This is a genomic window from Pseudomonas sp. 2,4-D (assembly GCF_030418155.1).
Lineage (GTDB): Bacteria > Pseudomonadota > Gammaproteobacteria > Pseudomonadales > Pseudomonadaceae > Aquipseudomonas > Aquipseudomonas alloputida.
In genome coordinates this window covers 1-115343 of sequence record NZ_JAUHUI010000008.1, presented here as the reverse complement: position 1 = coordinate 115343, position 115343 = coordinate 1, and the positions used below count along the sequence as shown (strand labels likewise).

Here is a 115343-nt window from a genome sequence, read left to right as displayed (position 1 = left end):
CGGCATCCGCGCCCCGCGCGATTCCGGCAGCGGTACGCTGTTCTGGCTGCAACGCCAGGATTATTACGACATTCGCCTGGCCGGCCCGCTGGGCCGAGGCGCCGCGCGCCTTACCGGCCGCCCGGGTGGCGTGGTGCTGGAAGTGGCCAACCAGGGCCGCTACGAAGCCACCAGCCCGGAAGCCCTGCTGGAAGAACAACTGGGCTGGCAACTGCCGGTTTCGCACCTGGTCTGGTGGGTGCGCGGCCTGCCCGCCCCCGACAGCAAGAGCAAGCTGACCCTCGATGGCGACAGCCGCCTGGCCAGCCTCGACCAGGATGGCTGGCAGGTGCAGTACCTGAGCTACACCGAACAGAACGGCTACTGGTTGCCCGAGCGCCTGAAGCTGCACGGCAAGGACCTGGACGTGACCCTGGTGGTCAAGGACTGGCAGCCGCGCCAGCTGGGGCATTGATCACATGCAAAAGCTCACCCTGCCCGCCCCGGCCAAGCTCAACCTGTGGCTGCACATCATCGGCCGCCGCGCGGACGGTTACCACGAGCTGGAAACGGTGTTCCAGTTTCTCGACCACGGCGACGAACTGAGCTTCGCCCTGCGTGACGATGGCGTGATCCGCTTGCACACCGAAATCGAGACAGTCCCCCACGACAGCAACCTGATCGTACGGGCCGCACGCATGCTACAAGCTCAATCGGGCACCACGCTTGGCGCCGACATCTGGCTGACCAAGGTTCTGCCCATGGGCGGTGGCATCGGCGGCGGCAGCTCGGACGCCGCGACCACCCTGCTGGCCCTCGCCCACCTGTGGCAACTGGACTGGGACGAAGACCGCCTGGCCGCACTGGGGCTTAGCCTGGGCGCCGATGTGCCGGTGTTCGTACGCGGCCACGCAGCGTTCGCGCAAGGTGTAGGCGAACAACTGACACCGGTCGACCCGATCGAACCCTGGTATGTCGTGCTGGTGCCGCAAGTGTCTGTCAGCACAGTAGAAATTTTTTCACATCCACAGTTGACACGTGATTCTCTCCCCCTTAAGATGCGCCCCGTTCCCGAGGGAAACAGTCGAAATGACTGCCAACCGGTGGTAGAGCAGAATTACCCTGAAGTTCGCAATGCGTTGAATTCACTGGGAAAATTCACTGAGGCTCGACTAACCGGCACTGGAAGTTGTGTGTTTGGGGCCTTCCCAAGCAAAGCCGAAGCTGATAAAGTTCTGGCCCTTCTTTCAGCGACCCAAACAGGGTTTGTGGCGAAAGGAAGCAATGTTTCGATGTTGCATCGCAAGCTGCAAAGTCTGGTCAAGAAGTCGAGCGCATGAGCGTTCGCAGCAACAGATACAGGGGCGTCGCCAAGCGGTAAGGCAGCAGGTTTTGATCCTGCCATGCGTTGGTTCGAATCCAGCCGCCCCTGCCATTTTCCTTATACTCATCCAGGTATACCCTCAGCCTTCAGGTACTGCGCGTGTCCAAGATGATGGTCTTTACGGGGAACGCTAACCCCGATCTGGCTCGGCGTGTCGTACGTCAGCTGCATATCCCTCTCGGTGACGTCTCTGTCGGTAAATTCTCCGACGGCGAGATCAGTACTGAGATCAATGAAAATGTTCGCGGTAAAGACGTTTTCATTATTCAGCCGACCTGCGCCCCGACCAACGATAACCTGATGGAACTGGTAGTGATGGCCGACGCCTTCCGCCGCTCCTCAGCATCCCGAATCACCGCCGTGATTCCCTACTTCGGATATGCCCGCCAGGACCGCCGTCCGCGTTCGGCACGTGTAGCCATCAGCGCCAAAGTCGTTGCTGACATGCTCACTGTCGTAGGTATCGACCGTGTACTCACCGTCGACCTGCACGCTGACCAGATCCAAGGCTTCTTCGATATCCCCGTCGATAACATCTACGGCTCGCCCGTACTGGTTGACGATATCGAAGACCAGCGTTTCGAGAACCTGATGATCGTCTCCCCGGACATCGGTGGTGTCGTGCGCGCACGCGCTGTCGCCAAGTCCCTGGGCGTCGATCTGGGTATCATCGACAAACGCCGCGAAAAGGCTAACCACTCCGAGGTTATGCACATCATCGGCGACGTCGAAGGGCGCACCTGCATCCTGGTAGACGACATGGTCGACACCGCCGGCACCCTGTGCCACGCGGCCAAGGCCCTGAAAGAGCACGGCGCTGCCAAGGTTTACGCCTATTGCACGCACCCTGTCCTGTCGGGCCGCGCAATCGAGAACATCGAGAAGTCGGTACTGGACGAGCTGGTGGTGACCAACACCGTTCCGCTGTCCGCCGCTGCTCAAGCCTGTGATCGTATCCGCCAGCTGGATATCGCACCGGTTGTCGCTGAAGCGGTACGCCGCATCAGCAACGAAGAATCGATCAGCGCGATGTTCCGCTAAGCGGGACACGTGTTGATGTGAAGCGCCCCGCCCCAACCTGTGTTGGGGCGGGGCTTTTTTGCCATCCCCGTTGGCGCTGGTCGCAAACGCCCTCGGGGGGCTATTTTGGAGAAACAAAATGACTGATTTTATTCTGAACGCCCAAGCGCGTACTGACCTGGGGAAAGGTGCGAGCCGCCGCCTGCGTCACTCGCTGAGCATCCCAGCCGTTGTCTACGGTGGTGATAAAGAAGCTCAATCCCTGACCATCCTGGCCAAGGAAATCACCAAGCTGTTCGAAAACGAAGCTGCCTTCAGCCACGTTATCGAACTGAACGTTGACGGTGTTAAGCAGAACGTCATCATCAAGGCCATGCAGCGCCACCCAGCCAAGCAGTTCATCATGCACGCTGACTTCGTTCGCGTCGTTGCTGGCCAGAAGCTGACCGCCAAGGTTCCGGTTCACTTCATCAACGAAGAAGCCCCGGTCAAGAAAGGCGGCGAGATCTCCCACGTTGAGTCCGAGATCGAAGTTTCCTGCGAAGCCAAAGACCTGCCTGAGTTCATCGAAGTTGACCTGGGCAACGCCGAAATCGGCACCATCATCCACCTGTCGGACCTGAAAGCTCCGAAAGGCGTAGAGTTCGTCGCTCTGGCCCACGGTGATGACAAAGCTGTTGCCAACGTTCACGCTCCACGCGTTGCTCCAGAAGCAGAAGGCGCTGCCGAGTAATCCACTCGCACGCCGGCGTTGATCGGGTTACAGTGCCGCGCGCACTGTAACCCACCAACTCCAAGGAAGAGCCCCTGACGTGACCGCCATCCAGTTGATCGTTGGCCTGGGTAACCCCGGCCCCGAATACGAACAGACCCGGCATAACGCAGGGGCTCTTTTCGTTGAACGCCTTGCCAGCGCCCAGCGTGTTTCGCTGACCGCTGACAAAAAGTATTTCGGCCTGACGGCTAAATTCAGCCATCAGGGCAACGACGTTCGTTTGTTGATCCCCACCACCTACATGAACCGCAGCGGCCAGTCCGTAGCGGCCTTGGCCAATTTCTTCCGCATAAAGCCGGAAGCGATACTGGTGGCACACGACGAACTCGATCTGCCCCCGGGCGTTGCCAAGCTCAAGCGCGGCGGCGGCCATGGTGGGCACAACGGCCTGCGCGACATCATCGCGCAGCTCGGTAACCAGAACGACTTCCACCGCCTGCGGCTTGGCATCGGCCACCCGGGTGACGCCAAACTGGTATCCAACTTCGTCCTGGGCCGCGCGCCGCGCGCCGAGCAGGAGAAGCTCGACGCCAGCATCGATTTTGCCCTCGGCGTGCTGCCGGACGTGCTTGCCGGCGATTTCGCCAAGGCGATGCGCGAGCTGCACAGCCAGAAGGCCTGATTTCCTTTAGAGAGGGGAATACCCATGGGTTTCAATTGCGGCATCGTCGGCCTGCCCAACGTCGGCAAGTCCACCCTGTTCAACGCCCTGACCAAGTCTGGCATCGCGGCGGAGAATTTCCCTTTCTGCACCATCGAGCCGAACAGCGGCATCGTGCCTATGCCCGACGCTCGCCTTGCTGCGCTGGCTGAAATCGTCAAGCCAAACCGCATCCTGCCAACCACCATGGAATTCGTCGACATCGCCGGCCTGGTTGCCGGTGCCTCGAAAGGCGAAGGCCTGGGCAACAAGTTCCTCGCCAACATCCGCGAGACCGACGCCATTGCCCACGTGGTGCGCTGCTTCGAAGACGAGAACGTGATCCACGTTTCCAACAGCGTCGACCCCAAGCGTGACATCGAGATCATCGACCTCGAACTGATCTTCGCCGACCTCGACAGCTGCGAAAAGCAACTGCAGAAGGTAGCCCGCAACGCCAAGGGCGGCGACAAGGATGCCTTGGCGCAAAAGGCCATTCTGGAAAAGCTGATCCCGCACTTTACCGAAGGCAAGCCTGCGCGCAGCCTGATGAAGCACATGGCTGACGACGAAAAGGCCGTCATCCGTGGCTTCCACTTGCTGACCAGCAAACCGGTGATGTACATCGCCAACGTGGCCGAAGACGGCTTCGACAACAACCCGCACCTGGACGTGGTCAAGGCCATTGCCGAGGAAGAAGGCGCGGTAGTGGTGCCGGTGTGCAACAAGATCGAAGCGGAAATCGCCGAGCTGGAAGACGGTGAAGAGAAGGACATGTTCCTCGAGGCCCTGGGCCTGGAAGAGCCTGGCCTGAACCGCGTGATCCGCGCCGGTTACGAGCTGCTGAACCTGCAGACCTACTTCACTGCCGGCGTGCAGGAAGTACGCGCCTGGACCGTTCGCGTCGGAGCCACTGCCCCGCAGGCAGCCGGCGTTATCCACACCGACTTCGAAAAAGGCTTCATCCGTGCTGAAGTGGTGGCCTATGACGACTTCATCCAGTTCAAGGGTGAAGCCGGTGCCAAGGAGGCCGGTAAGTGGCGTCTGGAAGGCAAGGATTACATCGTCAAAGACGGCGACGTGATGCACTTCCGCTTCAACGTCTAAGCGGTAGCCTGCTGTAACTACAAACCCTTGAGGCCTGCACCTCAGGGGTTTTGTTTTTCTGGGATGCAGGGTGGGAACATTCGTTCTACCGTATTTCCATGGGTAGCCGCCTGCCCCCCTGTCATCACAGACCGCTGCGACCGATAGATGCGCCACCATCCACGTAGATTGTCTGCCCGGTAATGAAAGCGCTGCGATCCCCGAGCAGGAAGGTCACTGCCGAAGCGACCTCGTGTGGCTGCCCGAGCCGCCCCATCGGCACGCCGTCGATATAGGCGGCTTCGCCAGCACTGCCTACCGGGTTACCACTGCGGAACAGTTCGGTCTCGATCGGCCCTGGAGCAACTGCATTAACCGTGATTCCTGTCTGGGCCAGTTCCAGCGCCCAACTGCGAGTGAAGCTGACCAGCGCTGCCTTTGCAGCGGCGTAAGAAGTGCGCTGGCGAATGCCGAGCACGGTCAGGCTGGAGATATTCACCACGCGGCCCCAGCAGCGCTCGCGCATCCCTGGCAGCAGCGCTTGGGTCGCCTGCAGCGCGGGATGCAGGTTGACCCGCATTACTTCGTCGAAGCTTGCCAGGTCAATTTCGCCCAGTGGCTGGGGACGGACCAGGCCCACATTGTTTACCAGGCCGTCGAATGCATAGCGTTTGGTCAAGTCGGCCAGTGTCGCAATCAAACGCTCTGAGTCGCTCAAGTCGGTGGCGATCAGTTCGCCGGGGAAGCTGGCATCCGCAGCCTGGCGGGCGATACCAACGACTTGATGGCCCTCCTCCACCAGTTGCTCGGAGATTGCCCGGCCGATGCCTTTGCTGGCTCCTGTAACAAGAAAAGTACGTTGCGTCATGGCGTGTCTCTACCGTTAGTGTTTTTGCAGACGATGCAATATGGCTTGGCCCACCTGGGCCGCTGACGCCGGGTTCTGCCCAGTGATCAATTCGCGGTCGATGACAACATTAGGCGCCCACGGCGATGGGTTGCTCTGATACTGCCCGCCGGCGCGCTCCAGGGCGGTCTGCGGATAGAACTTCATCTGCCCTCCGCCGAGCAGGCCCTTGGCCTGTTCTTCTTCCTGATTGCTGATGACTGTCATGCGATAGCCGGCATAAATCCAGTCTTCGGGCGTTGCTGTCCGGTCCCCGTTCTCCAGTGCCTGGATCAGCTTCTGCGGCCGCTCCAGCGCCGAGAGCAGAGCAATGGGACCGTGGCAAACCAGCGCGGTGGTTTTACCCTCGGCGTGGAAAGCGCGAAGCAGACGCCCCATCGCCGGGTCGGCGAGCAGGTCTTGCATCGGGGCGTGGCCGCCCGGCACATAGACTGCATCGAAGTTGCCATAACCAATCTGCTCCACGCGGGACAGGCTGATCACCGGCGAATGCTTCGCAGAAGTAAGCTGCAGCTGATCCAGCAGCGCCTGATATTGCTCCAGTTGCTTCGGATCGTTGCCGAAGTACTGGGCCGCGGCCGAGCTGCGGTCCAACGTCGGCGCGCGACCGAGGGGAGTAGCGAAGGTAACTTGATGGCCTGCGTCCAGCAGCGTTTTGGTCGGCTCCAACAGTTCGTTGAGGTAGAAACCGGTTGCAAATGCCTTGCCGTCGCGAAGCTCCAGGTGGCTCTCGTCAGACAGTACCACAAGGACGTTCGCCGCATGAGCGCCCAGACTCGCGCTGCCTATGACAGCAGCCAGGGCCAGTCGTTGGTAAGTACGCATAGCATTCCCTCCATTCAGGCACAGGCGGGATGCCGTGCACTGACCGACACTTTATTGGCGATCAGACAAGCGATAAATTGGGCCTGTGGAAAAGCATTTTTGCTTTGGAGAACAAAATGGCGCGACGGTTTGGTCACCTGGGGGATGTCGAGACGCTGCTGGAAGTGGTCGAACGTGGCTCGCTCAGTGCGGCAGCGGTGGCCTTGGCGACCACCCCGTCGGTGGTTAGTCGGGCCATTTCGCGGCTTGAGTCGCACCTGGGGGTGCAGTTACTACGCCGCACCACGCGTCGTTTGAGTCTCACCGACAGTGGCTTGGAATACGTCGAGCAGGCGCGCGCTGCGTTCCAGCAGATCGCCAGTGCAGAGCAAGCCCTGAGCGGCCATGGCGAAGTACAGGGCCGTGTGCGCCTGAGCGCGCCGACCACTTATGGGCATCACCGGTTGCCGGCCATGCTGGCAGCCTTCACCCTGCGCTATCCGAAAGTGCAGGTCGAGTTGAACATCACCAATCGTAATGTCGACCTGGTGGCCGAAGGGTATGACCTGGCTATTCGCCTTGGCGACCTGCCGGACAGTAGCTTGGTGGCGCGTCGGCTAGAGGAGGCTCGACTATGCCTGGTGGCCGCGCCAGCTTACCTCGCGCGTGCCGGCAGGCCGCAATCACTGGCGGAGCTGGCCGGACACAACTGCCTGCCTTTCATCATGCCCAGCAATGGCAGGCCAGGCGTTTGGCAGTTCCGTCAAGGAGAGGAGGAACTGCTCTTCGTTCCGCAGGGAAATCCGGTGGTGGCGGACGATGTGCTGGGGTGCATCTCACTGGCCGAGCAAGGTGTCGGGATCTGCCAGACCTACGAGTTCATAGTCGCAGAACGCCTGCAGCGGGGACGGTTGGTGCGCTTGCTGGAGGATTACGAGGGGGCCCGACGGCCCTTCTCGGTCATCTATCCGCCACATCGCCAGCTGTCGGGGGCCAGCAGGGCATTGATCGATTCTTTGATGACAACGGGCCGCAAAGCGGCACTCGATCCCAGCATCTAAGCTGAGGTTCAGCGCCCTTCTCGCCAGAGCCGACACCATGCCCCAACCCACTCGTTTCGACTGGCAACGCTGGTTACCCGGCCTGGTCACCCTGCTCCACTACAAGGCAGCCTGGCTACCCAAGGACATCGCCGCCGGCCTTGTGCTCACCACCATGCTGGTGCCTGTGGGTATCGCCTACGCCGAGGCTTCCGGCGTCCCCGGCATCTATGGCCTGTACGCCACCATCATCCCCCTGCTGGCCTATGCCCTGTTCGGTCCCAGCCGTATCCTGGTATTGGGCCCGGACTCGGCGCTGGCCGCGCCTATCCTGGCTGTGGTGGTGCAATACGCCGCCAGCGACCCGCAGCGGGCGATCGCCATCGCCAGCATGATGGCGCTGGTCGCCGGGGCGTTCTGTGTGATTGCCGGGCTGCTGCGCCTGGGCTTCATCACCGAGTTGCTGTCCAAGCCCATCCGCTATGGGTACATGAACGGCATCGCCCTGACCGTATTGATCAGCCAGTTGCCCAAGCTGTTCGGCATCAAAGTCGACAGCGAAGGCCCCTTGCGCGACCTTTGGTACTTGGGCCAGGCGCTATACGCCGGCCAAGGGCACTGGCCAAGCTTTGTCGTGGGTGCCGGTAGCCTGGCGCTGATTCTGCTGCTCAAACCGTTCAAGCGCCTGCCGGGCATCCTGATCGCCGTGGTACTGGCGACGCTGGCAGTGAGCGTGTTCAACCTCGATCAGATAGGCGTCAAGGTACTCGGGCAATTGCCTCAGGGCCTGCCCGGCTTCGTCTTCCCCTGGGTCAGCGACATTGACCTGGTCGAGGTGCTACTGGGCGGGATTGCAGTGGCGCTGGTGTCGTTCGCCGACACCAGTGTGCTGTCACGCTCCTATGCCGCGCGCCTCAAGATGCGGGTAAACCCCAACCAGGAAATGTTCGGCCTGGGCGTGGCCAACGTGGCCTCGGGGCTGTTCCAGGGCATCCCGATCAGCAGCAGTTCGTCACGCACCCCAGTGGCCGAAGCTGCCGGCTCGCAGACCCAGCTCACCGGCATCATCGGCGCCCTGGCGGTGACCCTGTTGCTGCTGGTAGCGCCCAATCTGATGCAGCACCTGCCTAACAGCGCTTTGGCTGCGGTGGTGATTGCCGCTGCACTGGGGCTGTTCGAATTTGCCGACCTCAAGCGTATCTTCCGCATGCAGCAGTGGGAGTTCTGGCTGTCGTTCACCTGCTTTGTCGGCGTGGCGGTGTTCGGCGCCATTCCCGGTATCTGCATTGCAGTGGCGGTGTCGGTGATCGAGTTCCTGTGGGACGGCTGGCGGCCGCATTACGCAGTGCTCGGCCGGGCCGATGGGCTGCGCGGCTACCATGACATACAGCGTTATCCACAGGCCCGGCGTATTCCAGGGCTGGTGCTGCTGCGCTGGGACGCGCCGTTGTTCTTTGCCAACGCCGAGCAGTTCCAGAACACAGTGATGGCGGCGGTGGACGCGTCGCCAACGCCTGTGCAGCGGGTGGTGATTGCCGCTGAGCCTGTGACCAGTATCGATATCACTTCGGCGGACATGCTGGCCGAGCTGGACCGGGCACTGGAGGCGCGGGGGGTGGAGTTGCAGTTCGCCGAAATGAAGGACCCGGTGAAGGACAAGATGCGACAGTTCGAGTTGTTCGAACACATGGGGGAGAAGGCCTTTCATCCGACGGTGGGCGCAGCGGTGGATGCGTACCTGGAAGAGAGTGGGGTTGATTGGCAGCCCTGAATGGCCTGGGGGAGCGGGCTTAACCGCGAAGAAGCCCGCGCCGACTCCGAAGCCGGTCAATCCAGATCAACATGGCGCTGGCATACACCGATACCGTCAGAAACAGCGCCATACGCACCGCAAACGCCTTGTACACATCCTGCCCACCTGCACTGTCCTGCACCGACTGCCCCAGCAAGATCAGCATGGTCGTCAGGCAACTGACCCAGTACGCCGGGCTCTGCCGGCTCGGCACCGCCTGATACAGGCGCCGAGCCTGCCAGAGGGCGAACAGCAGGACCCACAAGAAGAACATCCACAGGTGAACGAACAGGCTCAGCGCTACCCACAGCACTATCGCCAACACCCCGGCAAGCAAGGTTGAACCGATCAGCTCGCGGCTGGCGTGCCGCGCGCGGGTTTCGCCTGCTTGTTGCCCCACGCTCACAGCCTTCATGATCAATGGCATGTACTGGTCAGGAGCGATCAATGCCAGCAGAAAGGCCGGCATCACGATCAACGTGGCACGCAGCGCCACCCAACTGACATGCTCGCTGCCCAACAGCGGCGGCACCGGCTGTGCTGGCGCATTGGCAGGTTCGGGGAACAACGTATGCGCCACCGACGTGCCCAGCACTGCCAGCAGCATGCCTTTGGCCAGCGCTTCGACCACCGACAATGCCAGGGTGAAGTCACTGGTGCCGGCAGCGGCGATCATGGTCAGGCCGATCACCAGCAGGTTGGCCAGCAAGCCGTTGCCGCCCTTCAGCGCATAGCGCAAGGTCAGGAAAACACCCACCCCGACCAGTAACACCCCAGCCAACGGAGCATGGCGCAACAGCGGAATCAGCAGCAAACCGCTGCCGCAAGCGAGCAGCACCAGTAGCGCCAGGACCGGTGCTGCACGCAGGGGCAATGGCTGACTGCGCATGGCCAGCAACAGCACCGCAAACACCGGCGCCAGAATCGGCACCGGCAAGCCTAGACCGAAGCTCACTGCCAGGCACAGCGCCCCGCCCCAGGCCAGGCGCAGTGCGCGCAGGCGGCGCAATTCAATAGGCATACGACAGCCAGCCCATCAGCCACATGAACAACCGGCCCAGCAGGTTCAGTGGGTTGCCTTCGCTGGGCAGGGCCATGACCTCGGCCTGGCCACCGACCCGCAGCACGGTCTTGTCCTGAAGCTGGTCGCGCTCCAGCTCGACAATCACCGGAAAGCGCTGCGCTGAACGCAGCCACTCGCGGCTATTCTGCACGGTCGGCAGCGTACCCGGCGGCGTGCTCTGGCCCACGCTCACGCCATAGCCAATGCTGCGTATACGCCCTTTCAACACGGTGCCCGGTAGCGCATCGAGCACCACCAGCACCGGGGTTTCAGGGCGCAAACGACCGAGGTTGTTCTCGGTCATGTCGGCACTTATCCACACGTCATGGATACTGATCAGGGTCATCATCGGGCTACCTGCCCCGACATAGTGGCCAACGTCTGTGCGCAGGTCGGTGATCAGCCCGTTCGCGTCGGCACGCACCACGGTGCGGGCAAGGTCCAGGCGGGCCTTTTCCACATTGGCCGCAGCACTGCGCAGTTGGGCGTTGTCTTCCTGTGCCCCGCCCTGCTGCTCACGGGCGCGCTCCACTTCGGCGCGGGCTGCCGCCACTTGGCTGATGGCCTGGTCACGAGTGGCCTGGGCGCCTTCCAGGCGGCGCACCGACACCGTACCAGGGTCTTCGTCAATCAGTCGTTTGAGGCGCTCGGCGTCCTGCCGCGCCTTGCGTTCGTTGGCCTGGGCTGCCACCAGCGCTGCCTGCGCCGAATCGATGCCGGCGGTACTGGCGCCGATCTGCCGGCGCACGGTATCAAGGTCGGCTTCGGCGCGGGCCAGGGCAATGCGGTACTGCTCCTGATCGAGTTCGAACAGCACATCGCCCTGGCGCACCTCCTGGTTGTTGCCTACGGCCACACGCTTGATCTGCCCGGCCACTTCGGCGGCCACCGGGACCACGTAAGCCTGCAGGCGCGCTTGCTGGGTGTACGGCGTATAGCGGTCAGCCAGCAAGTACCAGAGCAGGCTGACGGCAATCAGCAGCAGCACCCAGCGCATGCCGCGATCCGGGGCTGACGGGGGCGGCGTTGGCGTGGCGTCGCTCATTCGGTTTCACCTTGTGCATGCGCGGTGGGGGCTGGCTCGTCGAGCAACTCGCCCCAGTCGGTGCGTTGCTGCATTTGCTGGCGGGTGGCCGGGTCGAGCGGCGCGCGGCTGGCGTCCCAACCACCACCCAGGGCCTTGTACAAAGTCACCAGGCTGCTGACCGCGTTGCCACGGCTGACCAGGTAACCGTCCTGTTGCTGCAACAGCAGTTGCTGAGCATCGAGCACCCGCTGAAAATCGGCGAAGCCTTCACGGTACTGCGAGCTGGCCAGATTCAGCGAGCGCTGTGCAGCCTGAGAGGCCTGGTCGCGAATGGTTGCACTCTGCAGCGAGCGCACCAGCCCGCTGGCAGCATCGTCGGCCTCACGGGCGGCTTCGCGCACGCCCTGCTGGTACAACTCGATCAGTTGCTGCAACCGGGCATCTTCCACGCGTACGGTGTTCTTGCGCCGGCCATAGTCGAACGGGTTCCAGATCAGGCTTGGGCCAGCCGCCAGGTCGAAGGTGTCGGGCAGATGATTGGCCGATAGGAAGGTCCAGCCGATACTGCCGAGCAAGCTCAGCTGTGGATAAAGATCGGCCTCGGCCACCCCGACCAGCGCCGACTGCGCCGCCACTGCCTGCTCGGCGGCGCGGATGTCCGGGCGGCGCTGCAGCAGGCTGGCAGGTACATCCTGCAACACTGCCCGGTTGGGCAAGGGCAGTTGGCCATGCCCGGCCTCCAGCTGCGGCAGCGGCCCGGGTGGGCGGCCGAGCAGCGAGCACAGTACGTTGCGCAGGGCATTGAGCTGGTTCTCGAATTCGGGAATGGTGGCCAGGGTCGCCAGATATTGAGTACGCGCCTGCTGCCAGTCGAGCTCGTCATTTTCGCCGTGGCGGAACAACCGCTCGGTAATCTCCAGGCTACGCGCCTGGCGCTTGGCGTTCTCTTGTGCGATCGCCAGCCGCGCCTCGGCGGTACGCAGGGCAAAGTAGGTGTCGGCCACTTGCGCACGCAGCAGCAGCATGGCATCGGCGTAGTTGGCCTGGGAGGCGAAGTAGACGGCATCGGCGCTTTCGATGGCACGACTGAAGCGGCCCCAGAAGTCAATTTCCCAGCCGATGTCGAAGCCCACGCTGGATTGCCAGAACACCGAATCACGGGCCGAAGGCGTACCAGACTGATCCTGCTTCAGGTACAGGCTTTGCGCACTCAGTTGCTGCAGCTGCGGATAACGCCCGGTCTGCACGATGGCCAACTGGGCACGGGCTTCAGCGATACGCAGGCCAGCCACGCGCAGGTTGGTGTTGTTGGCGTCGGCCTCGGCTATCAGCGCGTCCAGCGTCGGGTCGGCAAACACCGCCCACCACTGGCGCAGGCCGGGCGCAGCCGCGCTGCGCCCTGCCTGCTCCAGCATTGGCGTGCTCCAGCCGTCCAGCCACGGCACTTGGGGCTTCTCGAAATCCGGACCAACCTGAGTGCAACCGGCCAGCACCATCAGCAGCCCCAGGCCATAGCAGCGCTTGGGCATGGCTCAGGCGGCAGGTGGTGCCGGTTGCTCCGGCACCTGCAGCGCAACCCATTGCCAGAACAGCACGTACGTCACGCCGAGGATTACCGGGCCGATGAACAAACCGATGATGCCTTTGACCACCATGCCGCCCAATGCCCCGATCAGTACCACCGGCATCGGTACATCAACTCCGCGCCCCAGCAGCAGCGGCTTGAGCACGTTGTCGGCAAGGCCGGCGACGAAGGTGTAGATGGCAAAAATGATGGTCGCCACCGTGAAGCCTTCGGCGTTGAACACATAAATGATCACCGGCAAGGTCACCAGCGTCGCCGGGGCCTGGGCAATGCCCAGCATGAGGATGACGATGGCCAGCATCCCGGCACCGGGAACCCCTTTGACGACAAAACCGACACCGATCAGCAGCATCTGGATGAAGGCAATGCCGATCACCCCTTGTGCCACCGCGCGAATGGTGGCCGTGCACAGCGTGGCCAAGGGTTTACCGCGCTCTGCGCCTGAAACCCGCATGGCGATGCGTTGGGTAGCGATTTCACCTCGTTCACCGAAGGCCATGATGACCCCGGAAATGATGATTGCGCCGATGAACAGAAGGAAGGCCCCGCCGGCGCTGGCCGCAGCGCCCAGCACCGTTAGCCCGGCCCCCTTGATCTGGGGCATCCACTGATTCAGTACACTGGCCATGTTTTCGGAGGCCGCCAACCACAGCGCGTACACCTTCGGCCCGATCAGTGGCCAGGCCGCCACGGAATCAGGCGGGACCGGCACGCTCCAGGCGCCGCTCTTGAGTAGCGTCACCAGGCTGTCCACCGATTCGCCGATGGACATCACCACCAGGTAGATAGGCACCAGCAGCAGCACCAGAACCAATAGCACCACCAGCGTCGCCGCATAGCCTTGCTTGAGCCCGGTGCGGCGCTGGATGCGGCAATGCAATGGGTACAAGGTGACCGCCAGAATCACCGCCCACAGCATCAACTCCAGGAACGGCTGGAACACCTGGAAGGCGAAGATCACCAAGGCTGCCACCAGACCGGCCTTGATGAGCACATCGAGCAAGCCCCGCGAAAGGGCGCTGTCCAACTTGAAACTCGACTGCATGATTCATCTCCCGATATTCAATGCACCAGCACGGCGCAACTCACTGCCCCGTTTCAGGGGATGCCTGCACAGGGCTGTCATCGCGCAGCTGCCGCGCCAAGGCCATCATGACCAAGGGCACCACCGCCATCGACAAGGTGATGGCCAGCACCAGCAGGTCGTGTACCTGCTGGGTGAGTACCTGGTGCTCCAGCGCCAGCTTGAACACCACGAAGGCGAACTCGCCACCCGAAGCCAGCACCACGCCCAGGCATAGCGCCTGGGCCTGGTTGAGCCCACCGACCGTATGCCCCAGGCCATACAGCAAGGGCAGCTTGATCACCACCAGCAGCACAGTCAGGCCCAGCACCATCAGCGGCATGCCGAACAGCAGGCGCAGGTCGGCACTCATACCTACGCCAACGAAGAACAGTCCCAGCAGCAGGCCTTTGATCGGTTCGATCTGGGTTTCCAGTTCGTGGCGAAACGGCGACTCGGCCATCAGCACACCGGCCAGGAAGGCCCCCAGCGCCATCGACACACCCACATGCTCCATCAACCAAGCGGTGCCCAGCACGACCAGCAAGGCCGTGGCGGTCGACAGTTCAGGCAGGCCCGAACCCACCGTCCACTTGAATATCGGGGTCAGCAGATAACGGCCAAAAACAATCAGCACACCAATGCCGACAACCACAGCCAGCAAGGGCCAGGCACCTTCGTCAGCAGTGCTGACATCGCCTCCAAGCAGCGGCACCACGGCAATCAAGGGAATGGCGGCAATGTCCTGGAACAGCAGGATGGCCACGGCCAGGCGGCCATGAGGTTTGCCCAGGTCCTTGCGCTCGGCCAGTACCTGCAGGCCAAAGGCGGTGGACGACAGCGCCAGGCCCAGGCCCAGCACGATGGCGGCAGGTTTAGATTGGTCGAACAGCCAGAATGCCAGTAGCCCAAGCAGCACAGCGGTCAGCCCCACTTGCAAGCTGCCGACGCCAAATAGCGCCCGGCGCATGGTCCACAGACGCTTTGGGGACAGCTCCAGGCCAATCACGAACAACAGCATGACCACGCCCATTTCCGACAGCCGCGCCACGTTGTCCGGGTTGCCGAGCAGGCCAAACACCGACGGACCAATCAGGATACCCGCCAACAGGTATCCCGGTACTGCGCCCATTTTCAAACGCTGCGCCAGCGGTACCAGAAGCACCACAGCCAAAAGGAATACCACCGTCGCCTGCAACAGGCTGCCGTCATGTGGCATGAGCTCGTACCTTCGCAGCTCCCTGCTGGGAGGGATTCAGAAACGTTCTTCGACGAACTTGAACGGGTAGGCGACCGCCTTGTACTTGCCGATCTTGCCGCGCTTGGGCAGCTTCACCTGCTGGTCGCGGGTTATGTCCTTGTAGGGAATACGGCTGAGCAGGTGGCTGATGATATTCAGTCGCGCGCGACGTTTGTCGTTGGAATTGGCCATGAACCACGGTGCCCAGGCGGTATCCGACGCCTGGAACATGTCGTCACGCGCTTGGGTGTAGTCATCCCAGCGGGTATACGACTTGAGGTCCATCGGCGATAACTTCCACAGCTTGCGGCCGTCGTTGATGCGGTCCTGCAGGCGCCGGGTCTGCTCATCGGCGCTGACTTCAAGCCAGTACTTGATGAGGATGATCCCCGAATCGACCATGACCCTTTCGAACACAGGTACACCGGCCAGAAACTTGTCCACTTGCTCACCAGAGCAAAAGCCCATTACCCGCTCAACGCCCGCTCGGTTGTACCAACTGCGATCAAAGATCACCACTTCGCCCGCCGCTGGCAGATGGCCCAGGTAGCGCTGCAGGTACATTTGGGTCTTTTCCCGCTCGGTCGGTGCGGGCAGCGCCACCACACGGAACACCCGTGGGCTGACACGCTCGGTAATGGCCTTGATGGTGCCGCCCTTGCCGGCGCCATCGCGGCCTTCGAAGACAATGCATACCTTCAGGCCCTTGGCGACCACCCACTCCTGTAGCTTCACCAGCTCTACATGCAGGTTCTTGAGCGCTTTTTCGTAGGCCTTGCCGCCCAGCTTTTCTGCCTGTTTTAGGGGGGGCTTGCTGGACGGCTTCGACATGACACGCTCCTGAAGGCGAATGAAGAGTGAGTATGGTCGATTAATTCCAGTTTGCCGCTTCGCTTGCAGATTGATGTGGGGGCTGTCGTGCAGCCCCCGGGAGGCACTATTTGGCCAGCTTGTTGTAACTGGTCATCAGGTTGCGGTAGTCCGGGATATGGTTGGAGAACAGGGTACCCAGCCCTTCGATGTCGTTGCGCCAGTCACGGTGCAGTTCGCAGGCCACGCCGAACCAGGTCATCAGCTGCGCCCCGGCAGCCTCCATGCGTCGCCAGGCCGAATCACGGGTCAGTTCGTTGAACGTGCCAGAGGCGTCGGTGACGACGAATACCTCGAAGCCCTCCTCCAATGCCGACAGGGCCGGGAAGGCCACGCATACTTCAGTGACCACACCAGCAATCAGCAGCTGCTTCTTGCCGGTGGCTTTTACCGCTTTGACGAAATCTTCGTTGTCCCAGGCGTTGATGTTGCCCGGACGTGCAATGTAGGGGGCATCAGGGAACTGCTCTTTCAGTTCCGGCACCAGCGGGCCGTTGGGCCCCGTCTCGAAACTGGTGGTGAGGATGGTCGGCAGCTTGAAGTATTTGGCCAGGTCGGATAGGGCCAACACGTTGTTCTTGAAGCGGTCGGGGTCGATGTCCCTTACCAGCGAGAGCAAACCGGTCTGATGGTCGACCAGCAGTACGGCTGCGTTGTTCTTGTCCAGACGCTTGTATTGGAAGGCCACGGTGGATCTCCTTGCTTCAGCGGGTTGGGAGTATCAGCGTAGGCAAGGATGGGGGGTGGGAGAGACCGTCAGTCGGCTTGCCTGTTCTGGCGTCCCCCATCACTTCACAAATTCCTGAACTGATTATTTGCCGCCAGCGATTTTTCCCCTCGCCCACCGCCACCAGAATCGCTTCACCACAATCACAATAAACCGTGAGGCCACTCCCGTGGACCAGACACTTCAAGTGCGGCAAGCCGCCGCCGACCTCGTCGCGGCGTTCGCCAGCAACGACACCGCCCGCTATTTCGCTTGCTTCAGCGAAGACGCCACCTTTCTGTTCCACACCTTGCCGTATCCGCTGTTGTCGCGTCGCGCCTATGAAGAGCTCTGGGCCCAGTGGCAGGCCGAGGGCTTTACCGTGCTTGCCTGCGAATCGGGCAACGCCCATGTAAGCCTGCAAGGCGACGTGGCTGTGTTCATGCACGATGTGGCCACGCGTATCCGCATCGGCGGTGAAGAGCACCCGTTGAGCGAGCGCGAGACCATCGTCTTCCGTCGCCATGGTGACCAGTGGCTGGCCTGCCACGAGCACCTGTCGGTCGTAACACCGGCCTGATCACCCTTTACGCGGCACTGCCGCCCTGCCATCGCACCCACAAAAAGGCCCGCGCACTGCGCTGGCTACAACAACCGCGCTGGAGCACCACCATGAGCCACTCGACCGGTATCGAGACCAACGGCGTCGAACAGATCCCCGCCGATCAACGCGACGCCTCCCCGCTAGACCTGTTCCGCCTGATCTTCGGCGGTGCCAATACCTTCGCTACCGCCGTACTGGGCAGCTTCCCGGTGCTTTTCGGGTTGTCTTTCCAGGCGGGTGTGTGGGCGATTCTGCTTGGCGTTGGCATCGGCGCGCTGATCCTTGCACCGATGGGGCTGTTCGGCGCGCTTAACGGCACCAACAACGCCGTTTCCTCGGGCGCGCACTTTGGCGTACACGGGCGCATCGTCGGCTCGTTCCTGTCGCTGCTCACGGCGGTGGCGTTTTTCTCGCTTTCGGTATGGAGCTCGGGCGATGCATTGGTCGGTGGTGCCAAGCGCCTGGCCGGCCTGCCAGAGACCGACCTGACCCTGGGCCTGGCCTACGGTGTGTTCGCGGTGCTGGTCCTGGTGGTATGCATCTTTGGCTTCCGCTTCATGCTGTGGGTCAACAAGATTGCCGTTTGGGCCTCGAGCCTGCTGTTCCTGCTGGGCATCGTCGCCTTTGCCGGGCCCTTCGATGCCGGCTACGCAGGCAGCGTCAACCTCGGCCAGGCAGGCTTTTGGGCTGCGTTCGTCGGCGCGGCGATCCTTGCCATGAGCAACCCGGTGTCGTTTGGCGCCTTCCTGGGTGACTGGTCACGCTACATTCCACGCGAAACCCCCAAGGCACGCATCATGCTGGCAGTGATCGCGGCACAGGGGGCGACGCTGATTCCGTTCCTGTTCGGCCTGTGTACGGCCACCCTGGTCGCCACCCAGGCGCCGGACTACATTGCCGCCAACAACTATGTCGGCGGCCTGCTGGCGGTAGCGCCAAGCTGGTTCTTCCTGCCGGTGTGCCTGATTGCGGTGATCGGCGGCATGTCCACCGGCACCACCGCGCTGTATGGCACCGGCCTGGACATGTCCAGCGTGTTCCCACGCTTGCTAAGCCGAGCCGGCGCCACCCTGCTGATCGGCGTGTTGGCGATCGGCTTCATCTTCATTGGCCGCTTCACCTTCAACCTCGTGCAGAGCGTATCGACCTTTGCCGTGCTGATCATTACCTGCACTAGCCCGTGGATGGTGATCATGATCCTTGGCCTGATTACCCGCCGCGGCTTCTACCACGCCGACGACCTGCAGGTATTCACCCGTGGCCAGCGTGGTGGCCACTACTGGTTCCTGCACGGCTGGAACTGGCGCGGCATGGGGGCGTGGATCCCCAGCGCGGCGGTTGGCCTGTGCTTCGTCAACCTGCCGGGGCAGTTCGTCGGCCCACTGGGCGACCTGGCGGGCGGCATCGACCTGAGCCTGCCGGTCACGCTGGGGCTGGCTGGCGTGCTGTACCTGCTGTTGCTCAACCTGTTCCCTGAACCTGCTGGCGTTTATGGCCCCCTGGGCCCGCGATGGGTGCGTTGCAAAAGCACCGCGCATACGCCTGTGACCACCGCCGAAATGGCCTGACTGGAAACCGACCATGACCACTTCCCACTATATCGCCGGCCATTGGGTCGAAGGCCAAGGCAGCGACTGCATCAGTGTCACCGACCCTGCGCTGGGGCAACCGTTCGCCGAGCTGATGGCCGCAAGCGTGAGCCAGGTCGACCAGGCCGTCGCCGCTGCCCGCAGCGCCCTGCCCGCCTGGAAAAGCACCTGCGCCAGTGAACGTGCCGCCTTCCTGCGTGGTTTTGCCGAACAGCTCGGGCAACGCCGTGAAGCGCTTGTCACCCTGCAGATGCGCAATAACGGCAAACCGCGTCACGAAGCGGAAATTGACCTGGATGACGCCATCGCCACCTTTGGCTATTACGCCGAGCTGGCCGAGCGGCTGCCATCGAAAAAACGCACTGTGCCGCTGGCCGCGCCGGGTTTCACCGCCCGCACCCGCCTTGAACCGGTGGGCGTGGTCGGCCTGATCGTGCCGTGGAACTTCCCGTTGGTGACCAGCGCCTGGAAACTTGCCCCGGCCCTGGCCGCCGGTTGCACCGTGGTGCTCAAGCCTTCAGAGGTCACCCCGCTGATCGAACAGGCCTACGGCCAGATCGCCGACGCCCTGGGCCTACCCGCCGGGGTGCTGAACATCGTCAACGGCAAGGCCGAGACCGGCGCCGCGCTGAGCAATCACAACGGCCTGGACAAGCTGTCCTTCACCGGTAGCAACAGCGTCGGCAGCCAGGTGATGCGCAGCGCGTCGGCGCAGTGCCGGCCGGTGACACTGGAACTGGGCGGCAAGTCGGCCATCGTGGTGTTCGATGATTGCGATGTCGACCAAGCGGTGGAATGGATTGTTGCCGGCATCACCTGGAACGCCGGCCAGATGTGTTCGGCCACATCGCGGCTGCTGGTGCAGGACGGCATTGCCGATGCACTGCTGCCGCGCTTGCAGGCGGCACTGGAAAACCTGCGGGTGGGTAATCCTTTGACCGAAGAGGTCGACATGGGTCCGCTGACCAGCCAGGCACAATGGCTGAAGGTAGCCAGCTACTTTGCCACGGCGCGGGAAGAAGGTTTGCAGTGCCTGGCTGGCGGCCATGCACTGGACCGTGAAGGCTGGTTCGTCAGCCCGACGCTGTATACCGATGTGCCGAAGGACAGCCGCCTGTGGACCGAGGAAATCTTTGGCCCGGTGCTCTGTGCACGGCGCTTTGCCAGCGAGGAACAGGCCATTGCCGAAGCCAATGACAGCCGCTTCGGGTTGGTAGCCACGGTGTGCTCCGCCGACTTGGAGCGCGCCGAGCGCGTGGCCGATGCGCTGGAGGTTGGTCATGTGTGGATCAACTCGGTGCAGGCGGTGTTCGTCGAAACGTCATGGGGGGGCACCAAGGGCAGCGGGATCGGCCGTGAGCTGGGGCCTTGGGGGTTGTCAGCCTATCAGTCGGTCAAGCATGTAACCCGCTGTCTGGGCTGATACCGCAAGGGGCCGGGTTGAAGCTTTTCACCGGTGTCAGTCGATAGACAGCAACCTGCAGCTTCAACGGCGGCAATGCCTGGAAAGGCTTTGAAATCGAGGTGATTAATTATCAAACCGTGGGGCAAGGCGAAATCTATGGTTTTCCGGCCTCCTCGCGGGTAAGCCCCCACAGGTAATCCACAACACCTCAGCCCTGTGGTCATCTTGTGGGAGCGGGCATGCCCGCGAAGAAAACCAACGCGGTGGATGGCACCGGCTTTGCCGGTGTTCGCGGGTGAACCCGCTCCTACAACGGCCTGTACTGTGTGTAGGAGCGGGTTTACCCGCGAATACGGTGGCGGCTGCGACGGTGAGCGGCGGGTGGAAATTGGCCAGCAGGGCCGGCCCTTTCGCGGGTGAACCCGCTCCTACAGGCGACCGCGAAGGCTTTTAAAATGTTGAGCGCCCACGAGCAGTTTCACCCGCGAAGAGGCCGGTACAGGTCATACAAACATTCCCCCGCGTGACTTTCTCCATTGCCCGCAAAGTCCCACTTCCTGGTACCCCCATAATCACAACACCAGGCCGGACCACCCATGCACCCTCAACGCACCGCCTTGCACAATGAACTGCACGCCCGTCCGTCACTTTATTTCGACGGCCCGGCGCATGTCTTCCACCTGGCCTTGCTCGGCGGCGATGCTGCCTGTACAGCATTGCTGCAGCGCTGCTGCCCTGATGTTTCGGACACCGGTGCCGCACAAGGCATCACTGCCATGGATGGCCACCCGTTCAAATGGGAGCGGCACACCGAGTTCTTCACGTTGACGCTGGTTGTGCCATGCACCACAGCCGATACCACATGGCAAACCCTGCCGCCGGTGCTGGCCGAGGCGATTGCGCCGCAGGTGGCGCAGGTGATCAATGCAGTGCAGGTGCTGGTACGTCACGAACAGGACCTGAACCTGGCCGATTACGGTTTCAAAGACCCGTGCGGCTCGTGCGTGGGTGGTGGCGATGCGGTGGTGTGGAGCGACTTCCGCCTGACCGAGGATGGCACCAACCGCTTCCTGTTCATCAACAGGCGCCTCAACGCCTACCGCCAGGGCCGCATGATCCGCCGCCTGCTGGAAATCGAGACGTACCGCATGATGGCTTCGCTGACCCTGAGCACGGCCAAGCAACTGAGCCAGGAACTGGATACCTTCGACAAGACCCTGGTCTGCCTCTCCGAGCGCAGTGCCGGGATCGATGGCCATGATTCCAAGGGGCTGCTGGAAGCCATTGCCCACCTGTCACGTCAGGTTGTAAGCCGCACGGTAAAAACCCGTCACCGCTTTGGCGCCACCCAGGCCTACGCACAGCTGGTGTTCGAACGCCTGGGGGAGTTGCGGGAAAGCCATGTGGGCGACTGCCAGCGCCTTGGGGTATTCATCGAGCGCCGGTTCAAGCCGACCGTGCGTTACTGCGCAGCCACCGAGCAACGGCTGGAGCAGTTGGCGAAGAACGTGGCCAACCTGGGCGACTTGCTGCAGGCGCGGGTGCAAGTTGAGATGGAGGAGCAGAACGCCGAGATCTTGCGCAGCCTCAATGCCCGGGCAGATGCCCAGGTGAAAATCCAGCGAGCGGTGGAGGGGCTGTCGATCATCGCCATCACCTATTACCTGCTGAATCTGTTCAAGCTTTTGTATGGCGGGCTGAATGTACTGGGGTTGGGACTGACGGCGCGCGATGGCTTGATGGCCATGGCGCCGCCAGTACTGCTGGTGCTGCTGGTGATACTGCTGCGTATCAGGCAGGCCAAACAACATTGAGTTGGGGGTGCCTTGCCCCCCAATGCCTACACCGACTCGTCAGCCGGCCGCGCACCTTCCTGCACCAGCACCATGCTCTGCGGCGAAGACAGTGGAATGCCTTCATCACGCAACCGGCCAAGAATGGTGAACAGCAGGTCGCTGCGGGCTCCCGATACCTGCCGCGGCCCGGCCACATAGCCACTCACACCAATCACCATGCCGCTGGCCGTCAGGTCCTTGAACGACACCGAGGTAGCTGGCGCATCCAGAATCGCCTCATGCTCATGGTAAGCCGCCAGCAGCAGCTCACGCACACGGTTGGCATCGGTCTCCAGCGGCAGTGTCAGGGTAATGCTGACCACGCCCAGCGCATTGCCCATGGTCACGTTGCGCACGTTCTGCGAAATGAACTGCGAGTTGGGCACGATCACCGTGGAACGGTCAGACATCTGGATCTCGGTGGCGCGGACATTGATGCGGCGGATATCACCCTCGACACCCGCCAGGCTGACCCAGTCGCCGACCTTCACCGGGCGCTCGGTCAGCAGGATCAGGCCGGAAATGAAGTTCTGCACGATCTGCTGCAAACCGAAACCGATACCGACCGACAGGGCACTGACCACCCAGGTCAGGCTGGTGAGGTTGATACGCAAGGTCGACATCACCAGCATGGCCAGGAACAGGAAACCCAGGTAACCCACCAAGGTCACCAGCGAGGCCCGCATACCGGCGTCCATCTCGGTTTCCGGCAGCAGGCGGTCGCTCAGCCAGCGCTTGACCACACGGATGGCGAACAGGCCGCCGAGGAAGATCGCCAAGGCCAGCATGATGTCCTGCGGCACGATGTTCAGGTTGCCGAGCACCTTGCCGCCGGTCCCATCCCAGTCGCCCAGACTCAACAGCAATTCGCTAGGGCTGGTGCCCGACGGCATCAACACCAGCAGCAGTGCCAGGAACAGCACGACAGTGCGGCCGATGCCGGCCAGTATGGTACTGGCCTGGGCCTGGTGGCGAGGCGCCAGACCCAGGGTCGACGCCAGTGCCAGGCCACCGGGCTGGCGGGGCGACAGCAGGGTTTCGCACAGGTCGCCGAAGAAGGTGGTCAGCAAGTAGGCGCAGGTGATCACCAGGCTGACCCACAACAGCTTGGCGGTGAGGAAATAGGCGAGTGTCAGGTAGCCGGTGAGCAGGGCCAGCAGGATCAACGTCAGCCAGATGACCATCACGAACGGGATGAGCCCGGCCAGGCCCGTCGGGCGCTCCAGGCCATGCTTGCGCAGGGTGCGGCGGTAACACAGCAGCGCGCCTGCAAAGGTGAGCGCCACCACCAGCGCGGTCAGCCCGTTGACAGCCACCGTCAGCGCCAGGCTGGCGCCGATCACGCTATTCATGCGCTCCATGGTCATCATGACCATCAGTGCCAATGCCAGCACCTTCGGGAACCAGCCCAGCGCACTGGCGACTTCGTCGTGGATCGCCGGCAGCCGCCAGGACGGACGCTGCAGCATCAGCATGGCGCGGCCCAGGCCTGTGATGAAGGCACTGAACACCACCAGAGTGAGAATGTGATTGGTCAGGCTGGCGATATCCGAACCCAATCTTGCATTGCTTTCCAGCCCCCAGCGCAGCAACGACACCGAGCCGGCGATGGTGCCCAGGGTTGCCAGGCTAACGCCCAGAGCCAAGGCGCTGCGGCGCAGGCGGCCCTCCGGTAACCAACGGATCATGGCACTGGCCAGCAAGCGTTCAAGCACGCGCCTTACCAACGTCCACACCAGAATTGCCGCCACCAGGCTGGCAACGAACTGCCAGCGGTTTTCGGCGCTGAAGGCGCTGCTGATGGCATCGGCCGCCTCGCCGCGCAGATCACGCAGGCGCGCCACGTCGTCCTGGGTGGGGCGGATGATGCTCTGCCAGAACGCCGGGCTCAGCGGCGAGGCTGCACGGCTGGTGATTTGCGAGTTGAACTGGCTGCGGCGCAGGTTGACGATTTGCGTGGACAGGTCACGGGCCGACTGGGTCAGCTTGGTGGCCTGATCCTGCTGGGCTACCAGCGCCTTTTTCTCGGCCTCCAGCGCTTTGCGCTGCTGCGTCAGGGTAGCGGCCTCGTCCGGCTGGGCCGGGCCGATGACCTTCAGCTGATCGTCGAGTTTTCCCACATCGGCAGTGCGCAGCGCACTCAATGCATCAGCTTGACGCTGAACCTGCATCGCGCCCAGGCGCAGTTGCGACAGCACGTCGTCGTTGGCCTCGCTGGTGACGCCTTGCCGGATGAGGTCCAAGCGGTCGCTCAGCTGTTCGAGGCTGGCGTTTTCGTCCAGTGCGGGCGCCTCGGCAGCCGCCAGGTTGGACAATGGCGTGGCCGGGGCCGACCAGGTCGGGCTGACAAACAACAGCATCAGGGCCAGCAGGGCAATCACACCTGGGCAATAACGGGCAAGGCTGACACGCCTCATCGAATATTCCTCTTTGCAATTCGATTTGGCGGGAGATTCTACGCGGCTTCGGGCGGTCAGGAGAGTGCCGTTTCTCGCTTCAGCAATTGCTGTTTGCGCTCCACGCCCCAGCGGTAACCGCTGATGTCGCCATCCCGGCGCACCACGCGGTGGCAAGGGATGGCCACGGCAATACGGTTGGCCGCGCAGGCCATGGCTACCGCCCGCACGGCTTTGGGGGCGCCAATGCGCTCGGCGATGTCGGTGTAGCTGACCCGGCTTCCGGCCGGCACCTCACGCAGCGCCTGCCACACCCGCTCCTGAAACGCGGTGCCTTGCACATCCAGCGGCAGGGCGAGGCCCAAGGCTGGCGCTTCGACGAAACCGATCACTTCGGCAACCATGTTTTCGTAGGCGCTGTCGCCGCCAATCAGGTGGGCCTTGGGGAACTGATCCTGCAGCTCGTGTAACAAGCCCTCGGGGTCGTCGCCCAGCAGAATCGCGCAGATGCCCTTGTCGCTCTGGGCGACCAGTATTGCACCCAGCGAGCACTGCCCAAGGGCGAAGTGAATGGTTGCCCCGGCACCGCCGGCGCGGTATTGCCGGGGGCGCATGCCCAAGCGCTGGTCGGCGCTTTCGTAGAAGCGGCTGTTGGAGTTGTAGCCGGCGTTGTAGATAGCATCGGTGACTGAGTGCTGGCCGCCTTCCAGGTGCGCACGCAGGCGCCGGGCACGGAAGGCCATGGCGTAGGCTTTGGGGGTAACCCCGGTTTCGGCCTTGAACAGCCGATGCAGGTGGAAGGGGCTGACGGCCAGCCGTGCACTGAGTTGGTCGAGGCTTGGCGCGGGGTCGCTGGTTTCGATCAAGCGGCAGGCGTGGGTAACCAGCTGGCTGTGGCGGGTGGCGCTGGCCTTGCTGATACAGCGTTTGCAAGCACGGTAGCCGGCAGCCTCGGCGGCTGCGGCAGTGTCGTAGAACTCGACGTTCATGCGCTTGGCCTGGCGTGATTTGCAGCCGGGGTGGCAGTAGACGCCAGTGGTACGTACGGCGTAGACAAAGTGGCCTGTGGCGGCAGTGTCGCGGCTCTTTAAGGCTTGCCAGCGTTGGTCGGGGGTGGTGTAGAGGTTCATCTTTGTTTCCCGGATATGTTGTTGCCTGTACGGGCGATGCAAAAACCTCAGGCCCGCCACAGGTACCAGGCCGCCACGGTACGAAATGGCCGCCAGGCGCCGCCCAGCGAACGCATTTGCGCCGGTGTCGGCGCCGTCTCCAGCCCTTTGAGCCGCCGATACCCCTCACGCACGCCAAAATCGTCCACCGGCAGAATGTCAGAACGGCCCAGGCTATAGATCAGCAGCATCTCCACCGTCCACCGCCCTACCCCACGCAGCGCCACCAGGCGTTCGATCAACGCCTCGTCAGCCATGTTTAACGCCTGCTCCCGCGTCGGTACCAGGCCCTCCAGAGTGGCTTGAGCAATGCCCTGGACCGTCACCAGCTTGCTCGCCGAAAAGCCGCAGGCACGCAGGGTTTCCGGGGTTACCGCCAACAACTGCTCTGGCTGCGGAAAATCATCTGCCGGGAACAGTGCCAGCAAACGCCCCAGGATCGCCTCGGCGGCACGGGCGTGCAGTTGCTGATAGGCAATCGCCCGCACCAACGCCTCATAAGGCTCCCGTCCCGGGGTAGCCTGGTGCAGGCAGGGCCCGATCGCTGCGATATGCCGTGACCAGTCCGGGTCAAGTGCCGCCAGGTGTTGCGCGGCCTCGCGATAGGCCTCAGGCGAAAGGTCGGCCAGCATCATGGCACCTCCATCAAGTCGATTGCAGTTCCAGCTTAGCGCAGCCGTTCATCGGGCAAACGCCGGTTCTTGCGCAGCTAATCTTTGGCATGCCATTGCTCCGCGCCATCTTCCCCGCATAGAATTGAGAACTATTCACAATCGCACACAACACTGGACTGGGCCTTCTCTACGATGCAGATCAACGACACGCTCAAGCCCAACGAGGTCGCTCTGCTCTACCAGTCTCACCATGCCTGGTTGCGTGGCTGGTTACGCAGCCGGGTCGGTTGCAGTGAACATGCCGCAGACCTGGCCCAGGATACCTTCGTGCGGTTGTTGCGCGCCCGCCAGGTGTCACCGCTCAAAGAACCCCGTGCCTACCTCAGCAGCATCGCCCGTGGCTTGATGATCGACCAGTTCCGACGCCGCGCGCTGGAGCGGGCCTATCAGGAGAGCCTGGCTCACCTGCCCGAAGCAGAAGTGCCCAGCGAAGAGGATAAGCTTGTCCTCCTCGATAGCCTGGAACGCCTCAACCGCGCCTTGCAGCAGTTGAAACCGCGCGTCCGCCAAGCGTTCCTGCTGGCCCAGCTAGACGGTTTGAGCATCGTGCAGGTTGCCCAACGTCTAGGAGTGTCCAGGGCCACTGTTGAGCGCGACCTGGCCAAAGCCTTGGGCGCCTGCTACCGGTTGCGCTATGCCGATGCCTGATGGTACGCCCGCACAGGCGCAGGTCGATCAGGCCATCGACTGGCTGGTGAAGCTGCGTTTCGATACCCCCAGCCCGCGCACCGAGCAGCAGTTTCAACACTGGCTGGCCAGCCACCCACACAACCGCCTGGCCTGGCAGCGGGTCAGTAATCTGGGTGATGAACTGGCCGGGCTGCCCAAGGACCTGAGCCGGCGCACCCTGGACGCTAGCCAGCACCCAAAAGCCAGCCGCAGGGACCACCTGAAGTTGCTGGGGCTGTTGGCCGTCGGCGGCAGCCTGGGCTGGGCCGCGCGCGAACCGCTGGGCCTGCCACAACTGCTGGCCGACACCAGCACTGCCACAGGCGAACGGCGTCAATGGCAAGGCAGTGACGGCAGTCGTCTGCAGCTCAACACTGCCAGTGCCATCGACTTGCACTACAGCGCGGAACAACGCCAGCTGAAACTGATCCATGGCGAGGTCAGCCTGGACAGCAACCCCAACGACAACCGCCCATTCCACGTCGCCACCCCTGTCGGCCCGCTGACCACCTTCGATGGCCAGCTGTTGCTGCGCGAAAACAGCCAGGGCCTGCTGCTGTCGGTGCGGCGTGGTGAAGTCACGCTGTTCCCTGCCTCGGCGTCAGCGAGGCAGGTGCTGCCCGGTGAAACCTTGCAAATCACAGCCGAAGGCAGCATTCAGGCCAGAGCACTGCACAACGACCCCTGGGGTTGGACCGAAGGTGTACTCAGCGTGCAGCAGATGCCGCTTGCCGAGTTTGCCAGCGAACTCGGCCGCTACCGACCGGGCCTGTTGCGCTGCGCTCCAGAAGTGGCGGGCTTGAAGGTTTCCGGCACCTATCAGTTGGCTGACACTGGGCAAATCCTGCAACTGCTCACCCGCAGCCTGCCCGTGCGGGTCGAGTACAGAACGCGCTACTGGGTAAGCATCGGCGCGGCGTAAAGGGATATCACTGCGCCACAGCCCGCATCCGCCCACGGCGCCGGTATGACTGCCTGGCAAAGCACACGAACAGCCCGGCCATCAGTGCCAGCGCCATGGGTAAACCGTGGGGCGCGACATTCATGGCCGCCCCACTGACCAACGGCCCGACCAGGCTGCCTACGCCCCAGAGCAAGCCCACGCTGGCGTTGGCAGTGACCAGGTCCTGGCCCTTGAAGCGCTGCCCGATCAGCACCAGCGCCAAGGTATAGATCCCCCCCGCCACCGCGCCCAGTACCACCAGCAGCGGCCACAGCAGCCAGGTCAGATTCAGCAGCCAAGGCAAACCGATGCCGATCACCATCGCCACCAGCCCGCACGCCAGGTGCAGCCCTGTGCGCTCAACCCGATCGGCCAACCAGCCCAGCGGCAGCTGGAAAAGCATGTCGCCGGCAAACACCACCGTCACCATCAACGCCGCCACGCCAACGGCAAAGCCATGGCTGGTGGCGTACACCGGCAGCAGCGACAGCACCACGGCATCGAAGAACGAGAAGAACAGCACCGCCATGCACAACGCCGGTGCCACCCGGAAGAACCCGGCCAGGCCGAAGCTTTTTTCGCCCTCTTCGTGCTCGACATGGTCGTTGGGCACAGTCAGCACAATGCACAGCAACGCCAGCCCATAACAGACCGTGACAACACCCGTGATCCACGGGCTATCGGCGCCCAGCACTGCCAGCATGGCCGGGCCCAGCACCTGAAAGCCCGTAAAGCTGGTGGCGTACAGGGCCATGATCTTGCCGCGGTTATGTTCGGGGCACAGTTCGTTGACCCACGACTCGCCGAGGATGATGGCGATCCCCATGCCAAGCCCCAGGCCCAGGCGCAGCAACGCCAGCAGCCACAACGAGCCGAACGCGGACTCGAGCAAGGCGATGCTGACCGTGCACAGGCTGAAACACAGCAGATAGATAGTACGCCGGGTGAGATGGCGGCAGCAGACGTCGACCAGAAAAGCCGAGAGCATCATGCCGGCGGCAGGGATGGCCGAGATGATGCCGATTTCCAGGGTGCTCGCCCCCGCTTCATGCAGGCGCAACGACACCAGCGGCAAGCTGGCCCCCAAACTGAAACCCACGACAGAAACGGCGAACAACAGGCCCGCCAATAAACGCATGTTCATGTACCACTCCTGGCAAACCGAAAAGACGTGCAGAAACAGACGCGCACGCCAGAACGGCGAGCGACGCTAAAGCGCAGATCAGTTCAGGCGAGGTGTGGCGAGAAGGTGAAGGCAAACAGCACGCTGCGGCGGCGCTTGAGCACCGTGTCACTCGGCCATGCACGACGCAGCGCCTGAAGGGCAGGCTGGCGGGCGTGTGGGAGGGACTGGGTACGGCGCATTGCTTTGGCTACTACGCAGGTGATTGAAAAAAGAGGCGGCACTCTAGCCACCTCCAGGGGGCTAGTCAATTGCCCGGGGGCCGCTGTCAGGCCCCCGGCGCGTTCAGCGTTTACCTGTACTTGGCAGGAACACCGCCAACAACCCGAACAATGGCAGGAACGAACACAACCCATACACATATTCGATACCACGCAGGTCCGCTACGTACCCCAACAGCGCAGCGCCAATGCCGCCAAAACCGAACATCAGGCCGAAGAAGATCCCGGCAATCATGCCCACGCTGCCCGGCACCAGTTCCTGCGCATACACAACGATCGCGGAAAACGCCGAAGCCAGGATAAAGCCGATCACCACGCTCAGCACCGTGGTCCAGAACAAGTCGGCATACGGCAGCGCCAGCGTGAACGGCGCCACGCCCAGTATCGAAAACCAGATAACAGCCTTGCGTCCGATACGGTCACCGATCGGCCCGCCAAAAAAGGTGCCCGCCGCCACCGCGCCGAGGAACAGGAACAGGTGCAGCTGCGAGCTGGCCACCGACACACCGAACTTCTCGATCAGGTAGAAGGTAAAGTAGCTGGTGAAGCTGGCCATGTAGAAGTACTTGGAGAACACCAGCAAGCCCAGCACGATCAGCGCCGCGATTACCCGATTGCGCGAAATGCCGTGGGTGGCCTGAACTGCCTTGCGCGCCTTGGCCTGATTGAGGTGTTCCTTGTACCAGCCGCGCAGCATCAGGGTAACGCCGAGGAAGAACAGCCCGGCCAGGCCGAACCAGGCCACATGGGTCTGACCGAACGGTATGACGATGGCCGCTGCCAGCAGCGGGCCCAGAGCAGAGCCGGTGTTGCCACCGACCTGGAAGGTCGATTGGGCCAGGCCGAAGCGCCCGCCCGAGGCCAGCCGTGCAATACGCGAGGTTTCCGGGTGGAAGGTCGACGAGCCAATGCCCACCAGCGCCGACGCCAGCAGGATCATCGGGAAACTGCCAACGAAGGCCAGCATCACAATCCCCACCAATGTGCACAGGGTGCCTAGCGGCAACAGATTCGGCGTGGGCCGGCGGTCGGTGAAGAAGCCAACCCAAGGCTGCAACAGCGAGGCGGTGATCTGGAACGTGAGCGTGATCATGCCGATCTGGGCGAAGCTCAGGTCGTAGTTAGCCTTGAGCATCGGGTAAATCGCCGGCAGCACCGACTGGATCAGGTCGTTGATCAAGTGCGCCAAGGCGCAGAAACCGATGATACGCATAACCATCGGCGAGGCTTGGCTTGCCGCTGCCGGGTTGGATGCGGTGGAGGCACTACTGGTGGCCATTTGCCTAAATCTCCGTCCTCTGGTTTGGGATCCGATTATCAGGAATCAAATAGATACATAGCTACCTTTTTTATCCCCCTGTCGCCGCGTACTTGAAAATGGTTCTCAATATAATTAGCATCTTCTGCCAATGACTCCCGTCATCGTTAGGCCAAACGGCCCCTATCGTGAGCAGACCGCCCCCATGAGCCCGATGTCCGCCAAGCAGCTGCAGCCCGATCCGCAACAGGAAGCGCTGGCGTGGTTTTCGTTGCTGCGCCAGCCCGGTTGCGACGAAACCCAGCGCCAGGCATTTGCGGCCTGGTGTCAGGTACAAGAGAACGCCCACGCCTACGCCGAGCTGGAGACGTTCTGGCAACAGCTGCAACCCGCACCTGCCCGCCCTCGCCCACGGCATGTCACTGTCCGTCGCAGTCACCTGGGTAAATGGTTGGCGCTTGCGTTTTTGCTAGGGTTGGGTGCTGCTGCTTACCTGTACTGGCCGCTGATGCAGCGTCTGGCCAGCGAGCTGCACACCGATGTGGGAGAGCGCCGCAGCATACGCTTGGCGGATGGCACGACATTGAACCTGGACAGCGCCAGCGCGATGAACGTCGACCTGCGCGGCCGCACCCGCCAACTGCACCTGGTGCAGGGCCAGGTGCATCTGGAAGTCGTGCTCGACGGGCGCGCCATGGACGTGGAAGTGGGCAACGCACGCATCCAGGTATACGGCACTCGCTTGCAGATAGCCCGCCATGCAGGGCGCGACGAACTCGTGGTATTCAGTGGCAAGGCCATGGTCACCCAGGGGGGTGAGCAGCGGATGGTCTCGGCGGGTGAGCGGGTAACCTTCGATGACACACGCATCGACCCGGTGCGTAAGGCTGATCTGAAAACCGCTGACAGTTGGCGCAATGGCCGCCTGAAAGCCACAGACATGCCATTGAGGCAGGTGCTGGAGCGCCTTGCCGGTTACCAAGGGCAGCGTCTGTGGATGATGGATGAACAAGTGGCTCATCGCCGTGTAAGCGGCGACTTCAACCTCGACCAGCCTGGCCAAAGCCTGCAATCCTTGGCTGCAGCCCAGCAGTTGCAGTTGCTGGGCGTGCTCGGGCACTGGCTTGTGGTGCGCTGAAACCGGGGCTGGCCGCTAAGTTTTTGAAAGCGTGCAAATTTTTTTTGAAATGAGTGTTGACAGAGGGGGCGTTCAAGAGAATAATGCGCGCCATCGGCTACATAGCTCAGTTGGTTAGAGCATAGCATTCATAATGCTGGGGTCCGGGGTTCAAGTCCCTGTGTAGCCACCAAACAAGACAAAGGGCTTACCGCAAGGTAAGCCCTTTTTCTTTGCCTGCGAAAAAGTTGCTGATGCCCGCGCCAACCAATCCCGCAGCAGCCGGGAGCCGAATCACAGGTTTCGGCGCAGCTATCGTCGCCTCAACGTATTCCGGTCACCGCCACAGCCAGGCCAAGCCCGATCAATGCCAGACCAATGGCCCGGTCCACCAGCACTTGCCGCTCGATCATCGCCCTGCGCAATGCCGTACTGGAGAAAAATACCGCCACCAGGCTGAACCATAGCCAAGGGGCAACGGACATGAACGCACCGTAGGCGAAGTTCAGCGCCAGCGGGCTGCCAGGCTGCACCACCTGGGTGAAGGCACTGATGACAAACAACATGGTCTTGGGGTTTAGGGCGTTGGTCAAAAAGCCGGTGCGCAGCGCTTGCAGTACGCTGGCAGCAGACTGGCCAACCCCGTCCAGGCTGATGCGTCGGGTGTTGGTCAATGACTTGTACCCGAGGTAGATCAGGTAGCCCGCACCCAGCACCTTCATGACGAAGAACAGCGTCGGGCTCTGGCTGATGATCACGGCAATGCCCAACACCGTGTACAACACATGCACCTGCACCCCCAGGGCGATGCCCACAGCAGCAGCCAGCCCGGCCTTGCGCCCCTGCGCATAACTGCTGCGGGTGACCATGGCGAAGTCCGCGCCGGGGCTGATGACGGCGAGCAGGGTGAACAGGGCGACGGCGATGAGTTCGGTCATGCTGAGGGCTCTCGATAGGCGATGGAAATGCACAGACCGCCGATTATCAAGCGCTTACAGATGCGGAAAAATCGATTTATGCTGAGATGAATCTGATAGTTTTACTCACAGATATGTACAGCCTGCCTTGGCCTCTTCGCAGGTAAACCCGCTCCTACAGGGAAATATGTGGCCATGTAGGAGCGGGTTTACCCGCGAAGAGGCCGGCACAGCTGAACAGGGATATCATGAAACTGCCGCCACTCAACGCCTTCCGCTACTTCGACATTGCCGCCCAGACCGAAAGCTTCGTGCGTGCCGCCGAACATTTGCACGTCACTCACGGCGCGGTCAGCCGCCAAATACGCCTGCTGGAAGAAAGCCTTGGCGTGGAACTGTTCGAGCGCCGCAACCGGGCCATTTTCCTCACCCCCGCCGGTCGTGCCCTGCAAAGCACCACCCAGGCGATCTTCGAACAACTCGAAGGTGCTGTGCAGCGCCTGCAGCAACAAGCTCGCGACAATGTGCTGGTGCTGTCTTGCGAGCCGACCATTGCCATGCGCTGGCTGATACCGCGCCTGCCGCGCTTCCATGCCACCCACCCCGACCTTCAGTTGCACCTGGTAGCCGCAGGCGGCCCGCTGGACTTCGCCCGCAGCGGTGTCGACCTGGCAATTCGCCGCGACGACTTCCACTGGGACAACCAGCTGTACAGCCAGAAAATCTGCGATGAATGGATCGGCCCGGTGTGCCACCCCGCCGCCAGCGCCAGACTCGATGGCCAACGGCTGCTGCACAGCGCCACCCGGCCTGCTGCCTGGCCCACCTGGCTGCGCCTGAGCGGCCAGCAGGCGCGGCACTGCGAACGCAGCGACTACGAACATTTCTACCTGTCGATTCAGGCCGCCAGCGCCGGACTGGGCCTGGCCATTGCCTCAGCCCTGATGGTGCGCGACGAACTCGACAGCGGGCAGCTGCAGGCGCCGTTCGGTTTTGTGTGCGATGGCTCGGCCTACCACCTGCTCAGCCCGCAGCCTCTGGCCGACAGCGGCAAGCGCCAGCGCTTCGCCGGGTGGATAATGGACGAATGCCGGGAGTGCCTGGCTCATTTGGGGTTGATACAGAACGACGCCCCCGCACCGCCATCACCACCCCAGGTGCGATAACCGGCGGTATCCAAATGGATACGGCCTGATGGGTAGCGGCCCAGCCCCATGTTCCAGGCTTGGCCGTGCTGCTGCCAGAAACGGCACAGCGGATTGGGGTCGGCCCAGGCCGGCAGCAGTATATCGACGGCGAACGCGCGGGTATGCGCACTGTTGGCCGCCCCGCCCGCGCAGGCGTTCAGGCGCGGCTCACGGTAAGCCGAAACCACCTCGAACTGGCGCAGGATGCCTTGATCGTCGAGTGCCTTGATCAACGCGAGGGTCGAGCGCACAGCGGCCCAATTGCCGGGGGGCGGTACGGCGAAAGGCGATGCGTTGCACAGTTTCCAGTCCGATGCCGAGCGCAGCAACTGGTGAATTGGCACTACACCGTAAAGCCGGGCATCTACCAGCATTTCACGGAAGGGGCGGGTTTGATGATCACCCGCCCACTGGGCGAACATCCACACGTCACGCTCGTCAGCGTGAGCAGCGCTTGCGCTACACAGGCTTGCTGCCAAAAGCAGTTTTCTCATTCTTTATCCGTCCCTGCCGAGAACAAAGCCTGCGCGCCCGGGTACGCCCCTGCATAGTCAGTCTTCGAACAGGGTACAGGCCATCACCAGGGCGTCTTCACGGCCGCCGGCGATCGGATAATAGTCGCGGCGGCGGCCAATTTCGTTGAAACCGTAACGTTCATATAAACGATAGGCCGACTGGTTGCTGGCGCGCACTTCCAGAAAGCATTCGCGGCCATTGAGCTGATAGGCCCGGGCCATCAGGTGTTGGAGCAGCCGCAATCCCAGGCCGCAGCCTTGGTTTTCCGGCTTTACGGTGATGTTGAGCAGGTGCGCTTCATCGATGATCACGTTGATCACCCCATGGCCCACTTGCTGCTGGCCATCGAACATCAGCCAGACTTCGTACGACTTGAGCGCATCCTGAAAGATTCCACGGGTCCAGGGGTGACTGAATGCGGCATATTCGATCTTAAGTACGGCATCCAGATCCGCCTCGGTCATCGGGCGGAAGCTGATCGAGTCACTCATTCAACGCTCTTCCAGCGCGCCATCAGCTGGCGCATGGCTTTCCAGACGTCCGCCTTGCGTTGCGGCTCGTCCATCAACAGTTCAAGGCCCGGCAATGCCCAGGCGTCGCCCAGGCCGTCGAGCGTCAGGGTTTGGTAATAGGCGTCGGCATCGGCATTGGCGGCAAAACGCAGTGCCGGCAGGCCGACCAGCCACAGACAGGTACACGGTGCGTCTTCCAGGCGCGCCTGAACGAAGCCCTGGACGAAATCGCGCGCAGCCTCCGGCCCCTGGTCCATGTTGCCGCGCACCAGCAGTGGCCAGCGTACCGGCTCGCCGATGATCTGCGGGGCGTCGGGCAGGCCGGCAGCGCGCAGCATGTCCTTGAGTAGCAGATAGGAGGGATCGCGGCTCTGGAACGGCTGACCGGTGGCCAGCTCAACCAGCAGCAGGCAACTGCCGGCGCGCAACAACTGCAGCGAGAAGCGCGGTGGCGGCACCGGCGCCGGGCGCGGAGCAGCGAGCTGCTCTTGTGCCTCGGCGGGCTTGACGGCGGGTTTAGGCACACTGCCCGGGCGCGGGATCTCGATTTTTGGCCGCTCGCCGGAGCGGGCCTGGGGGGTGACGGGCGTTTCGTTGGCTGCCGATGCCGGCCTGACCTCGAAATCGATGTCCTCGACCGGCGCCACCGGCAGCAGCAGCTCGGGCCGTGACGGTGCGGCGAACGGCAGCTCGGCGCGCGGCAGCCAGTGCACCACTTGCATGGCGGAAAGGTAGGCGCGGCGACGGGGTTCGGTCAGCAAGGGGCGGATATCCGAGGGGGTGAACGCAATTGGGCATTCTAACGTGTACGCCGTGTTTTTTGCAGCGCCTATCAGACCGAGCGCCGTCACATGAACAACGCCCTGCACCTGCACATCCCATGGTTATCTCTCATTACAGACCAAGGGGTAAAAACCACCCCCGCGAATGCAGTACAATCGCCCCCTTTTTCTTGGCAACGAGTCGAAGCCAATGATCGAACCCAAGCGCGTCCTGCGCGCCCTAGCCGAACACTGGGCCCTGATCGAGCCGCTGTGCGAGCGTTTCGACCAGGGCACCCTGAGCCTGGTCGAACTGCGCCAGCATGTGGCCCGCCAGCAGCTCGAAAGCACCCCGCAGGACATCACCCAGCTACTCGACGTGTGGATCCGCCTGGATATCCTGGTGCCGGTGGCCAAGAGCCCGAACCGTTTCGAGCTCAACGCACAGATCCACGACTTCCTCGCCTACCTGCGCCGCGAACACCGGCTGGGCCTGTGCCTGGAGATCGAAGCCTACTTGCGCCACCTGGAGCGCCTGGCCGGGCACATCCAGGATGCCTTCGACAACCGCGACAGCGACGACCTGGCACGCCAGTTGCGCCTGCTCGACATGCGCGTGCGCGATGTGCTGAAAAAGCTCGACAACGACGAGCAGGCACTGGTGGCCGTGGCCGAACGGGCCAAGACCAGCAATCGCCAGATTCCGCTGCGCCAGCGTTATGCCGAAGTGCTGGCCACCTGGGACGAATACGTCGAGCCGATGATTCAGCTGGTCAACGCCGACGGCGCCTTCGAGCAGGGTGTACGCAAGGTCGAGACCGTGTTGCTGAAACTGCTGGGCGAACAAGCGCGCCTGGGCCACCTGGTCGACGACGACATGCTGCTGCGCACCCACGCGCGCATTCTGGAAATGCAGACCAGCGCCCAGTTGACCCTGCGCCACGCCCGCGAACTGCTGCTACCGCTGCGCGAAGAAGCCCGCCGGCACAACGCCGTGACCCGCGGCGCCGCACTGGCCCTGTCGGTGATCCGGCGCAAGGGCATCGATGCCGTACCGCAGGCGGCCATGCCGATGTTCACCCGCCCGCAAAGCACCTTCCTTGGCAGTGCCAGCCAGGTCGAGGCCTACGTTTACGCACTGGCCCGCTTCGAGCCCAAACCGGCGCGCTTCCCCAAAGCCCACAAGACCCAGTCCGGCGCCCTGCCCCGTGCCCCGCGCACGGTCAAGGAAATGGCCGAACGCTGCGAACAGGCCCTGCCACTGCCCGACTTGATGGTCTGGCTGCTGGAGCAGGAGCCCGAAGGCGCCACCGACGAGCTGTTGTACTGGTTCTCGCGCCTGTCGCGGGAAAAGCGCTTCAAGCGCGAACGCCTCGACCGCCGCGAATACACCACTCAGGAACACTTGGTCAGCCTGCATTCGTTCGCCCTGACCTCCAGCCGCGAAGACGCCCCTAGCGCGCCTACCGAACCCAACGCGAGCCCAGCCCATGCATCTTGATCTTTCCGAACTGTCCCAGCTCGCGCCGATCTTCCGCGAGCTGTTCAAAGGCTTCCATGTCAGCCGGCGCGACCCTGAGCTGTACGCCCAGCTGTCGAACTTCCAGGACCAGTACCGCACCCTGTTCAAGGCCTTGGGCTTCGAACTGGTGTGCGATACCCGTGGTTTCTACTACTTCGTACCGGACATGACCGCCGCGCAGGTCAACAAGACCGCGCAGCGCCTGTCGCTGTTCACCTTCATCCTGGTTGAGCACCTTGCTGACCAAGGCCGCGACCCGATGGCCGTGCTCGATGGCGGCAGCATCGGTCGCGACGAACTGCCCTCGCTGCTGGACAAGTACCGCGACCTGTTCCTGCAGGCCGAAGTGCAGACCGTGGACGAGCTGGAAGAAAAAATCCTGCGGCGCATGACCCAGCTCGGCTTCGCCCATGAGGAAGGCGGCATCTACCGCTTCCTGCCGCCCATGCACCGCTTCCTCGATGTGTGCCTCTCGGTGCAGCAGGACCGCGACCTGGCCGCCACCCTGCACAGCGCCCTGCCGCTGCCAACCCCGGTACTGGTCGAGGAAGAAAGCGCCGAAGAACTCAACCGTACCGACGACCCGCTCGACCTCACGCCTTTCCAGGGCGAGGAAAGCGAAGAGGACGCCTTGGCCCGGGCCATCCGCGAAGAGCAACAGGAGATTGACGCATGAGCCAGGAACGCTACGGCATCCGCCGCTTCGCACTGCTCAACACCGCCGGCTACAGCCTTGGCCTGTTCCCGCTGGAGCACCCGCTGTCGGTATACGGCGCCAACAACCTAGGTAAATCGGCGTCGATCAACGCCCTGCAGTTCCCGATCCTGGCACGCATGTCGGACATGAGCTTCGGCAAGTACAGCCTTGAGCAGTCGCGCCGCTTCTACTTCGCCAGCGACACGTCGTACATTCTTTGCGAACTGAGCCTGCCCCACGGCCCGCACGTGATCGGTGTGGTCGGACGCGGCCCGGGTGGCGGTTTCGGCCACCAGTTCTTCGCCTACAAAGGCGAACTGGACCTGGCCCACTACCAGAAGAACGACACCTGCCTGCGTCAGAAAGAGCTGTTCACCAACCTTGAGCGCCTGGGGATCAAGGCTTACGAGCTGAAGCCGGACGAACTGCGCCGGCTGCTGGTGGGCGGACACACTTCGGTGCCGCTGGACCTGACCATGATCCCGCTGCGCTCCACCAGCGAGCAAAGCCTGAAAACCTTCCGCGCGCTGTTCATCAACCTGCTGCACATGCGTGAGATCACCGCCGCCAAGCTCAAGCAGCTGTTCCTCGACGCCTTCGAGCACAGCCTGCGCTCGGGCAGCGTCGACTACATCGCTGCGTGCGAGGAAGCCTTCCGCGACGTACGCCGCATGGAGCAGGACTACAACGCCCTGGTCGCTGCCGGCCCGCTGGTCGAGGCCCTGGCTGGTGGCGTGGCCCAGCGCGACATCCTGCGTGGCAAGCTGCACCGCATTTCGCCTGTGCTCGACACCCTGCTGGGCACCTGGCAGGAATACGCCATGGCGCGCAAGGAAGAGCTGGTCATCCAGTCCGAGCATTACCGTGGCGAGCAGGACCGCCTGCAGAACGACCAGCGTGGCGGCACCCAGGAGCTGATGCGCCTGGAGCGTGAAATTACCGGTATCCAGCGCTGGCTAGGCGAGCTTTCGGTGCTCAAGCACCGCTTTGCGCTGGTCGATGACGTCAAGGTACTGGAGCAGCAACTGCTGGCGGCCAAAGACGCCCACGACGAGCTGGCCGGCGCGCTGGCCCAGTCACGGCAGTTCAGTGCCGAAGACCTCGACGAGCGCGTACGCGACCTGGAAAAACGCCTGAAGCAGGTCAAGCAGCAGCTGGATCACGCTGACAACAACAGCTATGCCCGCCTGCGCGAAGAGTTCTCGCAGCAGGACGTCGACCGCCTGATGCGCCTGTTCAACGGCGCGCTGTTCAGCCTGCCGCTGGGCGAGCGCGGCATCGAGCTGGACGACAGCGACCTGTGGGTAAAATCGCTGGAAGCGGTGCTCGACGGCTTCAAGGGCGAGCGCTTCGAGGCCCCAGGCCTGGCCATCGACCTGACCCACATCGACCCACCGGCCCTGCAGGCCCTGGCCGACCGCGCCGCCCTGCGCGACCAGAAAGAGCGCCTGGAAAAAGAACTCAAGCAGCTCAAGACCCAGCAGGCCGTGGCCGCCGACCGCTCCGCGTCCAAAGCGCAGACCGAAACCCTGTACCAGGAAGTGCTGGACGCGCAGAAGGCGCTGGAAGACTTCCGCCGTAGCCAAACCCTCGCCGCCGAAGAACCCGAGAAGCTGGAACAGCTCTCGCAGCTGGAAGCGGCCCAGGACGAACTCAAGCGCTCCAGCGACGCCTTCACTGAGCGCGTCCAGCAGCTGTCAGCCAAGTTGCAACTGGTCGGCCGCCAGCTCGGCGACCTCGAGTCCAAGCAGCGCACCCTGGAAGACGCCCTGCGCCGTCGCCAGCTGCTGCCGGCCGACCTGCCCTACGGCACGCCTTACATGGAAGCCATCGACGACTCGATGGACAACCTGCTGCCGCTGCTCAATGACTACCAGGACAGCTGGCAAGGCCTGCAGCGGGTGGACAACCAGATCGAGGCGCTGTACGCCCAGGTGCGCCTCAAAGGCGTTGCCAAGTTCGACAGCGAAGACGACATGGAACGTCGCCTGCAACTGCTGGTAAACGCCTACGCGCACCGTACCGACGAAGCCCTGACCTTGGCCAAGGCACGCCGCGCTGCGGTCACCGACATCGCCCGAACCCTGCGCAACATCCGCAGCGACTACGACAGCCTCGAGCACCAGCTGGCCCTGTTCAACCGCGAGATCAACAAGCGCCAGGTGTCCAACCTGGAAAGCTTCCGCGTGGTACTGGCGCCGAACAAGGAAGCGCTCAAGCACATCGACCAGATTATCCACAGTGCCGGCCAGTACGAAGAAGGCGAAACCCTGTCGGTCTTCGACCTGACCCAGAGTGCCGATCAGGACAACAAGAACGAAGAGGCCAAGGAGTACCTGGCACGGCTGGTGGCGGCCAACCACAACCAGCTGGGCCTGAAGGACCTGTTCGAGCTGGCGTTCGAGATCACCAAGGTCAATGGCCAGCCGATCATCCACGCCGACATCGACGGTGCGGCGTCCAACGGCACCACCATGACCATCAAGGCGCTGACCAACATGTACCTGTTGCTGCACCTGATGGACCGTGACCTGGCCGGGCGCATTCGCCTGCCGTACTACCTGGACGAAGCGGCAGACATCGACGAACGCAACCAGGCGGCACTGCTGGAGACCAGCCAGCAACTGGGCTTCGTACCGATCCTGGCGAGTGTGAAACCACAGGTATCGGCGCACGTTGCGATCGACCTGGAAGGTGGCAGCGGGCCGAACGGCATCTACATCGACGAGGCGGACTGGAAGTTCATCAGCCGGCTGGATGAAGTGAAGGCGGTTGTGCGTGAGGATCAGGCCGAGGAGCTGGCCTGAGATAGCCGGGGCCGCGTTGCGGCCCATTCGCGGGTAAACCCGCTCCTACGGCGGCCTGTGTCCAACCACCGATGCGTATGTAGGAGCGGGTTTACCCGCGAATACGGTGGCGGCGGCAACGGTGAACGGCGGGTGGAAATTGGCCAGCAGGTCCGGCCCTTTCGCGGGTGAACCCGCTCCTACGACGACCTGCGCCCAACCACCGATGCGTATGTAGGAGCGGGCTATCAATGAGCCCAAGGCAGGATCGGAATGGCAGTCACCGCATTCTGCGGGCTGCCTTCGATCATGCGGTCGCTGTACACCAGGTACACCAGCGTATTGCGCTTCTTGTCGAGAAAGCGCACCACCTGCATGGTCTTGAACACCAGCGAGGTGCGTTCCTTGAACACTTCCTCGCCATCCTTGAGCTCACCCTTGAAGTTGATCGGCCCGACCTGACGACAGGCAATCGATGCCTCCGCCCGGTCCTCGGCCAGCCCCAAGCCCCCCTTCACCCCGCCAGTCTTGGCCCGGGACAGGTAGCACGTCACGCCCTCTACCTTAGGGTCGTCGAAGGCCTCGACCACAATGCGGTCGTTCGGCCCGACGAACTTGAACACGGTGGACACCTGGCCGACCTCTTCGGCGCCGGCCAACATCGGCAGCACGCACGCTGCCACAGCGATTACGTTCTTCAGCAGGCTCATACCAGCACCAGGTTGTCGCGGTGTACAAGTTCCGGCTCGGCGCTGTAGCCAAGGATCGACTCGATGGCTTCGGACGACTGACCAATGATCTTCTGCGCCTCCAGGGCGCTGTAGTTGGCCAGGCCGCGAGCCACTTCAACACCGTCCGGGCCGACGCACACCACCATCTCGCCACGACGGAAGCTGCCCTGCACAGTCTTCACGCCAACCGGCAGCAAGCTCTTGTTGGCCTGACGCAGCGCTTGCACGGCACCAGCATCCAGCACCAGGGTGCCACGGGTTTGCAGGTGACCGGCCAACCACTGCTTGCGCGCCGCGAGCATGCCGCGCTCAGGGGACAGCAAAGTGCCCAGGCGCTCGCCCGCCTTCAGGCGGTCCAGCACGCGCTCGATGCGGCCACCGATAATGATGGTGTGGGCACCGGAACGGGCAGCCAGGCGCGCCGCACGCAGCTTGGTCTGCATGCCGCCACGACCCAGGGCACCACCGGTACCACCGGCCACGGCATCCAGTGAAGGGTCGTCGGCGCGGGCTTCGTAGATCAACTGCGCTTCGGGGTTGTTGCGCGGGTCGGCATCGAACATACCATCGCGGTCGGTGAGGATCACCAGCAGGTCGGCCTCGACCAGGTTGGCCACCAGCGCCGCCAGGGTGTCATTGTCGCCGAAGCGGATCTCGTCGGTGACCACGGTGTCGTTTTCGTTGATCACCGGCACCACGCCCAGATCGACCAAGGTGCGCAGGGTGCTGCGGGCATTCAGGTAACGCTTGCGGTCGGACAGGTCGTCATGGGTCAGCAGGATCTGCGCGGTGTGCTTCCCGTGCTCCCCGAAGCTCGACTCCCAAGCCTGCACCAGGCGCATCTGGCCGAGCGAGGCAGCCGCCTGCAGCTCGTTCATCGCGCTCGGTCGCTTGGTCCAGCCCAGCTGGCTCATGCCGGCAGCCACGGCCCCGGAGGAGACCAGTACCAACTCCACGCCTGCCTCACGCAGCGCGACCATCTGCTCGACCCAAACGGCCATTGCACCGCGGTCGAGGCCCTTGCCATCGGCGGTCAGCAGAGCACTGCCAATCTTAACGACCCAGCGCTTGGCGCCCGTCACCTTGCTTCGCATCTTCTTCCAACCTATGTCGAATCTGTAGATACCGTGGATACAAAAACGCCGCTCCAGAGAGCGGCGTTTAGTGTACTGCAACCGATCAGTCGCGCACGTAAATGATTTCCGGACCGTCTTCGTCGTCCTCGAAATCATCGTCCCAACCGTCATCGTCGCCGATGTCATGCACGCTCTTGACGCCGGTACGACGCAGGGTACGGGCGTCGTCCAGGGCCTGCAGCTGGGCACGGGCTTCGTCTTCGATGCGCTGGTCGAGGTCGGCCAGCTCTTCGGCGTAGGCCGGGTCGTTGGCCAGGCGGTCGGCGCGGTCTTCGAGGTAGCGCATCAGGTCGTGGCTGAGCTTGTCGGTGCCCTGCTTGGAAATAGCCGAGATCACGTAGACCGGGCCTTCCCACTCCAGACGATCGATCACTTCCTGCACACGCTCGTCACGCTCGTCGTCCATGACCATATCGGCCTTGTTCAGCACCAGCCAGCGCTCACGCTCGGCCAGCGACGGGCTGAAGCGGGTCAGCTCGTTGACGATGACTTCGGCGGCATCGGCCGGGCTGCTTTCGTCCAGCGGCGCGATGTCCACCAGGTGCAGCAGCACGCGCGTACGCGCCAGGTGCTTGAGGAAGCGGATACCCAGACCGGCACCTTCAGAGGCGCCTTCGATCAGGCCGGGGATGTCGGCGATGACAAAGCTCTTCCAGCGGTCAACGCTGACCACACCCAGGTTTGGCACCAGAGTAGTGAACGGGTAGTCGGCAACTTTCGGCTTGGCAGCCGAGACCGAACGGATGAAGGTACTCTTGCCGGCGTTCGGCAAGCCCAGCAGGCCGACGTCGGCCAACACCTTCATTTCCATCTTCAGGTCACGCTGCTCACCCGGTTTGCCTGGGGTGGTCTGGCGCGGCGCACGGTTGGTGCTCGACTTGAAACGGGTGTTGCCCAGCCCGTGCCAGCCACCTTGCGCGACCATCAGCTTCTGGCCGGGGGTAACCAGGTCACCGATCACTTCCTGTGTGGAAGCATCGATCACGGTGGTGCCGACCGGCACACGCAGGAACAGGTCTTCACCCTTCTTGCCGGTGCAGTCGGTGCTCCCGCCGTTGGAGCCACGCTGGGCTTCATGGTGACGGGTGTAGCGGTAGTCGACCAGGGTGTTCAGGTTTTCGTCGGCAATCATGTACACCGAGCCGCCGTCACCACCGTCACCGCCGTTAGGGCCGCCGTTCTCGATGAACTTCTCGCGACGGAAGCTCATGCAACCGTTGCCACCGTCACCGGCCTTGACCCGAATGGATACTTCGTCAACAAACTTCATTAAAACCGCCTCTCGTCGGCAGACGAGCTGAATGACTCAAAAACATGAGGCTCTTGCAAAAATGAGCGCGGCGGCCCCGTACGACCGTAGAAACCAACGCCGGCAACCCAGACAAACAGCTTTGCAAGAGGCTCACCACAAACGAAAAAGCCCCGTCGCATGACGGGGCTTCTGGAGCGACGTCGCGATTAAGCGGCGACGATGCTCACGTAACGGCGCATGAACTCGCCTTTCTTCTCGAACTTGATCACGCCTTCGATCTTGGCGAACAAGGTGTGGTCCTTGCCCATGCCAACGCCGTAGCCAGCGTGGAATTCGGTACCGCGCTGACGGACGATGATGTTGCCTGGCTTGATAACCTGGCCGCCATACATCTTCACGCCAAGGCGTTTCGATTCTGAGTCGCGACCGTTACGAGTACTACCACCAGCCTTCTTGTGAGCCATGGTTCAATTCTCCAAATAAATTCAGGGGATCTAGGGGATTAAGCCTGGATGCCGGTGATTTTGATCTCGGTGAACCACTGGCGGTGGCCCATACGCTTCATGTGGTGCTTACGACGACGGAACTTGATGATGCGAACCTTGTCGTGGCGGCCTTGCGAAACGACTTCGGCCACTACTTTAGCGCCAGCAACAACTGGAGCACCGATGGTGACTTCTTCACCGTTGGCGACCAGCAGAACGCGATCGAAGGTCACGGATTCGCCAGTGGCGACTTCCAGTTTTTCGATCTTGAGGAATTCACCTTCAGCGACTTTGTACTGCTTGCCGCCGGTAACGATTACTGCGTAAGACATGGTATTTCTCCGATAATCCTGCTCACCCAGCGCTTTATATGATGAGTATTGGCTGGCATGGCTGCACAGGGCTGGAACGGCCCGGCGCAATTGCGTAAGGCAGGTGCTGCCCAGGAAGTTAGGGTGCGCGATTGTACGCAACCGCGGTTTTGCTTGCAAGTACCGCCCCCGGCCAGCTGGCACCGCGCCTTGACACACCGGGACCCGCGACCTAGCATGCCGCGCAACCTCACTGGAGCAGCCGATGCAACCCCAAACCTTCTACCGCGCGGTGGCTGATGATTTCAGCGCCGTCGACGAGATCATCAAGAAGCAGCTGACCTCGCGCGTGCCGCTGGTATCGAAGATCGGCGACTATATCACGTCCGCCGGTGGCAAGCGCCTGCGTCCCCTGCTGGTACTGCTGTGTGGCAAGGCCCTGGGCCGCGAAGGCGACGACCTGCGCCTGCTGGCCGCCACCATCGAATTCCTGCACACCGCCACCCTGCTGCACGACGACGTGGTCGACATGTCCGGCATGCGCCGTGGCCGCTCTACCGCCAATGCCCTGTGGGGCAACGCGCCGAGCGTACTGGTGGGCGACTTCCTTTATTCGCGCTCGTTCGAAATGATGGTCGAACTGGGCTCGATGCCGGTCATGCAGATCCTGTCCAAGGCCACCCGGGTGATTGCCGAAGGTGAAGTGCTGCAACTGTCGCGCGTACGCGACGCCAGCACCACCGAGGAAGTCTACATGGAGGTCATTCGCGGCAAGACGGCGATGCTGTTCGAAGCCTCTACCCACAGTGCTGCGGCGCTGGCCCAGGCCACCGACGAGCAGCGCGAAGCCCTGCGTACCTTTGGCGACCATCTGGGCGTGGCCTTCCAGCTTGTCGACGACCTGCTGGACTACAAGGGTGACTCGCAGACCTTGGGCAAGAACGTCGGTGACGACCTGGCCGAGGGCAAGCCTACCCTGCCGCTGATCTACACCATGCGCGAAGGCACTACCGAGCAGGCGGCGCTGGTACGCCAGGCGATCCAGAAAGGTGGCCTGGAGGATCTGGAACAGATTCGCGTTGCGGTCGAAGAATCGGGCGCACTGAAATACACCGCCGAGCTGGCGCGCGATTACGTGAAACGCGCCATCGCCTGCCTCGAAGTGCTGCCTGCCAGTGAGTACCGGGATGCGCTGGTTGAACTGAGCGAGTTTGCGGTCGCGCGTACGCACTGACAGACCGAGTCGTCTTCATTCGCGGGCAAGCCCGCTCCTGCACCATTTGTGGGGAGCGGGCTTGCCCGTGGTGCTTTTTGTCCGGACATAATCACTTCCGGAAAAATACCTTTTACAATGTGGGCTTTTAACCGCCCGTCTGTTTGTTTGAGGAACCGAAGTGAGCACTCTGCCACCCTGCCCAAAATGCAACTCCGAATACACCTATGAGGATGGCACTCAGCTTATCTGCCCTGAATGCGCCCATGAGTGGTCGGCCAGCGGCGATGCCGAGGCGGCCAGCGACGATGTGGTGAAGAAAGATTCGGTCGGCAACATCCTGCAAGACGGTGACACCGTCACCGTGATCAAGGACCTCAAGGTCAAGGGTTCGTCCCTGGTGGTCAAGGTTGGCACCAAGGTCAAGAACATCCGCCTGTGCGATGGCGACCACGACATCGATTGCAAAATCGACGGCATCGGCGCCATGAAGCTGAAGTCCGAGTTCGTCCGCAAAGTCTGATCAGGCAAAAAACCGGCAATTGGCGCTTGCTATTCTGGTAATAAGAATTATTCTCATTGGACTTGCTATCCAAGGAGAATAGCCATGACTTATCTGATCGACGCCTGGCTGGAACGCCCTCACCCCTACTTGCGCATTCTTCATCGGGAAACCGGCGAAGTGTGCGCGGTGCTTGAAGAAGAAGCCCTCGACGAACTGCGTGACCAGGGTGACCTGGACATGAGCGGGCTGAATTCGAGTGAGCCGGGGGTGCTCAAGGAACTGGTACGGAATCTGTTTCTGTTCTGCTATGCGCGGGCGTTGCGCCCTGGGGGGACAGACTGGAATTGAGGCCGGCAGGGCCGGCCTCCAGGGCATTACAGAACGTCGAGCAGCTCGACGTCGAACACCAGTACGCTGTGCGGCGGGATGCTGCCAACGCCTTGGGCGCCGTAAGCCAGCTCGCTTGGCACGTACAGGCGCCATTTGCTGCCAGCGTTCATCAGTTGCAGGGCTTCGGTCCAGCCAGCGATCACGCCGCCTACCGGGAATTCAGCCGGCTGGCCGCGCTCGTAGGAGCTGTCGAACACGGTGCCGTCGATCAGGGTGCCGTGGTAGTGCGTACGCACATTGTCTTCGCGGGTCGGCTTGGCGCCTTCGCCAGCGGTCAGCACTTCGAACTGCAGGCCCGAAGCCAGCGTGGTGATGCCTTCACGCTTGGCGTTCTCGACCAGGAACTCCTTGCCAGCAGCAGCAGCGGCTTCGGCCTTGGCTGCAGCTTCGGCTTGCATCACCTCGCGGATGACCTTGAAGCTGGCCGACAGGTCGGCTTCGCTGACGCGGCTGTCGGCACCGTTGAAGGCGTCGGTCAGGCCGGCCAGGATGGCTTCCAGGCTAACGCCTGGTGGCGGGTTGTCGCGCAGCTGGCCGCCCAGCTGACGGCCGATACCGTAGCTGACGCGCGTTTCGTCGGTAGACAGGTTGAGTTCGGACATTGTCGTGCTCCACTGCAGGGCGCAATGCAGCCGCGCCCTTGATAAAAAGGGCGAGCAGCCTAGCACACTGGGGCGCTGCGAGCAGCTACCAGGCCGAACGCTGGGAAATCGGCACCTTCAGGTCTTCTTCCGGGTGCGTACCCATGCCGCACATTTCGTCCTGCACCGACCAGTGCACCAGGTTCATCGAGACCATAGGGATGGTTTGCAGCAACTTGCGCGCATCCTCCACCGAGTGCACGCGCAAGCGTTCACCGCGGGTATCGGACAGGGGGTGAGGATGGCCTTTGACCCGGGCCTCGAGCAGGTAGTCACCGCCTTCGATGGCGATCAGGTTCAGTTCGTCGACATGGCCAGCCCTGGCCTCGGTATTGAGCTGATGCAGGTTCATGAGAGCACCTCGCGATGGGAACCACGCATGAGAGCTCATTTTTTGTACAGGAAGGGAGAATGCGCAAGGCATGACTGACGCCACTCGTCAGTTGAACCTCGATCTCTGTGTGAGCGGGCGTGCCCGCGAAGCAGGCCACGCGGTGGCTGGCACCGGCTTTGCCGGTGTTCGCGGGCATGCCCGCTCCCACAGGAGTTGCAGTGAGGCCTGGCGGACTCAGTGCTTGGTCAGCTTGTCCAGGTAGCCCATGCAGAACGCCGAGACCACGAAGGTCATGTGGATGATCACGTACCACATCAGGTAATCGGTGGAGATGTTCTGCGCATCCATGAACACCCGCAGCAGGTGAATGGAGGAAATCGCCACGATCGACGCGGCAACCTTCATCTTCAGCGACGAAGAGTCCATCTTGCCCAGCCAGTTGAGCTTTTCCTTGCTTTCATCGATGTCCAGTTGCGAGACGAAGTTCTCGTAGCCGGAAATCATCACCATCACCAGCAGGCCACCAACCAGCGACATGTCGATCAGTGACAGGATGACCAGGATCAGGTCAGCTTCGCTCAACGCAAAGACATTGGGCAGGACGTGGACCACTTCCTGGAAAAATTTCAGCGCCAAGGCCAGCAGGCCGAGGGACAAGCCGAAGTAGATCGGTGCGAGCAGCCAGCGCGAGGCATACATCGCGTTTTCGAGGATACGTTCCATGAAGTTCAGGACTCATCAGGTGACTAAAAAAGCGACGGCGAGTATAGCCAGCCACCTGTTACAGCAAAAGCCCGGGGGCTGCTCCGCAGCCTGATCGCGACACAAGGCCACACTCCCACAGCAAGCCGATGCTGTACCTGTGGGAGCGGCCTTGTGTCGCGATGGGCCGCAAAGCGGCCTCGGCATTCTTCAGGTCTCAGGATGAAACTGGTAATCCCCCAGGTTGCGACACCGCTCACCATTGATCCGCCGCAACTGCGCCTGCAAATGCAGACACCAGATCTGCGGGTCATCGGCCACCTGATAACCATGCATGGTCAGGCTGTCGACGATGGCATTGAGCACCGATTCGGCCACCAGTGGCCCATGAAACGGGCCCTGCGCCTTGATCGCGGAGGGTTGTTCACCGGCCATGCCGGCGGCGAACAGCAGGGTCCACATGCCGTTATCCCCGGCCAGTGGACGAATGCTGCATTCGATACGGGTCACCAGGCCCAGGCACTGGCGTGTGAGGCTGAGGTTGCGCATGGCCGCGTCCCCTCCAAGGAGCCTTGTTCAGCCCGAAACCCTCAGGCTGTTTCCATCCTGAACGCTGTACCGTCCTTAAGTTCCAGCATAGAGGAACCGCTCAGAAAGATGGAAAACTGGCGCTGAACGGTAGCACATCGCCGCTAGCGCCAGTTTATTGACTCAGGCGGGTTTGGCCTGGGCAATCACTTCTTCCAGGCGTTCCTTTTCTGCCTTCTCGATGTCTTCCTCGCTGATCATCTCGGCAATTTCACGCAGGCGCTCCACCACCCGGGCATTGACGCTGCCCTCGGTAAACAGCCCCTTGTCGTCGAGTACCCCGGCCTCCTCGCCCACCAGCAGGCTCAGCGCCTCATCAGCCTGGCTGACCGCGTAGACGTGGAACATGCCGTTCTCCACCGCCTGCAACACGCGCTCGTCAAGCATCAGGGTGGCGACGTTGGCACGCGGAATGATCACCCCCTGCTCGCCGGTCAGGCCACGCGCCTCGCAGAGGCGGAAGAAGCCCTCGATCTTCTCGTTCACCCCACCCACCGCCTGCACTTCACCAAACTGGTTGATGGAGCCTGTGATGGCGAAGCACTGCTTGAGCGGCGTGCGCGACAAGGCCGAGATCAGCGTGCAGGCTTCGCCCAGCGAGGCGCTGTCGCCGTCCACGTAGCCGTAGGACTGCTCCAGGGCGATGCTTGCGGAGATCGCCAGCGGGAACTCCTGGGCATAGCGGCTGCCCAGGTAACCGGTGAGGATCATCACCCCTTTGGAGTGGATCGGCTGGCCAAGGTTGACCTCACGCTCGATATCGACAATACCGCTGCCGCCGGGGTAGACGGTGGCCGAAATACGCGCGGGCATGCCGAACGCCGAGTCCCCCACTTCCAGCACGGTCAACCCGTTGCACTTGCCAATGGCCGCGCCTTCCGTGTCGATCAGGATGATGCCGGCGAGCATGTCGTCCAGCACCCGTTGCGACACACGGCCGGTACGAGTGGCCTTGGCCTTGAGTGCACGCTCGATGTGGCCTGCGTCGGTCATTTCGTCACTGGCCAGCTGGCGAATGAAGTCAGCCTCGCTGACCAGCTGGAACAGGTCGCCGATACGCGCCGACAGGCGCGACTGGTTTTCAGCCAGACGAGCACTGTAGGTGGCCAGACGCGCCACCGCGTCACTGGTCAGCGGCGCCATGCCCTCTTCGTTGGTGCGGGTGCGCAACAGCTGGGCGAACTGCTCCAGGTTCTCGTCGACCATCGGCATGTCTTCATCGAAGTCCACAAGCACGCGGAACATCTCCTGGAAGTCCGGGTCGTGGTCCTGTAGTGCGTAGTACAGCTGACGCGAGCCGATGATCACCAGCTTGACGTTCAGCGGAATCACCTGCGGCTGCAGGCTGACAGTGGCAACACGGCCCAGCTCACCGATCGGCGACTCCATCTTCAGCTTGCGCGACTGCAGCGCACGCTTGAGCGCGTCCCATACGAACGGCTCGCCCAGCATTTTCTCGGCTTCCAGAATCAGGAAGCCGCCGTTGGCACGGTGCAGCGCGCCTGGGCGCAGTTGGCGATAGGAGGTATACAGCGCACCTTGGTCGGTGCTGTATTCGATACGGCCAAACAGATTGTCGTAGGTCGGGTGCGGCTCGAACACCACCGGCGCGCCACCGTCAGCATGATGGCCCACGACCAGGCTGGGCGCGTACTGCTCTTCGAGCAGCTTGCGGGCCACGGCGTCGGACTTGCTGTCATCGACCAGTTGCTCGACCAACGTCCGCAACAGGTTCAACTGCACCGATTGCAGGTAGGCGCACACGGCCGCATTTTCGGCGTACTTTTCCGACAGCGGCGCCAACAACGGCTGCAGCGCCAGCGTGATGGTTTCTTCGTTGAGCTGGCGCAGCTGGTTGTTCGATTCGCGCTTCCATTGCGGCAGGCTGGCCAGCTCTTCGTTAAGGCGCTCCTCAAGCAGGGCAATGTCCTCGTGGAACTGCTCGCGCACCTCCTCCGGCAATTGGGCAAACTCAGCTTCATCCAGCGCCTTGCCATCAGCCATCGGCGTGAAGGCGACGTTGCTGGCATCGCGGTACAAGGCAACGTCCTTTTCCAGCGATGCGCGCTCGATCACATCCAGAGCGCGGTCATAACGCTGGTTGAAAGCGCGGTCGATGGCGCCCTTCTTCTGCTGGTAGGACGGGTGTTCGAACACCGCCGGGAACGTCGACAGCAGGTTGTCGATCAATCCGCCCATGTCGCTGATGAACTCGGCGGCGCTTCCGGACGGCAGCTCCAGTGCGCGTGGTTCACGGGTGTCGTCGAAGTGGTTGACGTAGACCCAGTCGGCCGGGGTCTGCTGGCGCTTGCCCTCGGCCTTGAGGTAGCGCTTGACGAACGAGAAGCGCCCGGTGCCGGGCTCGCCCATCACATACACATTGTAACCAGGACGCGGCATGGCCACGCCAAACTGCAGGGCCTCGACAGCACGTTCCTGGCCCAGAACTCCGCGAAACGGCTCCAGATCGTCGGTATGGGTAAAAGCAAACTGCTCGGGGGAGAAACGCCGGGTCAGGGCTTCAGGCGCAAGACGCAGGCGCGCAGCGACAGGATCGGGCATTGGGTTTCCTTACTTCGGCGGGGCAGATACGCAGCATTCTGGCGCTGCCCGCGCGCGCCTTGCAAGGCTCCACGGGACTTTATGTCGCAGCCGGTGCAGTCTTGTGACAGCAAATTTTTCGCAATCAACAACGCAACCTTTAGATCGTGCCTAAACTCCAAGCTGCGCGGGTGGGTGAAAAGCTTTCCCGACCTGGCAACCGAGTTGCCAGAAACCCTGACCCTTGGTTAAGACAAAGAGAACAAATGCTATGAAACGGATTCTTCTGGGTACTCTGTTCACCGTGGTCTCGCTGAACGCCATGGCCGAAGCGCCAGGCGGCCCGAACTGCGGCTGGGGCAACATGCTGTTCGAAGGCCAGCGCGGCACGCCGGCACACTTCCTGGCTTCTACCACCAACGGCACCTCCGGTAACGCCACCTTCGGCATGACCTCCGGCACCAACGGCTGCTCGACCAAGGCTTCGCTGACCTACGGCGGCAAGTCCTGGTTCGCCATGAACGGCATGATGAACGAGCTTTCCGAAGACATGGCCATGGGCCAGGGCGAAGCACTGACCACCTATGCCGTCGTTCTCGGCGTAGCACCGGAGGACCGCAGCTACTTCAACTCGGTCACCCACCAGCACTTCAACCAGATCTTCAGCAGCGCCGACGTCACTGCCGAAACTGTCCACAGCAACACCCTGGCCGTTCTGAAGAGCGACCCACGCCTGGCCAAATACGCTACCGAGGCCTAAGCACAGCTGCTCCCGCCCCACCCGGGGCGGGTTTCGCCTTTTTCGGCATCGTCAAGAAGTAGTTGCCCGATATGCTCAAACGCCTCGCTGCCCTGGCGCTGTGTGCCTGCGCCCCTGTTCATGCCGCCCCCATGCTGGATCCAGGCCGTCTCCAGCAATTGGCCAATACCCCCTACTGGCTCGCCATTGGACATTACGAAACCGCCAAGCTCGGCGGCTGGCGCAGCTATGTGGATGATGATGCGTTCTTCCTCGCCGAAGATGGCGCGCACCATCCGGACCAGGAACTCAAGGCTACGGTCGCTGCGCTGTATGCCCCGGCCAGCCTCGGTGACAAGCACGCCCAGTGCGTATTCCCCGCGCGCACCCGCTGGCTGCGCGAACAGCTCGACCTGCAAGACTTGCCACAACCGGACTGCCAGGAATTCAAGACCTGGTACCAGTCGATCGACCCGCACAGCGCCGCGTTGATCTTCCCGGCAGCCTACCTGAACAGCCCGTCGTCGATGTTCGGGCACACCCTGCTGCGCATCGACCAGTCCAACACTCGCAGCGACGACACCACGCTGCTGAGCTACGCCATCAACTTCGGTGCCTATATCGAAGGCAGCGACAACAGCATCCTGTACGCCTGGAAAGGCCTGATGGGCGGCTACCCGGGGCTGTTTGCGCTGATGCCCTACCAGGAAAAACTGTCCGAATACCGCAGCCTGGAAAACCGCGACCTGTGGGAATACCAGCTGGACCTGACCCCCGAAGAAACCGGACGTATGGTCGAGCATGTTTGGGAGCTGAAGCAGATCCAGTTCGACTACTTCTTCTTCGACGAAAACTGCTCGTATCGCCTGCTGGAGCTGCTGCAAGTGGCCCGGCCGAGCCTGGACCTGACGTCTCAGTTCCCGCTGACGGCCATTCCCACCGACACGGTGAAAGCCGTGAAGCAGTCCGGCCTGGTCGCCAGCGAAACTTACCGCCCCTCTCGCGAACGTGAATTGCTGGCCAGGGCCGAGCCACTCGACCACGACGAAAAGCGCCAGGTGCTGGCTGTAAGCGCCGACACTGCGCAATTGCAAAGCCCAGAATTCCAGGCCCTGCCTCGCGAACGCCAAGCGTTGGTGCAAGATGCCGCGTATCGCCTTGAGCGCTATCGGGCCAATGGCCAGGAACGCGACCCAGGGCAGGCCAAACGAAGCTTCGAGTTGCTGCGGGCGATCAACAGCAACCCGCCGCCGCCCCTGCAGACCGAGCGCCCCGGCCTGCCCGAGGATGGCCATGACTCGCGCACCTGGCAGTTGGGCGTAGGCACACGTGAAGACCGCGCCTACGCCGAATATGGCCTGCGCATGGCCTACCACGACCTGAATGACAACGCCTATGGCTTCCCGCTGGGCGCACAGATCGAAATCCTGCAATTGAAGCTGCGCCAGTACGAAGGCAACGATTGGCAGGTGCAGCGCCTGGACCTGGCCACCATCCGTTCACTGACACCCCGAAACGAGCTGCTCAAGCCTTGGTCATGGCAAGTGGCTGGGGGGCTGGAGCGGGTGCCGGGCAAGCATGATGACGAAGTGCTGGTGAGCCATGTGAATGGCGGCGCTGGCGGCACCTGGCAGCTGGCCGACGGTTTGCTGGGGTTTGCCTTGGGCACGGTGCGGGTCGAGCATCACAACGACTTCGCTCAATTCATTGCCCCGGCGGCTGGCTTCAATGGCGGGCTGCTGTGGCGTAATGGGCTGGGCAACATGACACTGGAGGCCAAGGGCGATTACTTCACCAACGGCGAAGTGCGTCGCAGTGTAAGCCTGAACCAGCAGTGGGAGATCAGCCAGAACCTTGGGCTTCGGTTGAGTGCCTCGCGGGAATTCAGCCACTTGGCTACGGCGCAAAACGAGGTGATGCTGGAGCTGAAGTGGTATCACTACTGAGGCCGCTTTGCAGCCTTTCGCGGGCACGCCCGCTCCCAAAGGGTCCCCACACGATCCGAGGCCTGTGCAAGTACCTGTGGGAGCGGGCTTGCCCGCGAATTGGCCAGTCAGGCTAGTAAAGCAGTGTGACTGAACCAACTCTTTGACACTGTTTTGACACCTACCCGACAAATCGCCACATAGACTCTCCACCATCAACTGGAGGGCTTTGTGGCTATGTCGCGGTACTGGTTCGGCGTGTGCATTGCGTTGTTGCTGTCAGGTTGCGAAACCACCCACGAGCAGATGGTCAACCACGGTTACCCTCCTGCCTATGCGGATGGCTTCCAGGACGGCTGCAGCAGTGGCCGCCAGGCTGCCGGGCTAATGGTGGGCAACTTCCGCAAGAACGTACCGCGCTACCTGCACGAGCGTCAGTACGAAACCGGCTGGGACGATGGCTTCCGCCAATGTCATGCCATGCAGAACAGCGCAGAACAGCGCCAATACCACGAGCGCTTCTGGGACCAGCGTGACCGCGAGTGGGAGCAGGAAAAGGACCGCGGCGCTGCCAAGGCCTATCGCCACAATTGAGTCGCAAACGGACATCCCTTTAAACCGGCGGCCTGCCATGATGGTCTCATGCACAAGGAGGCCCTGCATGAGCCGAGCATTCGTCAACGAAGACCAAGCCGCCGACCAGGCCGACCAGCCGGTCGAGCGGCGCATCAGTGAACAGCCCAACTACGTGACGGCCAGCGGCCTGCGCCAGCTGCAGACGCGGGTGGCCGAGCTGAATGCCTTGCGCAGGGAATTGCAGGCGCAGGGCGAACGGGGTGACAAACAACGGCTGGCCGATACCGAGCGGGATCTGCGCTACTTCAGCGCGCGGGTGCAAAGCGCCCAGGTGGTACCGGCGGCGACTTCGCATAGCAAGGTACAGATTGGTAGCCGGGTGCGGTTTGTCGATGCGCAGGACCAGGAGCAGTTGGTGCAGCTGGTGGGCGAGGATGAGGCGGATGCCGGGCGGGGCTTGATCAACTGGGGTTCGCCATTGGGGCGAGCGTTGCTCGGGGCTGGGCCGGGTGATGAGGTGGTCTGGCAGCGGCCGGTGGGGGAACAGGTGATAGAGGTGGTTGAGATTCTGGGTGAGGGTTGAGGCCCTGGGGCTGCTTTGCAGCCCATCGCGACGCAAGGCCGCTCCCACAAGCTGGACTGCCCCCGAGAAATTGGACACCAATCCAACCCTTGGTAGCCTGTGAGAGCCTATGGGAGCGGCCTTGCGTCGCGATGGGCCGCAAAGCGGCCCATTACCGTCTCAGATCAGACCACGCCCTGAGCCAGCATCGCATCGGCCACTTTCACGAAGCCCGCGATGTTCGCCCCCTTGACGTAGTTGATCCGGCCATCAGCCTCTTCACCGTAGTGCACGCATGCATGGTGAATCGACTGCATGATGTTGTGCAGCTTGCTGTCCACTTCACCGGCCGTCCACAGCAGGCGCATGGCATTCTGCGACATTTCCAGGCCCGACACAGCTACGCCGCCCGCATTGGAGGCTTTGCCCGGGGCATACAGAATGCCGGCGTCCAGGAAGATATCCACAGCCTCGAGGGTAGTCGGCATGTTGGCGCCTTCGGCCACACAGATACAGCCGTTACGCAGCAAGGTGCGGGCATCTTCGGCGCTCAGCTCGTTCTGCGTGGCGCATGGCAGGGCGATGTCGCACGGCAGGCTCCACGGGGTCTGGCCCTTGCGGAACTCCAGGCCGAATTGCCCGGCCAGCTCGCTGATACGTCCGCGCTTGACGTTTTTCAGCTCCATCAAGGCGTCCCACTGGGCGTCGGTCAGGCCGGCTTCTGCATACAAGGTACCTTCAGAGTCAGACAGCGAGATCACCTTGCCGCCCAGGTCCATGACCTTACGCGCAGCATACTGGGCGACGTTGCCCGAACCGGACACCGCCACGCGGCGGCCGTCGATACGCTTGTCCTGACGCTTGAGCATTTCTTCGGCGAAGTAAACGCAGCCATAGCCGGTGGCTTCCGGGCGGATCAGGCTGCCGCCATAGGTCATGCCCTTGCCGGTCAACACCGAGGTGAACTGGTTGGCCAGACGCTTGTACTGGCCGAACATGAAGCCGATTTCGCGGGCACCCACGCCGATGTCACCGGCCGGTACGTCGCAGTCGGCGCCGATGTGGCGATACAGCTCGCTCATGAACGCCTGGCAGAAGCGCATCACTTCGGCGTCGCTCTTGCCTTTCGGGTCAAAGTCCGAGCCGCCCTTGCCGCCGCCCATGGGCAGCGAGGTCAGCGAGTTCTTGAACACCTGCTCGAACGCCAGGAACTTCAGCACGCTGAGGTTGACCGACGGGTGGAAGCGCAGCCCGCCCTTGTACGGGCCAATGGCACTGCTCATCTGAATGCGGTAACCGCGGTTGACCTGCACCTTGCCCTGGTCATCGACCCAGGAGACGCGGAACAGTACGGCGCGCTCGGGCTCGACCATGCGCTCGAGGATGCCGGACTGCAGATAGTGGGGGTTGGCTTCAAGGAATGGCCACAGGGTGCGCAGCACCTCTTCCACCGCCTGGTGGAATTCCGGCTGGCCTGGGTCACGCTGCTTTAGGCGTGCAAGGAAATTGTCGACAGATTCGATCATGGTAGACATCTCACCAAGAGGATTGGACTTATTGGTTTTTTTCAGAAATGTACCAAGAAGCAATCGCACCGGAATAGGGCGAAATGTCGTTTTTTTGAAATTATTTGGTGCGTTTTATGTAAGTGTATACAAAATACACCTACGCTTCGCCATTTATAGCGGTCCGCCAGGCACAAAAATGGGGCCTCTTTGGCCCCATTCTTGTGCATCAGAAAACCGGCTTACTGGGCCAGTTTCTTGTGCCGTACACGGTGCGGCTGGGCAGCAGCATCACCCAGACGCTTCTTGCGGTCGGCTTCGTACTCGGTGTAGTTACCCTCGAAGAACACCACGTTCGAGTCGTCTTCGTACGCCAGGATGTGAGTAGCCACACGGTCCAGGAACCAACGGTCGTGGGAAATCACGATCGCGGCGCCCGGGAAGTCCAGCAGGGCTTCTTCCAGCGAACGCAAGGTTTCGACGTCGAGGTCGTTGGACGGTTCGTCGAGCAGCAGAACGTTACCGCCTTCCTTCAGGGTCAGGGCCAGGTGCAGGCGGCCACGCTCACCACCGGACAGGTCCTTGACGAACTTCTGCTGATCGCCACCTTTGAAGTTGAAGCGGCCAACGTAGGTACGCGAAGGGATCTCGTAGTTGCCGATGCGGATCTGGTCGGAACCGTCGGAGATCTGCTGGAACACGGTCTTGGCGCCGTCCAGGTCCTCGCGGCTCTGGTCCACACAGGCCAACTGCACGGTTTCACCGATCTCGATGCTGCCCGAGTCCGGCTGCTCCTTGCCCATCAACATGCGGAACAGGGTCGACTTACCGGCACCGTTACCACCGATCACGCCAACGATGGCGCCTTTGGGCATGGAGAACGACAGGTTGTCGATCAGCACACGGTCGCCGTAGCCCTTGGTGACGTTCTTGAACTCGATAACCTTGTCACCCAGGCGCGGACCGGCCGGAATGTAGATTTCGTTGGTTTCGCTGCGCTTCTGGAATTCCTGCGACTGCATTTCTTCAAAGCGCTGCAGACGGGCCTTGGACTTGGACTGGCGGGCTTTGGCGCCTTTGCGCACCCACTCCAGTTCCTCTTTCATGGCCTTCTCGTGGGCGCTCTGCTGCTTGGATTCCTGCGCCAGACGCTCCGACTTGGCTTCCAGCCAGCCCGAGTAGTTGCCTTCGTACGGGATGCCGGCGCCGCGGTCCAGCTCCAGGATCCAGCCGGCGACGTTGTCGAGGAAGTAACGGTCGTGGGTAATGGCTACCACGGTGCCCGGGAAGTCGTGCAGGAAGCGCTCCAGCCAGGCCACCGAGTCGGCGTCCAGGTGGTTGGTGGGTTCGTCGAGCAGCAGCATGTCGGGTGCCGAGAGCAGCAGGCGGCACAGGGCCACACGGCGCTTCTCACCACCGGACAGGTGTTCGATGCGCGCATCCCAGGCGGGCAGGCGCAAGGCGTCGGCAGCGACGTCCAGCTGGCGCTCCAGGTTGTGGCCATCAGCGGCCTGCAGGATGGCTTCCAGCTTGGCCTGCTCGGCGGCCAGCTTGTCGAAGTCGGCATCCGGCTCGGCGTAGGCCGCGTAGACCTCGTCCAGGCGGGCCTGGGCGTCCTTGATTACGCTGACCGCTTCCTCGACCACTTCACGCACGGTCTTGGTTGGGTCCAGTTGCGGTTCCTGTGGCAGGTAACCCACGTTGATGTCGGGCATCGGACGGGCTTCGCCGTCGAATTCCTTGTCGACGCCCGCCATGATCCGCAGCAGGGTCGATTTACCGGCGCCGTTCAGGCCAAGTACGCCAATCTTGGCGCCTGGGAAGAACGACAGGGAAATGTTCTTGAGAATTTCCCGCTTCGGCGGCACGACCTTGCTCAGCCGATGCATGGTGTAGACGTATTGAGCCAAAACCAAGCCCTCTAATCAGATAGGTAAAGACATCGCCGATCGCCCCGGCACGCGGTGGCCAGTGGGATGTGTTTACGGGGTGTCATTGAACAAAGTCGACCATTCTACGCCAACGCGCGGCGTTGCATAGGAGGGGCCGATGGTGGGGTGTGATCAGTGCGGTCACTGGGATGAATTCATTGCCTGTGCCGGCCTCTTCGCGGGCATGCCCGCTCCCACAGCGTCACCACAGAGTCTGAAGAATCCGCGATTCCTGTGGGAGCGGGCGAGCCCGCGAAAGGGCCGGCACAGCAGCCGAAGAGACTCAGACGTGACGCTGTTTGGCCTTGCCCCGCGGCAAGCGGCAACGGTCGCCCTGCTCGGCCAGGCGCGCGGCCCAGGCGGACTTCACGCTGAAGCTGCCGCTGCGGGCAGGTTGCTGCTCGGCCGCCTTGGCCGGTTTGGCCGGTGCAGGCGCAGTGCTGACCACCTTGGCTGCCGGCTTGGCCGCCGCCACGGCAACAGCCGGCTCTGCTGCCACCTTGGCGGTCTTGCGCAGTTCAGCCAGCGATGGGGCCTTGCTTTTTGCGGCAGCGGCCGCCTCGGGTTTGCCCAGCGAGCGCTGGCAAGACTTGCAGGATACGTCCTCGGTCACGGCAGTGCTGACAAGGGTCTGACTGCTGCGCCCGCAGGCGGAATCGAGGCCATTGGAGGAAAAGTGAGTAACCAAAACCGAACATCTCCGATGCGTTGTCATGTATAGCGGGCGCTATTCTCGCACAGGTTACAGGGGCTTGCCGAACCACCAGGCAGCCACCATCGGTCAGCATGGCTGGCACTTTGCCATAATCCGAGGCATGCTAGCCGGTTTCGGGTATCCGGCCTTATAGTGCGCCACCGCGGTGCGCAAGCCCGGCGCCGGCACGCACCGTGCACGATCATTCCCTGCCATCGCCAGCCCAATCGCAGGATCAACGCTTGACCAACCTTACTCATCCGTCGTCATTGCGTTCCGCCCCACAAGCACCCGCAACTATCCTGCGCGGGTCGATCAAGGGTGCGCTGGCGCTGCTGGCCCTGATCCTGCTGGGCCTGCTGCTGTGGCAGCTGTTCGCCCAGTTCAACCATACCCAGGCCGAATTGCGCAAACAGAGCCTGGACGCCTCCGCGGAACTGGCCGACCACCTGAGCCTGAACATGGCGCTCAAGGCGCAACAGGCCGTGAACGTGGTGCAACCCTACCTTGATGCACCAACACCTGCCGCCCTGCCTAGCCTGCTCGGCACCCTGCGCGAGCGCCTCCCCGCCCTGCAGAGCGTGGCCTGGCTGGACAACACCGGGCAGCTACGCGCCGACAGCCTGGCCGGCAGCCCCGACCGCCAGTCGCTTGACGAGTTGCTCGTGCTGAGCCAGGGACGCCCGTACTTCTTCACCAATTCGGCCGACAACCACATCCTGTACCTGTTGCTGCGCCAGGATGCCTCACAGGGTAGCGGCTACTGGCTACTGCGCCTGTCACCGGACTATTACCGCGAGCTCACCCTCCACCTAGAGGGCAGTGGCCACCCGCAGTGGCTGCTGGAGAACAGCCGCAGCGGCGAGGTGCTGCAGCGCCATGCCGCAGCCGACACCAGCGACGAACCGCTGCAAAGCGTGATGCTGGCCTTTATCGAAAACAGCACCTGGCAGCTACGCGGTCTGTTCGACGCCAAACTGGCCCAGCAAAAATTATTGCCGGCGCTGCTCGGCAAGTGCCTGCTGGTGCTGTTCTGCGCCCTGCTGCCGGTGCTGGCGCTGATCAACATGCGTCGCCGCCAGCGGGCGTTGCAGGAAGACCGCCGGCGCTATCAGGAAATTTTTGAAGGCACCGGCGTTGCCCTGTGCGTGCTCGACCTGTCCAGCCTGCCCGGCCAGCTCGACCGCTACCACCTGCGTAACCGGGCCGCACTCAAGCACAGCCTGGCGCTGGACCCGAACCTGCGCCGCTCGCTGCTGCTGGAGCTGAAGATCACCGAGGTCAACCAAGTGGCGCGCCAGCTGCTGAACATCCACTGTCACGAAGGTGCCTGGCAGCGGCTGATCGATGGCACTGGCGACAGCCGAGACAGCGTCGGCATGCAACTGATCGACGCACTGATCGAACAACGCCCGTTGCTGGAGCTGGAAGTGCGTCTGCCGACACCGCAGGGCACCGAGCTGCACCTGTGGCTGATGGCCCGGCTGCCGCTGCAGCGTCGTGATTATCAGGCGGTGATCCTCAGCATCAGCGATATCACCAGCCGCAAACAGGTGGAGCTGTCGCTACTGGAACGCGAAAGCTTCTGGTCGGACGTGGTACGCACCGTACCCGACCAGTTGTATGTGCAGGATGTGCCGAGCCAGCGGATGATCTTCAGCAACCGCCACCTCGGCCAGACCCTGGGCTACGACCGCACCGAGCTGGCACAGATGGGCGACCGCTTCTGGGAACTGCTGCTGCACCCCGAGGACGCCGCACACTACCAGGCACTGCGCCAGCAACAGCGCGACAGCGGTCATGACCAACCGCTGCACTGCCAGCTGCGCTTCCGCCACCGCGACGGAAGCTGGCGCTGCTACGACATCCGCGAGCAGGTGCTGAGCCGCAACGCCGAAGGCCTGGTGACGCGCATCATCGGTGTGGGCAAGGATGTGACCGTTCAGATCGAGGCCAGCCAGTCGCTACGTGACAGCGAGCAACGCTACCGCATGCTCGCCGAAAGCATCAGTGACGTGATCTTTTCCACCGACAACCAGCTCAAGCTCAACTATGTCAGCCCCTCGGTACAGAGCGTGCTGGGCTACCAGGCCGACTGGATCTTCGCCAACGGCTGGCAGTCGATCGTCGCCAACCCGGCCCAGCTCACCGGCATCTACAGCCTGATGGAGCGTGTCAGCAAGGCCATGGGCGATCCGGCGCAGATGGCGCAACTGTGCAGCCAGTTACCCACCCAACTGTTCCTGTTCGACTGCCTGCGTGCCGATGGCCGCAAGATCCCGATCGAGCTGCGCCTGGTGCTGGTGTGGGACGATGACCAGCGCTTCGAAGGCGTACTCGGGGTGGGCCGCGACATCAGCCAGCAACGTCGTGCCGAAAAAGACCTGCGCATGGCCGCGACCGTATTCGAACACTCCACCTCGGCGATCCTCATCACCGACCCGGCCGGCTATATCGTCCAGGCCAACGAGGCGTTCAGCCGCGTCAGCGGTTACGCCGTCAGTGAAGTGCTCGACCAATTGCCGGGCATGCTCACTGTCGACGAACAGCAGGAAGGCCACCTGCGCTATGTGGTCAAGCAACTGCACCAGCGCGGCAGCTGGGAAGGTGAAGTGTGGCTCAAGCGCCGTGACGGCGACCATTACCCGGCCTGGGTCGGCATCACCGCGGTACTGGACGACGAAGGCGACCTGGCCAGCTACGTGTGCTTCTTCACCGACATCAGCGAACGCAAGGCCAGCGAACAGCGCATTCACCGCCTGGCCTACTACGACGCCCTTACCCACCTGCCCAACCGCACACTGTTCCAGGACCGTTTGTACAACGCCCTGCAGCAGGCCGAGCGGCAGAAGGCCTGGGTGGTGCTGATGTTCCTCGACCTCGACCGCTTCAAACCGATCAACGACTCCCTCGGCCATGCGGCCGGCGACCGCATGCTCAAGGACATGGCCCTGCGCCTGCTGGCCTGCGTGGATGACGACGACACTGTGGCACGCATGGGCGGCGACGAGTTCACCCTGCTGCTGCAACCGCGCCCCACCCGCGAAATGGCCCTGAACCGCGCCATCCACGTGGCCGAGAACATCCTCGGCAGCCTGGTGCGGCCGTTCGTGCTGGAAAACCGCGAGTTCTTCGTCACCGCCAGCATCGGCATCGCCCTCAGCCCGCAGGATGGCAGTGAGCTGAGCCAGCTGATGAAGAACGCCGACACCGCCATGTACCACGCCAAGGAGCGCGGCAAGAACAACTTCCAGTTCTACCAGGCCGAAATGAACGCCAGCGCCCTGGAGCGCCTGGAGCTGGAAAGCGACCTGCGCCATGCCATGGAGCAGAACGAGTTCATCCTCTACTACCAGCCGCAGTTCAGCGGCGACGGCAAGCGCCTGACCGGCGCCGAAGCGCTGCTGCGCTGGCGTCACCCGACCCGTGGCCTGGTGCCGCCGGGTGACTTCATCCCGGTGATCGAAGAACTGGGCCTGGTGGTGGACGTGGGCGACTGGGTGCTGCGCGAGGCCAGCCGCCAGCTCAAGGCCTGGCACAAGGCCAAGGTGCGGGTGCCGAAAGTGTCGGTGAATATTTCGGCGCGGCAGTTCTCCGACGGCCAGCTAGGCACTCGGATTGCCAACATCCTGGAAGAAAGCGGCCTGCCGCCGGCATGCCTGGAACTGGAGTTGACCGAAAGCATCCTGATGCGCGAGGTGAACGAGGCGCTGCAGATTCTTGCCAGCCTGAAGAACCTCGGCCTGAGCATTGCGGTAGACGACTTCGGCACTGGCTACTCGTCGCTCAACTACCTCAAGCAGTTCCCTATCGACGTCCTGAAGATCGACCGGACCTTCGTCGACGGCCTGCCCGAAGGCGAGCAAGACGCGCAGATTGCCCGGGCGATCATCGCCATGGCCCACAGCCTCAACCTGGCAGTCATCGCCGAGGGCGTGGAAACCCACGAACAGCTGGAGTTTCTGCGCGAGCATGGTTGCGACGAGGTGCAGGGCTACCTGTTCGGGCGGCCGATGCCGGCGCATCAGTTCGAGGCGCAATTCTCCAACGAGACCTTGTTCATGTTCCATTGACCCGCACGCTGCCTGCTCGCAAGGTCCCCCGTAGGAGCGGGTTTACCCGCGAACACCGGCAAAGCCGGTGCCATGCACCGCGCCGCCTTCTTCGCGGGTAAACCCGCGCCTACAAGTACGATGTCGCGACACAATCCTGCATAAAAAGCGGACTTCCAGGTCAACTCCTGCCCCCGCCCAGCCCAGAAACGGCGCGGGATGCAAGATGAAGCCCATTGGTCTGCGACTTGACGCCACTTCATATGCCAGCCGCGAATCAATCGGTTAGAATGCACACCCAAATTACCCCGATCCTTGAGGACCGCCATGTTCAGCCGTGATTTGACCATTGCCAAGTACGACGCCGAGCTCTTCGAAGCCATGCAGCAAGAAGCTCTGCGCCAGGAAGAGCATATCGAGCTGATCGCTTCGGAAAACTACACCAGCCCGGCAGTCATGGAAGCCCAGGGCTCGGTCCTGACCAACAAGTACGCCGAAGGCTACCCAGGCAAGCGCTACTACGGCGGTTGCGAGTACGTCGACGTCGTCGAGCAACTGGCCATCGACCGTGCCAAGGAGCTGTTCGGCGCCGACTACGCCAACGTACAGCCGCACGCTGGCTCCCAGGCCAACGCTGCCGTCTACCTGGCCCTGCTGTCTGCCGGTGACACCATCCTGGGCATGAGCCTGGCCCACGGTGGCCACCTGACCCACGGTGCTTCGGTAAGCTCCTCGGGCAAGCTGTACAACGCCATCCAGTACGGCATCGACGGCAATGGCCTGATCGACTACGACGAAGTCGAGCGCCTGGCTGTCGAGCACAAGCCCAAGATGATCGTTGCCGGCTTCTCGGCCTACTCGCAGGTTCTGGACTTCGCCCGCTTCCGCGCCATCGCCGACAAGGTCGGTGCCTACCTGTTCGTCGACATGGCCCACGTTGCCGGCCTGGTTGCCGCTGGCGTGTACCCGAACCCTGTTCCGTTCGCCGACGTGGTCACCACCACCACCCACAAGACCCTGCGCGGCCCGCGCGGCGGCCTGATCCTGGCCCGTGCCAACGCCGACATCGAGAAGAAGCTGAACTCCGCCGTCTTCCCGGGCGCCCAGGGCGGCCCGCTGGAGCACGTCATCGCGGCCAAGGCCATCTGCTTCAAGGAAGCCCTGCAGCCAGAGTTCAAGGCTTACCAGCAGCAAGTCGTGAAGAACGCCCAGGCCATGGCCAGCGTGTTCATCGAGCGCGGTTTCGACGTGGTTTCCGGTGGCACCCAGAACCACCTGTTCCTGCTGTCGCTGATCAAGCAGGAAATCTCCGGTAAGGATGCTGACGCCGCCCTGGGCAAAGCCTTCATCACCGTCAACAAGAACTCGGTACCGAACGACCCGCGTTCGCCGTTCGTCACTTCGGGCCTGCGTTTCGGCACCCCAGCCGTTACCACCCGTGGTTTCAAGGAAGCCGAGTGCAAGGAACTGGCAAGCTGGATCTGCGACATCCTGGCCGACCTGAACAACGAAGCGGTGATCGACGCCGTGCGTGAGAAGGTCAAGGCCATCTGCAAGAAGCTGCCGGTTTACGGCAACTGATTGGTGCTTGCCTGAAGTGAAAAAGCCCGGCCCAGTGCCGGGCTTTTTCGTGAACGGACCATGAAACACGTTCGCAGGCCTGATACACATCCTGTGGGAGCGGGCGTGCCCGCGAAGAAGGCTACGCGGTGGATGGCACCGGCTGCGCCGGTGTTCGCGGGCACGCCCGCTCCCACAGGGAATGATTTCGAGCAGCCACGTGCCATCACGTATTACCCTGTTTGACACCACCAACCACAGGCCACACCTTGACCAGAGAGCAACTCGAAACCCGGCAGATCCCCATCTACTTCGCCGCCGTACTGGCCGCTATCGTCTTCGGCCTGCTGGCCAGCGACACTGCGCGCCAGCTTGAAGCCCTGATCACCCCCGCCATCGCCGTGCTGATGTACGCGATGTTCCTGCAAATACCCTTCCTCGACCTGCGCCAGGGCCTGGGTAACCGCCGCTTCATCACGGCCCTGCTACTGGCCAATTTCATGCTCGTTCCGCTGCTTGTCTGGGCCATCACCCGTGGGCTGGTGGAACACCCGGCGATCCTCGTCGGGGCCTTGCTGGTGCTGCTCACGCCCTGCATCGACTACGTGGTGGTGTTCACCCACATTGGCAAAGGCGACTCACGCCTGACCCTGGCCGCAACCCCCGTGTTATTGCTGGCGCAACTGGTGCTGCTGCCGGTGTACCTGGCCCTGATGCTGGGTGGTGGCAGCCAGGTGGCAATCTCCATCACACCGTTCGTGGAAGCTTTCGTGCTGTTGATCGTGGTGCCGATGGCCCTCGCGGTACTCACCAGCGCCGGTGCCCGGCGCTCGCGCGCAGTCGCGACCTGGAACGACGCCTGGGCGTGGTTGCCGGTGCCGGCCATGGCCTTGGTGCTGATGGTGGTGATCGCTTCGCAGATTGTCGTGGTACTGCGTGATTTCGACCGTCTGCTGCCGGTGGTTCCGGTATACATCGGCTTCATGCTGCTGGCCCCGGTGCTCGGCTTCATCTGTGCGCGCCTGCTGCGCCTGCCGGCCAGTGAGGCACGCTCGGTGACGTTCAGTGCAGCCACGCGCAACTCGCTGGTGGTGCTGCCGCTGGCGCTGGCGTTGCCAGAAGAGATGCGCGGGTTGGCGGCGGCAGCCGTGATCACGCAAACCCTGGTAGAACTGGTGAGCGAACTGATCTATGTACGGGCGGTACCACGGTTTGTGCGTTGACCCGTGGTACTCGTCATAGAGAAAAGGACTATTCGGGGCACACAGCGAACACCTGCACCTCTACCAGGTAGCCAGCCCCCAGGGCGGAGCCCACACAGGCCCGCACCGGTTTTGCACAGCCTTGCAACCAGGCGTCGTACACTTCGTTGACCAGGTCGAAGTGGCGGTAGTCGGCCAGCCACATCTGAACCCGCGTCAGCTGCGCCTTGCCGACGTTGGCTTGCACCATCAGGCCGTCGATCACGCTCAGCGCCTGACGTAACTGCCCCTGCACATCCTGTTGCAGGTCGTCGGCCACGATGCCTGCCGTTTCGAACAGGCCCCTGTAACTGACCGCCAGTGACATCCGCGCGCTTGATCCGTAGCGAGTGATCATCGAGGTACCCTCCCCCTCAACCCATCTGGTTGAAGCAGACGACTTTGGGTTGGGTCATGTCCTCGTAGGCGAACCGCACTCCCTCACGCCCAAGACTCCCATACTTGGCCCCACCAAATGGCATGGCATCGAAGCGGTAGTCGGAAGAGTCGTTGATCATTACACCGCCGGCCTCGATACGCCGGGCCAGGCTCAACGCCAGCGACAGGTCGCGGGTGAACACACCGGCATGCAAGCTGTACTCCGGGGCATTGGCCAGCGCTATCGCCTGCTCGACAGTCTCGAAGGGCGCCAGCATCACCACCGGTGCAAAAACCTCCTCAAGCCACAGCCGGCTGACGTGGTCCACGCTTTCGAGCACTGTCGGCGCATAGATCGCCCCCTGACGCTGGTGGCCGCAGAGCAGGCGGGCACCGCCCTCAAGCGCCTGGTTGACGCGTTCTTCGATCTGTCGGGCAGCCGCTTCGGTGATCATCGGCCCCATATCCGTTTCGCGCCGGCCCGGATCGCCCCAGACCATCGCCTGGGTCAATGCCACGAAGCGTTCGCGGAACGCCTCATAGATCGAGGCATCTACGAGAATGCGCTGGGTGCCGATGCAGTTCTGCCCGGCCGCCCAGAACGCGCCCGACACACACGACTCGACCGTGGCCTCAAGGTCGCAGTCCTTGAGCACCAGCACCGGGGCATTGCCGCCAAGGTCCATGGCAAGTTTTTTCAAGCCAGCCCCGTGCGCAATCTTTTCGCCCGTAGCGAAACCGCCCGTAAAGGAAACCATGCGCACCTCACGCACAGCCACCAGCGCCTTGCCCAGTTCGGCTCCCCCTGTGGCTACAGTGACAACGGCCTCCGGCAACCCTGCATCCACCAGGTACTGCACCAGTTTCAGGGCAGAAAGAGGGGCCAGTTCCGAGGGTTTCAGAATGACCGCATTGCCCCCTGCAAGTGCTGGCCCCAGCTTGTGCGCCACCAGGTTGAGCGGGTCGTTGTACGGGGTAATGGCCAGGATCAACCCCAACGGCTCGCGGGTGAACCAGCCCTGACGCGATTCGGAGCCTTCATAGGCATCGAAAGGCACCACCTCACCGGCGTTACGCCGCGCCTCTTCTGCAGACAACTTGAGCGTGTTGATGCAGCGTTTGACCTCTTTTTCGGCCTGCCGCAGGGTCTTGCCCGCTTCATCGACGATCAGGCCGGCAAAGTCTGCCGCATCCCGTTCAATGAGTTGAGCGGCGTGTTCAAGAATGTGCGCCCGGCGGTGCCGGGGCAGCGCCGCGCTTTCACGCACACCCTGACGGGCACGGGCGAGCAAGGCAGGCACCGCTTCTGCGCCGAGGTTGTCGACGCTGCCAACCAGGCTGCCATCGAAGGGGTTGTACACATCGATCAAGGCGGGTTGCTGAACAAGCGCCCGGGATACGGAAGTCAGGCTCATGAACGTTGCTCCTCAGGCCGAATGGCCGGCCGCGTGAATGGCGACAATGTCCGACAGCAAGGCAAAAGCCGTTTCGATGCGCCCCGCCCCCGGGCCGGACACGGTTACAGCCCCCAGCAACTCGGTGTCGAACGCCAGCGCATTGGTGGCGCCTGAAATACCTGCCAAGGGGTGATGGCCAGGCAGCAGCTTCGCTTCGACGCTGGCTCGCACCGAGCCATCGGCTTCACGGCGGGCACTGCCGATCAGCTTCCAACGCTCGCCCGCCGCCTGTGCCCGCTCGATAGCCGCGCTGTCGATGGCACTGATACCGCTGCAGGCCACATCACCCACCTGCAGACAGGCGCCGAGCAACTCATTGGCGAGGATCACCACCTTCAGGCGTACGTCATGGCCTTCCACATCGGCGGTCGGGTCAGCCTCGGCAAAGCCAAGCGCTTGTGCCTGGGCCACCGCCTCGTTGAAGCCCAGCCCTTCCTCCATACGCGTGAGCACATAGTTAGAGGTACCGTTGAGAATGCCCTCGAAACCTACCAGGCCCGCGCCCGCCAGGGTTTGGCGCGCCATGCGCAGCACCGGTGTGCCGCTCATCACGGCGCCTTCGTATTCGAACGACACATCGTTGGCCTTGGCCAAGGCCTTGAGCGCCTGGGCATGCAAGGCAATCGGCCCCTTGTTGGTGGTGACCACATGCTTGCCCGCCTCCAGCGCCCAGCGGCAGAAGGTTGCCGCCGGCTCACCGTCCTTGGGGTTGGTGAATGTAGCCTCGGCGATGATGTCGGCGCCTGATTGCTTGATCACCGCCTCATTGAACGCCTCGGCCGAACCTTGAGGGATTTGCGCCAGCGCGCCCTTCTGGGCCGGCAGCGCGGCCAGCATGGCGGCATCCAGGCCGTCGCGGTCGATCACCGACCCCAGGAACAAGTCGGTGACACCAACGATTTTCAGGCCAAAGCCCAACTCTTGCTGCCAGCGCGCATTGCGTTCGGCGATCAGTTGGGCAAGAGCGCGGTTAACGCCACCAAAGCCAACGAGTGCAATTTTGTATTCGGTCATGGTTTGCTGTCCTGTCCAGGCAGTGGGTCGATGAGGACTAGCGTAAGAGCCGTGCACTGCCAGTTGAATATGGCAATCCGCTGTATTTATTGGCCAATCTGGCCAGTGCAAAGCGCGCGCCTGCGCCAGGGCAAAACGCACAACGCCGCCAGGGCGCGAACCCAGGCGGCGTTGTGCTAGCCAATGCAAAGACGCGGTTCAGACTACCGCGGCCAGGACGAACGAAGTCACCGTGTTCTCCACCCCGGGCATGGCAGCGATTTCCTTCCACACATGGTGCACCCGCTCCGGGCTGGAGGCCTCGACGCGCAACATCAGGTCGAACTCGCCGCTGAGCACTTCACACTGGATCACCTCGGGGATCTGGCGCAGCGCATCGAGTACCGCGTCACCGCGCATGCGGTCATAGCGGTAGACGAAGATCACCGCGTTGATCAACGACGCCGGCCGTCTGCCCTCACCGATGCGCAGGGTATAACCCTGAATGGCGCCGTCGCGCTCCAGGCGCTCGATGCGCTGGCGTACCGCATTGCGCGACAGGTTCACCTTCAACCCCAACTCGGCGTGGGCAATACGCGCATTGGCGGTGAGCTCGGCGAGAATGCGCTCGTCCAGGGGGTCGAGGATGCGCTTCATCGCCCAGCCTGCAACCGGGCCAACAAGGCATGAACACCGGCCAGGTCGTCAGGTGCCAACAGCGGCTCATCACCCGCTGTGCCGACCGCACCGGCGGGCACCTCACCGTGCCAGGCCCCCAGCTCCGCCAGCAGCCCGGCAGACTTTTCAGGGGCAAACTGCCCCAGCGTGACGATGGGCGCACCGATGTTGCGCCGGTGCAGGCGCCCGGCGAATACCCCTGTCGCGGCATGAGGGTCTACTGCGCTGCCCGTTTCGTGGAACAGCGTGACAATTTCTTCGCGAATCAGCACGTCGTCCACGGCATAGGAGTCGAACAGCATGCGCGCATGCAACCACTGGCGGTTGCCGATGCTCAGCTCGCCACACGCCTCGAAGTGCTCCATCAGTGCCCGGGTCGCCCCACCATCGCGGTCATACAGTTCCCAGACGAAGCGCTCCAGGTTGGAGAACAGCGAAAAGTCCATGACCGGTGACAAGGTCTGGCTGGTTGAGCCACGGCTGTAGCGGTTGCAGTGGATGAACCGGTGCAAGGCATCGTTGCGGTTGGTGGAGACGATGATCTGGTTGATCGGCAGGCCCATTTTCTGGGCAATGAACCCCGCGTAGATCTCGGCAAAACTGGCCGTGGGGATGCTGAACCCGACCGGGCGTATTCCGCCACCGAGCTGCAGCGCTGCATGGAAATAGAACACGATCTGCGCCAGCACACCGACCCAGTTGGTGGAGTTGAAGCTGACCGGAATCAGCCCGGGGCATGGCCAGTCACGCAGCAGCGCCGACACCAGCGACTGGCAATCGTCAAAGCTGCCATCCACGGCCACGCAGCTCACGCTGTCAGACGCGGCGCTGCGCATCACTGCCGCGCGGTCGGCGGGCGTGCCTGCGCTGGGGTATAGCGCCAGCAAGCCTGCTGCCGGGCAATGCCGCAACGCTTCGATAGCCGCTACTGCAGTATCGCCGTTGCTGGCACCGACCAGCATGACCCGCTCGCACTCCGCCCCCAGAAAGTGCCGGACAAAGCGCGCCTGCAACTGCGCGGCAAAGTCCTTGGAGGACCGGGTAGGCCCATGGAAAAGCTGCAGGATCCATTCGTTATGGCCAAGCTGCTGCAACGGCGCAATGCCGCGGTGGCGGAACCCGCGATAGCTGTCGCTGACCAGCGCCCTGAGGGTAGGCTCGTCGAGGGTATCGCCGACAAACGGTGCCATTACCCGCCAGGCCAGTTCGTCGAAGGGCAACCACGACCAGCTGGCAATTTCCTGTGGGCTGAACACCGGCACCGAGGTGGGCACATAAAGCCCACCATCATCGGCCAGGCCGGAAAGCAATGCCGTGCGGAAATCGACACGTATCTCGTTGCCGCGCGTGGATGTGTACTGCATCGGTGCTCCAGATAGCTACGTAAATTAACGATGCGCCATGGCCACCAGCCAATGGCTGAACGCCTGGGCATCGGGGGACAACGCTTCACCCAGGCCGCGTACCAGGAAAAACGACTCGCTTGCCTCGATACGCTGGGCAAAAGGAGCGACCAGCCGCCCCTCCTGCAGCAGGTCCTCTACCAGCGACGAGCGTGCCAGCGCCACGCCCAGCCCCAGCTCCGCCATGCGCAGGGTCGACACCAGCGTGTCGAACTGCAGGCCACTGGAAGAGTCGACCTGATCGGCGCCGACCCGCTCCAGCCAGTAGCCCCACCCCTCCTCGTAACCCAGCACATGCAGCAACGGCACACGGGCCAGGTCGCGCGGGTCGCGCAGCGGGCAGCTGGCCAGCAGCGCGGGGGCGCACACCGGCACCAGCACGTCGCGGGTCAGGCGCTGCGCCTCCACCCCGGCCCACTGCCCGCTGCCCCAGCGGATTTCCAGATCATCTTCGGCATCCAGCTCCTTGACCCACAGGTTGCTGATGTAGCGGATGTCCACCTGCGGGTGCGAACGCCGAAAGTCGGCCAGCCGGGGGGCCAGCCAGAAGTGCAAAAACGACAGGCTGCCCCGTACCTTCAGGGGCCGACGCTGGCGTTGCCCGAAGATTTCATTGGTGCCTACCGCAAGGCGGCTGATGGCGTCCTGCACCACCGGCAGGTAGGACTGCCCTTCTTCGGTCAGCCCCAGCCCGCGCGGCAGGCGCTTGAACAGCGCCACACCCAATTGGCTTTCCAGGTGACGAATCTGTTGGCTCACCGCCCCTTGGGTAAGGTGCAGCTCTTCTGCCGCATGGGTGAAGTTCAAGTAACGCGCCGACACTTCGAAGGCTCTCAGCCAGTTCAGGGGGGGCAGGGTTTTCTGAGTCATCGGCGGCTTCTCGTGGCTAGGTTCCGGTGGCCTAGTATCACCTGCTCAGGCGGCCTCGGAACCTGGGGCGACAATTTCCAGCGGGCCCGTACGGCGGCTGCGGTACTTGCACGTCAGCCAATAGGCCAGGTAACACCAGGCAATGAAGGGCAAGCCGAAGTACAGGGCAACCCGCTGAGCTGGGTCGAAGGCAATGCCGACGCAGGCCAGTACGCAGCAGAAAATGGCCCCCAGTGGTACGAACGGGTAGCCACGCACCCGGAACTTGAGGTCCTCGAGCTTGCCGCCGCTGGCGATGTAATGACGGCGGAATGCGATTTGGCTGGCCGCGATGCTGATCCACACCACCACCACGGCCAACCCTGAAATCGACACCAGCGCCAGGTAGATGGTGTCGGGGGCAAACACACTGCTCAACAGCGAAGCCATGCCGCCAGCCATGCTCAGCACGATCGCATTGAAGGGTGTGCCGCGGCGCGACAGCGTGGCGTAACGGCGGGGCATGTTGCCTTGGTCGCTGAGGGTCCAGAGCATGCGCGAAGCGGCGTAGAGGCCGGAGTTGGCAGCAGACAGCAGCGCGGTGATGATGACGAAGTTCATGATATCGGCCGCATACGGGATACCAATCATCGCAAAGACCATCACGAACGGGCTTTCAATAACCCCGGCCTGTTCACGCGGCAGCAAGGTGGCCAGCACAAAGATGGTGCCGATGAAGAACAGCGCCAGGCGCAGCACCGTGGTGCGAATGGCCTTGGGCACGTTCTTTTCCGGGTCTTTGGTTTCGCCGGCAGCGATGCCGATCAGCTCGGTACCCGAGAACGCGAAGGCCACTGCCAGCAGGGTCATGGCAATTGACCAGAAACCGGTGGGGAACAACCCTTCACGGGTGAAATTGCCCAGCCCTGCACTGTGCGCCTGCTGGATCTCGAAGCCACCCAGAATGGCCCCGCCGCCCACCACCAGAAAGGCGATGACGGCCAACACCTTGACCAGTGACAACCAGAATTCGGTTTCGGCGAACGATCGCACCGAAATGATATTGCTGATGAACACCGCGGCGCCGAACAGCGCACTCCACATCCATACCGGCGTGTCGGGGAACCAGCGCACCATCAGGATGCCCGCGGCGGTGAATTCGGAGCCGATGGCCACCGTCCAGGTCAGCCAGTACATCCAGGCCACCATGTAACCGGTGCCCGGGCCGAGGTAACGCGTGGCGTAACTGCTGAACGAGCCGACTTCCGGCATGTGTACCGCCAGCTCACCCAGGCACATCATGACCAGGTACACCATGATTGCGCCGAGTATGTAGGCGATGACCGCGCCCAACGGGCCAGCCTGGTTAACGGTGTAGCCCGACGTGAGAAACAGGCCGGTGCCTATCACACCGCCCAGTGCCAGCATGACGATGTGGCGGGTTTGCATATCCTGCTTGAAGGTATGCGCCGAGGCATTTCTAGTTGTGGTTGTCTGCACGGACATTGTGGGTTACTCATGAAAGTTGGCGGGCAAGGACGTAGCAACGACCTCGTCTTGGCAGAGCGAATCGAGTTGCCTTGCATATTGTTTTTGTTCGACTTCATGAAGTGGCACCCACCACACGGGTGGGTGCTACGCGCCAGCCTCAGGCCTGCACCGGGCTCTGGCAGGCGTCTGCGTCAGCGTGCAATTCCTTTGCGACGGCCAGTTCCTCACGCACCGATGCACAGGCCTGTGCCAGGTCCGCCAGCAGGTCATCGGTTTCCTCGATGCCCACTGAAATGCGCACCAGCCCTTCGGAAATGCCCAGCGCCAGGCGCTCTTCCAAAGTGTTCTCGACATGGCTGGTGGTGCGCGCCGGGCCATAGATGGTCTCTACCGCGCCGAGGTTGCCGGCCCGGTGGGCATACTTCAGCCGCGGCAGCAAACGGGCCACGGTCGGCATGCCGCCCTTCAGCACGAAGCTGACAATGGCGCCAAACCCGCGCATTTGCGCCTTGGCAATGGCATGCCCGGCATGCGCCGGCAATCCTGGGTAGTTCACCGCTTCAACCAGCGGCTCGGTGCTCAGGTAAAGGGCCAACGCCATGGCACTGGCTTGCTGCTGGCGCAGGCGCACTGCCAGGGTCTTGATACCGCGGATGATCAGGTAGGCCGAGAACGGGTCCAGCGCCGCACCGTTGATTTCCCGGTAGTGCCGCACCTGGGCCATCAACGCCTCCGCACCGCACACCACCCCACCCAGCACGTCACCATGCCCGGACAGAAACTTGGTTGCGCTGTGCACCACCACATCCACGCCCAGCGCCAGCGGGTTCTGGTTCAGTGGCGTGGCAAAGGTGTTGTCGGCCACCACCAGCGCCCCCACCTTGTGCGCAGCGGCGCTCAGCCGACGAATGTCCAGCACCTTCAGCGTCGGGTTGGTGGGGGTTTCCAGGTACAGCAGGTCGCAACCGGCGGCAATCTCGCGCTCCAGCGCTTCAGTGTCCAAGGTATCGCACAGGCACACTTGCACGCCCATGCGCGGCAGGAACTCTTCGAAGATCTTGTTGGTGCCGCCATAGCTGTCGCGGGTCGACACCACGCGTTTACCGTTGGACAGGAAGGTGTGCAGCACGGCACTGATGGCCGCCATGCCGCTGCTGAAGGCGACTGCCGACTCGGCTTGCTCCAGTTCGGCCAGTTTTGCTTCCAGCGTGGCGACCGTGGGGTTGCTCATGCGGCTGTAGATGAAGCCCGGCTGCTTGCCCTGCGCCACGTCGTACCAGGCATCGATATCGTTGTAGCCATAAGCGGCGCTGACCACGATCGGGGTCTGCGTGGCGTTGTACGGGTGCTGTACCTGCTCCCCGCTCCACACGACCCGCGTCCCCACACCGGCCGCAGCATTGCCCTCGAATTTTTCGTTGTTGTTCATATCCGGTTCCCGCCCAGCTGAGTTGTGTACACCGATGCAGCATCGGCCTTCAGCGGACTATAGGGAGATGACGGAGGCCTGAAAAACGATGGAATCCGGGTCTGACTGGCGTTTTTTTTAATGGCTGCGGGCCGGGCGCTGCAAAAGCCGCCCGGCCACGTGGGCGCTTAGGCCAGGTTGCGCTTCAGCTCGGCGATATGCTCCGGGCCGATGCCACAGCAACCGCCGACCATGCTGGCACCACGCGCACGCCAGTCCTTGGCCCATGCCAGATAACCCGGCGGATCGAGGTCTTCGCGCAGTTCGTCCAGGCCATCGTTGGCAGTGGCTTCTTTGGGCTGCGGCGGGAAGGCGTTGGCATAGGCACCAATGGCAATCTCGGCGTTGTGTCGCTCGATGACCGAGCGCGCGACATCAATGGCGGCGCCGATCACCTCAGGCTGGCTGCAGTTGAACAACACCGCAGCCACCCCCAGGCTGACTGCGGCTTCGATAGCTTCGGCCACCGGTTCACCGGAGCGCAGGCGCGGAACGTCGTCGACGTCCTCGTCCTGCAGGGTGAAGGACACCCAGAACGGCCTGCCGTCTGCCGGCAAATGGCTATGAATGGCCCGCACTTCGGCCACGGAACTCTGGGTTTCGGCCAGCCACAGGTCAACATGCGGGGCCAGGCCCTGGAGCAGCGGGGTCAGCACCTCTGCCACACGCTCGGGCTGGAACAGGTCGGGCCGGTAGGACCCGAACAGCGGCGGCAGCGAACCTGCCACCCTGACCGGGTGCGCGCCGCTATCTGCCGCGTGCCGCGCAAGCTGGCCTGCGATATGGGCCAGCTGTCGCCCTTCGGCGGCAAAGCGTTCTTCACCGATGTGGAACGGCACTACCGCATAGCTGTTGCTGGTGATGACCTGCGCACCCGCCTCGATGAAGGCTGCGTGCACACCCACGACCGCCTCCGGCGCCTCGCTCAGCGCCAGCGCCGACCACTCGGGCTGGCGAAACGGTGCGCCACTGCGCTGCAGCTCTCGGCCCATGCCGCCGTCCAGAATTACCATCGTTCGCTCTGCCATATAACTTCTCTGAAGGTTCTTATGAATAAAATTCATTATGGGGATTGGCGGTTATAACTATTAAATACCCTATCACCCATTTGCCCAACATATCAGGTATGTACATGCGATTTTCTTCTCTGCTGGGTGCGGGCCTTGTACTGCTCGCAACTGCCACCCAAGCCTTTGCTGGCGCCACGTTGGAGCGGGTTGAATCGCGCAAGGAAATGGTCAACGTGCTGATGGAAAGCTACCCGCCGTTTTCCTTCCTCAATGACCACAACCAGCTCGACGGTTACGATGTGGACGTGGCCAAGGCAGTGGCCGACAAACTCGGCGTCAAACTGCGCCTGGAAACACCGTCCTGGGACGTGATTGCCGCTGGCCGCTGGAGCGGGCGCTACGACATCTGCATTTGCTCGATGACCCCGAGCAAGGCGCGCGCCGAGGTGTTCGACTTCCCCGTGGAGTACTACGCATCGCCCGCCGTGATCGTGGTCAATGCCTCGGATGAGCGCATCCATGGCGCCAAAGACCTGGAAGGCCGCAAGGTGGGTTCGATCAGTGCATCGAGCTACGAAAGCTACCTGAACAAGAACCTGGTCATTGAAGGCAAGGAAGACCAGAAGATCGATTACCCGTTCGACTTCGTGCAGGCTGCGCCCTACGACACTGAAAACGTCGCCTTCCAGGACTTGGGCCTGGGCACTGGCGTGCGCCTGGACGCCATCATTACCAACCTGGTGACCGCGCAGCCGCGCCTGCAGCAGGATAAGCGCTTCAAGCTGGCCGGTGCGCCGCTGTATGAAGAGCCCAACGCGGTGGCCATCGAAAAAGGCGACCCCGAGTGGGATGCCAAGGTACGCCAGGTGTTCGCCGAGCTGAAGGCTGATGGCACCCTGGCCAAGCTGTCGCAGAAATGGATTGGCGCCGACATCAGCAAATGAGCACCTTCCCTCCCTCCCCCAAGCCCGTGGCAAAGCCTGCGGGCGCCGGCCTGTTCGGCTTTCGCACCCGGTTACTGCTGACCTGGCTGGCGCTGTTCGGGCTGTTTGTCGCCTTCTTCCTCAGCTTTGACCTGAAGTTCGCCATCATTCTGGAGAAGTTTCCCAACCTGGCCGGTTTCAAGCTGGGGCCCAATGGTTTTCTGCAAGGCGCCGCACTGACCCTGTTCCTGTGCCTGTGCTCGATGGTGGTATCCGTGCTGCTCGGCTTTGCCGCCGCGCTGGCACGGTTATCCAACAGCGCGGTGTTGGTGGGTGTAGCCAGCTTCTACACCTCGTTCTTCCGTGGCACGCCGCTGCTGATCCAGATTCTGCTGATCTACCTGGGGCTGCCGCAGGTGGGCCTGGTACCCGGCGCCATCAGCGCCGGCATCATTGCCTTGTCGCTGAACTACGGGGCCTACCTGAGCGAGATTTTCCGCGCCGGCATCCTCGGCGTGGCCCGTGGGCAACGTGAAGCAGCATTGGCGCTGGGCATGCGCACGCCGCAGATCTTCTGCCACATCATCCTGCCCCAGGCCATGCGGGTGATCATTCCGCCCACCGCCAACCAGTTCATCTCGATGCTCAAGGACTCGTCGCTGATTTCCGTGATGGGGGTTTGGGAGGTGATGTTTCTGGCGCAGTCGTATGGGCGTTCGAGCTATCGCTACCTGGAAATGCTGACCACCGCCGCCGTGATCTACTGGGTGCTGTCGATACTGCTGGAGCTGCTGCAGGCGCGCCTGGAGCGGCATTTTGGCAAGGCTTATCAGCGCTGAGGGCTGCACACGGCCCCTTGCAGAATCATCTATGCAGGCACGACGTGCAGGAGCGCCACCAGGGCGCTCCTGCATCGAACGCGTCAACTGAAGCCGCTTTGCCGCTCACAAAGCTTTCATCTCGGCAATATCCCGCGCCACCTGGTCTGCAGAGTGGTCGAACATCGCCTGTTCCTGCGCATCCAGCGGCAACTCGATAATCCGCGCAAGCCCCTTCTCTGCCAGTACGCAGGGCACACCCATGGCGATATCCGTTCGCCCATACTCGCCCTCAAGAATCGCCACCGCCGGCAAAATACGGTTCCGCCCATTGGCGATCGCATCGACCATCTGCGCAATGGCCACGCCCGGTGCATCGCAGGCGCTCCCCATCTTCTTCAACCCCAGAATCTCGCCGCCGCCCTTACGTGTGCGTTCGACAATCTGCTCGATCTGCTCATCGGACAAGAAGTGCGACAACGGCACCGAGCCAATCTGGCAGTAGCGCATCAGCGGCACCATGCTGTCGCCATGCCCGCCCAACACCAGCGCCGTGATATCCCGTGCAGAAAACCCAGTTTGCTCAGCGATAAAACACTTCATGCGCGCGGTATCCAGCACCCCCGCCTGCCCAAACACCTTGTCGCGCCCCTGCCCGCTGACGCTCCAGGCGCGGTAGGTGAGCACATCGACCGGGTTGGACACCACCAGCACCGTCGCTGTCGGCGCGTGGTGTTTGATGTCCGCCATGATGCTGTCGAGGATTGGCAGGTTGGTACTCAATACATCCTGGCGCGACTGGCCGGGCTTGCGCGGCACGCCCGCCGTGATCACCACCAGCTCGGACCCCTCCAGCATCTCGGCTTTGGCCCCGCCGTGAACATGGGTATCGGAACCTGAATCCACAGCCGCCTGCCAAACGTCCAGCGCCTTGCCCTGCGCCAGTTCACCCTGCACGTCCATCAACACCAGCTCACGGCACAACTCATCCCGGGCGATGATCTGCGCCGCCGCCTCGCCGACCAGGCCGGCACCCACAATCGTTAATTTGTTCACCAGACACCTCCCAGCGGCGCGCGCCACCAGGAACACGCCTGCGTATAGAGAGAAGTATTGCCTGCCGGGGCCAAATGGCCACCCAAGATGATGCGACGACCTTCACTTGACAGTGTTCCACGGCAGCGCAAATACTTTGGCCCGATTCATATAGATGACCATACAACAAGGTGAATCAATCAATGAACATGCTGTCCAAGCGCCCCGTCGCCACACCACCACCCACCGGCCTCAGCGCCACGCCTCCCTGCTGCCCATCTTCCGTTGCCAGGCGGCCGCCTGTGAGCGGCAGCTAGCGCAAAGCCGCGTTCCCTTCCTCGAAACCGTAGCAGCAGCCGCAATGGCAGCCACCTGGGTATGCCCCGTGGAAACGCCCGTCACGCCTTCAAACCCTGAGTGCAGCCGAGCGCCAGCCCAACCGAGACTCCTTGAATGACTCCCTTAGATATACAGCTATTACTGACGGCACTGGCCAGTGTTCTGGTGCTGGTGGCGCTCATCGTTTCGCGCCTGAAAATGCACCCGCTGCTGGCCTTGCTGGTGGTGTCCATTGGCGTTGGCTTTGCGACGCAAATGGCGCCAGGCAACATTGTCTCCCACCTGCTCACCGGCGCCGGCAAGACACTGGGCGCAGTGGGGGTGGTGATTGCGCTGGGTGCGATGCTCGGCAAGATCCTGGCTGACGCTGGCGTCACGGAACAGGTCGCGGATGTCATCCTCAAGCGCACCTCCGACCGCATGATCCCTTGGGCCATGATGCTGGTTGCCTTTGTCATTGGCATCCCCATGTTTTTCGAAGTCGGCCTGGTGATCATGCTGCCGCTGATATTCAGCGTGGCGCGCAAACTGGAAAGCAAGGCGCGCTTCAAAGGCTCGTCGTATGTGTATGTAGGTGTGCCGGTCATTTCGGCGCTTGCCGCCATGCACGGCATGGTACCGCCGCACCCAGGCCCCCTGACCGCCATCGCCGTGCTCAAGACCTCGGTTGGGCCCACCATGCTCTATGGCTTCGTTGCCGCCATTCCGGCAATGATCCTGGGCGGCCCGCTGTACGGCATGTTCATTTCACCGCGCATGAACACGCGGCCCGATCAGGCATTGCTGGACCAGTTCACACTGGCTGAAAAAGCCGATGGCCAACCCCGCCCCGGGGTAATGGTCGGCATGCTGGCCGCATTGCTGCCGGCCATCCTGATGCTGGTGCATGCCGTCGCCGAGATGCTGCTGCCCAAAGGCAATGCGCTGCTGGAGATGGCCAGTTTCCTGGGCAACCCGCTGATCGCCATGCTGCTGGGCGTGCTGTTCGCCGGCGCCAGCCTGGTGCTTGCGCGCGGCGGCGACGCCGAACAGCTGCGCGATGCGCTGGGCAAAAGCCTCAAGCCGATCGCCTCGATCATCATGATCATTGCCGGTGGCGGTGCCTTTCAGGAGATGCTGACCAGCGCCAAGGTAGGCGATGCCATTGTGCACCTGACCCAGCAGTCTGCCTTCCCTCCCCTGATCCTGGGGTGGCTGATCGCGATGTTGCTCTCGGTGTCTACCGGTTCCGCCACGGTCGGTATCGTAGGGGCTGCCGGCTTACTGGCGCCGCTGGCAGGTGCAGACCCCAGCCTCAACCTGCCTTTGCTGGCCCTGTCCATCGGCTGCGGTTCGCTGTTCTTCAACTATGCGAACCATGCAGGCTTCTGGATGGTGAAAGAATCCTTTGGCATGACCATGGGCGAAGCCACCAAGACCATTTCGGTGGTGCAGTCGATTGTGGCGGTGGTTGGGCTGATGGTGGTGTTGATGTTGAATGCGGCCATCACCATAGGTTGAACTCGAGTCAACGGGGGCTGCGCAGCAGCCCCAATCTGGCCCCACCCTCGGGCAACGATCTGGCCTAACGCTGCAGATCCTGCTCGCTTCGTTCCATTACCTTCCCACACTGCTCACTGGCCAACCGGCTGATGATCCGGATCGCCTGATGGATACCGGCCGTGTTGCGAAAGCTCAGCCGCGGGTTGTGTTCGCACTCGAGCATTTCGTCGTGCTGGACCAGGGCCTCGCCTAGCAGTTCGAGGGTCCAGGCGTAGCTTTGGATGGTGGAGAGGCGTTCTTGGTCAGACATGGCGGGCCTCCGGTTGGGTGGAGACGAAGCGGGGTTGGTTGGGGGTGAAATAGCTGAGGGCCGTTGCGGAACGGCGGAGGAGAACGGATGCGAGGATCCTGGATGGACTTGAGATGAGCATGCATGCGGTCCTTTTCGATTGAAGCACCACGCTGACCGTCGCCAAACGATTAGGGTGGCAGCTGTACGCAGGTTGGCGAACCGAGGAAAAGGAACTCGGCAGACCCGAAGGTCTCCCACGCACAGCCGCCATTACACGAAACTGCGGACGCAAAAAAAGCGCCTGCAATCGTGGTCGGGGGCGCCGATGCGCCTTTTCGTTCGGGTCGCCAAACCCGGTCGCGGAGTTGGCCGCGACTGGAGCACGGTAGCGTCGTGGGGGCTGTAATGCAAGGTTTGGGGGGATGTGAATGGACGCTGGGAGTTGTAGGAAAAGTCGGCTAAAACGGATTGGTATCAAGATCTAGTTGAAGGTTGGTAGCGGCGTAAATGTGGGGAGACAGGAGTCGAATCAGGCACCTGAAAGCTAAAAAAACCATCGAATCAGCTATTAGATCTTCTCGAACGTATACCTAAACCCAAAGATACGATCTGCGACATCTCACTCACAGTCTTTGCTACATAGGTGCGCTGACTAGCGCGACTCGTGGTGCCCCCCGCTAAGCCGGACGTCCTCCGTAGCGATGTCAGCCGTGCCGCTCAGCAGGGAGGCTTCAACAGCCGCTGGCGAATTGCCGGTAGCGTACGATGGTTGTTCTGCTCTGCATAGCTAAGTGCTTTGCCCATCTTTGGCTAGGTGGGGTTCATGGAGCGCTACAATAGTCTGGGTAAATCCTACAGCCGCTTCTCCATAACAATGGTGCGTTCCGCCCCATGAAACTCGTCGCGGATTTTTTGATAACCCAACGCCGTATAAAAACTTTCAGCTGTAATCGACGATGGCACACGTACAGCTCCAACGCCTGCGCTGGCAGCAGTTATATGAATGACATCCATCAAATGCCGCCCGATACCGCCTTTCTGGTGAGCAGGGTCAACGAAAACACTTCTGACCACATCACCGTCGAGACCGGCAGTGCCAACAATGTTTTCGCCCAGTAAGGCTACAAAGACCCTGCGCTTCGTAAGCTGTGTGGTGATGGCTTCAGGAGAAAAGCTCTGCTCAACCTGAGCGATCACATCAGGCGGATAGTCCTGTGAATTTGACTCACGCAGGGCGGCTATAATTACGCGGCTTATCGCTGCTGCATCTCTGCTCGTGGCGGGACGAACGTGACATTTCATGCTGATACCTCAATCCTATAGGATTCCAGCTTAGTGCATCACAATGTGCCTTCCCCGGACGCTTACAAACGGGCGGCTGCAGTCATGAGCCTAATCTGATCGGCTCGCATGAATGGGCATGATCCGTATGCCTACCTCAAAGAGGTGCTGACGCGGCTTCCGACGCAGCGGGCCAGTGTGATTGGGCAACTACTACCACATCAGTGGATGCCGGCCTGACTACCCCAGGGAAAGCTGTAAGCGCACTTAGGCTTCAGTGAGCCTTTTCCGAATAAAGCTCAAAGCATCCTTGAAAACCTGATGCCAATTTTCGGAGGGCTCGCTCATGAGAGGATGCCAAAAGAATCTGAATTCATGGCCTCCATCATCTTCTGCAAAATGCACCCAAGTATCAGGAAGGTCTTGGGCAACATGACATTCATGAAATGCCCATGTGTGTCCAGTTACGATGAAACGCCGCTCCCCCAAATGTCGCCCAACTGTCGACGGAATACCTGCTTCTTCTTTCAGCTCTCGAACCGCAGCCAGGTCGGTTGCCTCACCTGGCTCGACACTGCCTTTGACCAGCTGAAAGCCTGCTAATGGATGCTCGAACGCTAAAATTTCCAGCGCTTCTCGGCCTCGCAGAACTACAGGACAAGATTTTTCTGCTTCCATGCCGTCACACCTCCGATCCTTACACGTGAGTTGGGAAGCATAAGCGAAGCAAGCTGCCTGACCGATGAGCCCGCCTTCATCTTGACCTCACCCTTGACCCCACTCCGGGTTACCTTCATACCGCAGCCACCCCGCAACCCCCACTCCCCCATCTACCCGATCCTTAGGATGAACACGCCCTTCACTAACCGGCACATCTGCAAAATCAAACGGACTCATCCCCTCAATACACGCAACATTCACACCATACTGATCCGGCGCAGAACGCCGCTGGTGGAAGGTATAGATACCGCACCTTGAGCAGAAGTAATGCTTAGCTTCCCGTGTATGGAACTGATAAAGGGTCAGTGCCTCCTCCCCTTGCGTCACAGTGATATCGCCTAGATTGGCTGACACGGCCACGGCCCCGCGCATGCGGCAGAGCGAACAGTTGCACCTGCGCGCGGTACGCAGACCATCGGTCAAACGCAGTTCAAACCGTACAGTCCCGCAATGGCAGGCTGCTTGGTAAACAGGGCGATCATCCTTTTTTTCATCAGTCATAACGTTTCCCTGGCCTGAGTAGGCAACCTGGATATCCACGAGACAAAGGCCCAAATCTATGTACTTTAGCCTGACACTATGATTGCCTCCCGGGAAGTGGTGTAACTGAACCAGACTTAATGCCGCAACCAATGAGTTAGAGAAAAATGGTATGAGACTTTATTTGCATACCACATCAATCTCACTGTTCCTGACTGCTTTTCCGTGCCCGTGACGATGCCGGCCTCGACACTGCCTTCTTCGCTTTGGCTGCCGCAGGGCTTTTCCCTCGTTTAGGTCCGGTCACCACGCAGGAACTGGCCAGCGGCGCGCCCACCGCGATTGCCCCACCAGCCTTCAACTGGCCGACAGTGTTGCCGACGAGCGTTGCAGTGGGCTTATCTTTGGCAGTCATCACCATACCCATCCGCACGCCAAAGAGACGCAGCACGCCCTCCAAAGTGCTGAGCTTCGGATTCGACTTCCCGCTTTCCAGTTCGTACAGGCTTTTCGTGGACATCTTGCACATGGTCGCGAAGGTCTTTTGGTCAAGCCCGGTGACTTCGAGCCGTAGACGGCGGATGGATGCCCCAATTGGATCGAGCCCCGCCGCGTTGCGCTTGACGATATCCTCTACGAGCTGGGCGCGCTCTTCAGGCTGTAGTTTTTTCATCGCAGTCCCCACTCCACGAGTCGTTTATCCAGGTTATTTACAGGTAGAGAGGCTGCATTGCGCATCGATTCAGGCGCATCGGTCAGCAGATCGGCAACGCCCTGAATGCCTCAGCCGCATGCATCAACCGTTGCAGCAGAACCTCGGGATCAGTGTAACCAACAAGCTCAGCGCAGTTGTCGCGCCAATTGGAAGACCCCTTGCGCTCTGCCGCCCACTTCGTCGTCCATGTGATGCCCTCTTCATCCAGTATCATTGGCGCGAGGTCATAGATTGGCGCCAAACGAAACCTCCCACCCTCACGCATGATGGAGGTGTTGCGGCCGTGGTTATCGGTGTTCCCTAGAATGCGGTTCAGCAGATCGCGATGATGTAGTAGTCGTAGGCGACAAGGCAGCTTCCATCAGCAACACGCTCGGGGTTCTCAACCGAGAGTGTCGCTGCCTCGCGCCATGCACCATCGGAGAAGCCCGGATCGCGAGTCTGAGCGGCATCGCGACACCATTAATCAGCATTTGAATGCTGATTAAACTAGTGCGCACGGCAGGAACCGGCAATATTTTGCCGATTAAAAGCTTAAGCACGGGCAAAACCGGCACCACACTACCGATTATGCATTCACAGCGCGCCGGTGGGTTTAGAGGTCGTTGCTGCGCCTGGGAAGCAGGAGCTGCATGTGATTCGGCCTTTGGGTTATAGGACCATGTTTAATTGCGTTGGGTAGGTGGTGGATGGCACGGGCTTCGCCCGTGTTCGCGGGTAAACCCGCTCCTACAGGGGGGTGGAACGGCTAAGTCCGAGGTTTGCAGGCCTGATGAGAAAAGACAGGCATAAGAAGGCCCGCATTAGGCTGGCTTACATTGATGGCCCGATAGCAAAAATCACCATCGGCCAATTGTCTGGTGCGGAGACAGACGGACGGTTGTTGGGCGTCAGGGCCCGGTTTTCACGGGGCTGGAATTTGGTGGATTTATAGACGTACCTCATAGGGTATCTATAAACCAATCAGCTATTTATGGCTTTCAGTGGAATCGAATCGGGACTTGCGAAGGATCCAGTGAGAGCTACGACCGCCGTGGCATCAACGTTCACGCCTTGATGAATACATAGGTCACCCACATCCAAGCGAAGCCAAAGGCCGTCAGCCACGTGGATACCTGTAGAGCCAACTTAAGTTTTGCAGGGAAGTTTTCTAGTTCTTCGATGTCCAGATGCCCTCGGCGCATATGTACGCCAGGCCAAATGAGTATTCCACAAAGAAACGTTATCAGCAGCCACCGAGCGCCAAAGCGCCGCGTGCCCAAAAACAGTTTCATTTGCTCCAGGCCGGGATGACTTTGGATAGCCGAGGTTGCAACAGTGAAATTTCTTGTACCCGCGATGAATGCACTGACCGCACAACCGGCCAACGCGATCACGAACGGACACGCCAGCATTATCCACTTCAGCCACACGGGCCAACTCTCGAACTCAGTCATAATGTGATTCGTAGATCAGCTCGCCCATTTGCTCACCGCCCTCCGCACCTGCGATGCTCCCAGCAAAAGCCCCTCCCCCGACCAGCGCAATGCCACATACCGGCGCCCCGAAACCCGCGGTACCAGCAGAGAACACCCCACATACAGCGAGCGCAGTGATCCCAGCAATCTTGCCACCCACTATCCCTCCCGCCAGCCCCCCAGCGAAAGCACCTGCCTCAGACAAACGAATTTTTTTGCAGCCTTCGGTTTCCCCTGCACGGCAGGCCTCTTGGACTTTCAGATAGGAAGATGTACCACCTAAGCCAATTCCGACATGCCCACCATACCGAAGGTACTTACTAAGCTTCGCCACTTTGTCCAAGTACGTGGCGTACCCAGGAATCTGCCCTGGCCCGCCGGCTTTCGACCAATGATGCACAAGGCTCTTGGTCGAGATATTCAAGCTTTTTTTCAGCCGCTCGTAGGCCCCTAGATTCAGATGTTTATTTAGAAAAGTCGCCTTCAGCTGACCATCTAGCTGCTCCAATAACAGCCGTCGTTCGGCGAAGAACGATGGACTATTCAGATGGCCATGGCGCAGAAATTCTTGCTGATGCAAACGCTCGATGTTGCCAAGTGTGCTGCGAAGCTGCCGGAGGCCGTGGTCCATCATGTCCTTACCCACACCCATGGAGAGACTGGCGTCACTAAGCAGTCCGGCAATTTCAGCCTGATACTCCATCATGAAATCTGACTCGGCAAAATCGAGTACAGCCAAGGAACGTCGCGCGCGCTCGGCGGCCGCCATGAGTTGGGCCTCCTCCTGGGTGCAGGCATAACCGTTATCCGGATCGCCGATGACGAAGATTTCCCCTGCCTTGAACCCCTGCTCGAAAGTCGGGTTCAGGCGTTGCAGGTACGAAATGGGCAAGGTCGAATCATGGCTAGTCAGCTCCAACAGAATCTGCGGGAACGACATGCTCCGCGGCACCACATAGAATCCCGGCTGCATCTGCCCTGGCAACCCGCCAACCATAGCGGGCGAAGCCCCTGCCAAAGCGCTAGAGCTCCCAGAGCCAGCGGGTTTGAGGCTAGTGCGTACGGCAACCGGCAGCCGCGGCGGGGGCATTTCCCCTAAAGGCGCCACCACCCGGTTGCTACCCTTTGGGCAACCGCAATCAACTAACGCGCCATCCATCGCGACTGGCTGGCCATCCGAGATGAAGTGCCACACCCCTTCGACGACCTTTCCTTCCAGCCCGCAAAGTGGACAAGGTGTGGTGGGATCCCCCATCCTCAGGACCATTCGTCCCTCGTCGAGGTAACCTTCCCCGGTGGCGATGCAAATCGCACCTGTGGTGGTCACATCACCGTCTACTGCTTGGCCAAGCCCATCCAGACTGACGCGCATTTCAGAGTCCCTTGCGAACTGTAGGAGCGAAAGAACCTAACAGCTAAGAAGGGGCAAATGAGGCCTCGAGCAGCTAACGAGACGATTCCTACGAGCAACGCGGATTTAGGACTAGGCACGACTTAGCGGTTTGAGAACGGGACAACGGGAACAAAAAAGCCCGCACAAGGCGGGCTTCTATTGGTACCTGGTAGCGAGAAATCGCCATAGGCCAACTGATTCTGGTGCGGAGACAGGAATCGAATGATGACGGCTTTCCCCATATTTTATCGGATGGAACCATCATCACCCTCCAAGCGTATCCCTAAACGTATCCCTAAAAAGAAAAATACCCCTGGCTATTCGTTGGCCGGATACGTGATCGTGGCCAACAGCCCACAGATCAAACGATGGTCCTGCACATGAAATACGGAGGGGTCTTCGTCGTCCTGGCGGCCGAGGAAGAAAACGTAGGGCCGATCTTTGCTACCGCTTTTCTTGGCGTCGATACCCTCTTGTCGAACGACGTCCAGCTCGGTAGTGACTGTAGTCCGCTTTGCCTTGGACCAATCCGCCCAAGACACCTTAACCCTGTAGGGGCGCACGTATTTGTTATCCGCCTTCCCCCACTCCCCCGCAGAGAGAGTGATCAGAAGGTTGTCCTCGTTAGCATCAGCCCGACCCCAACTTAGCTCTCCATAGAAGATTCTCAGTGAAGGCATCACTTCAATTCCGTTCCCTCGGAGCTTTTTGAATACCTGTTGGTAAGTCGACACATCCACCCCCGGCACCTCCAGAGAAAGCGCTCGGTCGTATGGAAAATTGATGAAAGCTCGGCAGATGCGCCTGATGCTTTGTGCGGACCTCCGTCCTTGGGGCCGGGCCTCTCCGTTTCCTGAAGAGCCAGACCGTGTGGTTCGGGTTGCCCCTGATGGCGAAGGATGAGCTGTGGGATCAACAACGGACCGCTCATTCCTGAGAAGCAGGCGCGCGGGCGATAAGCCAGGACTTGTCAGTAGCTCGTAGCGAACGGAGCCTCTCTTTCCACTCGCTACAGTTTTTTCCTCACCTACGATATCGCAGCCCTGCAAATGCTGCTGGCCGCGGGGTGTTCGAAAATGTGGTCGCTGCAAATTCGACTTCAGGTAAGACGCTGGGTACACCGTCAGTTCACACCCACGGCAGATGTAGCCATTCTTATCGACCTCTGCTAGAAGCCACAGATCTTCAGCATCTACAGGCTCGAATGTCACCCTATCCCGAGCAGACTCCATTACCTCTCCTTGCCATCATTTTTAGATCAAAGCCTCCACGCATTCCGAGACGCCTGTGGTAGCTGGACGAAAATGAACATACCTGGCCAGCTACGTCCATGTCCAAAATGATGCACAGTTCACTCCAGTTCACCTGGTGAACCAGTTCACTAAGCTGCCAACCCAGCCGCTAACAAAAAGGCGCGGGTTTCCAGCCCCGTATCGCACCCCGTCCGTCAGGGTCCCCGGCTGGCTCTAGCATTTGGAGGGCGAGGATTGCCTCTGTCGCTGAAGGCTCAATCGGATAGGGGCACGGGGTGGCTAGATCACTCCGAACTTAAAGCGGTGTAACAGGTGTAATGGGTGTAACCACAGACACCAACACACTGATTTTAAAGGACTTTAACTGCCACACACTCAAATTCAGTCGTTTTACTCTGTAGGTGTAACAACTGTACATGTGTAACTTCAGCTTCCGCTTTTGCACCATAGCGGCCCTTCACGAATTTTTGCTATCGACCAAAAGCAGTCTTTGGGAAATGTGTCTACGTGACTCAAGACTGATCATTTTCGGGATCGCTGCGGGGTGCTACGCTTGTGCTGCTCGAAAGCACGGCAGCCTCTCTCTAGTCACTGCATGAGGCCGCACTCATGAACCTGCTGTCAGGAAGATCGCATGCATATTGAGCGTCTTAGTTTGGTGAATTTTCGCTGTTTTGGCCCTCAGCAGACCACTGTTGCTTTAGGGCCAAGTCTTGTAGCGTTTGTAGGCGATAACGGCACGGGTAAGACTGCAGTGATGCAAGCCTTACAGCGGTTGTTTGGTGTCACCTCTGAGCAACGACGATTGAGCAAGCAAGACTTTCATATTCCCTTTAACGAAACGGAACGACCTGCGGCTCGTACTTTGGTGATTGAGGCGATCCTTGCATTTCCAGAGCTCGATACCGACGCGGAAAATCCTGCCGTACCAGCGTTTTTCAAGAACATGGCGGCCGAGGAAAACGGTAATCTAAAGGTCCGTTTGAGGCTGCACGCAACATGGACGGACGACGGCACCTTGGATGGTGCGATCGAAGAGTCCTACTGCGCCGTTCAGACCTTCGGTGACTTCGAAGAAAGTGACCTCCACCAGCTTCGTGGCTCCGATCGCTCGCGAGTTCAGCTCATCTACATACCGGCAACGCGAGACGGCGCTTCCCAAGTCACTGCTTTTATACGCGGCCGTCTTTGGCGCGCAATCAATTGGTCAGAGCAGGTTAAGGATTCGTTGACCGACGCTGGCGTTGCCGTGAACCAAGCGTTTTCTGCCGAGGTTGCTGTAGATAGCATTAGCTCCGCAGTCACCCGGCGCTGGCGGCAGCTCCATTCAGCAGGCACACATACAACGCCGTCTTTCCGGCCAGTAGACACCCGTTGGCAAGAATTCATCAAACGCGTCCAAGTAGTTTTTCTCCCCGCCGAAGACGGACAAGACCGTGCATTAGAGGATCTAAGCGACGGCCAGCGCTCGCTGTTCCATATGGCAATGGTCTCGGCAACGCTGGACATTGAGGCGAGACTTGCAGGTAACAATGCTCCAGCAGGCTTCGCTGGTGCTGGTATCGCTTTACCTGCGCTAACCATCGTCGCGCTTGAAGAACCGGAAAACAACCTGGCTCCGTTCTATCTGTCTCGCATCATCAATCAGATCGAAGAAGTCGCTGCGGTGTCAAACGCTCAAGCGTTGGTATCGAGCCACTCGCCAAGCATCCTTGCGCGGATAGAGCCTTCTAGCGTGCGACACTTCCGGTTGAACCTGGAATTCCGCTACACGGAAGTACGTCAAATCAGTCTTCCTATTGGCGATGAAGAGGCTTCCAAGTTTGTTCGAGAGGCTGTCCGAGCATACCCGGAACTGTATTTCGCACGCTATGTGCTACTTGGTGAAGGGGCTACGGAGGAAGTGGTACTGCCCATGCTGGCTAAAGCAATGGGCTTCCCAATCGATAGGTCATTCGTTGCGGTGGTACCGCTAGGTGGTCGCCACGTAAATCATCTATGGAGACTACTAGCTAGTCTCCAAGTACCGTATGCGACATTGCTTGATCTGGACTGGGGACGCAGCGGTGGAGGCTTCGGCCGTATTAAAACTACGTGTGAACAACTGCTGAGCTCCGGCGTCACGCCGCAGCGGCTCTTCGGAGATACTTTACATGCTGATGGTCCGGCTAGAAATATAATCGCAATAGCGAACCATCCCGCTGATGACCTTGCAACTCTGCGCCAATGGACAAGCTGGCTCGAGCAGTTTCAAGTATTTTTTTCAGACCCCCTAGACTTGGATTACACAATGCTCAAAGCCTACCCCGAAGATTATCGGGTCCTTGAGCATGGAATGCGTGGACCAGCCCAAGCTGGGGAGCCCCGGGACGCGGTGCTCGGCGCAGAAGGCTCACCAACCTTTTATGCAACAGCTGAAGACGACAACCTGAGATGGTACCGGTATCTTTTCTTAGGACGTGGCAAGCCCACCACACACGTAAGAATTTTGAGCCAAATATCACCCGAAGATTTAGTGGCAGGGGTGCCAGAGCCATTACGACGGCTGTTGACAAGAGTTCGCACTACTTTAGAGCAGGTTGAGCAGCAATGAACTGGAGACCCGTACCTCTCGACGAATGGCAACCACGCGGCATACCGAGTCTGGAGCCTAGTGCCTGGACAGCCCTGCGTCGTATGGAGTCAACATCTGTGGTCGCAGGTCCTGGCGCCGGAAAGTCTGAATTTTTGGCGCAGCGTGCGGCTTACCTTTTGGAGACCGGGCTGTGCATAGCACCACAGCAGATTCTCGCTATCTCATTCAAAACTGATGCGGCTGCCAATCTCGCAGCTCGTGTTCGCAAGCGGTGCCCACCTCAACTGGCTGCGCGATTTAGCTCTCTGACATTTGACGCGTTCACCAAAAGCCTTGTTGATCGCTTTCAAGCTGCGATTCCAGAGCATTGGCGTCCCTCCCGCCCTTATGAGATTAGCTTCCCTAACCGGCGACTCGTACAGGATGAGTTGAATCGTATTCAATTCATGGCACGGCCAGAGTGGCAAGCAAGGATTGCACAGTTATCCGTTGAGCGATTTGAATCAGAGACGATAGGTGGTAGTCGCCTAGAAGCAAATGCGCTCCAACAACCCAATACACCGGAACAGCTAGCGATCTATCAGTGGCTACGGCAACAGTTATTCGGCGCTGATGTGTCCAGGCTGTCGTTCGTAACGTTGAATCGGCTTGCCGAGCTGATCATCCGAGCGAATCCCAAGATTGCTCGTGCTCTACGTATGACCTATCCCTACGTATTCGTAGACGAGTTCCAGGACACATCTTTTGCCCAATACGATTTTTTACTCTCCACTTTTGGTCAAGCGGACACAGTAGTCACAGCTGTAGGAGACCACAAGCAGAGGATCATGGGATGGGCCGGAGCGCGTAATGATGCCTTTGAGCAATTTGAGGTAGATTTTGCAGCGCAGCGGGTGAACCTGCTTTTTAACTTCAGATCCTCACCAGAGCTAGTGCGCGTTCAACATTTCGTTGCGCAGGCCCTGGATCCGGAATCTCCACAGATACAGTCACAGACTGAGGGCCAGTTGGATAGAGATGTAGTCCAGGTATGGAGATCTCGCTCGACGGCTGTAGAGGGGCAGAGGCTGGCACAATGGATAGCGGCGGACATGGCAGCACGTCAGAAGAAACCTGGCGACTATGTGCTCCTAGTGCGTCAGCGCCCAGATCAGTTCGAGGAAGAACTTCAGCCAGTATTTAACGAAGTAGGATTGAGCATCCGAAACGAGAGCAAGACTATAGGCCGAACAAATGTCCAAGACTTAATGGTCGATGAGGCTGCCGCCATAGCTCTGGCGGCGTTAAGGTTGGCTAGTGGTCAACGTAATGCGGCGGCATGGTCGACTTTTTTCTCGGCTGTTTGTGCTATTCGTGGAGTCGACGAAGACGACGAAGTGCGACGATACCGAGTTGATCGGGATATTCAGGACTTTCTTGATGCACTCGGACAACATATCCGTCATCGCGTGCCTACGGCAGAATTGGCATCGGATATTTCGGATCGTATTTTTGCGTTCTTGGATGTTGGGTCTATATCGAGCACCTACGCTGCATATACCCGCAATGACCTTCTCGAAATCATGGTAGAGGCATTTTCACTACACCTCCAACAGGCTGCCTCTGAGACTGAGACTTGGCCGAGCTGTATCGATCGGTTCATAGGTGCGCATGACATTTCAATGATGACTGTACACAAGAGCAAGGGGCTCGAGTTCGACACCGTATTTTTCATCGGACTCGACGATCAATCATGGTGGAGTCACACGCCACGAAATCCGGAAGGCATAGCAACATTTTTCGTTGCGCTTTCGAGAGCTAAGCAGCGAGCAATCTTCCTTTTCTGCGCAGGCAGAGGCAATCGTGATCGTGTTTCCGAGTTGTATCAACTGTTAACCGACGCAGGTGTGGAAGAAATCGAGATTCGCTGAATGTTGAGCGGTGAACCCTCGAGCGCATACTATAAGTCGCTTAAATACTGGCTCACAAGCCTTGGGTCTACCTTGAAGATAGTGTTGGGCTTGTATCAAAAGGAGCCGCGCCTGGAATCAGTCCATGAATGGTAGCTCTTGGCCGATTGCTGCCCGTCGCTGATAGCCGTTTTCTGCCTGTCGATACAGGCAGAAAACGACCCAATCCTGCCATAGGCGATGCTTACAATATCTGGGACGGTTAATTTTGTGGCAGACTGAAGTTTGTTCCACAGCCGAGTTTAGCAGTGATGAGAACAGATCTACGAGATCACGAATTTCCCGAGCTTTACCGAAGGCTTATAACTCTGTTCCCCGACAAGCCATGGCTAAAAAGGGTGGCGAGCTTGCAACACCAGGTGAACGAAAATCCTATTTCAAAGCCCTGGCTCTGGCAGGTTAATATTGTGGCCTACGGCCTTGCTGCTTTCGACGCCTATGGCCTGGAGCAAGTCGATAGTGAATCTTGGGAGGCCGTCAAACAGGCAATGATCTTCATATGCCAGATACTAGATATCCACGATACAGCGCCACCTGACAATGCACGAATGTTCCGCGGACGTATCAAAGGAGCTCTTAGCAATCCAGACGACATGCGTGGTATTCGTTTCGAGCTAGGGATGGCGACCCACCTCTTCAGGCAGGGATGTTCGATCACCTGGACTGATGAACATCAAGGCGATGATACATTTGACTTACTTGCTGATGTGCCAGGCGTTGGATCTGTTGAGATTGAATGCAAGACTCTTTCATCTGACAAGGGAGAACCGATAGCTCGGGATATCGCTTACGCCTTTATTAATCGCCTGTTTCCCAAGATAGAACCAGCATTGCCTTTTCAAGGGCGTTTTCTCTATGCAATCTCGCTAGTCTTTCAGAGTACCATCCCCAGAGATGTCGCTACGCAAGTGGCAATTGCGGCAGAAGTTGCCGGAGCCATAAAGCGTGAGGATCAATCTCTTGACGGGGTTTGCTCAATTCACCTCCAGGCGCTGGACCTAAGGCCTCTTGAGGAAGGGCTGGAGCATGAACATCTACTTGATTATTCAAATCAAATGCTCGGGTATGAGCCCGCTCATCAAGTGATCAAGGACCTGGGCGAGGCCGGATACCTTGCTATTCGCGTTCAAAGTGTGGTGCCCAGTAAGCTTGAGTCGGCCATGAACGATTTAGCAAAGAAGGCCATCCGCAAACAGTTGACTGGCAAGCGTCCAGGGTGCCTGGTAATTAGGATTGAGCGCCATTCTGGCGAGAGTCTTGAAGCACTTGCCGAAGATGAGAGCAACTGGCTGGCGACAAGGGCAACAAAGCTTCTGCAGAATCCTGCACATGCTCACCTTGCCGCCATCGTGTTCGTCAGTGCGCCAGCTGTGACGACCCTAACCGAATCCTCCGAAACCGAGCAAAGCAGAACCTATATCTTCGAAAACCGGCAAGGGAGTTACCCGCTCCTGGGTCTGAGCCACCTTTTTTAGGTTGCTAGCGGGGACCGCATCAGTGGCTGCTTTTGGCCTGCCGTAACCGGCGATAGCCGACCCAAAGCAGCCAGTTGAGCTCCGTTGTAACAGCCGTAGGCTACGCTGGCGTTCAGGTGATAAGCAGATCTTAAGCGGATCTCCACTTAGCGCGGGAAACTACAATCCAACATCATCGATCACAACGCTATGCTGAAAAATCGCTATGATATGTCTTTTGGCTGGTCGGAGGCTCGCGCTGCGAGTTTGCTGGATGTCCATTAACGCATTTTACTGTGATCTCAATGAGTTTTGCCGAAAGTATTTAGTAGGAAACACACCAGTTTCCAAACAGGATTTAGTCGCCTTCACTCCACGACAAAAAAGTGTTGACGCGTCGATCTTCGAGAATTTGATGCTATTTGACAAGACAATGTTCAAGGTTTATGGAGAAAATATCCCTCTTGCCTATTTAATAGGCATTATGGGCGAAAAATCTTTCGAAGAACTTGTCGAGCAGGATGCGCTAGAATTTGTTCTATGGAGGCCGATGATAACTTTTATGGTGGATCCGATCTCCGGCATTGACCCCCTCGCCTCTGGAAATACCTCTAGCTCTGCGCACTCTGACCCTGAAGAGTCATTGGAACTTGGATTGCAATGGCTAAAAATCCCCATGAAGCGTCAAAAGCGCAGATCACTAGTTAAAAAACTGCGCGACAAGTATAAAGTTACGGAAGATCATCTCCCCCATCGCGCCGTAGAACTCACAACTTCAGCTTATAACAGCTCGCGACTAGATATCTATGGACTTGACTCAAAAAAGTACCCTACCGAAACGTGCCTAATAAACTTTATGGCGACCTTGCCAAACACACCGAAAACATCCTCGAGTATATTTACCTACTAGAAAACAGATTAAGCTCGGTTTCAAAGACAGAATATCACGACCTTTTGCTAACTTCGAACAGCAGGCTCAAATCGGCAAATATTGCTCTAAGCAATTACTGTCAAATCTTAGACATCGAAGGTGTGCCCGACCTTAAGTCCATGTACCACAACTGCACCAACCCTTTCGATAAACTTCTCCGTATGCGAAACAAAGGTTACGCAAAGAAATTTAGAGCCTGGCTTGCCGGTATTGATACTGACCTGGACTACCAGGAACTTATCAAGGCCTACTACGAGGCGATTCTGAAACCGCAAGGGTTTCTACAAACCGGACCCGGTAAGATGGCCAAGACCCTTTCGATGGCTGGCGTTGGAATGGGCATAGGAGCTTTAATTGGTGGCCCAGCCGCCGCTATTGCTGGTATCGCGGGCGGCAAGCTGATCGAGGGTTCTGCCGACATCGGACTCGACTTACTTGATGAGTATCTTTTGGACGGAGTACTGAGGGGTTGGACACCGAGAGTGTTCATAGAAAAACTCGACAAAGCGACCCGCAGAGATCTGTCAAGAAGCCGACTCGAGCCAAAAGTTTGAAAGAATAAACCAGCGGCTACTTTTGGCCGCCAGCTATCCGTGGTGAAGGATAGACTAGGTCGAAAACGGCCATTCATGAGCGGCAGGTATCGACCTGATTTTAACATTCGTTAGTTTAGCAAAATCGCTTTTTTACTGGATCAATATGTAACGAAATAGTAACCACCGCCGAAACAAACAGCCCGCATCTGCGGGCTGTTTCGTAAGCGCTCCATGAACCCCACATTCAAAGCGCTTACCTGATCCCCGATGCTGTGCTCCCGATTTCTTTCTGGAGCTCGCCGACCATGATGCGACCCGACGCCAAAGTCGAAAAAGTGTACCTCTACCCCAAGCCCGTCGACTTTCGAAAATCCATCGATGGCCCGGCCGCGCGGTCGAACTCGATATCAAGGTGGCGGTGTTCGATCCAGTGCTTTTCGTCTTCCTCAACAAGCCGCGCAACCGCGTGAAGATCCTGTATTGGGAACGCAACGGCTTCTGCCTCTGGCTCAAACGCCTGGAGTCCGAACGGTTCAAAACTTCACCTGATCCGACTGACGTCGCCATTGTCCTGACCGTTCAGGAACTGAACTGGCTGCTCGATGGCTTCGACCTCTGGCGCAACCGTCCGCATCAGGTTTTGACGCCTCGATACGTCGCCTGATTCGGTATAATCCGCGGCATGATTTCCATGCCCGAAAACCTCCCTGACGATCCTGTTCTGCTCAAGCAACTGCTTGAGCAGATGATCAACGAGCGCGCGTCCGACAAGGGCAAGATCGTTCATCTCGAAGAGGAAGTTGCGCTGTTGCGCCAGCGCTTGTTCGGGCGCAAGACCGAGCAGACTGGCGATGCGGCGACACCACAGTTGCCACTCTTCGACGAAGCGGAAAGCCTGGCCGAGCCCTTGGATGAGGCTGACGACGAAGAAGTCGTTGCGCCGACCAAACGCCGTGGCAAGCGCAAGCCGCTGCCAGTTGATTTGCCGCGTATCGAAGTTGTCCACGAACTGCCCGAGCATGAACTGACCTGCGCTTGTGGCTGCCGTAAACATGCCATCGGTGAAGAAGTCAGCGAACAGCTTGAAATCGTCCCGATGCAGATTCGCGTCATCAAACATGTTCGCAAGGTGTACGGCTGCCGGGACTGCGAGTCAGCGCCCGTGACGGCGGACAAGCCCGCCCAGATGATCGAGAAAAGCATGGCCAGCCCGAGTGTGCTGGCCATGCTGCTGACCACCAAATACGTAGACGGCTTGCCGCTTCACCGCTTCGAAAAAGTGCTGGGGCGTCACGGTATCGATATCCCGCGCCAAACCCTGGCACGCTGGGTGATTCAATGCAGCGAGCACTTTCAGCCGCTGCTGAATCTGATGCGCGAAAGCCTGTTGAACAGTCGGATCATCCACTGTGATGAAACACGTGTGCAGGTGTTGAAAGAGCCGGGGCGTGAGCCCAGCAGCCAATCCTGGATGTGGGTACAAACCGGCGGCCCACCTGATCGCCCGGTGGTCCTTTTCGACTACGCCACCAGCCGAGCGCAGGAGGTGCCGGTGCGCCTGCTGGACGGCTATCGCGGCTATGTCATGACCGACGACTACGCCGGTTACAACGCGCTGGCCGCACAGGACGAGCTGAAGCGATTGGGCTGCTGGGCGCACGCGCGCCGCAAGTTCGTCGAAGCGCAGAAAGTACAGCCCAAGGGCAAAACAGGACGCGCTGACATCGCATTGAATCTGATCAATAAGCTCTATGGCGTCGAGCGCGACTTGAAGGACAGTGACGACGAAGTTCGTAAGGTTGCCCGCATGGAGCGCAGCCTGCCATTGCTGACTCAGCTGAAAAACTGGGTAGAGAAAACGCAACCTCAGGTCACGACGCAGAATGCCTTGGGCAAGGCCATCGGTTACTTGGCCAGCAACTGGAGCAAATTGGAACGCTACGTCGAGCACGGCTACTTGCCGATGGACAACAACGCGGCCGAGCGTGCGATCCGCCCGTTTGTCATCGGGAGAAAGAACTAGTTGTTCAGTGACACGCCCAAAGGTGCCACTGCCAGCGCACAACTTTACAGCTTGGTAGAAACGGCCAAAGCCAGCGGCCAAGAACCCTATGCGTGGCTGCGCCACGCACTGGAACGCCTGCCGCAGGCGTGCTCAGTGGAAGACTACGAAGCGCTACTGCCATGGAATTGCACACCTCAAATACACAGCTAGGTGCGCTGCCCATCTTTGGTTAGGTGGGGTTCATGGAGCGCTTACGAAAAATCGCCCTTGGCCACTATGATTGGTGCCGGAGACAGACGGACGGTTGTTGGCCGTGAGGGCCCGGTTTTCGCGGGGCTGGAATTTGGTGGATTTTTTGGTGTACCTCATAGGGTATCTATAAAAAATCAGCTAGTTATGGCTTTCAGTGGAATCGAATCGGGACTTGCAAAGGGTTCAGTGAGAGCTACGAACACCCGCGTCAAATGCTAGATGAGGAACGGCAGAAAACGACCCGAAGCAGGCGCTCGCAACGGATCGGCACTGTTCAGCGGAAGGCATCTCTTAATGAGCGGCATTTAAATTAGTCTAGATCTTGCCTGATCGATACAATGTTAAGCAAGACAACTTAATCAAGATCCGGAAAAACCCGAGGAAAATACGAAAGTGGCTCTTGTCACTTCTTATGGGCCTACAAAAGCCCCGCCCTGCCCTCATGTGGATTATTGGTGAATACGGTCAGATGCACATTTGATAAAGCTTCCTCTGGTGGGTGTTGGTTTTCGATTATTACTATCTGGCTACCGCTTCCATGATGATGAATTAAGTACTCATAAAATCTTTCTTTTAAATCACTTCCTCTCAGAAGTAAATCATCATCACCTTCCGGTGCAAAATAAGCAAGAAGCGGAGAATCAAGCACAAGGAAACCAGGGTGGGGCAGAGAATTTTCTTGCGCGTACTCAAGCAATCCAAGACTAACCGCAGCATGCGTAATGGATCGCAACCCTTTTCCGCGACTCCCCCTAGGTTTACCATCGATAATAAAATCGCTCGCCCCCTTATCAAACACCACTTTACACTCACCAGGAAAGTTCCAATCATTCAGAATTGAGGAGATCTTGTCTGATAAAGAATTACCAATGGTGTCGGGGATACTGACAACGGCAGTTGTCTTGCCACCAGGCGGCCCCCCTTCTTTTTCAAGCGAAAACTTACGCTGAGTCAGTTTTTCGATACGCTCAAAACCACTAATTTTCTTCGACACACCTTGTCGCAACTCGATCAAGTCTTCATAGCTGATCTTTTCTTCATCTTTACGTGGAGAAAGCGCCTCCTTTAGTGAGACCTCAATCTCAGCATACTCTTTCTGCAGAGTTAAGTAGACCTTGGAAAGTTCCTCACTTTCATTTTTTAGTTCATCAATAGTTCTAACTAGATCATTCTTGAGTTGTTCAATTTTTGCGATTTCAGCAGCGACTGCCAGCACAGCCGAGCGCAGATCTACTTCATCGTCATCTTCGAGATGCTGATTACAAGGTGCAGCACCGCACATAGGGCAGTCCACTTCATCCACATAGATCAGCATGGAGCCACTTTCTTTAATGGCCTCTAAGCGTTCAAGGTCGACGTCATAATGGTCACGCAGGAGGTCAAATCGTGTGAAAAGGTCAGCGATTTCATCAACTCGCTCAGAAACTAACTGCCGCTGAGATACGTTATTTTGACGTCGATCCATGAGTTCAGAAACCAATTCCTCATTAAGGGCAATTGATTTCCGGTATCGCTCTAACGTAACACCGATTTTTTCAAGCTGCGCTTCAAGCTCTTCGCGCTTGCTATCACCTACGTCATCGACCAACTCGGATATCAAATCATCGAGCAGGTCAATTTTTCCTGAATTATCGACCACTTTAACTATCGGGGCATTGATTGCCGAGTCATCCATCCCGGTCACAAGCAATTTAACCGTAGCTAACTCAGAGGTCTTCGTAGTGAATTGACCACTCCAAAACGGCGATCCTTTAGTAGCAATCTCTTCTTCTTGTACAATGACTAACCTTGCAATATTTCGGAACCCGAGACTCTGCAACGTAGATTTCGCACTGCTTTTCAAAACTTTCTTGCCGAGCAGCCCAAGCTTGTCTAGTAGGAACCCCGAAAGATTGTCTGTAGCTCCGTGAGAGTGAGTAGCCTTTAGAACCGTAGATTCGTCCTGATCGCCCCCGGTCAGTTTGAAGCCTCCGCCATTTAGCGCGCGCTCCAAACGCCATTCTTCGCCGGAGCCAGACTCCAAAGACAAAGTTATCCGATCATATCCATCTAACTCATCAATTTTCCTGAGCTCGGAACCACCTAGCATATAATCGATTGTCTCAGCCAGATAGGATTTACCTGTATCTGACGAGCCACAAATTACGTTAAGGCCATCAAATAAGTCTATATATCGCTCACCACTTGGACCGGAGAATTGAACACGCCGCAATTGAAAACCACACTCACTCATTATTCAACGCCCCTCTGTTCAAAAACCTGGAACTCGCTGGTCCACTTGAATATCCGATGAGTAACTTTCCGAACTTCTTCAGTAGGTGTGCTTCCATAAGTCTCATACGCCCACCTAGCCCTTTCCAACAACTTAATCGAATAGTTCGACGTGAGTGAGGATACGAAAGGCTGAGCGGAGTCTGTAGCGATGTAACTGAAGCCATCATATGACGCAATCCGACTCAACAACCCACGCCTAACCATCAGCTTCAACCCCGACTCTATCAATCCTCTACGCACAAGAAGTTCACCGGCTCGCAACGGCAATGGTGCGTGTAGACTACTTGGCCCCTTCGCATCTTCAGAATGCACCACTAAATAGTCCATCTCTACTAAACGTTGTAGATCCATCGCCATCGGAAAGGCCGCCGTCAGGATAGCTAAAGACCGCACGCCGGTTTCTAGAGGCCCATTAAAAGGACTCTCTACTATTGGCTCACTCATTTTCAGGCACCCACGCTAACCGGTCATCATTTGCCAGTTGATGGCATATGCCTTGACGATCTTGGGTTTTGAAAGCCGAGGCCAGGGCATTTGCTGAAGCAGCAATAGTTGAAGAATGGGTAATAGTGGCCTTCATTCGTGCAAATCCGTCTGCGTGGTCATCCTCACAAACATCGACAACCCCATAATATATTTCATCTTGCAAAGCTGCGAAGGTACCCTCGGGAACTGTATCTCTTGCAAAATTCCTTAGGGACTCGGCGTGATAAAACCTCTCTCTTTGCCGCAGATAATCTCTCTTGAGTGCGCCATGAGAGTCTAGATCAGCCTCACCGGATATAGCCTTACCCAGATAATTCCCATAAGCATCAAATATTTGCCGAATATACCGACTTTCACTGCCTGCCGGAACTTCCGGAGGTTTCAATGAGTCAGGTCTGAATGGAAGACCACCACCAAACCTCACAGAATGAAACTGGGTACGGCTATGGCCCTCTATTAATTCAACAACAGATTTTGAAGAAAATATGGAGAAATCGAATTCCTGAAAGTAATGGAGTAATTCGCCCGATAGAGGTATTTCCGTGGTCGACGTTATTCCACTCTTACAGTTTTGACTCCAATTCTCCTCTGCCTTAAACTGCAATTCTTCAGGATTATTCAGCAGCTGCTCTAAGGTGGTGCCGATGTCTTGAGACCCCGCAAAATAATGCCTGCGCGGGGGAACATAGTACTCTTTGAATGAATAATAAATTATCTTCCCAATTTCCACCCAGATATCACTAGGTCGGAGCGGGTGACCATACCGTTTGCATTGAAAATTATCCCAGATGCCTTTAAAACCCTCCGGAGAGCAGAAGCCTGCAATGTCCACACCCAAGTCACCTGAACCGCCGAAGCGTCGGACTTTACTGTATTCAGTCTTGAGGCTACTTCCCCACTCCTCAACAAACTCCTCCCATTCTTCTGGGCTGAAGCTCCGAACGCGTTGGGGTTTTGGTATCGGAATACCACTTACTATATGCATCGCGGATGCAGAGGACGTCCGTTCCCTTGGGATAATTTCTTGTAAATCGATGTCCGAAATCACAATGCTCGCCTGCCATGTTGGAGCAGTGGCCCTTGGGTGTCCGAGGTGCCGATGGTTTCACTCCCCGGCCCCTGAAACGTCCGTGCTGGGGGTAGATCGACGCTAGCAGAATGCCACTGTTTCGTCCATTGCCATGCGCATGCAGATACCACCTTTCCGAATCGCCCCGAAAAGCTTGATGACCGCCATTGGTCTAGACCCAAGCATGCACGGCACTCACGCACTACAGAAAACCAAGGCATCGTTGATCTATCGGTAGACGAAGAATTTAAGAGCAGTCCAGTTTCAGCTTGGGCACACGAAGCTTGAAAACGCCGTCAGATACCTGGGAATCAAGGTCGATCATGCCCTAGAAATGACGGTGCAAATAGAAGTCTGACTATAGACCGAAAAAGGGACAGATTTATTTTTACCGTAGGTTCGAGTGAACGTCACAACCTTCACGAGAACGATTGAGTATCGCCTCTTTACATCTCTTGACGCGGGACAGGCCCTAAGTCTATGTTATATCAACAAGCGTCACGAAAAATAAATCTATCCCCTTTGAGTCGCCACTCAATTAATATAAGTGGCAAATCGGAACTTACCAAATTGAGGTGGGCTAACTAGAATCCAGCGCTTGAATACTGAATAAATTTACAGGTGTCTTTAGGATGGCAAGATGCTAGCATTTCGTGCGAGATCATAAGAATGGAGCGTCGAAGTGAGTGTCCGAATCAACCCCCGCGTCTTGGAACTCAATGAAGAAGAGGTCCTTTATTACTGCTCTGCGCCAGAAGACGATTTTTTTGACAGAAAGGCATTTGGCGTAAAAGGCGATAAAATTCAAAAAATCGCTGTGGCATTCGCAAACGCAGATGGAGGCGAATTCCTAATTGGCATTAAGGACGACGGCGACGAGGAAGACCCTATCAAACGTTGGGTCGGCCGGGATAGGATAGAAGATTTCAACGGAGCGCTGCAAGCCTTGTCGGAGGTCCGGCCTGCTATTGATTTTCGCCACGAGTTCCTTAAGCGGCCATCAATGTCTGCCACATATGTACTGAAGATAACTGTAAATAAAGGACTGACTGTACATTATACAGCCGGAGAGGAAGTTTTTATCCGGCGGGGTGCTAGCAGCCAGAGACTGAAATCTCCTACACAAATTATGGAGCTTTCGCATGCTAAAGGGCATCAGTCCGCAGAGGATCTTAATGCCCCGGACGCTGATACCGACGAGATAGTGTATGGCGAAGCCTTGGGTGGCTACTTAGCCCAATTACCCATAAAGAATAAAGATCCGCTTGATTTTTTGCTTCAAGAAAACCTAATCGACCGCGAGACATTTATCCCAAAAGTATCGGCTGTACTGCTTTTTTCAGAGTGCCCTGCCCAGTCCCTACCGCGGCACTGCTCGATACGCTTAGCAAAATACGATACGAAAGAAGAAGAAACCAGAGACACTCTTGTATCCAACCAGGTAATTGAAGGCTCTCTTTACGATCTAATCAACAAAGCTTATGAGAAAATTACCGAAACTCTCTCGGAAAATTCTGCTTGGACGTTGGAGGGATATCGGCCGATTTCCTACCCGAAAGAGACTATTTGGGAAATCCTAGTGAATGCAGTAATCCATCGCGATTACTTAATCTCAGACAATGTCTTGGTCAGTGTATTTAACAACAGGATACAATTTAAAAGTCCTGGGCGATTTCCTGGCTTTGTTACCAAGGATAATATCCTTGAAAACAGATTCTCAAGAAACTCTAAATTAGTTCGTTTACTCGCAAAATATCGCAACGCACCGAATCAGGATATGGGAGAGGGGATGAATACCGCCTTTGAGAAAATGGCAGAGCGCGGGCTTAAGTTGCCCGTGATCTCAGAGCATGAAAATTATGTTGTGGTGTCTCTGTATCATACCCCAAGCTTAGCACCGGATGAGGTTGTGCAGACTTTCATCGACCGATTTGGAACGATAAACAATATGCAAGTAAGAGACTTGCTTGGGCTTGAGAAATCTGAACAGGCAACTGGAATACTCACAAAACTGCGGACGCAAGGGCTAATTAAAAGAAAAGACACTTCCACCGGCATTAACGCACTATGGGAAAAAGCTTAGTAAATCGACCCAATCAAAATTTAACAGTAATTACTTGGAACGACTGTCATTGACAGCCTCGCGTAAATTAAGGAGATAACTTTGGCAACAACAGTTTATTTTGAAGAAATCGTGAAGGATCAGGGTGAAAAGACCACTATGGAGTTGGAAATCGGCCGATCTTCTTTTTATAGAGAAGATAGCATTTATATTGCGGTAGATGGTAAGCTAGTCATCATGGATCGAGCAACTGCCAAACGCTTCGTTGATGCCGTCGTTTCTGTTGGTTTCTACCACGGCTTTACCGACTAAACTAATTATCAGCTGAATCGTCAAGACTCAAAATATAAGGAATTATGACTTTGTTAATTCGCTTAATTATCAAAATGAGTCGAATCTGGGTTCAGCTCTTAATTTGCTTCCTATTGAGCGGGATGACCTGGCTGGCAGTTAGCTACTCAGCTTGGACAGGGTCAACTATATCTTCGCTTGATCGGTCAACATTTATCACAGCCCTCGGCACCATCGCAACTCTGGTTGCCCTGTTTTGCTCGCTTTCAATATCTTGGATTCTTTTTGTCACGCAGCAATTGAAAGGCGAACGGCTTGTCGCTTATGACCTAATGAAGGTGCGGCTTCTGGAAAGTCAGCGATGGCTAGTTGATCAGCCTGATTCGGATGAACGCTCCATATGCTTAGATCTTGCATTTGAGCTTGATCGATTTGAACCTAACGACCTGCCAATCACAAACCGAGATGAACTTTTTGACTCTTATCTAAAAGTAGTGGCAGATGGGTACAACTCCGAAGACGCAGAGCGACGCTTGTTTACTGAAACAACATTGACATATTTCAGCTACGTAGAAACTCTATTAAATAGGATTGGGTTAATTTCAATCCGCCAAATTATTTCTCGACTTTTTATAGATACTTTAGCCAAAGGAGTGGCGCTCGTCGGAGTATCTGTACTAGTACTGCTTGCCGCCATGTTATGGTTTGGTGGGAACGCCACTCCATTTCTGATGACTATGTCGACATTCATTGCAAGCGGCTCGGCATTGCTTCTTATAGAGGTATGGGTAGACCTTCGCCGCTTCTACGACGAAGATTTGGACTTTATTCAGAAAGAAGAAAGCTAAAAGCAGGAACGCGCGAATTGACCCTAGCTCCATGGACACTCTGGAGTTTCCTCTGCTGGCCGTTAACCGATCTTTTTCAAAGACGGCATCGGGCCCAGGCGATGACCGGGGCATGCCTGACTGTCAGTCAGGTGCAGTCCATTCCCTGGTCTGCGGCACCATCATCTACAGCGCTGTTGCTGGTGACATCGGCGTTTGTCACGCCGATTGTCACGAGGGGAATTGCCGCAAGGCCAAGTGTGATGAGGGCTGCAGCAATGCTAGAAGCGCCCGTCTCTTTCCAGGAGAAAGAGACGGGCACAGGTTGGCGCAAGATTCGCCCACGCGGATAGGTTGCTGCAGGACCGCGAAGTAAAGAGAGAACGTCTGGCGCACGAAAGCTGTGTACTGGAATAGGCGTCCATCACATGGGTAGTGAACGTGCGAGCTACCGGCTTGGGCAGTACACCAAAAATCATTGCCGGGGGCTTTCAGGGGTCGTACCACTGGGTCGCTGACGAAAGTTGCATTGGCACTGTTTTTTATACGTGCGTACGGCGGGTCAGTATCTCGGTGCATGGCACGGGCTTCACTCGTGTTCGCGGGCAAGCCCTAATGCCAGTCAGTTAACGTTTTCCGGCTTGATTGGGGCTGCTTTACAGCCCTTCGCGGGCTTGCCCGCTCCCACAGGGATCGCGCTAGCTTTTAGAAGTTGAGCAAGCCAGTTGGCTCACACAGGTACGGGGTAATGTTCCGGGTAGCGATACCTGTTCGACTGCCCGGCTGCGCATGCTTTGAAAAGCTGCTCCGAAGTATATTGAAAGGATTTCGTAGGGAAAGGGAACTGTGTTGCAGGGCACAGTTCAGCGGTGGCGCAAGAATTGCCGTGGCCGCCTTGCGGCCCTTTCGCGACACAAGGCCGCTCCCACACAGGGCGTGGAATATTCGAGCATCGTGCTTACATTCGCGCTTTAATGTTCACGAAAGGAGACGAATTCAAGCTGAATTAGTGCCGATCTTGCAATTATTCAAGGCCTTTCGAGTGGCTCTGGAATGAACCCCTGCTCCCTCAGTGCCTTGATGACCCCACGCACCAGATAATTGCTGGAAAAGCCAATGGTGTATTGCCTCGAACCTGGGTTGATTGGCAGAAGCATGCCTTGCTCTACCAGGTTCTTGATCTGATAAGTCCGTTGGTTAGCCGTGAGCGCGGGGAGTGCCTGAGCAATGTCACTCGATTTCACGACCTTCATCTTTATGACGCTGACCAGAATCTGTTCCTCGGTCTCGGTAATCCACTCTCGACTGCGTGCAAAACTCACCGCCGGCAACAGAATGCACTTCGTGAGGTAGCCATAGTCGGTGAGCTTGTCCACCTTCTCCAATTCGTCGCGGATGCCTTGCAGCACATAGGTACACCATGCCTCCAGCCCTGCTGTGGTGCCAGTATCGGCAAGCCCCAGCATGGTGTAGTACTTGTCCCGGTCATTGCAGAATACCGCTGTGGGGTTGAGCACCCGACCACCCGTGTTCACGTTGAAGCCGTACTTCATCAACAGCGCGTAGGTCAGCAGCCTTACCACCCGTCCATTGCCATTGCCGAATGGATGAATCCAACCGAAACGGTGGTGCGCCAGGGCGACCTTCATCAGCGCGTATTTAGGGGAATCGTCGCGATTGATGAAGCTGACCAACTCCTGCATGTACTGCGGCACCAGCACACCTTCTGGAGGCAGATGCTCCGCCTGTGCGATCCTGACCGCCCCTTCCCGGTAGGCGCCTGGCGTTTTATCGCCTTCACGCCGTAACCCCAGTACGGTCATGGCGTGCAATTCTCGAATCGTATGCTCTGTCAGGTCTGCACCAGGCTTGATCACCTCTTCGATGTAATCCATCGCCTTTTCGATGTTGGCAATTTCCAGTAACTGATCGGTGCTCTCGGCCTTCCCTTCGACCTTGCTGTCGATGTAGTCGGCCAGTGTGGTGTGGTTGCCCTCGATTCGAGCAGAGCCCAAGCTCTCCAGCGTGTGGAACAGCGCCTTCAACTGAAAGAACACCTGAGGTGGAGTGTCCCCTTCCAGCCTCAGCCTGCGCAGAAATTCGAGCTCGGCCAGAACGTCAACCAGCGGCGAGTCGAAGGACGGGTTCAGTAGCTGCAGGTCGTGGTGAGAAAACTGGGGCATCTCAAAATTATCTCTAAACGGGAAAATCATTATCTAGAAAAAATTCGGTTCTCACCCCGTAAACGCTGGCCAAAACCTGATCGACAGCTAACCATTATCTAAAAATACGTGCAACCTTAAGTGGAAAACTGCGAACCACAAAGTCAGAAACACGCAGATCCTTGGGAAAAAGCGGGAACAAAAAAGCCCGCACAAGGCGGGCTTCTATTGGTGCCAGGTAGCGAGAAATCGCCATAGGCCAACTGATTCTGGTGCCGGAGACAGGAATCGAACCTGCGACCTTCGCGTTACGAGTGCGCTGCTCTACCGACTGAGCTACACCGGCGTGTAGCGCAACGTACCACTGCTCACACCCGTAACGCAAACCCCTGTTTCCGCTGGTTTATTGCCCTGCCCTCAAGCCCCCTTGCACCCTTTGGGCGCCAGGTCTTCCTCGATGTCGGTCGTGCACGCCCAGCCGCTGGCCGAACGCGTCAGGGTCAGGGCCTTGCCCAGCGCGTTGGCCGGCGCATCCACCAGGGTGCAGACAATGCTGCCGCTGCCATCTACAGCCTTGCCGCTCGCCGTGATCGCACAATGCGCCGTCGCCGGCTGGCCACCCAGGGCGGCTACATCCACTACATCCTTTCCATCATTCAGCCGCAGATCCATCGCCGTCTTCAGCGCGCTGATCTCCAGCAACCCGGCCGCGGCCTTGGAGCGTGCCTGGTGGTTGGTGTACATCGGTAAGGCGATGGTCGCCAGAATGCCGATGATCGCGACGACGATCATCAGTTCGATCAGGGTGATACCGCGTTGCCCTTTCATGAACGTAGTTCCTTTTTGATTCGCTTACACATTGAGGTCAGTTGCGCCCCAACCGGCAGCGGCGCAGTAGGCCTGAACAGACACCTTTTGTCACCCCTGCCCGCACGGGCGTCATCTTCGCTGAACTACTCTAGTGAGCATCACGGACGCGTGCCCTTGCATGGACGCGGCAAGCTGTTTCCAGGCTTGTCGCCGGGGCTGAACAAGGACCTTTGCATGACTTCATCTTCACTTCTCTACCGCTGGCACGGCACCGACGCCAATGGCGCGCCGGTCAGCGGCCAAACACCCGGGCGCAGCCCGGCTTATGTGCGCGCCGGGCTGATTCGCCAGGGCATCACGGTGGCGAGTTTGCGGCCGGCCAGCGGGCTGGCGTTCAGCTTGCCAAAGCGGCGCGAAAAGGCAGACCCGGCGGGGTTCAGCCGGCAGTTGGCGACGTTGCTCAAGGCCGGCGTGCCGCTGCTGCAAGCGTTCGAGGTGATGGGCCGCAGTGGTTGCGATGCGGCGCAGGCGGCGTTGCTGGAAAGATTGAAACAGGATGTGGCCTCGGGCCTGGGGCTGGCGGATGCGTTGCAGCGTCACCCGGCATGGTTCGATGCGCTGTATTGCAACCTGGTACGGGTGGGCGAGCAGTCCGGTACGCTCGACCGGCAGCTGGAGCAGCTGGCCGGCATGCTGGAACAGCGTCGGGTGCTGCACAAGAAGGTGCGCAAGGCGATGATCTACCCGCTGCTGCTGTTGCTGACCGGGCTGGGGGTGTCGGCGATCTTGTTGCTGGAGGTGATTCCTAAATTCGAGAGCATGTTCTCGGGCATGGGCGCGGCGTTGCCGGCATTTACCCAATGGGTGATCAACTTGTCCACAGGGCTGAGCCGGTTTGCGCCGCTGCTGCTGGTGATGGGCTTGGTGCTGGGTGTTGCCGTGCGCCAGCTTTACCGGCAGCACGCGCCAGCGCGCCTGTGGATATCTTGGCGGGTGCTGGGCTTGCCCGTGTTTGGCAAGTTGCTGGGGCAGGCCGCGCTGGCGCGGTTTGCGCGCAGCCTGGCAACGTCCTACGGCGCCGGGGTGCCGTTGCTGGATGCGCTGGGGACGGTGGCGCGGGTAACGGGTGGCGACCTGCACGAGCAGGCGGTGTTGCGGCTGCGCCAAGGCATGGCCAATGGGCAAGGGCTGAACCAGGCGATGGCCGGTGAACCGTTGTTTCCCCCCTTGCTGGTGCAGTTGACGGCCATCGGTGAATCCAGCGGCACGCTGGACCAGATGCTGGAAAAAGCCGCCAGCCATTACGAGGAACAGGTCAGCCAGGCGCTGGACCAGTTGACCAGCCTGCTGGAGCCGGCCATCGTGCTGATCCTGGGCTTGCTGGTGGGTGGCCTGGTGGTGGCGATGTACCTGCCGATCTTCCAGTTGGGTAGTTTGATCTGAACATGACTTTATGGGCTTTGCTGGTTGAACAGCCAGCGTATTTCCTCACCCTTGCCACGGTGCTCGGCCTGCTGGTGGGCAGCTTTATCAACGTGCTGGTGTACCGCCTGCCGATCATGCTGGAGCGGCAATGGCAGCGTGAGGCGCAAGAGGTATTGGGGCTGCCGACCACGCAGCACGCGCGTTTCGACCTGTGCCTGCCCGCCTCCCGCTGCCCACACTGCGCGCACCGGATTCGTGCGTGGGAGAACATTCCGGTCATCAGTTACCTGGCCTTGGGCGGGCGCTGTTCGTCCTGCAAAAACCGCATCAGCCTGCGTTACCCGGTAGTGGAAGTGGCCAGCGCGCTGCTGTCGCTGGTAGTGGCCTGGCGCTTCGGCGCTTCGGTAGAGGCGTTGCTGGCTCTGCCGCTGACCTGGTGCCTGCTGGCGCTGAGCCTGATCGATGCGGACCACCAGCTGCTGCCGGATGTGCTGGTGCTGCCGACCATGTGGCTAGGGCTGATCGTCAATGCCTTTGGCATCCATGTGCCCCTGGCCGACGCACTGTGGGGCGCAGTGGCCGGGTACCTCAGCCTGTGGACGGTGTACTGGGTGTTCAGGCTGGTCACCGGCAAGGAAGGCATGGGCTATGGCGATTTCAAGCTGATGGCGCTGATCGGGGCATGGGGTGGTTGGCAGGTGCTGCCGTTGACGCTGCTGTTGTCGTCGGCGGTGGGGGCGCTTGTTGGCCTGTGCCTGCTGCGTTTTCGCCGGCATGCCTTGGGCACGGCAATCCCGTTTGGCCCTTATCTGGCAATTGCGGGGTGGATTGCCGTGCTCTGGGGTGATGAAATATACGCCTCATACATGCAACTGCTTGGATACTGATGACCACTGCGGCCTTTACCCCCTGGATTCTCGGCCTGACCGGCGGCATTGGTAGCGGCAAAAGTGCCGCTGCCGAGCGCTTTGTCGAGCTTGGCGTGCACCTGGTCGATGCCGACCAGGCCGCGCGCTGGGTTGTCGAACCTGGCCGCCCGGCCCTGGCCAGCATCGTCGAGCGCTTCGGCCCGGGCGTGCTGCAGGGCGACGGCCAGCTCGATCGCGCCGCCCTGCGCCAGCTGATATTCGCCGACCCGGCGCAACGCAAATGGCTGGAGCAACTGCTGCACCCGCTGATCGGTCAGGAGATTTTCAGCTATCTGGCCAAGGCGCAGTCGCCATATGCGGTGTATGTGTCACCGCTGCTGATCGAATCGGGGCAGTACCACAAGACCCAGCGCCTGCTGGTGATCGATGCGCCGCAGGACCTGCAAATAGCGCGTACCCTGGCGCGGGACAACACCAGCGCCGAGCAGGTGCAGGCGATTCTTCAGGCCCAACTGGCCCGTGAGGATCGCCTGCGCCATGCCGATGATGTGGTGGTCAACGACGGCGGCCTGGCCGCGCTGCATGAGCAGATTGACCGCCTGCACCACTTTTACCTGACTTTGAAAGGAGGCCAGCCATGAGCCAGCCATTGACCGTCGATTGCCCGACTTGCGGCGCGCCTGTGGAATGGAGCGAAAAAAACGCGTTCCGACCGTTTTGTTCGGACCGTTGCAAGCTGATCGACCTGGGCGCCTGGGCGGCTGAGGAACACAAGATTCCGGGGTCGGAAGAGTCCGAAGATGAGCTGTATTCGGGGGACCTGGAGCCGCGGCATTGAGCTGATCCACAAATACAACGCGGGCCCACAACCCGCGCGGTACCTGTGGGAGCGGGCAAGCCCGCGAAGCAGGCGCCGCAGTGGATGGCACGGGCTTCGCCCGTGTTCGCGGGCATGCCCGCTCCCACAGTGAGAGTGCAACCTCTGAGTGCTGTGCATTACCCCCGAAGAGGCCGGCACAGCCACCACACATTCACCGCTCATCTTCCTTCCAGGGCGCCTGCAGGTACCGTGTGCGGTTGAAGGTTTCCAGCCACTCGGGGCAAAACACCACCAGCGCACTGATCACCATGCCGTTGATGAACGCCTCGGGGAACATCATCAGCCACAGGTAGCCCACAAAGTCGCTGAGCCATTCCGGCAGGGCAAACCGCCCGTCGAGCCACAACAACCCTAGCGCCGCCGGTACGCAAACCAGCACGGTGAGCGCTGCCGGGAAGAACCCCGAACAGAAGATATAAACGAACAGGTTTCGCGGCTGGGCGCGCTCGACCACTATCGCGCACACCTCGGTAATCAGCACCGGCAAACCAATCAGCAACAAGCCGTTCACCCCCAACGCCGCCAGGTCTTGTCGCCCAAGCGCCAGCAAGCCAAGCTGGGCCATGAACCCACCCAGCACCGCCAGCGGCCAGTCCAGCAACAGGGTGACCGCCGTCATGCCAATAAAGTGGTACGACACTCCGGTATCAAAGTCGCGCCGCACCAGCCACAGCGCAAACAGGCAGAACACCGTGCCAAACAGCAAATGCTGGCGGCGCCGGTCGGTAAACAGTTCCACCCAGCGAACCCGGCTGACCGCCCAGATCAGCAACGGCACATAACCCAGCCAGCCAAGGGTAAGGGTGGTGCCGGATAACACCTGCGCGCTGATCACCTGAACAATACCCTTTGCGGCCATGTGGATAAAACCGAGTCTACACCCATTCTCCCATTCCTTCGGCTGCGGTAGGCTGACGCTTCCATTCGATGCAGGAAGCATTGGTCATGCTGGAAGGAACCAACCCCGCCCTGCTACTGGCAGCGGCACTCAACGCCACCATCGGTGTAATTCACCTGGCCATCATCGCCGTGGGGCCGCGTTGGTACCGTTTGTTCGTGGCCGGTGAGCGCATGGCGGTGGCCGCCGAGAAGGGCCGCTGCTACCCGGCGCTGATCACCGCTGCCATCGCCTGCGTGTTGCTGGCCTGGTCGGCCTATGCGCTGTCGGCTGCCGGGGCGATCGGGCGGCTGCCCTTGCTGCTGCCAGTCATTTGCCTGATCACCCTGGTGTACTTGCTACGCGGTCTGCTGGGGCCAGTATTGCTGGCGGGCACCGGGCGTTCGCAGCGCTTTATCGTGGTCAGTTCGCTGATCTGCCTGGGCTTTGGCGTGGTACATCTGGTCGGGCTGGTGCAGCAGTGGCCAGTGCTGGGCTGATTCTCACGCTTAAACAGCATCTTACCGTCATCGATTAGCGGCTAAGCTTGTCTGCATGGATGACTCAGACTACCTGCGCCTGCTTACCATCCAGGCCGAACAAGCCAATGCCTTTCTCTCCAACGCCCGTAAGTGGGAGCGGGAGCGTTGGGTGTGCCAGCGCCTGTTGCAGGGGCTGAACATTCCCTACCGCAGCGAGGACTTCACCCCGGCGGGGCAGGAGCCACCAGACGTGCTGTTCCGCGACGCCGCCTTCGAGGTGTTTTTCGTGCTCGACGAGGGCCGCCGGCTGAACGATGAATGGCGCGAGGAGCTGCAGCGGCGGCGCAGTGCGTTTTCCCTGGCGCAGCTGGTACGCCGCGAAGCACGCCCGCGGCGCATCAGTGCCACCGAACTGCTGGGGCGCCTGGCGCCCACCTTGCGCAAGAAGGCGCACAATTACCGGGAACGCGGGTTGGAGCTGAACGAGCTGGACATCATCGCGTTCTCCAGCCTCAAGCGCGAAGTGCTCGACCTCAACACCCACTTCCCGCCGCCTACCGAATACCTGCGCCAGGGCTGGCGTTCGTTGTCGCTGGTTGGGCCAACCTTTGCCCGGGTACTGTTTGCCCACCCCGATGCGCCGGATTTCCTGCGCGGCAACCTGGGCCGCAGCATCGTCTTCGACGTAGGCATCAGTCTTTGATCCAGTGCAGCGACTGTTTGCGATGGCGTACACTCGGCGCCAGGGATAGAAAGCATTATCATTTGTTTCAAGCGCCTGCGCGAACGCTGTAGCGTTTGCGCAGTCACAAACGTCTACCTGACGAGGCCCACCATGACCAGCCGCCTGAACCCGGAAGATCAGCGTCGTGTCGATGAGTATCTGCGAGCCCCCCAGCACCAAGTCGAGCGCAGGCCCTTCCGGCCGTGGCTGCTCCTTGTGCTGGTGCTGGCCGTGACCATCGGGTTGGGTCTCATCAGCCGCCTGCTGAGTGGACTGGTGCTATGAGCTGCTTCGCGCTCGCCCTCCCCTCGTGCAGTTTGCGGCCGGCCCCCAGGGCCACGCATTCCGTAAACCTTATGAGATATTCCCATGACTCATCGCATCGTGATTGTCGGCGGCGGCGCCGGCGGCCTGGAACTGGCGACCCGCCTGGGTAAAAGCCTGGGCAAGCGCAAGCAGGCCGAAATCACCCTGGTCGACACCAACCTCACGCACATCTGGAAGCCACTGTTGCACGAAGTGGCCGCCGGCTCGCTGAACTCCTCGGAAGACGAGCTGAACTACGTGGCTCAGGCGAAGTGGAACCACTTCAATTTCCAGCTGGGGCGCATGAGCGGTCTGGACCGTGAAGGCAAACAGATTCAACTGGCTGCCACCCTCGACGAAGAGGGCCGCGAGCTGCTGCCTGCGCGCACCCTGGGCTACGACACCTTGGTGATCGCCGTGGGCTCCAACACCAACGACTTCGGCACCCTGGGCGCAGCGCAGCACTGCCTGTTCCTGGATACCCGCAAGCAGGCCGAGCGTTTCCACCAGCAACTGCTGAACCACTACCTGCGTGCCCACGCCGGCGACGTGGCCAGCGAGAAAATCAGCGTAGCCATTGTCGGCGCCGGTGCCACCGGTGTAGAGCTGGCGGCCGAGCTGCACCACGCTGCCCACGAGCTGGCGGCCTATGGCCTGGACCGCATCCAGCCCAAGGACATGCACATCACCCTTATCGAGGCGGGCCCGCGCGTTCTGCCGGCGCTGCCGGAGCGCATCAGCGTACCGGTTCACAAAACCCTGGAAAAACTCGGTGTGAAGGTGATGACCAACGCCGCAGTCAGTGAAGTGACCGAGGACGGCCTGAAAACCAAGGACGGTGAAGTGATCCAGGCCAGCCTGAAGGTGTGGGCAGCCGGTATCCGCGCGCCAGGTTTCCTCAAGGACATCGATGGCCTGGAAACCAACCGCATCAACCAGCTGGTCGTGCGCCCTACCCTGCAAACCACCCGCGACGACAACATCTTCGCCTTCGGTGACTGCGCCGCCTGCCCGCAACCTGGCAGCGACCGTAACGTGCCGCCGCGCGCACAGGCGGCGCACCAGCAGGCATCGATGCTGGCGCAAAGCCTGAAGGCGCGCCTGGAGAACAAGGCCCTGCCGACTTACGAGTACAAGGACTATGGCTCGCTGGTGTCGCTGTCGCGCTTCTCGGCGGTGGGCAACCTGATGGGTAACCTGATGGGCAGCGTGAAGCTGGAAGGCTGGCTGGCGCGGATGTTCTACGTGTCGCTGTACCGCATGCACCAGATGGCGCTGTACGGGTTCTTCCGCACGGCGTTGATGATGCTGGGCAGCAAGATTGGCCGGGGTACCGAGCCGCGCCTGAAGTTGCACTAACAGGCGCCCGCATGCCCTGCATGGCGCGGGTTTACCTTTGAATGCGATGGTGCCTGCACTGCCGCATTCGCGGGTGAACCCGCTCCTACAAAGGGGCGGTGTGGCAAAGGGATACAGGTCGGATTTGCACCGATAGCGCATTTTTCGGGGCAAAAGAAAAAGGGCATCTCATGCGAGATGCCCTTTGTTCATGGTGGGTCGTGTAGGATTCGAACCTACGACCAATTGGTTAAAAGCCAACTGCTCTACCAACTGAGCTAACGACCC

The 115343-nt window shown here is 60.1% G+C and carries 106 protein-coding genes, 4 tRNA genes and 3 pseudogenes (1 of these 113 running past the window's edge); 54 read left to right on the top strand and 59 right to left on the bottom strand.

All coding sequences use genetic code 11. The annotated features are described in order from the left end of the window. From lolB to ychF, 7 genes are all read left to right on the top strand, one after another. On the top strand, positions 1-454 hold the 3' portion of the coding sequence (lolB, locus tag QYE47_RS08805; protein ID WP_003247402.1) for a lipoprotein insertase outer membrane protein LolB. 164 nt of this gene lie to the left of the window's left edge; the window shows 454 of its 618 coding nt (coding positions 165-618); its start codon lies beyond the left edge, outside the window; it ends in the stop codon at positions 452-454. 4 nt (positions 455-458) lie between these two features. After that, the gene (gene ispE, locus QYE47_RS08800) at positions 459-1319 is read left to right on the top strand and encodes a 4-(cytidine 5'-diphospho)-2-C-methyl-D-erythritol kinase (protein ID WP_014589660.1); all 861 of its coding nucleotides are present in this window, start codon (positions 459-461) and stop codon (positions 1317-1319) included. Positions 1320-1339: 20 nt separating this feature from the next. Beyond that, a tRNA-Gln gene (locus QYE47_RS08795) sits at positions 1340-1414 on the top strand. Between the two features lie 48 nt (positions 1415-1462). Beyond that, entirely contained in the window at positions 1463-2404 is a 942-nt protein-coding gene (locus tag QYE47_RS08790) for a ribose-phosphate pyrophosphokinase (RefSeq protein ID WP_003247410.1), read from the top strand. 118 nt (positions 2405-2522) lie between these two features. Next, positions 2523-3116: a 50S ribosomal protein L25/general stress protein Ctc gene (locus tag QYE47_RS08785; protein WP_003247411.1), complete on the top strand. Its 594-nt coding sequence runs from the start codon at positions 2523-2525 to the stop codon at positions 3114-3116. Positions 3117-3195: 79 nt separating this feature from the next. Beyond that, positions 3196-3780: an aminoacyl-tRNA hydrolase gene (gene pth, locus QYE47_RS08780; protein ID WP_003247413.1), complete on the top strand. Its 585-nt coding sequence runs from the start codon at positions 3196-3198 to the stop codon at positions 3778-3780. A 24-nt stretch (positions 3781-3804) separates the two neighbouring features. Continuing rightward, positions 3805-4905 carry a redox-regulated ATPase YchF gene (gene ychF, locus QYE47_RS08775; protein ID WP_003247414.1) on the top strand — a complete coding sequence of 367 codons (1101 nt, stop codon included), beginning with the start codon at positions 3805-3807 and terminating at the stop codon, positions 4903-4905. Positions 4906-5029: 124 nt separating this feature from the next. On the opposite strand, the gene QYE47_RS08770 is transcribed toward ychF, so the two are convergent. Both QYE47_RS08770 and QYE47_RS08765 read right to left on the bottom strand, forming a co-directional pair. Beyond that, a complete protein-coding gene (locus tag QYE47_RS08770) occupies positions 5030-5752 on the bottom strand; it encodes an SDR family oxidoreductase (protein ID WP_014589659.1) in 723 nt (240 codons plus the stop codon). A 15-nt stretch (positions 5753-5767) separates the two neighbouring features. Next, positions 5768-6616, bottom strand: a complete 849-nt coding sequence (locus tag QYE47_RS08765) for a type 1 glutamine amidotransferase domain-containing protein (protein WP_070383443.1) — start codon at positions 6614-6616, stop codon at positions 5768-5770. A gap of 116 nt (positions 6617-6732) precedes the next feature. On the opposite strand from QYE47_RS08765, the gene QYE47_RS08760 reads away from it, so the two are divergent. Further along, positions 6733-7656, top strand: a complete 924-nt coding sequence (locus QYE47_RS08760) for a LysR family transcriptional regulator (protein WP_014589657.1) — start codon at positions 6733-6735, stop codon at positions 7654-7656. 37 nt (positions 7657-7693) lie between these two features. Next, positions 7694-9406 (top strand): SulP family inorganic anion transporter, encoded by a 1713-nt coding sequence (locus tag QYE47_RS08755; protein ID WP_014589656.1) that lies wholly within the window; start codon positions 7694-7696, stop codon positions 9404-9406. A 19-nt stretch (positions 9407-9425) separates the two neighbouring features. Here QYE47_RS08755 and QYE47_RS08750 read toward each other — a convergent pair whose 3' ends face one another. From QYE47_RS08750 to ycaC, 7 genes are all read right to left on the bottom strand, one after another. Beyond that, positions 9426-10448 (bottom strand): DUF2955 domain-containing protein, encoded by a 1023-nt coding sequence (locus QYE47_RS08750; RefSeq protein WP_070383442.1) that lies wholly within the window; start codon positions 10446-10448, stop codon positions 9426-9428. After that, on the bottom strand, positions 10438-11535 hold the full coding sequence (locus tag QYE47_RS08745) for an HlyD family secretion protein (RefSeq protein WP_014589654.1): 1098 nt from the start codon (positions 11533-11535) through the stop codon (positions 10438-10440). Before QYE47_RS08745 ends, QYE47_RS08750 begins: the two co-directional genes overlap by 11 nt. After that, positions 11532-13046: an efflux transporter outer membrane subunit gene (locus QYE47_RS08740; RefSeq protein WP_014589653.1), complete on the bottom strand. Its 1515-nt coding sequence runs from the start codon at positions 13044-13046 to the stop codon at positions 11532-11534. The genes QYE47_RS08745 and QYE47_RS08740 overlap by 4 nt, the downstream gene beginning before the upstream one ends. A 3-nt stretch (positions 13047-13049) precedes the next feature. Continuing rightward, positions 13050-14147, bottom strand: coding sequence for an AI-2E family transporter (locus tag QYE47_RS08735; protein ID WP_014589652.1), 1098 nt, complete (start codon positions 14145-14147; stop codon positions 13050-13052). Between the two features lie 40 nt (positions 14148-14187). Further along, a complete protein-coding gene (locus QYE47_RS08730; RefSeq protein ID WP_070383441.1) occupies positions 14188-15384 on the bottom strand; it encodes a monovalent cation:proton antiporter-2 (CPA2) family protein in 1197 nt (398 codons plus the stop codon). Positions 15385-15420: 36 nt separating this feature from the next. Next, on the bottom strand, positions 15421-16236 hold the full coding sequence (gene ppk2, locus QYE47_RS08725) for a polyphosphate kinase 2 (RefSeq protein WP_070383440.1): 816 nt from the start codon (positions 16234-16236) through the stop codon (positions 15421-15423). A 106-nt stretch (positions 16237-16342) separates the two neighbouring features. Then, positions 16343-16963, bottom strand: a complete 621-nt coding sequence (ycaC, locus tag QYE47_RS08720) for an isochorismate family cysteine hydrolase YcaC (RefSeq protein WP_010951959.1) — start codon at positions 16961-16963, stop codon at positions 16343-16345. Between the two features lie 208 nt (positions 16964-17171). Here ycaC and QYE47_RS08715 point away from each other — a divergent pair, with 208 nt between their 5' ends. The 4 genes from QYE47_RS08715 (at position 17172) to QYE47_RS08700 (ending at position 22393) form a co-directional block, all read left to right on the top strand. After that, positions 17172-17561: a nuclear transport factor 2 family protein gene (locus QYE47_RS08715; RefSeq protein WP_004575697.1), complete on the top strand. Its 390-nt coding sequence runs from the start codon at positions 17172-17174 to the stop codon at positions 17559-17561. A gap of 92 nt (positions 17562-17653) precedes the next feature. Next, entirely contained in the window at positions 17654-19153 is a 1500-nt protein-coding gene (locus tag QYE47_RS08710; RefSeq protein ID WP_004575698.1) for a cytosine permease, read from the top strand. A 13-nt stretch (positions 19154-19166) separates the two neighbouring features. Next, positions 19167-20597 (top strand): aldehyde dehydrogenase family protein, encoded by a 1431-nt coding sequence (locus tag QYE47_RS08705; protein ID WP_301158935.1) that lies wholly within the window; start codon positions 19167-19169, stop codon positions 20595-20597. A gap of 578 nt (positions 20598-21175) precedes the next feature. Continuing rightward, positions 21176-22393 (top strand): DUF3422 domain-containing protein, encoded by a 1218-nt coding sequence (locus QYE47_RS08700; protein ID WP_070383439.1) that lies wholly within the window; start codon positions 21176-21178, stop codon positions 22391-22393. Positions 22394-22419: 26 nt separating this feature from the next. Here the strand turns inward: QYE47_RS08700 and QYE47_RS08695 are convergent, their stop codons facing one another. The 3 genes from QYE47_RS08695 to QYE47_RS08685 are packed head-to-tail and all read right to left on the bottom strand — an operon-like array spanning position 22420 to position 26614. Continuing rightward, complete coding sequence (locus tag QYE47_RS08695; RefSeq protein WP_070383438.1) at positions 22420-24831, bottom strand: DUF3772 domain-containing protein; 2412 nt, start codon at positions 24829-24831, stop codon at positions 22420-22422. Positions 24832-24887: 56 nt separating this feature from the next. Continuing rightward, on the bottom strand, positions 24888-25940 hold the full coding sequence (gene ada, locus QYE47_RS08690) for a bifunctional DNA-binding transcriptional regulator/O6-methylguanine-DNA methyltransferase Ada (RefSeq protein ID WP_014589645.1): 1053 nt from the start codon (positions 25938-25940) through the stop codon (positions 24888-24890). Between the two features lie 47 nt (positions 25941-25987). Continuing rightward, on the bottom strand, positions 25988-26614 hold the full coding sequence (locus QYE47_RS08685) for a DNA-3-methyladenine glycosylase (protein WP_014589644.1): 627 nt from the start codon (positions 26612-26614) through the stop codon (positions 25988-25990). Between the two features lie 171 nt (positions 26615-26785). On the opposite strand from QYE47_RS08685, the gene QYE47_RS08680 reads away from it, so the two are divergent. Together QYE47_RS08680 and QYE47_RS08675 are read left to right on the top strand one after the other, a co-directional pair. Then, positions 26786-27301, top strand: a complete 516-nt coding sequence (locus QYE47_RS08680; RefSeq protein WP_070383437.1) for a sigma-70 family RNA polymerase sigma factor — start codon at positions 26786-26788, stop codon at positions 27299-27301. Continuing rightward, on the top strand, positions 27288-28244 hold the full coding sequence (locus QYE47_RS08675; RefSeq protein WP_019437910.1) for a FecR domain-containing protein: 957 nt from the start codon (positions 27288-27290) through the stop codon (positions 28242-28244). The genes QYE47_RS08680 and QYE47_RS08675 overlap by 14 nt, the downstream gene beginning before the upstream one ends. Before the next feature lie 7 nt (positions 28245-28251). On the opposite strand, the gene QYE47_RS08670 is transcribed toward QYE47_RS08675, so the two are convergent. The 3 genes from QYE47_RS08670 to QYE47_RS08660 all read right to left on the bottom strand — a co-directional run bounded on the left by QYE47_RS08670 (position 28252) and on the right by QYE47_RS08660 (position 30948). Continuing rightward, positions 28252-29409 (bottom strand): MFS transporter, encoded by a 1158-nt coding sequence (locus QYE47_RS08670; protein WP_014589641.1) that lies wholly within the window; start codon positions 29407-29409, stop codon positions 28252-28254. 83 nt (positions 29410-29492) lie between these two features. Then, positions 29493-29630, bottom strand: a complete 138-nt coding sequence (locus QYE47_RS08665) for a hypothetical protein (protein WP_019437911.1) — start codon at positions 29628-29630, stop codon at positions 29493-29495. Positions 29631-29733: 103 nt separating this feature from the next. Next, the gene (locus QYE47_RS08660) at positions 29734-30948 is read right to left on the bottom strand and encodes an MFS transporter (protein WP_014589640.1); all 1215 of its coding nucleotides are present in this window, start codon (positions 30946-30948) and stop codon (positions 29734-29736) included. Positions 30949-31141: 193 nt separating this feature from the next. On the opposite strand from QYE47_RS08660, the gene QYE47_RS08655 reads away from it, so the two are divergent. Both QYE47_RS08655 and QYE47_RS08650 read left to right on the top strand, forming a co-directional pair. Beyond that, entirely contained in the window at positions 31142-32065 is a 924-nt protein-coding gene (locus QYE47_RS08655; protein ID WP_014589639.1) for a FecR domain-containing protein, read from the top strand. 95 nt (positions 32066-32160) lie between these two features. Then, positions 32161-32237: transfer RNA gene (locus QYE47_RS08650), tRNA-Met, on the top strand. Between the two features lie 130 nt (positions 32238-32367). Here QYE47_RS08650 and QYE47_RS08645 read toward each other — a convergent pair. Next, complete coding sequence (locus QYE47_RS08645) at positions 32368-32982, bottom strand: LysE family translocator (RefSeq protein WP_070383436.1); 615 nt, start codon at positions 32980-32982, stop codon at positions 32368-32370. Between the two features lie 227 nt (positions 32983-33209). Here QYE47_RS08645 and QYE47_RS08640 point away from each other — a divergent pair, with 227 nt between their 5' ends. Next, complete coding sequence (locus QYE47_RS08640; RefSeq protein ID WP_014589637.1) at positions 33210-34127, top strand: LysR substrate-binding domain-containing protein; 918 nt, start codon at positions 33210-33212, stop codon at positions 34125-34127. On the opposite strand, the gene QYE47_RS08635 is transcribed toward QYE47_RS08640, so the two are convergent. From QYE47_RS08635 to QYE47_RS08625, 3 genes are read right to left on the bottom strand one after another with little or no spacing between them, the layout of a single operon-like run. Continuing rightward, positions 34067-34642 (bottom strand): D-Ala-D-Ala carboxypeptidase family metallohydrolase, encoded by a 576-nt coding sequence (locus tag QYE47_RS08635; protein ID WP_026031858.1) that lies wholly within the window; start codon positions 34640-34642, stop codon positions 34067-34069. The two genes, QYE47_RS08640 and QYE47_RS08635, sit on opposite strands and share 61 nt — an antisense overlap. A gap of 57 nt (positions 34643-34699) precedes the next feature. Further along, the gene (gene rimI / locus QYE47_RS08630) at positions 34700-35155 is read right to left on the bottom strand and encodes a ribosomal protein S18-alanine N-acetyltransferase (protein ID WP_014589636.1); all 456 of its coding nucleotides are present in this window, start codon (positions 35153-35155) and stop codon (positions 34700-34702) included. Continuing rightward, positions 35152-35937 (bottom strand): hypothetical protein, encoded by a 786-nt coding sequence (locus tag QYE47_RS08625; protein ID WP_026031859.1) that lies wholly within the window; start codon positions 35935-35937, stop codon positions 35152-35154. The genes rimI and QYE47_RS08625 overlap by 4 nt, the downstream gene beginning before the upstream one ends. 211 nt (positions 35938-36148) lie before the next feature. Here QYE47_RS08625 and mksB point away from each other — a divergent pair, with 211 nt between their 5' ends. From mksB to mksF, 3 genes are read left to right on the top strand one after another with little or no spacing between them, the layout of a single operon-like run. Further along, complete coding sequence (gene mksB / locus QYE47_RS08620; protein ID WP_003247449.1) at positions 36149-37438, top strand: Mks condensin complex protein MksB; 1290 nt, start codon at positions 36149-36151, stop codon at positions 37436-37438. Then, positions 37428-38135: an Mks condensin complex protein MksE gene (gene mksE, locus QYE47_RS08615; RefSeq protein WP_003247452.1), complete on the top strand. Its 708-nt coding sequence runs from the start codon at positions 37428-37430 to the stop codon at positions 38133-38135. The genes mksB and mksE overlap by 11 nt, the downstream gene beginning before the upstream one ends. After that, positions 38132-40963 carry an Mks condensin complex protein MksF gene (gene mksF, locus QYE47_RS08610; protein ID WP_014589634.1) on the top strand — a complete coding sequence of 944 codons (2832 nt, stop codon included), beginning with the start codon at positions 38132-38134 and terminating at the stop codon, positions 40961-40963. Before mksE ends, mksF begins: the two co-directional genes overlap by 4 nt. 227 nt (positions 40964-41190) lie before the next feature. Here mksF and QYE47_RS08605 read toward each other — a convergent pair whose 3' ends face one another. From QYE47_RS08605 to rplU, 5 genes are all read right to left on the bottom strand, one after another. Next, positions 41191-41652, bottom strand: a complete 462-nt coding sequence (locus QYE47_RS08605; RefSeq protein ID WP_010951941.1) for a CreA family protein — start codon at positions 41650-41652, stop codon at positions 41191-41193. Beyond that, entirely contained in the window at positions 41649-42767 is a 1119-nt protein-coding gene (proB, locus tag QYE47_RS08600) for a glutamate 5-kinase (RefSeq protein ID WP_003247458.1), read from the bottom strand. Before proB ends, QYE47_RS08605 begins: the two co-directional genes overlap by 4 nt. An 85-nt stretch (positions 42768-42852) precedes the next feature. Beyond that, entirely contained in the window at positions 42853-44079 is a 1227-nt protein-coding gene (cgtA, locus tag QYE47_RS08595) for an Obg family GTPase CgtA (protein ID WP_003247460.1), read from the bottom strand. Positions 44080-44267: 188 nt separating this feature from the next. Further along, the gene (gene rpmA / locus QYE47_RS08590; protein ID WP_003247464.1) at positions 44268-44525 is read right to left on the bottom strand and encodes a 50S ribosomal protein L27; all 258 of its coding nucleotides are present in this window, start codon (positions 44523-44525) and stop codon (positions 44268-44270) included. 38 nt (positions 44526-44563) lie between these two features. Beyond that, entirely contained in the window at positions 44564-44878 is a 315-nt protein-coding gene (rplU, locus tag QYE47_RS08585; RefSeq protein ID WP_003247466.1) for a 50S ribosomal protein L21, read from the bottom strand. A gap of 244 nt (positions 44879-45122) precedes the next feature. On the opposite strand from rplU, the gene QYE47_RS08580 reads away from it, so the two are divergent. The 3 genes from QYE47_RS08580 (at position 45123) to QYE47_RS08570 (ending at position 46923) form a co-directional block, all read left to right on the top strand. Continuing rightward, on the top strand, positions 45123-46091 hold the full coding sequence (locus tag QYE47_RS08580; RefSeq protein ID WP_014589632.1) for a polyprenyl synthetase family protein: 969 nt from the start codon (positions 45123-45125) through the stop codon (positions 46089-46091). A gap of 160 nt (positions 46092-46251) precedes the next feature. After that, a complete protein-coding gene (locus QYE47_RS08575) occupies positions 46252-46593 on the top strand; it encodes a zinc ribbon domain-containing protein YjdM (protein ID WP_010951939.1) in 342 nt (113 codons plus the stop codon). Positions 46594-46677: 84 nt separating this feature from the next. Then, entirely contained in the window at positions 46678-46923 is a 246-nt protein-coding gene (locus QYE47_RS08570; protein WP_010951938.1) for a hypothetical protein, read from the top strand. A gap of 26 nt (positions 46924-46949) precedes the next feature. On the opposite strand, the gene QYE47_RS08565 is transcribed toward QYE47_RS08570, so the two are convergent. The 5 genes from QYE47_RS08565 to QYE47_RS08545 form a co-directional block, all read right to left on the bottom strand. Next, positions 46950-47567 (bottom strand): FKBP-type peptidyl-prolyl cis-trans isomerase, encoded by a 618-nt coding sequence (locus QYE47_RS08565; protein WP_003247482.1) that lies wholly within the window; start codon positions 47565-47567, stop codon positions 46950-46952. A gap of 85 nt (positions 47568-47652) precedes the next feature. Continuing rightward, the gene (locus QYE47_RS08560; protein ID WP_014589631.1) at positions 47653-47958 is read right to left on the bottom strand and encodes a DUF6482 family protein; all 306 of its coding nucleotides are present in this window, start codon (positions 47956-47958) and stop codon (positions 47653-47655) included. Between the two features lie 216 nt (positions 47959-48174). Next, the gene (locus tag QYE47_RS08555; RefSeq protein ID WP_003247486.1) at positions 48175-48663 is read right to left on the bottom strand and encodes a TIGR00645 family protein; all 489 of its coding nucleotides are present in this window, start codon (positions 48661-48663) and stop codon (positions 48175-48177) included. Between the two features lie 189 nt (positions 48664-48852). Beyond that, complete coding sequence (locus tag QYE47_RS08550; protein ID WP_010951936.1) at positions 48853-49191, bottom strand: hypothetical protein; 339 nt, start codon at positions 49189-49191, stop codon at positions 48853-48855. Positions 49192-49353: 162 nt separating this feature from the next. Continuing rightward, on the bottom strand, positions 49354-51792 hold the full coding sequence (locus tag QYE47_RS08545) for a Lon protease family protein (protein ID WP_004575710.1): 2439 nt from the start codon (positions 51790-51792) through the stop codon (positions 49354-49356). 250 nt (positions 51793-52042) lie between these two features. Here QYE47_RS08545 and QYE47_RS08540 point away from each other — a divergent pair, with 250 nt between their 5' ends. The 4 genes from QYE47_RS08540 to QYE47_RS08525 all read left to right on the top strand — a co-directional run bounded on the left by QYE47_RS08540 (position 52043) and on the right by QYE47_RS08525 (position 55594). Next, positions 52043-52531, top strand: coding sequence for a DUF3015 domain-containing protein (locus QYE47_RS08540; protein ID WP_003247492.1), 489 nt, complete (start codon positions 52043-52045; stop codon positions 52529-52531). Positions 52532-52602: 71 nt separating this feature from the next. Further along, entirely contained in the window at positions 52603-54456 is a 1854-nt protein-coding gene (locus QYE47_RS08535; RefSeq protein WP_014589630.1) for a DUF4105 domain-containing protein, read from the top strand. 216 nt (positions 54457-54672) lie between these two features. Further along, positions 54673-55029, top strand: coding sequence for a hypothetical protein (locus QYE47_RS08530; protein WP_070383435.1), 357 nt, complete (start codon positions 54673-54675; stop codon positions 55027-55029). A 67-nt stretch (positions 55030-55096) separates the two neighbouring features. Next, the gene (locus QYE47_RS08525) at positions 55097-55594 is read left to right on the top strand and encodes a GreA/GreB family elongation factor (RefSeq protein WP_070383434.1); all 498 of its coding nucleotides are present in this window, start codon (positions 55097-55099) and stop codon (positions 55592-55594) included. Positions 55595-55758: 164 nt separating this feature from the next. Here the strand turns inward: QYE47_RS08525 and gdhA are convergent, their stop codons facing one another. From gdhA to QYE47_RS08510, 3 genes are all read right to left on the bottom strand, one after another. Next, positions 55759-57099 (bottom strand): NADP-specific glutamate dehydrogenase, encoded by a 1341-nt coding sequence (gene gdhA / locus QYE47_RS08520; protein ID WP_014589628.1) that lies wholly within the window; start codon positions 57097-57099, stop codon positions 55759-55761. Between the two features lie 221 nt (positions 57100-57320). After that, positions 57321-58988: an energy-dependent translational throttle protein EttA gene (gene ettA, locus QYE47_RS08515; RefSeq protein ID WP_010951931.1), complete on the bottom strand. Its 1668-nt coding sequence runs from the start codon at positions 58986-58988 to the stop codon at positions 57321-57323. A 304-nt stretch (positions 58989-59292) separates the two neighbouring features. Beyond that, entirely contained in the window at positions 59293-59697 is a 405-nt protein-coding gene (locus QYE47_RS08510) for a hypothetical protein (RefSeq protein ID WP_014589627.1), read from the bottom strand. 248 nt (positions 59698-59945) lie between these two features. Between QYE47_RS08510 and QYE47_RS08505 the strand changes: the two genes are divergently transcribed. The 3 genes from QYE47_RS08505 to QYE47_RS08495 all read left to right on the top strand — a co-directional run bounded on the left by QYE47_RS08505 (position 59946) and on the right by QYE47_RS08495 (position 66538). Then, positions 59946-63776 carry an EAL domain-containing protein gene (locus tag QYE47_RS08505; protein WP_014589626.1) on the top strand — a complete coding sequence of 1277 codons (3831 nt, stop codon included), beginning with the start codon at positions 59946-59948 and terminating at the stop codon, positions 63774-63776. A 306-nt stretch (positions 63777-64082) separates the two neighbouring features. Then, positions 64083-65336: a serine hydroxymethyltransferase gene (gene glyA / locus QYE47_RS08500; protein ID WP_014589625.1), complete on the top strand. Its 1254-nt coding sequence runs from the start codon at positions 64083-64085 to the stop codon at positions 65334-65336. A 248-nt stretch (positions 65337-65584) separates the two neighbouring features. Continuing rightward, the gene (locus tag QYE47_RS08495; protein ID WP_070383433.1) at positions 65585-66538 is read left to right on the top strand and encodes a bile acid:sodium symporter; all 954 of its coding nucleotides are present in this window, start codon (positions 65585-65587) and stop codon (positions 66536-66538) included. A 28-nt stretch (positions 66539-66566) separates the two neighbouring features. On the opposite strand, the gene QYE47_RS08490 is transcribed toward QYE47_RS08495, so the two are convergent. The 9 genes from QYE47_RS08490 to QYE47_RS08450 all read right to left on the bottom strand — a co-directional run bounded on the left by QYE47_RS08490 (position 66567) and on the right by QYE47_RS08450 (position 76286). Next, positions 66567-66914, bottom strand: a complete 348-nt coding sequence (locus QYE47_RS08490) for a RidA family protein (protein WP_070383432.1) — start codon at positions 66912-66914, stop codon at positions 66567-66569. A gap of 16 nt (positions 66915-66930) precedes the next feature. Further along, positions 66931-68349: an aldehyde dehydrogenase family protein gene (locus QYE47_RS08485; RefSeq protein WP_019437933.1), complete on the bottom strand. Its 1419-nt coding sequence runs from the start codon at positions 68347-68349 to the stop codon at positions 66931-66933. 12 nt (positions 68350-68361) lie between these two features. Then, complete coding sequence (locus QYE47_RS08480) at positions 68362-69405, bottom strand: homoserine dehydrogenase (protein WP_014589621.1); 1044 nt, start codon at positions 69403-69405, stop codon at positions 68362-68364. Positions 69406-69603: 198 nt separating this feature from the next. After that, entirely contained in the window at positions 69604-70041 is a 438-nt protein-coding gene (locus QYE47_RS08475; RefSeq protein ID WP_014589620.1) for an Lrp/AsnC family transcriptional regulator, read from the bottom strand. Then, positions 70038-71426, bottom strand: coding sequence for a threonine synthase (locus QYE47_RS08470; protein WP_014589619.1), 1389 nt, complete (start codon positions 71424-71426; stop codon positions 70038-70040). The genes QYE47_RS08475 and QYE47_RS08470 overlap by 4 nt, the downstream gene beginning before the upstream one ends. Before the next feature lie 24 nt (positions 71427-71450). Next, positions 71451-72335, bottom strand: coding sequence for a LysR substrate-binding domain-containing protein (locus tag QYE47_RS08465; RefSeq protein ID WP_014589618.1), 885 nt, complete (start codon positions 72333-72335; stop codon positions 71451-71453). Between the two features lie 45 nt (positions 72336-72380). Beyond that, positions 72381-73820: an amino acid permease gene (locus QYE47_RS08460; protein WP_014755278.1), complete on the bottom strand. Its 1440-nt coding sequence runs from the start codon at positions 73818-73820 to the stop codon at positions 72381-72383. Between the two features lie 142 nt (positions 73821-73962). After that, on the bottom strand, positions 73963-75234 hold the full coding sequence (locus tag QYE47_RS08455) for a cystathionine gamma-synthase family protein (protein WP_019437931.1): 1272 nt from the start codon (positions 75232-75234) through the stop codon (positions 73963-73965). A gap of 167 nt (positions 75235-75401) precedes the next feature. Further along, complete coding sequence (locus QYE47_RS08450) at positions 75402-76286, bottom strand: homocysteine S-methyltransferase family protein (RefSeq protein ID WP_020191671.1); 885 nt, start codon at positions 76284-76286, stop codon at positions 75402-75404. Positions 76287-76405: 119 nt separating this feature from the next. On the opposite strand from QYE47_RS08450, the gene QYE47_RS08445 reads away from it, so the two are divergent. Continuing rightward, on the top strand, positions 76406-77227 hold the full coding sequence (locus QYE47_RS08445) for an ABC transporter substrate-binding protein (protein ID WP_003247511.1): 822 nt from the start codon (positions 76406-76408) through the stop codon (positions 77225-77227). Then, positions 77224-78045: an amino acid ABC transporter permease gene (locus QYE47_RS08440; protein ID WP_003247513.1), complete on the top strand. Its 822-nt coding sequence runs from the start codon at positions 77224-77226 to the stop codon at positions 78043-78045. The genes QYE47_RS08445 and QYE47_RS08440 overlap by 4 nt, the downstream gene beginning before the upstream one ends. Positions 78046-78150: 105 nt before the next feature. On the opposite strand, the gene QYE47_RS08435 is transcribed toward QYE47_RS08440, so the two are convergent. Continuing rightward, positions 78151-79080, bottom strand: a complete 930-nt coding sequence (locus QYE47_RS08435; RefSeq protein WP_070383430.1) for a malate dehydrogenase — start codon at positions 79078-79080, stop codon at positions 78151-78153. Between the two features lie 432 nt (positions 79081-79512). Between QYE47_RS08435 and QYE47_RS08430 the strand changes: the two genes are divergently transcribed. Next, positions 79513-80898, top strand: a complete 1386-nt coding sequence (locus QYE47_RS08430) for a GntP family permease (RefSeq protein ID WP_070383429.1) — start codon at positions 79513-79515, stop codon at positions 80896-80898. A gap of 64 nt (positions 80899-80962) precedes the next feature. Here QYE47_RS08430 and QYE47_RS08425 read toward each other — a convergent pair whose 3' ends face one another. Next, positions 80963-81190 carry a hypothetical protein gene (locus QYE47_RS08425; RefSeq protein WP_014755271.1) on the bottom strand — a complete coding sequence of 76 codons (228 nt, stop codon included), beginning with the start codon at positions 81188-81190 and terminating at the stop codon, positions 80963-80965. Between the two features lie 834 nt (positions 81191-82024). Continuing rightward, positions 82025-82474 (bottom strand): GNAT family N-acetyltransferase, encoded by a 450-nt coding sequence (locus QYE47_RS08420; protein WP_081343571.1) that lies wholly within the window; start codon positions 82472-82474, stop codon positions 82025-82027. 60 nt (positions 82475-82534) lie between these two features. Between QYE47_RS08420 and QYE47_RS08415 the strand changes: the two are divergent. Continuing rightward, positions 82535-82693: pseudogene (locus tag QYE47_RS08415) on the top strand (transposase domain-containing protein); the annotation flags it as partial. A 27-nt stretch (positions 82694-82720) separates the two neighbouring features. On the opposite strand, the gene QYE47_RS08410 reads toward QYE47_RS08415, so the two are convergent. From QYE47_RS08410 to QYE47_RS08380, 7 genes are all read right to left on the bottom strand, one after another. Continuing rightward, positions 82721-83131, bottom strand: coding sequence for an NUDIX domain-containing protein (locus QYE47_RS08410; RefSeq protein WP_081343570.1), 411 nt, complete (start codon positions 83129-83131; stop codon positions 82721-82723). Between the two features lie 87 nt (positions 83132-83218). Continuing rightward, the gene (locus QYE47_RS08405; RefSeq protein WP_010951906.1) at positions 83219-83674 is read right to left on the bottom strand and encodes a GFA family protein; all 456 of its coding nucleotides are present in this window, start codon (positions 83672-83674) and stop codon (positions 83219-83221) included. Positions 83675-83855: 181 nt separating this feature from the next. After that, the gene (locus tag QYE47_RS08400; RefSeq protein WP_070383427.1) at positions 83856-84326 is read right to left on the bottom strand and encodes a helix-turn-helix domain-containing protein; all 471 of its coding nucleotides are present in this window, start codon (positions 84324-84326) and stop codon (positions 83856-83858) included. 82 nt (positions 84327-84408) lie between these two features. Next, a complete protein-coding gene (locus QYE47_RS08395; protein ID WP_237141849.1) occupies positions 84409-84675 on the bottom strand; it encodes a HipA domain-containing protein in 267 nt (88 codons plus the stop codon). Positions 84676-85414: 739 nt separating this feature from the next. After that, a complete protein-coding gene (locus tag QYE47_RS08390; protein ID WP_021784184.1) occupies positions 85415-85804 on the bottom strand; it encodes a hypothetical protein in 390 nt (129 codons plus the stop codon). After that, positions 85797-87197, bottom strand: a complete 1401-nt coding sequence (locus tag QYE47_RS08385) for a PAAR domain-containing protein (RefSeq protein WP_070383425.1) — start codon at positions 87195-87197, stop codon at positions 85797-85799. Before QYE47_RS08385 ends, QYE47_RS08390 begins: the two co-directional genes overlap by 8 nt. A 338-nt stretch (positions 87198-87535) precedes the next feature. Further along, on the bottom strand, positions 87536-87958 hold the full coding sequence (locus QYE47_RS08380) for a hypothetical protein (protein ID WP_081343569.1): 423 nt from the start codon (positions 87956-87958) through the stop codon (positions 87536-87538). Positions 87959-89105: 1147 nt separating this feature from the next. On the opposite strand from QYE47_RS08380, the gene QYE47_RS08375 reads away from it, so the two are divergent. The 7 genes and pseudogenes from QYE47_RS08375 to QYE47_RS08345 all read left to right on the top strand — a co-directional run bounded on the left by QYE47_RS08375 (position 89106) and on the right by QYE47_RS08345 (position 98131). Continuing rightward, entirely contained in the window at positions 89106-91064 is a 1959-nt protein-coding gene (locus tag QYE47_RS08375; RefSeq protein WP_070383423.1) for an ATP-dependent endonuclease, read from the top strand. Beyond that, positions 91061-92956 (top strand): UvrD-helicase domain-containing protein, encoded by a 1896-nt coding sequence (locus tag QYE47_RS08370; RefSeq protein ID WP_070383422.1) that lies wholly within the window; start codon positions 91061-91063, stop codon positions 92954-92956. The genes QYE47_RS08375 and QYE47_RS08370 overlap by 4 nt, the downstream gene beginning before the upstream one ends. A 386-nt stretch (positions 92957-93342) precedes the next feature. Further along, positions 93343-94470 carry a hypothetical protein gene (locus QYE47_RS08365; protein ID WP_155766694.1) on the top strand — a complete coding sequence of 376 codons (1128 nt, stop codon included), beginning with the start codon at positions 93343-93345 and terminating at the stop codon, positions 94468-94470. A 253-nt stretch (positions 94471-94723) separates the two neighbouring features. Beyond that, on the top strand, positions 94724-95359 hold the full coding sequence (locus tag QYE47_RS08360; protein WP_155766693.1) for a hypothetical protein: 636 nt from the start codon (positions 94724-94726) through the stop codon (positions 95357-95359). Beyond that, the gene (locus QYE47_RS08355; protein WP_070383420.1) at positions 95290-95934 is read left to right on the top strand and encodes a hypothetical protein; all 645 of its coding nucleotides are present in this window, start codon (positions 95290-95292) and stop codon (positions 95932-95934) included. The genes QYE47_RS08360 and QYE47_RS08355 overlap by 70 nt, the downstream gene beginning before the upstream one ends. Before the next feature lie 394 nt (positions 95935-96328). Beyond that, positions 96329-96580 carry an IS66 family insertion sequence element accessory protein TnpB gene (gene tnpB, locus QYE47_RS08350; RefSeq protein ID WP_237141839.1) on the top strand — a complete coding sequence of 84 codons (252 nt, stop codon included), beginning with the start codon at positions 96329-96331 and terminating at the stop codon, positions 96578-96580. An 18-nt stretch (positions 96581-96598) separates the two neighbouring features. Then, positions 96599-98131, top strand: a pseudogene (locus QYE47_RS08345) (IS66 family transposase). Between the two features lie 460 nt (positions 98132-98591). On the opposite strand, the gene QYE47_RS08340 reads toward QYE47_RS08345, so the two are convergent. From QYE47_RS08340 to QYE47_RS08335, 3 genes are read right to left on the bottom strand one after another with little or no spacing between them, the layout of a single operon-like run. Continuing rightward, entirely contained in the window at positions 98592-100406 is a 1815-nt protein-coding gene (locus tag QYE47_RS08340; RefSeq protein ID WP_070383418.1) for a hypothetical protein, read from the bottom strand. After that, positions 100406-100891, bottom strand: a complete 486-nt coding sequence (locus QYE47_RS27280) for an ABC-three component system middle component 2 (RefSeq protein WP_070383417.1) — start codon at positions 100889-100891, stop codon at positions 100406-100408. The genes QYE47_RS08340 and QYE47_RS27280 overlap by 1 nt, the downstream gene beginning before the upstream one ends. After that, positions 100884-101981: an ABC-three component system protein gene (locus QYE47_RS08335; RefSeq protein ID WP_081343567.1), complete on the bottom strand. Its 1098-nt coding sequence runs from the start codon at positions 101979-101981 to the stop codon at positions 100884-100886. The genes QYE47_RS27280 and QYE47_RS08335 overlap by 8 nt, the downstream gene beginning before the upstream one ends. Positions 101982-102165: 184 nt before the next feature. Between QYE47_RS08335 and QYE47_RS08330 the strand changes: the two are divergent. The 4 genes and pseudogenes from QYE47_RS08330 to QYE47_RS08315 form a co-directional block, all read left to right on the top strand. Beyond that, positions 102166-102360 (top strand): annotated as a pseudogene (locus QYE47_RS08330) (integrase); the annotation flags it as partial. Between the two features lie 324 nt (positions 102361-102684). Beyond that, a complete protein-coding gene (locus tag QYE47_RS08325; protein ID WP_237141838.1) occupies positions 102685-104085 on the top strand; it encodes an RNA-binding domain-containing protein in 1401 nt (466 codons plus the stop codon). Between the two features lie 81 nt (positions 104086-104166). Next, positions 104167-104376, top strand: a complete 210-nt coding sequence (locus QYE47_RS08320) for a hypothetical protein (RefSeq protein ID WP_070383416.1) — start codon at positions 104167-104169, stop codon at positions 104374-104376. 50 nt (positions 104377-104426) lie between these two features. Further along, positions 104427-105203: a hypothetical protein gene (locus tag QYE47_RS08315; RefSeq protein ID WP_241791719.1), complete on the top strand. Its 777-nt coding sequence runs from the start codon at positions 104427-104429 to the stop codon at positions 105201-105203. 1007 nt (positions 105204-106210) lie between these two features. On the opposite strand, the gene QYE47_RS08310 is transcribed toward QYE47_RS08315, so the two are convergent. The 3 genes from QYE47_RS08310 to QYE47_RS08300 all read right to left on the bottom strand — a co-directional run bounded on the left by QYE47_RS08310 (position 106211) and on the right by QYE47_RS08300 (position 108172). Then, positions 106211-107365, bottom strand: a complete 1155-nt coding sequence (locus QYE47_RS08310) for a Fic family protein (RefSeq protein ID WP_070383414.1) — start codon at positions 107363-107365, stop codon at positions 106211-106213. A 249-nt stretch (positions 107366-107614) separates the two neighbouring features. Further along, positions 107615-107690 (bottom strand) — tRNA-Thr (locus QYE47_RS08305). Between the two features lie 71 nt (positions 107691-107761). Beyond that, positions 107762-108172, bottom strand: coding sequence for a pilin (locus QYE47_RS08300; protein ID WP_070383413.1), 411 nt, complete (start codon positions 108170-108172; stop codon positions 107762-107764). Between the two features lie 216 nt (positions 108173-108388). Here QYE47_RS08300 and QYE47_RS08295 point away from each other — a divergent pair, with 216 nt between their 5' ends. From QYE47_RS08295 to yacG, 4 genes are read left to right on the top strand one after another with little or no spacing between them, the layout of a single operon-like run. Beyond that, positions 108389-109597: a type II secretion system F family protein gene (locus QYE47_RS08295; protein WP_019437920.1), complete on the top strand. Its 1209-nt coding sequence runs from the start codon at positions 108389-108391 to the stop codon at positions 109595-109597. A gap of 2 nt (positions 109598-109599) precedes the next feature. After that, positions 109600-110466 carry an A24 family peptidase gene (locus tag QYE47_RS08290; RefSeq protein WP_070383412.1) on the top strand — a complete coding sequence of 289 codons (867 nt, stop codon included), beginning with the start codon at positions 109600-109602 and terminating at the stop codon, positions 110464-110466. Next, positions 110466-111089, top strand: coding sequence for a dephospho-CoA kinase (gene coaE, locus QYE47_RS08285; protein ID WP_070383411.1), 624 nt, complete (start codon positions 110466-110468; stop codon positions 111087-111089). The genes QYE47_RS08290 and coaE overlap by 1 nt, the downstream gene beginning before the upstream one ends. After that, entirely contained in the window at positions 111086-111286 is a 201-nt protein-coding gene (gene yacG, locus QYE47_RS08280; protein ID WP_014589600.1) for a DNA gyrase inhibitor YacG, read from the top strand. Before coaE ends, yacG begins: the two co-directional genes overlap by 4 nt. Positions 111287-111479: 193 nt before the next feature. Here yacG and QYE47_RS08275 read toward each other — a convergent pair whose 3' ends face one another. Further along, the gene (locus QYE47_RS08275; protein ID WP_019437917.1) at positions 111480-112187 is read right to left on the bottom strand and encodes an energy-coupling factor ABC transporter permease; all 708 of its coding nucleotides are present in this window, start codon (positions 112185-112187) and stop codon (positions 111480-111482) included. Positions 112188-112273: 86 nt separating this feature from the next. Here QYE47_RS08275 and QYE47_RS08270 point away from each other — a divergent pair, with 86 nt between their 5' ends. The 4 genes from QYE47_RS08270 to QYE47_RS08255 all read left to right on the top strand — a co-directional run bounded on the left by QYE47_RS08270 (position 112274) and on the right by QYE47_RS08255 (position 115076). Next, positions 112274-112705 (top strand): hypothetical protein, encoded by a 432-nt coding sequence (locus tag QYE47_RS08270; RefSeq protein ID WP_070383410.1) that lies wholly within the window; start codon positions 112274-112276, stop codon positions 112703-112705. 55 nt (positions 112706-112760) lie between these two features. Next, positions 112761-113390, top strand: a complete 630-nt coding sequence (locus QYE47_RS08265; protein WP_003247546.1) for a DUF1780 domain-containing protein — start codon at positions 112761-112763, stop codon at positions 113388-113390. Positions 113391-113522: 132 nt separating this feature from the next. Then, entirely contained in the window at positions 113523-113696 is a 174-nt protein-coding gene (locus tag QYE47_RS08260) for a DUF3094 domain-containing protein (protein ID WP_008091951.1), read from the top strand. Between the two features lie 84 nt (positions 113697-113780). Next, positions 113781-115076 (top strand): NAD(P)/FAD-dependent oxidoreductase, encoded by a 1296-nt coding sequence (locus QYE47_RS08255; RefSeq protein WP_003247549.1) that lies wholly within the window; start codon positions 113781-113783, stop codon positions 115074-115076. 191 nt (positions 115077-115267) lie between these two features. On the opposite strand, the gene QYE47_RS08250 is transcribed toward QYE47_RS08255, so the two are convergent. Continuing rightward, positions 115268-115343, bottom strand: a tRNA-Lys gene (locus tag QYE47_RS08250).

Bases quoted from the DNA above. Each gene is read 5' to 3' on its own strand.
- QYE47_RS08455 (WP_019437931.1), bottom strand. From the start codon at position 75,234: ATGAACAACAACGAAAAATTCGAGGGCAATGCTGCGGCCGGTGTGGGG.
- QYE47_RS08420 (WP_081343571.1), bottom strand. From the start codon at position 82,474: ATGAAATGTCACGTTCGTCCCGCCACGAGCAGAGATGCAGCAGCGATA.
- QYE47_RS08385 (WP_070383425.1), bottom strand. From the start codon at position 87,197: ATGCGCGTCAGTCTGGATGGGCTTGGCCAAGCAGTAGACGGTGATGTG.
- QYE47_RS08360 (WP_155766693.1), top strand. From the start codon at position 94,724: ATGTCCATTAACGCATTTTACTGTGATCTCAATGAGTTTTGCCGAAAG.
- QYE47_RS08580 (WP_014589632.1), top strand. From the start codon at position 45,123: ATGCAACCCCAAACCTTCTACCGCGCGGTGGCTGATGATTTCAGCGCC.
- QYE47_RS08760 (WP_014589657.1), top strand. From the start codon at position 6,733: ATGGCGCGACGGTTTGGTCACCTGGGGGATGTCGAGACGCTGCTGGAA.
- QYE47_RS08530 (WP_070383435.1), top strand. From the start codon at position 54,673: ATGTCGCGGTACTGGTTCGGCGTGTGCATTGCGTTGTTGCTGTCAGGT.
- QYE47_RS08535 (WP_014589630.1), top strand. From the start codon at position 52,603: ATGCTCAAACGCCTCGCTGCCCTGGCGCTGTGTGCCTGCGCCCCTGTT.
- QYE47_RS08340 (WP_070383418.1), bottom strand. From the start codon at position 100,406: ATGAGTGAGTGTGGTTTTCAATTGCGGCGTGTTCAATTCTCCGGTCCA.
- QYE47_RS08390 (WP_021784184.1), bottom strand. From the start codon at position 85,804: ATGACTGAGTTCGAGAGTTGGCCCGTGTGGCTGAAGTGGATAATGCTG.
- rplU (WP_003247466.1), bottom strand. From the start codon at position 44,878: ATGTCTTACGCAGTAATCGTTACCGGCGGCAAGCAGTACAAAGTCGCT.
- QYE47_RS08640 (WP_014589637.1), top strand. From the start codon at position 33,210: ATGAAACTGCCGCCACTCAACGCCTTCCGCTACTTCGACATTGCCGCC.
- QYE47_RS08700 (WP_070383439.1), top strand. From the start codon at position 21,176: ATGCACCCTCAACGCACCGCCTTGCACAATGAACTGCACGCCCGTCCG.
- cgtA (WP_003247460.1), bottom strand. From the start codon at position 44,079: ATGAAGTTTGTTGACGAAGTATCCATTCGGGTCAAGGCCGGTGACGGT.
- QYE47_RS08265 (WP_003247546.1), top strand. From the start codon at position 112,761: ATGGATGACTCAGACTACCTGCGCCTGCTTACCATCCAGGCCGAACAA.
- QYE47_RS08310 (WP_070383414.1), bottom strand. From the start codon at position 107,365: ATGCCCCAGTTTTCTCACCACGACCTGCAGCTACTGAACCCGTCCTTC.
- QYE47_RS27280 (WP_070383417.1), bottom strand. From the start codon at position 100,891: ATGAGTGAGCCAATAGTAGAGAGTCCTTTTAATGGGCCTCTAGAAACC.
- QYE47_RS08260 (WP_008091951.1), top strand. From the start codon at position 113,523: ATGACCAGCCGCCTGAACCCGGAAGATCAGCGTCGTGTCGATGAGTAT.
- QYE47_RS08470 (WP_014589619.1), bottom strand. From the start codon at position 71,426: ATGCAGTACACATCCACGCGCGGCAACGAGATACGTGTCGATTTCCGC.
- QYE47_RS08410 (WP_081343570.1), bottom strand. From the start codon at position 83,131: ATGGAAGCAGAAAAATCTTGTCCTGTAGTTCTGCGAGGCCGAGAAGCG.
- QYE47_RS08735 (WP_014589652.1), bottom strand. From the start codon at position 14,147: ATGCAGTCGAGTTTCAAGTTGGACAGCGCCCTTTCGCGGGGCTTGCTC.
- QYE47_RS08745 (WP_014589654.1), bottom strand. From the start codon at position 11,535: ATGAGCGACGCCACGCCAACGCCGCCCCCGTCAGCCCCGGATCGCGGC.
- QYE47_RS08750 (WP_070383442.1), bottom strand. From the start codon at position 10,448: ATGCCTATTGAATTGCGCCGCCTGCGCGCACTGCGCCTGGCCTGGGGC.
- rpmA (WP_003247464.1), bottom strand. From the start codon at position 44,525: ATGGCTCACAAGAAGGCTGGTGGTAGTACTCGTAACGGTCGCGACTCA.
- QYE47_RS08705 (WP_301158935.1), top strand. From the start codon at position 19,167: ATGACCACTTCCCACTATATCGCCGGCCATTGGGTCGAAGGCCAAGGC.
- QYE47_RS08375 (WP_070383423.1), top strand. From the start codon at position 89,106: ATGCATATTGAGCGTCTTAGTTTGGTGAATTTTCGCTGTTTTGGCCCT.
- coaE (WP_070383411.1), top strand. From the start codon at position 110,466: ATGACCACTGCGGCCTTTACCCCCTGGATTCTCGGCCTGACCGGCGGC.
- QYE47_RS08450 (WP_020191671.1), bottom strand. From the start codon at position 76,286: ATGGTAATTCTGGACGGCGGCATGGGCCGAGAGCTGCAGCGCAGTGGC.
- QYE47_RS08405 (WP_010951906.1), bottom strand. From the start codon at position 83,674: ATGACTGATGAAAAAAAGGATGATCGCCCTGTTTACCAAGCAGCCTGC.
- QYE47_RS08550 (WP_010951936.1), bottom strand. From the start codon at position 49,191: ATGCGCAACCTCAGCCTCACACGCCAGTGCCTGGGCCTGGTGACCCGT.
- QYE47_RS08425 (WP_014755271.1), bottom strand. From the start codon at position 81,190: ATGTCTGACCAAGAACGCCTCTCCACCATCCAAAGCTACGCCTGGACC.
- glyA (WP_014589625.1), top strand. From the start codon at position 64,083: ATGTTCAGCCGTGATTTGACCATTGCCAAGTACGACGCCGAGCTCTTC.
- QYE47_RS08660 (WP_014589640.1), bottom strand. From the start codon at position 30,948: ATGGCCACCAGTAGTGCCTCCACCGCATCCAACCCGGCAGCGGCAAGC.
- proB (WP_003247458.1), bottom strand. From the start codon at position 42,767: ATGCGAAGCAAGGTGACGGGCGCCAAGCGCTGGGTCGTTAAGATTGGC.
- QYE47_RS08710 (WP_004575698.1), top strand. From the start codon at position 17,654: ATGAGCCACTCGACCGGTATCGAGACCAACGGCGTCGAACAGATCCCC.
- QYE47_RS08270 (WP_070383410.1), top strand. From the start codon at position 112,274: ATGCTGGAAGGAACCAACCCCGCCCTGCTACTGGCAGCGGCACTCAAC.
- QYE47_RS08480 (WP_014589621.1), bottom strand. From the start codon at position 69,405: ATGACCGAATACAAAATTGCACTCGTTGGCTTTGGTGGCGTTAACCGC.
- QYE47_RS08770 (WP_014589659.1), bottom strand. From the start codon at position 5,752: ATGACGCAACGTACTTTTCTTGTTACAGGAGCCAGCAAAGGCATCGGC.
- QYE47_RS08565 (WP_003247482.1), bottom strand. From the start codon at position 47,567: ATGTCCGAACTCAACCTGTCTACCGACGAAACGCGCGTCAGCTACGGT.
- QYE47_RS08540 (WP_003247492.1), top strand. From the start codon at position 52,043: ATGAAACGGATTCTTCTGGGTACTCTGTTCACCGTGGTCTCGCTGAAC.
- QYE47_RS08755 (WP_014589656.1), top strand. From the start codon at position 7,694: ATGCCCCAACCCACTCGTTTCGACTGGCAACGCTGGTTACCCGGCCTG.
- QYE47_RS08560 (WP_014589631.1), bottom strand. From the start codon at position 47,958: ATGAACCTGCATCAGCTCAATACCGAGGCCAGGGCTGGCCATGTCGAC.
- QYE47_RS08465 (WP_014589618.1), bottom strand. From the start codon at position 72,335: ATGACTCAGAAAACCCTGCCCCCCCTGAACTGGCTGAGAGCCTTCGAA.
- QYE47_RS08635 (WP_026031858.1), bottom strand. From the start codon at position 34,642: ATGAGAAAACTGCTTTTGGCAGCAAGCCTGTGTAGCGCAAGCGCTGCT.
- QYE47_RS08680 (WP_070383437.1), top strand. From the start codon at position 26,786: ATGCAGATCAACGACACGCTCAAGCCCAACGAGGTCGCTCTGCTCTAC.
- QYE47_RS08785 (WP_003247411.1), top strand. From the start codon at position 2,523: ATGACTGATTTTATTCTGAACGCCCAAGCGCGTACTGACCTGGGGAAA.
- QYE47_RS08695 (WP_070383438.1), bottom strand. From the start codon at position 24,831: ATGAGGCGTGTCAGCCTTGCCCGTTATTGCCCAGGTGTGATTGCCCTG.
- ispE (WP_014589660.1), top strand. From the start codon at position 459: ATGCAAAAGCTCACCCTGCCCGCCCCGGCCAAGCTCAACCTGTGGCTG.
- QYE47_RS08460 (WP_014755278.1), bottom strand. From the start codon at position 73,820: ATGTCCGTGCAGACAACCACAACTAGAAATGCCTCGGCGCATACCTTC.
- QYE47_RS08605 (WP_010951941.1), bottom strand. From the start codon at position 41,652: ATGAGCCTGCTGAAGAACGTAATCGCTGTGGCAGCGTGCGTGCTGCCG.
- mksF (WP_014589634.1), top strand. From the start codon at position 38,132: ATGAGCCAGGAACGCTACGGCATCCGCCGCTTCGCACTGCTCAACACC.
- QYE47_RS08485 (WP_019437933.1), bottom strand. From the start codon at position 68,349: ATGAGCCTGACTTCCGTATCCCGGGCGCTTGTTCAGCAACCCGCCTTG.
- QYE47_RS08670 (WP_014589641.1), bottom strand. From the start codon at position 29,409: ATGAACATGCGTTTATTGGCGGGCCTGTTGTTCGCCGTTTCTGTCGTG.
- QYE47_RS08730 (WP_070383441.1), bottom strand. From the start codon at position 15,384: ATGCCACATGACGGCAGCCTGTTGCAGGCGACGGTGGTATTCCTTTTG.
- QYE47_RS08490 (WP_070383432.1), bottom strand. From the start codon at position 66,914: ATGATCACTCGCTACGGATCAAGCGCGCGGATGTCACTGGCGGTCAGT.
- QYE47_RS08675 (WP_019437910.1), top strand. From the start codon at position 27,288: ATGCCGATGCCTGATGGTACGCCCGCACAGGCGCAGGTCGATCAGGCC.
- QYE47_RS08290 (WP_070383412.1), top strand. From the start codon at position 109,600: ATGACTTTATGGGCTTTGCTGGTTGAACAGCCAGCGTATTTCCTCACC.
- QYE47_RS08445 (WP_003247511.1), top strand. From the start codon at position 76,406: ATGCGATTTTCTTCTCTGCTGGGTGCGGGCCTTGTACTGCTCGCAACT.
- ychF (WP_003247414.1), top strand. From the start codon at position 3,805: ATGGGTTTCAATTGCGGCATCGTCGGCCTGCCCAACGTCGGCAAGTCC.
- QYE47_RS08255 (WP_003247549.1), top strand. From the start codon at position 113,781: ATGACTCATCGCATCGTGATTGTCGGCGGCGGCGCCGGCGGCCTGGAA.
- QYE47_RS08645 (WP_070383436.1), bottom strand. From the start codon at position 32,982: ATGACCGAACTCATCGCCGTCGCCCTGTTCACCCTGCTCGCCGTCATC.
- gdhA (WP_014589628.1), bottom strand. From the start codon at position 57,099: ATGATCGAATCTGTCGACAATTTCCTTGCACGCCTAAAGCAGCGTGAC.
- QYE47_RS08400 (WP_070383427.1), bottom strand. From the start codon at position 84,326: ATGAAAAAACTACAGCCTGAAGAGCGCGCCCAGCTCGTAGAGGATATC.
- QYE47_RS08665 (WP_019437911.1), bottom strand. From the start codon at position 29,630: ATGCGCCGTACCCAGTCCCTCCCACACGCCCGCCAGCCTGCCCTTCAG.
- QYE47_RS08475 (WP_014589620.1), bottom strand. From the start codon at position 70,041: ATGAAGCGCATCCTCGACCCCCTGGACGAGCGCATTCTCGCCGAGCTC.
- QYE47_RS08430 (WP_070383429.1), top strand. From the start codon at position 79,513: ATGACTCCCTTAGATATACAGCTATTACTGACGGCACTGGCCAGTGTT.
- QYE47_RS08275 (WP_019437917.1), bottom strand. From the start codon at position 112,187: ATGGCCGCAAAGGGTATTGTTCAGGTGATCAGCGCGCAGGTGTTATCC.
- yacG (WP_014589600.1), top strand. From the start codon at position 111,086: ATGAGCCAGCCATTGACCGTCGATTGCCCGACTTGCGGCGCGCCTGTG.
- ppk2 (WP_070383440.1), bottom strand. From the start codon at position 16,236: ATGTCGAAGCCGTCCAGCAAGCCCCCCCTAAAACAGGCAGAAAAGCTG.
- QYE47_RS08740 (WP_014589653.1), bottom strand. From the start codon at position 13,046: ATGCCCAAGCGCTGCTATGGCCTGGGGCTGCTGATGGTGCTGGCCGGT.
- QYE47_RS08655 (WP_014589639.1), top strand. From the start codon at position 31,142: ATGTCCGCCAAGCAGCTGCAGCCCGATCCGCAACAGGAAGCGCTGGCG.
- ada (WP_014589645.1), bottom strand. From the start codon at position 25,940: ATGAACCTCTACACCACCCCCGACCAACGCTGGCAAGCCTTAAAGAGC.
- QYE47_RS08300 (WP_070383413.1), bottom strand. From the start codon at position 108,172: ATGAAAGGGCAACGCGGTATCACCCTGATCGAACTGATGATCGTCGTC.
- QYE47_RS08440 (WP_003247513.1), top strand. From the start codon at position 77,224: ATGAGCACCTTCCCTCCCTCCCCCAAGCCCGTGGCAAAGCCTGCGGGC.
- QYE47_RS08545 (WP_004575710.1), bottom strand. From the start codon at position 51,792: ATGCCCGATCCTGTCGCTGCGCGCCTGCGTCTTGCGCCTGAAGCCCTG.
- mksB (WP_003247449.1), top strand. From the start codon at position 36,149: ATGATCGAACCCAAGCGCGTCCTGCGCGCCCTAGCCGAACACTGGGCC.
- QYE47_RS08370 (WP_070383422.1), top strand. From the start codon at position 91,061: ATGAACTGGAGACCCGTACCTCTCGACGAATGGCAACCACGCGGCATA.
- QYE47_RS08765 (WP_070383443.1), bottom strand. From the start codon at position 6,616: ATGCGTACTTACCAACGACTGGCCCTGGCTGCTGTCATAGGCAGCGCG.
- QYE47_RS08570 (WP_010951938.1), top strand. From the start codon at position 46,678: ATGACTTATCTGATCGACGCCTGGCTGGAACGCCCTCACCCCTACTTG.
- QYE47_RS08525 (WP_070383434.1), top strand. From the start codon at position 55,097: ATGAGCCGAGCATTCGTCAACGAAGACCAAGCCGCCGACCAGGCCGAC.
- mksE (WP_003247452.1), top strand. From the start codon at position 37,428: ATGCATCTTGATCTTTCCGAACTGTCCCAGCTCGCGCCGATCTTCCGC.
- QYE47_RS08295 (WP_019437920.1), top strand. From the start codon at position 108,389: ATGACTTCATCTTCACTTCTCTACCGCTGGCACGGCACCGACGCCAAT.
- QYE47_RS08685 (WP_014589644.1), bottom strand. From the start codon at position 26,614: ATGATGCTGGCCGACCTTTCGCCTGAGGCCTATCGCGAGGCCGCGCAA.
- rimI (WP_014589636.1), bottom strand. From the start codon at position 35,155: ATGAGTGACTCGATCAGCTTCCGCCCGATGACCGAGGCGGATCTGGAT.
- QYE47_RS08555 (WP_003247486.1), bottom strand. From the start codon at position 48,663: ATGGAACGTATCCTCGAAAACGCGATGTATGCCTCGCGCTGGCTGCTC.